Origin of the sequence: Nonomuraea cavernae (assembly GCF_014646355.1) — a bacterium.
GTDB classification, from domain to species: Bacteria; Actinomycetota; Actinomycetes; order Streptosporangiales; family Streptosporangiaceae; genus Nonomuraea; species Nonomuraea cavernae.
On the sequence record NZ_BMNH01000005.1, the window covers coordinates 54,991 to 168,355 of the forward strand.

Below are 113,365 nucleotides of genomic sequence, written 5' to 3' on the forward strand. Positions count from 1 at the left end.
CGATGCGCCGGTCGGCGGCGGAGGGGAAGTCCTGCGCCCAGTGCGCGAGCCGGCGGCCGCCGACGACCGCGGCGACGTCGCCGGGGGGCCACAGACGCAGCACGAGCCGCTCAGTGGTCACATCCACGCCGGTCGGTGAGAAGGAAGGGGACACGCGGCACTCCTGATCGTTCGTACGCCTCGGGGACGCGGCCCCCGGGCGAGGACGGACTCATCGAAGGAGCGATCGACGTGGATCCATCCCTATCGAACCACGATTCGGAGACCGTCGTCCTGTCGGTGCTTCAGGGATCGACGGCCGCCCGACGACCGGAGGGAGCGTCACGTCTCATCGCGGCTGGATCCGATCGAGCCGCCGCCACCGGTCGTCGCTCAGCCGCAGGTTCGCCGCGGCGACGTTCTCCTCCAGGTGACCGATCGCGCCGGTGCCGGGGATCGGCAGCACGACGGGCGAGCGGTGCAACAGCCAGGCGAGCGAGACCTGCGCCGCCGTGGCGCCGAGTTCGGCCGCCACGGCGGTGATCTCGGCGGTCGCCCTCGCCACCGCGGGGTGGACGGGGCGCCAGGGCAGGAAGGCGATCCCCGCCTCGGCGCAGGCGTCGAGCACGGCCTCGTGCTCGCGATCCAGCATGCTGTAGCGGTTCTGGACGCTCGCGACGTCGATGATCCGCAGCGCCTGCTGGAGCTGGCCGACGGTGACCTCGGACAGTCCGATGTGACCGATCTTGCCCTCGGCCTGGAGGTCGCGCAGCGCACCCAGCTGGTCGGCGAGCGGCACCTCCGGGTCGACGCGATGCAGTTGGAGCAGCTCGAGCCGGTCGACGCGTAGCCGGCGCAGGCCCTGCTCGACCTGGTCGCGCAGGAAGTCGGGCCGTCCGCAGATCGCGGCCTCGTGCGGGGGGCTCGGCGGCGCGACCCCGACCTTCGTCGCGATGAGCAGGTCGTCAGGATAGGGGTGCAGCGCCTCGGCGAGGAGTTCCTCGTTGGCGCCCCAGCCGTACAGGTGCGCGGTGTCGATCAGGGTGACGCCCAGCTCGACGGCGCGCCGGGCTACGGCGATGGCGGCCTCGCGAGCCGGTCGGGGTGCGGTCGGCAGGTGCATGGCCCCGAACCCGAGCCGTCGCACGCTCAGCTCACCCCCGATGCGGAACGTGCTCGACGGCAGGTGCCGGGGGAACGTGTCCAACTCGTTGTTACTCACCCCCGCAACCTAGCGGCGCCCGGCACGCTTATCGTCGCCCTGTCAGGGCCACTCTCCCTACGCGCGCCGGCCTCGATGGCCGGGAGGCTCTGCTCGCCATGATGGTGGTGGCGGGGACGAGCCAGACCAGGAAGAAGGGGTGGAGGACGAAGTTCAGCCGGCCGCCAGAGGCAACGACCGAGACCCACGATCAAGATCCGGAGTGTGGCGGCGGTGTGAAGGTATGGGGCAGGTAGCGTGCAACCCGTGGCGCCGACGGGGCAGCGCTCCTAGCGTCGCAAGGTATGCGGACAGTGGACGTCCTGGTGGTGGGTGCGGGCCTGGCCGGCCTGCGCACGGCACTCCTGCTCGCGCGGCGCGAGCTGAACGTGATGGTGGTCGACCGCCGCAGGTCGCTGTCGGCGGGCATCCGCACGACGGGGATCTTCGTACGCCGCACTCTCGATGACTTCGACCTGCCGGAGCACCTGCTCGGGCCGGGTATCCGGGACGTGCTGCTGTATCCGCCGTCGCGGCGGGCGCCGATCCGGCTCACCAGCGACCGGGACGAGTACCGGGTGGCCGACATGGCGGCCGTCTACGAGCACGCGCGTCACGAGGCGGAGTCGGCCGGGGCGCGGGTCCTCCTGGGCGTACGGTATGTCGGCGCGTCGAACGGTTTCGTACGGTTCGCGGGTGCGGAGCCGGTGACGGCCCGGTTCGTCATCGGCGCCGATGGCCCCCGCTCGCGGGTGGCCCGTGATCTCGGCCTCGACGTCAACCGGCGCTTCCTCGTCGGTGCCGAGATCGTTCACGCGATCGAGTCGGGCGCGAGCGTCCCGGCGTTCCACTGCGTGCTGGACCCGCGGGTCGCTCCCGGGTACCTGGGCTGGGTCATCGACGACGGCCGGCATGCGCATGTCGGCGTCGCGGGATATCCGAACGCGATGCGCACCGGCCTCCGCCACCTGCTGGACGCCTTCGCCGCGGACGCGCCCGGCCGGGTGACGCCGGCCGGCCCGGTCGAGCGTCGAGGTGGTCCGATCCCGGTCGGCGGGGTGCTGCGACGGTTGGCGAGCCCCGCCGGGCTGCTCGTCGGAGACGCGGCGGGCGCGGTGTCGCCGCTGACGGCCGGTGGGCTGGACCCCTGCCTGCGCATGTCCGAGCTGGCCGCGGCGGTCACCGCCGGCTACCTGCGTACCGGTGACCAACGCCTGCTCAGCCGGTACGACGGGAACACGTTGCGGGCCAAATTCCGAGGACGGCTCTGGCTGCGCCGCGTGTTCGCCGGCATCCGATCCCCCGCTGCGGCGGAGGCGGCGGTGACCGTGCTGCGGGGGCGTGCCGGTCGTGCGTTGGCGGCCCGCGTCCTGTTCGGCGACGGCTCGTTTCCCGAAGTCGACCCACGGCTCGCGGATCTGGCGACCGGCCACCGTCGCCGGTGACGCCGACCGGCTCGCGATCACGTCGTGCTGCTCGTCGTACCGGTCTGGCCGGGGTTCTCGGCGCGCAACCGGCAGGAGATGGCGACGAGCCAGCTGGAGATGATCACCGCGCCGGCGGCGAAGCGCAGGCTCGCGCTGTCCTCGCTCCACGGCGGGACCGTGAGAACGAAGGTGGTGATGCCGGCGGCGGCGCTGTACGCCGACCAGCCGCGCCGTCCTTGACCGGCGAACCGCCGGGCGAACACGAGACCGGCCGCGATCAGGGACAGGAAGGCCGCGGCGGCGAAGACCGTGTGCAGGGCGCTGTTCACGCTGAGGTGCTCGGGCACGCCCTCGGGGGCGCCGACCGGCCAGCCCAGGGCGGGGTCGGGGGCGAAGAGTCCGCCGCCGATCATTCCCACGCCGTAGACGCCGACCAGAGCCGGCCCGAACCTGCTCGCCCGTCCGGGACGCAGCGTTCGCCGGAGGCCGACCGCGAAGAGGATGGCCAGCAGGCCCGTGACCACGAAGTTCGCGACCTGGATCCAGCCGAGGTCGCCGAGGGTCAGCGAGCTCAGCGCGTGCCGGGGGAGGTCGAAGCCGTCGCGGGTGAAGGCCTGCGCGAACGAGGTGACGGGGAAGAGCACCCCGGCGACCGCGCCGCAGCTCAGTAGGAGCGCGGTTCGTCGGTGCTGGGTGGGCATGATGCCCGTGGCGGATGTCGCGGTCAAGTGCTCGGTCCTTTCACGACAGGGGCGTCCCGTGTGGCGGCGCCGTACGGCATGACTACGAACGGGAGGCGGCCGGATGGACACACGTCCGCGGATTCACTGAACGGGCGGCGGGATGGACACACGTCCGCGGATTCACTGAACGGGCGGCGGGATGGACACACGTCCGCGGATTCACTGAACGGGCGGCGGGATGGACACGCGTCCGCGGATTCACTGAACGGGCGGCGGGATGGACACGCGTTCGTGGATTCGAACGCGCTCGGTCGGGTCGTGGAGTCAGGCGCCGGGCTGCTCGACCGCGTGCAGCCTGCGGCGCAGGTGGGCGCGCTCGGGCTCGGCGCCGGCCAGGCCGAGCGCCTCCCGGTACGCCGCCGCGGCCTCGGTGAGCCGGCCGACCCGGTGCAGCAGATCGGCCCGCGCCGTCGGGTAGGGGGCGTAGCCGCGCAGCGCCGGCTCGTCGGCCAGTCCGTCCAGCAGCGCCAGCCCGGCCTCCGGTCCGTCGCGCATCGCCACCGCCGCGGCCCGGTTCAGCGCGACGACGGGAGACGGCGTCAGCGTGAGCAGCACGTCGTAGAGCGCGACGATCTGCGGCCAGTCGGTGGTGGCGAGGGTCGCGGCCTCGTTGTGCAGGGCGGCGATCGCGGCCTGTACGCCGTACGGACCCGGGAGGCCGCCGGTCAGGGCGGGCGGCACCAGGCCACGGCCCTCTTCGATCATCGTGCGGTCCCAGCGGCCGCGGTCCTGCTCGTCGAGCAGCACCAGCTCGCCGTCCGGGCCGGTCCGGGCGTCGCGCCGGGCGTGGATCAGCAGCATCAGCCCGAGCAGCCCGGCGACCTCCCGTTCGGCGGGCATCAGCCTGCGCAGGATCCGGCCCAGCCGGATGGCCTCCTCGGCGAGGTCCAGCCGCTGGAGGCGCGGGCCCGAACTGGCCGCGTACCCTTCGGTGAAGATCGAGTACACCACCTGGAGCACGCCCGGCAGCCGCTCCGGTAGCTCGTCCGCGCCGGGCACCCGGAACGGGATCCGGGCCTCGCGGATCTTCTTCTTCGCCCGGACGATCCGTTTGGCCATCGTCGCCTGCGGGACGAGATAGGCCCGCGCCACCTCGGGGGTGGTCAGCCCGGCCAGGCAGCGCAGCGTCAGCGCGCCGCGGTCCTCGGCGGGCAGAGCCGGATGAGCGCAGGTGAAGAACAACTGCAGTCGCTCGTCCGGCAGGTCACCCTGGGCCACGTCCACGGTCGGCGCCGCCCGTTCGGCCTCCACCTGGAGGATGGCCAGCCGGGCGGCGAACGCCTGGTCGCGGCGGAGCCGGTCGACCGCCTTGCGGCGCGCCGTGGTCATCAGCCAGCCCCCCGGCTTGGGCGGGACGCCGTCGACCGGCCAGCGGGTCAGCGCCGCCTCGATCGCGTCGGAGGTGACCTCCTCGGCCAGGTCGAGGTCGCCGAAGCGGCGGACCAGGGCGGCGAGCAGCCGGCCGTGTTCCTCACGGAACACCGCCTCGACGGACGCCACCGGCGCCCCGCCGCCGGCGGCCCGGTCGCCCATGGGCCTCAGCCGCCGAACTCGGCGACCGGCCGCACCACGACCGAACCGCCGCCGCGCGCGCCGGGGCAGCGGGCGGCCCAGTCCAGCGCGACGTCCAGGTCGGGCACGTCGATGACGTAGAAGCCGCCGAGGATCTCGCGGGTCTCGGCGAACGGGCCATCCGTCACCGTCCGCCCGCCGTCCCGGCCGACGCGCACCGCCGTGGCGGTGAGCAGGTCCGCCAGCGACTCTCCGGAGACCCAGATCCCCGCCTCCCGCATCTCCTTGTCGTAGGCGATCCAGTCCTCGACGGTGCACTCGTCGGCGGCGTCGGCCGTCTCGGCGGACGCACTCTGGATCAGCAACATGTACTTCACGATCGCACTCCTGTCCTGTTGTGGCGTGTGCGGCGGTCTCGCCGTACGACATCACCACGAATGGGACACGGCCAGATGGACACGTTCGCGAAGAATACTTCTACGACCTGACACCGGCACCTCCTGCTCGCCCGCCGAGACCTGCCCCGACCTGCCAAGACGGTCCGAGACGGTCTGAGACAGGCCGCGACGGACCGCGACGGGCCGAGACTCGCCGACGGACTGCCGCAGCGGTCCTGCATCCTCGACCTGGCGCTCATCGGCGCCGCGACCGCCGCTCCCGACGGCCTGGACGCGTTGACGATCATCAGCGAGCGGCTCGTCGCGGTGGTCCCGGCCACGCATCCCCTGGCGCGCGGGACCGGGTCACCCTGGCCGAGCTGGAGACCCATCCGATCGTGTGCATGTCACCGGGCACCGGCCTGCGCGCCGTGTTCGACCAGGCCTGCGCGGCGCGGAACCGGCACCCGGTGATCGCGCTGCAGGCCAGCGCGGGCGACGCCATCGCCGACCTCGCCGCCCGCGGGCTCGGCGTCGGCATCCTGAGCGAGTCGATGGCCGCCCGCTACCGAGACCGGCTCACCGCCCGCGCAATCCCGCCGTACGTGAGCTGCTCTCGTACGGCCGGCGCGCGTTCACGGAGCACTGATCAGTCTCGTACGACGCGCGGCCCGCGGCTTCTCGAAGTCGTCGAGGGTCGCCGGTCATCGGTTGCGAAGCTGGCTGAGCGTGTGGCCGGTGGCCTGCTTGAACAGGTATTCGGCCCGCTCGTACGAGAGCCTGCGACGGCCGGTCTCCGGGCACAGGTCGGCCGGAGCGGGCCGACGGCCGGGGCCGGGCCTCCGGTCCGACAGGAACAGGGGGCCACGGCGGCGGCCCGCGACGAGGCCGGGCAGGAGCTCGGCGGTGCCGGACCGCCAGCTGATCCAGCGGGACCCGGCGGCCGTCTTCCCGCGCCGACCGGCCAGGTCGAGGTCCTCGACGTTGAGGGCGAGCACCGAGCCGACCGGCGCCGCGCTCTCGTGCAGCATCAGCCAGAGCGCGCGTTCGCGCAGGCCGAGACCGGGGCGCTGCCACAGCGCGGCGAGGCGCGGCGGGTCGATGGGACGGGTGCGGCCACGGGGCTCGGAGCGGCGGATCAGCCCGGCCGCCAGATCGCCGGACAGCAGACCGTGCGCGCCGGCCCAGGCGGAGAAGGAGCGGATGGCTCCCCGGTGCCGGTTCCACGTGGCGGCGGCGGCGTCTCCCCACGCGGACGCGCAGATCTCGGTGACCCGCGCCGCGTGCACGCCGCGCAGCGGGAGGTCGTCGCCCAGCTCGCGGCGGAGCCGGCCCAGGGTCTGCCCGTAGGAGCGGACGGTCGCGGGGTCCAGCTCGGCCCGGCCCAGGAAGGCGGTCGCGGCCTCGGCCAGGGTGCCGCCCACCTCGGGGACGGCCGCGGCGGCGCAGGTCGCGGCGCGGTCGAGCAGGATCGTACGCTCGGGCAGGTTGAGGGTGAGAGCCGCGGCCCGCTCGAACTCCCGCCTGGCCTCCTCGTGCCGGCCGAGCCTGGCCAGCAGGTCGCCCCGCACGCTGGGCAGGCGGTGATAGCCCTTGAGCGCCGGCTCGGCGAGCAGGGTGTCGGCCAGTTCCAGGCCGGCCTCGGGGCCGTGGGCCATGGCCAGCGCGACCGCCCGGTTGAGCTGCACGACCGGCGTGGGCAGCACCTGGGCGAGCAGCGCGTAGAGGGCGGCGATCTGCTCCCAGTCGGTCTCCTCCGCGCTGCGGGCCCGCGCGTGGCAGGCGGCGATGGCGGCCTGCAGCACGTAGGGGCCGAGGGGGCCGCCGGCCTGCCTGGCGCGCAGCAGGGCGGTGAAGCCGCGGCGGACGAGCAGCAGGTCCCAGCGGCCGCGGTTCTGCTCGTGCAGCGCGATCGGCTGACCCTCCGGCCCGGTGCGGGCGGCTGACCGTGACGCCTGGAGCTCCATCAGGGCGACCAGGCCGTGCACCTCGGCCTCGTCAGGCGCGAGCCGGGCCAGCAGGCGCCCCAGGCGCAGCGCCTCGTGGCAGAGGTCGTGACGGATCCAGTCGTCGCCGGCGGTGGCCGTGTAGCCCTCGTTGAACACCAGATAGATGACCTCGAGCACCGACGACAGACGGACGGCCCGGTCCGGCCCCGCCGGGACCTCGAAGGGCACCTTGAGGTCGGCGAGCGTGCGCTTGGCCCGGACCACGCGCTGCGCGACGGTCGGCTCGGCGACCAGGAACGCCCGCGCGATCTCCTCGGTACGCAGGCCGCCGAGCAGCCGCAACGTCAGAGCCACCCGGGCGTCGTGGGACAGGGCCGGGTGGCAGGAGACGAACATCAGGCGCAGCACGTCGTCGCCCACGTCGTCGTCCAGCGCCGCGTCGAGGTCGGCCTCGGCGGTGTCCGGCCGGACGGCGAGCTCGTGCGCGAGCTGCTCGTGTCTGACATCGAGGCGCTGGTCGCGCCGCAGGTGGTCGATGGCGCGACGTTTGGCGACGGCCATGAGCCAGGCGCCCGGATTGCCGGGGGTGCCCGACGCGGGCCACTGTTCGAGGGCGGCGAGGAGCGCGTCCTGTGCGAGCTCCTCGGCCAACCCCACGTCGCCCACCATCCGGACGAGCCCGGCGATGATCCTCGCCGACTCCATCCTCCAGACCGCGTCGACCGCGCGGTGGGTGTCTCCGGACGTCACGTGCTCGATGAGAGCATCCGCCCGGTCGCGCACGCAACCCGCCGATCAGTCCTCCGGGCCGAAGACCTGCTGGATGTTGCCCTCGCCGGAGCCGACGACCTTCCAGAAGCGCCGGGAGAGCTCGATGGCCTCCTCCTGCGAGCGCGCCTCGATCAGCGCGAAGCTGACGATCGCCTCCTTCGCCTCGGCGAACGGCCCGTCGGTGACGGTCATCGTCCCGTCGGTGGCCGTGACGTGGACGCCCACCGGGTCCAGGCCGCCGGTCGCCAGCAGCACCCCGGCCTGGGTCATCTCCTCCACGAGCTTGGCCATCTCCGCGTAGACCGCCTCGTCCGGGGCCGCCGCGCCGTTGGCCTTGGTCGTCATCAGGAATCGCATCGTGGTGTCTCCTCGCGCTGGTCGGGGTGATCGGTCCGTGCCGATCTCTGGCTACGCATCGATCGGGCGCCGCGGAAATCGACACTAACCGTCCGACCAGGCGCTCCTCACCCGATGTGACAGGGAATGCAGTCTTCCGCGATGTGACAGGGAATGCAGGCCGAAGCGCGTTCGCCCAGGTCGGAGGCGTGGAGGCGGGAGGTGTCGAGTCCGGACCGGTCCGTTCGACGCGTCAGCGAGGCCGGATGAAACCGGCCTCGGAACACGGGCAGCCGGCGGATCTCCCGCCCCCCGCGAAAGGACACACACCATGACCACCGTCCAGCTCCACACCGCCACCCCGGCGACGCGCACCCTGCTCGCGGGCTCCGTCGTCGCCGCGCCGCTCTTCGCGGTCGTGTCGCTGACGCAGGCCTTCACCCGTGAGGGCTTCGACCTGCTGCGCCACCCCATCAGCATGCTGAGCACGGGCGACCTCGGCTGGCTCCAGATCGCCAACTTCCTGGTCAGCGGCGCCCTCACGGTCGCCGGGGCGATCGGGTTGCGCCGCGTTCTGCGCGGCACGCCCGGCGGGACGTGGGCGCCGAGGCTGGTCCTGGTCAACGGGGTGGCGATGGCCGCCGCCGGAGTCTTCGTCATGGACCCGGGCGACGGCTTCCCCGCCGGCACCCCGCTGGGCCAGACGGGCACGATGAGCTGGCTCGGCGTCATGCACATGGTCGCCGGCTCCATCGCGTTCACCGCGCTCATCGCCGCCTGCTTCGTCCTGGGCCGCCACTACTCCCGCGCCGGGCGTCCCGGGTTCGCCGCGGCCTCGCGGCTCGCCGGGCTGATCTTCGCCTTCGGTGACGGCTGGGCGATGGCGGGCGGGCGCGCCGGCTCCCTGACCCTGTGCGTCGGCGCGATCACCGCGATGGTGTGGATCGCCGTGGTCGCGGCGGACCAGCGGGCCAGGGCGTGAGACAGGGGGTTCGCCGTCGCGCTCTGGGTGACGGAAGCGAAAAGCGCATTCCGGCGCGAGAAAGTAGGACTTATGATGATCGCTCTGTGTCCGCCTGAAAACGGACGACCGACCGGCAAAAGGGGATCGCGTGAGCGACCAGGACCGTGTGCCCGCCGGGATCGACGCCCGCGTCCCGAGCGTCGCCCGCATGTACGACTACTACCTCGGCGGCAAGGACAACTTCGCGTCCGACCGGGAGGCGGCCGAGAAGGTCATCGAGATCGGCCGGCAGATGGGCAACGACGCGGGGGAGATCGCCCGGGCCAACCGCGCCTTCCTCGGCCGGGCCGTACGCCGGCTGGCCGAGGCGGGAGTGCGCCAGTTCGTCGACCTCGGCGCCGGGCTGCCCACCCAGGACAACGTGCACCAGGTGGCGCGGCGGCACGCGCCCGACGCGCGGGTGGTCTACGTGGACAACGACCCCATCGTGCTGATCCACGCGCGGGCGCTGCTCGCCCGTGACCCCGAGACCATCGCCCTGCCCGGCGACCTCAGAGACCCTGACGCGATCATGGACGATCCGCAGCTCCGCGCGCACATCGACGTCAAGCGTCCGTACGCCGTGCTGATGGCCGCGGTGCTGCACTTCATCCCCGACGACGCCGAGGCGGCTGGGATCGTCCGGCGGATCCGCGATCGGCTCACCCCCGGCAGCTACCTCGTGGTGTCGCACATCTTCCAGGGCAACGCCGCCGAGGACGTGGCCACGGCGGGCAAACAGGTCTACACGACCACGACCTCGGGCGGCATCACGGGCCGCGGGCCCGACCAGCTCTCCGGCTACTTCGACGGCCTCGACCTGCTTCCGCCCGGCGTGGTGCCGGTCGCCCACTGGGATCCGGAGAAGCCTCCGGCCTCGCCCGTCGACCTCAGCCGTCCGGGCATCCTGGCGGGCGTCGGCCGGGTCCCCGATGCCGGGTAGAGTTCCCTCCCGTACTTGGTGAGGGGATATGTGGTGTCGAAGATCTCGGTGATCGCGGCGGTGGCGGCCCTGGCCGCGCTGGTGCTCGCCTTCGTGGTCTCCGAGCCGCTGCTCGTCGCCGGGCTGTGCCTGTTCGCGCTGCTCTGCCTGGTCGGCTGGTACGTGCTGGAGCGCCGCGACCGATCCTGATCGGCGACCGGGGCCCCGGCCACCGCGTTCTGCGCGCCGCGATGGCCGGGTAGCGAGAGATACGCGGGCGGCGACCGCCCGGTTCAGTCGCGGGGCCCGGTCAGGTGGAGTTGACGTACTTGCGGGGCCGCAGGGCGTGCGCCCGGAGCGCCGCCAGCGAGGCCAGCTGCCCCACCCGGGTCATCCGGATCGCCAGCTCGTCGCCGAAGGCGAGTTCGAGCGCCGTGAGCTGCTCGACCAGCTCCGCGACCGGCTTGGTGACGTCGTCGAGCCCGGTCCGCGGGTGCCAGCCCTCGCCACCCACCACCTCGGCGACCCGCTCGCGCAACTGGGCGGGCGACATCAGCACACCGTCGGCGAGCAGCATGAGCGCCGCCTCGCGGGCCGACACCTCGAACTCGTGCTCGCCCCGCGCCAGCAGCAGCCTGGTGACCGCCTCCCACATGGCCTCAGGCGAGTCGAGCAGCCGCCTGCCCTCACGGGTGAGGGTCAGGGTGGCGCCGTCGCGGCTGAGCGCCCCCAGCTCGCGCTCGGCCAGCTCGCGCAGCCGCAGCGCAGGCGCGGAGGGGGCCAGCCGCATGGGGATGCTGGTCTCGGACGCGGCCAGCGCCAGCAGCCGGCGCAGGGCGGGGATCGGCTGGGCCTTCACCGGCGCGTGCAGCCGCACCTCGAACGGCTGGGCCAGCTCCCGCCTTGCGGGGCCGCGCCCCAGCACCCAGCGGTTGAGCCGCTCGCCGTGGACCCGGTGCAGCCAGTTGTCGCCGCCCAGGTCGGCCCGCGGCTGGGTGAGCCAGCGCCTGGTCAGCGCGACCCGGTCGACGTCGTCGCCCGAGATGATGGCCAGCTCCAGGGCGGCCGAGCAGGCGATGTGGGCGCCCAGCTCCTCGGGCCCCATGATCATGCTCCACTGCAGGTCGGGCACGTTGGGAGGGAGCACTCCCGTGGCCTCCAGCGCCTCCTGGTAGGCCGCGGTGCCCGCGTCCTCGCCGTCGCGGGCGTACGTGCGCAGAATCCGCGCGGTCGTCGGTGACTCGCACAGCGCGGCGTAGCGCTGCATGCCCCCGAGCTGGAGCAGGCGGCCGAGCGAGCGGGCGAGCCGCTCGTGGTCGCCGCCGACCTTGAGCGGCAGGGTGTACCAGAGGAACTCGCAGACGTCGAGTTGGGTGACCGTCTCCAGGGGCTCGCCGCCTGTCAACCACTCGACGGCGGTCCTGGCCTCGTCGGCCAGGTCTGGATCGGAGCGCTCCAACTCAGCTAGGAGAGCGGTGACGTCTGGTGCACTCATGCCTCGAAGTTTGCCGTATCGACCCCGGGGCTGACGATGACCGAAACCGGTGCGTATTGGGTCTTGCACAGCAACTACCCTACGGAATCACTATGAGCGGACTGTAATCGGGCTAGATCCACCGTTTGTCGAACAGCATCCTGGCCTTCCACTCGGTGTAGGGGATGAGCTCGGCGGTCAGGATCGGGTGGAGCCACCAGAAGTTGATCAACGCGAGGAGCGCGAACGCCCCGACGGCGGCGGCGCCCAGGGTGCGTCGCATGGGCAGGGGGCCGCCGAGGCTGTGCGTGGACGGTCCGATCAGCACCCCGGCGCAGAGTGTGATGGCCAGCACCATGAACGGCACCATCGGGATCGCGTAGAACAGGAACATCGTGCGGTTCTGGGCGATGGCGAAGTAGAACCAGGGCAGCCAGCCCATGGCGTAGGCCAGCAGGACGGCCCCGGCCCGCCAGTCGCGTGAGGCGACGTACCAGGCGATCAGCGCCACCAGCGCGGCGAGCGCGCCGAACCAGATCACCGGCGTGCCCACGCCCAGCACGGCCTCCGAGCAGTCCTTGGCCCCGCAGGTGTTGTCGCGGCCCTCGTAGTGGAAGGCCACGGGCCGCAGCAGCAGCGGCCACTGCCAGGGATCGGACATGTACGGATGGGAGGTCTCCAGCCCGTTGTGGAAGGAGAAGACCTGCCACTGGTACTGGATCCACGACCGCATCGAGTCGAAGAGGAAGAACCCCGGCCCGGACGAGGTGGCCTGCTCCCACTTACGGCCGTAACCCTCGGCGCTGACGAACCAGCCGATCCAGGTCGCCATGTACGTCATGAACGGCGCCATGACGAAGGCCGCCAGCCCGGTGGGCACGTCCTTGGAGAAGGCGCCCAGGTAGGGGTGACGCAGGCCGACGGCCCGGCGGGCGCCGAAGTCCCACAGCAGCGACATGATCGCGAACGCGACCGCGAAGAACAGCCCCGACCACTTGACGCCCATCGCCAGCCCGAGGCAGACGCCCGCGGCGATGCGCCACGGGCGCAGGCCCAGGTAGGGGCCCTGCGGGGTGAGCGGGGAGGTCTCGTACCAGTCGACCAGCCGCTCGCGCGCCCGGTCGCGGTCGACCACCAGGCAGGCGAACGCGGCCAGCACCCAGAACATCAGGAAGATGTCGAGCAGCGCGGTCCGGGAGAGCACGAAGTGCAGCCCGTCGAGCGCGAGCAGGAACCCGGCGAAGCAGCCGAGCAGGGTCGAGCGGGTCATCCGGCGGGCAACGCGGGCCAGCACGAGGATCGACAGCGTGCCGATGACCGCCGCGGCGAACCGCCAGCCGAACGGCGTCATGCCGAACAGCCACTCACCCGCGCCGATCATCCACTTGCCGACCGGCGGATGGACCACGTAGGAGGCGCACTTGTCGAGGGCGTCGGCGGCGCACTTCTGCCAGATGTCGGTGTCGCCGGCCAGGATCGCCTTGTCGGCGTCCTTGATCGTGACCCGCTCCACCAGCCACGTGATCAGGGAGTAGGCGTCCTTGGCGTAGTAGGTCTCGTCGAAGACGACGGCCTTCGGGTGGCCGAGGCCGGCGAAGCGCAGGACGCCGCCGAAGATCGTGACGATGATCGGCCCGAGCCAGCCCCACAACAGGCTGCCGCGCATGGGCGGGACCATCCGGTCGCGCACGGATCGCGCCCGGGAATCGTTCTCGTCGGCCTTCGGCTTGCCGAAGGCTTGGTACGGGAAGTCGGTCACCGCCATTCGGACATCGTACGGGCCTCAAGCCGGTGGTTACCCAAGAAACACGGCCCAATCGGGATGCCCTGCCACAATGGTCCGGTGACGGATGAGGGCAGGTTGGTGCTGGCAGGGGCCCCGATAGGCCAGGTGGGCGATGTTTCGCCGAGACTGCGGGAGGCGCTGGCGAGCGCCGACGTGGTGGCCGCCGAGGACACCAGACGGCTGCGCAGGCTGGCCACGGAGCTGGGCGTGGAGATCGGCGGCCGGATCGTCTCCTACTACGACGCCAACGAGGCCGGGCGGGCCAAGGAGCTGCTCGAAAGCCTCAGGGAGGGCCGCACGGTGGTGGTCATCACCGACGCCGGGATGCCGGGCGTGTCCGACCCCGGCTACCGCCTGACCCACCTCGCGGTCGAGGCCGGCATCACGGTGACCGCGCTGCCGGGGCCGAGCGCCGTCACCACCGCCCTCGCGGTGTCCGGCCTGCCCAGCGACCGCTTCTGCTTCGAGGGTTTCCCGCCCCGCAAGGCGGGTGAGCGGGCCCGCCGCCTGGCGGCGCTGGCCGCCGAGGAGCGCACGATGGTCTTCTTCGAGGCGCCGCACCGGCTGCGCGACTCGCTGGCGGCGATGGCCGAGGCCTTCGGCCCCGACCGTCCGGCCGCCGTCTGCCGCGAGCTGACCAAGACCTACGAGGAGGTACGCCGGGGCGGCCTGGCCGAGCTGGCCGAATGGGCCGCGGCGGGCGTCAAGGGCGAGATCACGGTCGTGGTCGCCGGGCACGTCGCGGGCGAGACCGAGCCGGACGTGGCCGCGCTGGTGGCCGAGGTCGAGCGCCGCGTCGCCGCGGGCGAGCAGCGCAAGGCGGCCGTCGCCGAGGTCGCCAAGGGCTCGGGCATGCCCAAACGGGAGCTCTACGACGCGGTTCACAGGAGATCCCCCACGCCCTAAGGTTTCCCATCGTGAGGAACTGGGGGGTTTCACCGCAAAGGCTTGTGCCGCCGATGCAGGGAAGCGCCCTGTGGGGCTGGATCGGCCCGCTCCTCGTCACGATCTTCGGCGGGGTCCTCCGCTTCGTCCGGCTGGACGAGCCCAGGGCGGTCGTCTTCGACGAGACCTTCTACATCAAGGACGCCTACTCCCTCATCACCTACGGGGTCGAGCGGGTCACCCTGGGCGACACCAAGAACCCCATCGCCGACCGGCGTCTCCTCGCGGGCGACACCGACATCTGGAAGCACTGTCCCGAGGCCGCCGACTGCGCCTCGTTCGTCAGCCACCCGCCGCTCGGCAAGTGGATGATCGGCGCGGGCGAGTGGCTGTTCGGCATGACGCCCTTCGGCTGGCGGTTCGCCGCGGCGGTCATCGGCACGCTGTCGATCCTGGTCCTGGCCCGCGTCGCCCGCCGGATGACCCGCTCGACCCTGCTCGGCTGCCTGGCCGGGTTCCTGCTCGCGCTCGACGGGCTGCACCTGGTCCTGTCCCGGACCGCGCTGCTCGACATCTTCCTGATGTTCTGGGTGCTGGCCGGGTTCGCCTGCCTGGTGGTCGACCGCGACCGGGCGCGCGAGCGGCTGGTCGACTGGTACGAGACCTCCCCGCTGTCCGCGTGCGGCCCCCGGCTCGGGCTCCGGCCCTGGCGGATCGCCGCCGGGGTGTGCCTGGGCGCCGCGTGCGCGGTGAAGTGGTCGGGAGTCTTCTTCCTGATCGCCTTCGCCGTGCTGAGCGTGGTGTGGGACCTGGGCGCCAGGCGGGCCGTCGGGCTCCGCCGGCCGTACCAGGGCGTTTTCTCGCTGGACGTGCCCGGCGCGGCCGCGGCCCTCGGCCTGGCCCCCGTGGTGACGTTCGTGGCGACGTGGACGGGATGGTTCGTCACCGCCGACGGCTACGGGCGCGGCTGGGAGCAGGCCACCTCGTCGGGGCCGGTGTTCTTCGTGCTCGACTCGGCGCGGTCGTGGCTGAAGTATCAGACCGAGGTGCTCGGCTACCACACCGGCCTGGACGACTACCACCCGTACATGTCGGACCCCTGGACCTGGCCGCTGCTGTTCAGGCCGGTCTCCTTCCACTATCCGCCCGCCCTGCCGTCCTCGGTGTGCGGGGCCGACAAGTGCTCGCAGGCCGTGCTCGGCGTCGGCACCCCGGCGCTCTGGTACGCCGCCGGGCTGGCCCTGCTCGGCCTCGTCGCGTGGTACGTGGCCACCAGGGACTGGCGGGCGGGCGCGGTGCTGCTCGTGGCGGCGGCGGGCTGGCTGCCGTGGTTCTACTACGCCGTCGCCGACCACCGCACGATGTACCTCTTCTACATGATCCCCGTGGTGCCGTTCATGGTGCTGGCGCTCGTGCTGGTCGCGGGGCTGGCCATCGGGCGGCGGGACGCCCCGCCGGGACGCCGGGCCCTCGGCGCGGCGACCGTGGGAGCGCTGGCGCTCATCGTGCTGATCAACTTCGGGTGGCTCTACCCCGTGCTCGTCGCCGAGACGCTCACCCAGGCGGAGTGGTGGGCGCGGATGCTGATGCGCTCATGGGTCGTCCCCGCCCCCAAGTGACGCCCCCAAGTGACAGGCCGGGTGTGCAGCGGGACACAGGTGAGGCCCAAGTGCGGCGGTCCAGGCTGGACGCATGGATCTGGCCGACGCCCTCAACCTGCTGAACGTGGACCTGAACACCGGCTCCGGCTCGGGAAAGCCCTCGCGAGGGGGCGGCGGCGGCCGACTGCCCGGACGGGTCGGCATGACCGTCCTCCTGCTGTGCTGGCTGCTGCTCGGTGTGGTGCCGTTCGCGGTCGCCGTGCCCGACTTCCGGCTCGCGACCGGCGAGATCGGCACACCGGGCACCCTCACCGTGGTCTCCTGCACGGCTCTCGGCAAGGGCCGTTACGACTGTCGGGGACGGTTCGTCCCCGACGACGGCGGCGCCGCGACCATGGTGGCCGCCTCACCGGACTCGGCGGCGGGTGACGTCGGCCGGGCCCAGCTCACCCCCGAGGGCGACCGCGCGCTGCCGTCGGGCACGAAGGGCGTGCTGAGCGCGATGGCCATGCCCGCCCTCGGTCTCTGCGTGCTGGCCTTCCTGCCCTACTCCGTCATGTACGCGCTGCGCGTGCGGCGGGGCAGGAAGGCCGCCGTGGTCGGCGGCGGCGTGGTGACCGCGGCGTCGCTCGTCCTGCTCGTCGTGGCCGTCGTCGCCGCCTCCTCGTGACCGAGGCCGTACGCCGCCGCGACGCTCAGGCGGGCACGGTGGTGGACTCGGACTCCGACGCGCCGGCGGGCCGTGCGCGGCGCCACGAGACGCGGCTCAGCGTGATGGCCGCCGCGACGCAGGCCAGCGGCACGGCCGGCAGCACGTAGCGGTAGTCGAACTCCGCCGTCGCCGCCGGCGCCAGCAGCAGCCCGAACGCGCCCAGCCATGGCAGCACCACCGGCCCGCCCAGCGTGCGCCAGCGGACCGCGATGCCGTACAGGCCGACCAGCATGATGCCGCCCAGCACGATGCCGCGCAGGTAGAAGACCTGCTGGTAGCCGCTCATGATGTCGGCCCACGGCGAGACGATGCGCGTCTCGGGCGGGCCCTGCTCGTAGGCGAAGGCGTCGGTGTCGGTGCGGCCCTGGAACGACGGCCACGTGGGCAGCCGCTTCGGCCGCCCGGCGGCGTCGAGATCGTAGTAGGGCCTGAACTCGTACATGTTGTAGGTCGCCTCGTCGGGGAAGCGCGGGCGGTCCCAGTGGAAGGCGCGGAAGAAGTCGCGCGCCACCACGCGCAGGTAGTCGCCGGGCTGCGACAGGATCGCGCGCGTCGCGAACGCGCTGGCCGCCTCGTTGGTGATCTCGGTGAACTTCTTGCCCGCGCCCCAGCGGTGCAGGACCTCACCGGTGCCGGCGCCGGCGCCGCCCTGGCCCCACAGATACCACTGCGCGTACTCCTTGCGCTGGTCGACCGGGTCGTTGATGCACAGCAGCAGGAGCTCGACCTCCTGGTACTTGTCGATGTTCATCCGGTCGCAGTCGGCGAAGATGGCCGTACGCATGTAAAGAATGAGCCCGTCGCTGTTGGTCATGGCGAATTTGCCCATGCTTGACGCGAACCAGCCCATGTACGTGAGGATCGGCAGCGAGCAGGTCACCACCACGGCCACGATCGGCTTCCAGCCGACCCGCTTGACCAGCAGGTAAACCACCACGAGCGCGAGAATCGGCGCGCCGATCGAGCGGGTCAGCCAGGTCAGTGCCAGCAGCAGGCCGACCACCACGCCGACCTTCCACGACATCCTCCGGTGCCACAGCACCAGCGTGATCGCCGCCACGACGAGCAGCGTGAACATCGAGTCGGACATCACCAGCTGCTCCAGCTGGATCTGGTAGGCGTCGAACAGCACCGGCGCCGCCGCCAGCGTGGCCCCCCACTTCGGCAGCCCGAACTTCCGGCGCAGCAGCGCGTAGATCAGCACGGCCGTGGCCAGGCCCATCAGGTGCTGGGTGAACACCACCAGCGTGAAGCTGTGGAACGGTTTGAGCGCCAGCAGCCAGAACCCGTAGCCGTCGGGCCTGATCGGGTGTGGCCTCGGGTGCAGCGCCACCGAGACGTACTCGTAGGAGTCGTTGAACCACATCGCGGGGCCGTAGCCGAGCATGGTGATCAGCCGCAGCACCGCGCCCAGCGCGAAAGCGGCGGCGAACAACCGGTGCCGACGTAGGAACAGCAGCACACGTGCCATCCGGCCAGGGGCGGAGTGGTCCACAGGGGCTATCTCCGCGGCGCTCACCATGCTGTAAAGAATGCCAGTCGTTTTTAGGACTTGACCCGGCACACTCCGGGCACAGGGCATGATGGTGTGCTCTGGGAGCAGTGACTGAAGGGTTGAGACGTGGAACTGACGGTGGTCATGCCCTGCCTCAACGAGGCGGAAACCGTGGAAGTCTGTGTGCGCAAGGCATTGGCGTGCATGGAGGAGCACGGCATCGAGGGCGAAGTCCTGATCGCCGACAACGGGAGCACGGACGGCTCGCAGCAGCTCGCCCGTGACGCCGGGGCCCGCGTGGTCCATGTCGACGAGAAGGGCTACGGCAACGCGCTCATGGGCGGCATCCGTGCCGCGCGTGGCAAGTACGTCATCATGGGCGACGCCGACGACTCCTACGATTTCACCTCGTTGCTGCCGTTCGTCGAGCAGTTGCGTGACGGTGCCGACCTGGTGATGGGCAACCGCTTCAAGGGCGGCATCTCACCCGGCGCGATGCCGCCGCTGCACCGCTACCTGGGCAACCCGGTGCTGTCGTTCATCGGCCGGCTGTTCTTCCCGTCGGCCATCGGCGACTTCCACTGCGGGCTGCGTGGCTTCCGGCGCGACTCGATCCTGCGGCTGCAGCTGCAGACGGGCGGCATGGAGTTCGCCTCCGAGATGGTGGTCCGCTCCACGCTGTCGGGGCTCGACGTGCGCGAGGTGCCCACCACGCTCTCGCCCGACGGCCGCAGCCGCCCGCCCCACCTGCGCTCCTGGCGCGACGGCTGGCGCCACCTGCGCTTCCTGCTCCTCTACAGCCCCAAGTGGCTGTTCTTCTATCCGGGCCTGGTGCTGATGCTCGTAGGGCTGGTCGCCGGCACCGCGCTGACCTTCGGCCCGGTGGAGATCGGCGAGCTGGCCTTCGACGTCGACACCCTGGTCGGGGCCTCGGCGGCGGTGGTGATCGGCTTCCAGGCGGCGCTGTTCGCGTTGTTCACCAAGGTCTACGCGGCCGAGGAGGGGTTCCTGCCGGAGTCCTCACGCGTCCGCAAGCTGATCGACATCGTGTCGCTGGAGAAGGGCCTGATCGCCGGCGGCCTGCTGGCGCTGGCCGGTCTCGTCGGCCTGGTGATGTCGCTGGCGCACTGGCAGGTGCGCAGCTTCGGCGCGCTCGATCCGCGCGAGTCGCTGCGGCTGGTCGTCCCCTCGGCCACGGCCCTCATCATGAGCTTCCAGACCATCTTCGCCGCCCTGTTCGTCAGCATCCTCGGCATCCGCCGGACCCGCGAGAGCTCCATCGACGTCGCGGCCAAGGCCGCCGAAGAGGCCGCCGAGGCCGTCTCCCGCGAAGACTCGCCCACCTACTGAGCTTTCTCGGTCGCCCTGCCCACCGGCGCCGAAGGTTGCCTAAATCCGTTCGAGGCGGCTATCCGTGCGCCTTAGGCTTGGAGCTATGTCCCAGCACATCTTGACCGCCGTCGCGTGGCCGTACGCCAACGGCCCCCGTCACATCGGGCACGTCTCAGGGTTCGGCGTGCCGTCCGACATCTTCAGCCGCTACCAGCGGATGGCGGGCAACAAGGTGCTGATGGTGTCCGGCACCGACGAGCACGGCACGCCCATCCAGGTCCAGGCCGACAAGGAGGGCGTGAGCGCCAGGGAGCTGGCCGACCGCTACAACCGGGTGATCGTCGAAGACCTGACCGGGCTGGGCCTGTCCTACGACCTCTTCACCCGTACGAGCACCGCCAACCACTACGCCGTCACCCAGGCCGTCTTCAAGGGGCTCTACGACAACGGCTATATCTTCCCCAAGACCACCATGGGCGCCATCTCGCCCTCGACCGGGCGCACCCTGCCCGACCGCTACATCGAGGGCACCTGCCCCATCTGCGGCTACGACGGCGCCCGCGGCGACCAGTGCGACAACTGCGGCAACCAGCTCGACCCGATCGAGCTGATCAACCCCAAGAGCCGCATCAACGGCGAGACCCCGGTCTTCGCCGAGACCGAGCACTTCATGCTCGACCTGCCGGCCTTCGCCGAGGTGCTCGGCTCCTACCTGCAGTCCAAGCAGGGCGAGTGGCGGCCCAACGTGCTCAAGTTCGCCCTCAACCTGCTGGGCGACCTGCAGCCGCGGGCGATCAGCCGCGACCTCGACTGGGGCGTGCCGATCCCGCTCGACGGCTGGCGCGACCAGCCCAACAAGCGGCTCTACGTCTGGTTCGACGCCGTCATCGGCTACCTTTCGGCCTCGATCGAGTGGGCCAGACGCTCCGGTGACCCCGACGCGTGGCGGCAGTGGTGGCAGAATCCCGACGCCCGGGGCTACTACTTCATGGGCAAGGACAACATCGTCTTCCACGCCGAGATCTGGCCGGCGATGCTGTTCGGCTACAACGGCCAGGGCGCGCGAGACGGGCGGCCCGGGGCGCTGGGCAAGCTCGACGTGCCGTCCGAGGTGGTCTCCAGCGAGTTCCTGACGATGGAGGGCCGCAAGTTCTCCTCCTCCCGTCAGGTCGTCATCTACGTCCGCGACTTCCTGGCGCGCTATGACGCCGACGCGCTGCGCTACTACATCGCCGTGGCGGGCCCCGAAAACCAGGACACCGACTTCACCTGGCAGGAGTTCGTCAACCGCAACAACGGCGAGCTGGTCGCGGCCTGGGGCAACCTGGTCAACCGGTCGATCTCGATGGCGGCCAAGAACTTCGGCCAGATCCCCGAGGCCGGCGCGCTGACCGACGCCGACCGGCGGCTGCTGGAGCGTTCGCGGGCGGCGTTCGGCCCGGTGGGCGCCGAGCTGGGCCGCTCGCGGTTCAAGAACGCCATCACCGAGGCCCTCGACGTGGTCCGCGACGCCAACCGCTACCTCGCCGAGCAGGAGCCGTGGAAGCTCAAGGACGACGCCGAGCGGCAGAAGTCCATCCTGCACGTCGCCCTCCAGGTGGTCGACGACGCCAAGACGCTGCTGACGCCGTTCCTGCCCAGCTCGTCCAACAAGGTCCACGCCATGCTGGGCGGCGAGGGCGTCTGGTCGGGCATGCCGGAGATCCACGAGGTCGACGAGGACGGCGGCGCCTCCTACCCGGTGATCACCGGCGACTACCACGGCGAGGCCCGCTGGGAGCACCGGCCGATCAAGCCGGGCACCCCGCTGGCGACGCCGGTGCCGCTGTTCAAGAAACTCGACCCCAAGGTCGTCGACGAGGAGCTGGCCCGCCTGGCCGACTGACACCGTGCGCGGCTCGGGCGACTGGACGGGCGGCTCAGGCGCGGGGACGGGGACGCTAGTTTAGGCTCCGTGAGCAAGATTCCCGCAGCTCCCGAGCCGCTTTCGGCTCCGGTCTTCGACAGCCACTGCCACCTCGACATCATGGTGGGCAACCGGCAGGCCTCCTCGGGCGATCCGGTCGCCCAGGCCGCGCAGGCGGCCTCGTCCACCGTGCGCGGCATCCTCGACGACGCCCGGGCCGTCGGGGTCACCCGGCTCGTCACCATCGGCTACGACCTGCCGTCCTCCCGGTGGGGCGCCGAGGCGGCGGCCGAGCACGACGACGTCTACGCCGGGGTGGCCGTGCACCCCAACGAGGCGCACGCCGCCACCCCGGAGACGCTGGCCGAGATCGAGGCGCTGGCCGGGCTGCCCGAGGTGCGGGCGGTGGGGGAGACCGGGCTCGACTACTACCGTGACTGGGCGAGCCGTGACGACCAGCACGCGAGCTTCCGGGGGCACATCGAGATCGCCAAGCGCACCGGCAAGGCGCTGGTGATCCACGACCGTGACGCGCACGACGACGTGCTGAAGGTGCTCGCGGCGCAGGGGGCGCCGCCGGTGGTGGTGTTCCACAGCTTCTCCGGCGACGCCGAGCTGGCCAAGAAATGCGCCGACGCCGGATATTTCATGTCATTTTCTGGGCCTGTCACGTACAAGAACGCCGGATACCTCCGCGAGGCCGCCCAGATCGCGCCGGTCGAGCTCATGCTGGTCGAGACCGACGCCCCCTACCTCCCGCCGGTGCCGCACCGGGGCAGGCCCAACGCCCCCTATCTCATCCCGCTCACCCTGCGCTGCCTGGCCGAGGTCAAGGGAATGCGGCCCGACGAGCTGTGCGAGGCCATCAGCGCCAACGGGGTCACGGTCTTCGGCCCCTGGTGACCGGCTCGCGGACCGTCAGCCGCCGAGCGACATCCCGAAGTCGGCGCCCTTCGCGGGCTGGAGCGGCCTCGGCTCCTCCGCGTTGCGCCCCGCCACCAGGACCCTCCCGTACGGCGCGGCGTCGGGCTGGCCGATGTAGATCTTGTTGCCGCTGAAGGCCAGCGAATAGCCGAAGAGCTCACCCATGGAGGCGATCCGCCTGTCCTCGCCGCCGTCCTTGAGCGAGATCACCCGCACCCCGCCACCGTACGGCGCGCCGATGGCCAGCCTGCCGTCGGGGGCCGCGGCCAGCGAGAAGCCGAACGCCTGCCTGCCGCCCTGCCGTACGGTCCTGGTCGGGGTGAGCTTGGTGTCGAGTAACTGCACGTAACCGGGGCCCGGCGCGCTCACCGCGAGCCCCGAGCCTTCCACGTAGGCCACCGCGTAGCCGTACCTGTCGTAGGAGGCCCCGGTCGGTGAGTCCAGCTTCGTGCTGACGAGCTCTCCCGCCAGCACGTCGTTGATCACGACGACCGAGCCCGAGTCGATCTTCCCGCTGCTGACCTGGCGCCCGGTGCCGTCGTCGTTCTCGTACGGCACGCCGACGATCAGGGAGTTGCCCGCGCCCATCGCCAGCGACCAGCCGAACTGGTCGCTCACTTCGCTGTTGCCCCGGACGGTCTCCGACTCCTGGCTGATCCGGCGCAGCCTTCCCTCGCCCTTGCGCACGTAGACGGCGCCCACGTCGGACAACCGCGCCTCGTCCTCGTAAGGGGCGCCGATCGCCACCAGGTCTCCCCTGGCGGCCACCGACCAGCCGAAGTGCGCGCCACGCTGGATCTCGGTGGAGACGAGCCGGACCGGAGGCGCGGCCGCGCCGCCGTAGACGAGGTAGGCCGCGCCCGAGTCCTCGGCGCCCTGCAGGTCGGTGAAAGGGGCGCCGACGATCAGGTCGGCGCAGGCATCGGCGTCGACCCTGGCCAGGGTCACCGACCAGCCGAAACCGTCGCCCGGGTTCAGGCCGGGCACCGAGACGGACACGACCTTCTCGCCGGAGATCACATGCACGGCGCCCTTGTCGCCGTCGCCGAACGGGTCGCCGACGACCACGTCCTCGACGCCGTCACCGTCGAAGTCGGCGGGACCCGAGCAGGCGACCGCCGACGCGGCGCCGCCGGGGACGAGCGCCGCCGCGGCCAGCAGCAGAGCCAGGAACGTCGATCGGATCATCACAGCTTGACCTCGACTTGCTTGCCGTCCTTGAGGAGGGTCGCGGTGAGCTCGACGGGCCTGCGGTAGAGAGGCATGTCGAAGACGAAGACGCGGTCGATGCGAGCTCCCGGCACGATCGCCTCCGGCAGCTGCACCGCGGGCGGCTCGTGGCGGGCGCCCTTGTCGTCCAGCAGGGTCACGACCGGGCTGCCGATCAGGTGCAGCGCGCCACCCGGGTTGATCATGGACCAGCGGACCACGCAGAGCTGGCCCTGGGTCTGCTGGACGTCCTGGTACTGCTTCAGGCCGCACTGCGGCGCCGTCGCGACGATCAGCTGGGGGTCGTCGAACGCGTTGCCGAGGGCGTACCTCCGGCCCACGTCGGTGGACGGCTGCCCGGTGGGGGCGGCGGCCAGCGACTGGGCCGGGCGTGGGGCGTTGCGGCTGGAGGTGACGATCAGCGTGCCCGCCGTGACGGCGATGGCCAGCACCGCCGCGGCCGCCGCGATCAGCCAGCGGGTGCCGCGCGGGCGCTGCTCCTGGGCCTCCCGGGCCTCTTGAGCCTCTTGGGCTTCTTGTGGCGGAATCGTGAGCAGCGAGTCGGGGGACTGTCCCGCGGGCGGCTGGTCCTGCCGTGGTCTTACCTCCCAGCGGGCCAGCTCCTCCCGGGCCGCCTGCTCCTCCCGCCGGGCGGCGTCCTCCAGGGGCGGCTGGGTCGGTGCCTGCCGCACAGGGGGGGTTTGCCGGCGCGCGGTGTCCTGGCGGGCGGGCGCATCCTGCTGGTGGGCCTGGGCCTGGGCCTGGGCCTGAGTTTGGGCCTGAGTTTGGGGCCGGCCCTGGGCCTGGCGGGGCTGGTCTTGCTGAGGTGTGCCCGGCTGGCTGCGCTGCTGGTCAGGCCGGGACCCGGCGTCGCCCTGGTCCTGGCGGGGCGGGGCGTCCTGCGGTAAGGACTGCGCGGATGGCGAGGACTGCGGGATCTGCTCCCGCAAGGTCGCACCCTTGCCGCCAGTGGGAGGCTTGGCCATGGTGTCGCTGGGCGGCGGGGTGGCGAACGTGGCTGTGATGTCGGGTTCGTCCACCACATTCTGCGGGGGTTCCCATTCGTTGAGCAGCTCTGTCGCCACCAGCGTGGGCGGGTCGGCAGCCGCGGGCGCCGGAACGCTGCCTCCGACCAGCGCGATCAGCAGATCCTGGGCCGAGGGCCGGGGACCTGGCTCCATCGACGTGGCGAGCCGTACGAGCTCGTTGAGAGGCGCGGGCAGCGCGCCCAGATCGGGCGGGGTGTGCAGCACCCGCGTGGCCATCGTGATGGGGTCGCCACGGCCGAAGGGGTGGCGGCCGTTGCCCGCGTAGGCGATCAGGCAGCCCCAGGCGAAGATGTCGGCCGCCGGGCTGACCGCCTGGCCGCGTACCTGCTCGGGAGCCCACCAGCCCGGGCTGCCGAGCAGCTCTCCGGACATCGTGAACCCGGTCTCCCGGTCGAGCGCCCTGGCGATGCCGAAGTCGATCACGCGCGGGCCGGAGAGGGAGAGGATGACGTTGGCCGGCTTAAGGTCGCGATGGACCAGCCCGGCCACGTGGATGGCGGCCAGCGCGGCCGCGACCCCCAAGGCGACGCCATGCAGCGGCCCCGGATCCAAGGCGCCATATTTCGAGATCTGGTCGGACAACGGGGTGCCCGCGATGTATTCGGTCACCATGTACGGTCGGCCGTCGCCGGTGTTGCCGTTGTCGAGCACCTGAGCGGTGCAGAATGACGCCACCCGGCGCGCGTTCTCCACCTCGGCGTGAAACCTGGCCGCGAACCCCTCCTGGTTCGCGAATTCGGCCTTCACCACTTTGACCGCGACGAACCGCCCCGTAGGCGCACGAGCCAGGAACACCGTGCCCATGCCACCCTCGCCCAGTCGCCCGAGCAACCGGTAGGGGCCGATTTCCCGCAGATCCGTCGGGCGAAGCGGCGCGGCGCCCGTTGGCTCCATGAGGGTCGTCCCTTCCTTTTCCAACGCCATCCTCCCCTGTGGTGCCCCCGTCCGCCATCGCAGGTTCTTCGATGCGGGAGACTGGTTGGATGATGAGGCTGTTGGGCCCTGCAGAAATACGTATTTTGGCGGACAAGCTGGATCTGCGTCCGACAAAAAAGCTGGGCCAGAACTTCGTGATCGACGGGGGAACCGTCCGGCGCATCGTAAGGGTTGCAGACCTCACGACGGAAGATGTGGTGATCGAAGTGGGGCCGGGCCTCGGCTCGCTCACTCTCGCGCTCCTGCCGTCGGCCCGCCACGTGGTGGCCGTCGAGATCGACCCCGTCCTGGCCGCCCAACTCCCCATCACGGTGGGCGAACGCGGTCTCGGAGACAGACTGACCGTCGTGGGCGCCGACGCGATGAAGATCGTGGCCGCCGACCTCGGCGACCTCCAGCCCACGGCTCTGGTCGCCAACCTGCCGTACAACGTGGCGGTCCCGGTGCTGCTGCACCTGCTGGAGGTGTTGCCCTCGCTGCGCAAGGGCCTGGTCATGGTGCAGACCGAGGTGGCCGACCGGCTCGCGGCCGGTCCCGGTTCCAAGGTGTACGGCGTGCCGTCGGTCAAGGCCGCCTGGTACGCCGACGTGCGCCGCGCGGGGCCCGTGGGGCGGACCGTGTTCTGGCCGGTGCCCAACGTGGACAGCGGCCTGGTCTCGCTGACACGCCGCGATCCGCCTGTCACCAGCGCGTCGAGGCAGGAGGTGTTCGCGGTCATCGACGCCGCGTTCGCCCAGCGCCGCAAGACCCTGCGGGCGGCGCTGGCCTCCTGGGCCGGCAGCCCGGCCCAGGCCGAGACGGCCCTGCGCGCGGCCGGGGTCGAACCCTCGGCTCGGGGTGAGCAACTGGACGTCGAGACATTCGCCCGCATCGCCGAACACAAGCCGTAGCGGGTAAGGCGCTGGCCAGGGCGCGAGAGCGCGCCGGGTGCGCGCCGGGTGCGCGCCGGGTGCGCGCCGGGTGCGCGCCGGTTATCCACAGCCGCGGCGCGAACGTGCGCCCACTGTCCACAGAACCACGTTCGGGTCCCCGGCCGGATGGGCCGGCGGATGATCCTGAGGCCTCCACTCCTCTTTCGGCACTGGAGGCCTTCCATGAACACTCGCTTCTTCGCGCGGAGTTGCTGCACGTGGCTCACGCTCGGCGGAGGGCTGTTGGCCGGGCTCGCCGCGCTTGCGGGCCCGGCGGCGGCCGCCACTTCGTATCCTCTCGGCCAGCGGGTGGCCACCGCCTGTCTAGGCGTGATCACCCTGCCGGGTGCGTATGCCCGGCTGCTCGACGGCTCTCGCATGCCGAGACCTGACCGGTCGGCCCGACGCCCCCGGTCTCACACCCTCGCTCCGCCCAGGGCCGACGCCATGCCGGTGTCCTTCGCCGTCCGCCTCGAAGGCGAAGCCTCGGCCGATCCGCCTCTCAAGGTTCTCCTGACCCTGCCCGCCGAAGCATGCGCTCGTCAGGGGCGAGTGGCCGAGGCGCTGGTCCGCGCGGGCATCTCCCCCATCGGTCCGGCCGCTCCACCGGCGGTGACTGGAGCAGGGCCCACGATCAGGCCCGTCGTTCGTCAAGACGCACCATCGACCCGTCCCTGGTTCGTCTCCAGGCCGCCTGCGGAGACCTCTCCAAGCGCGGCCACATCGGAGGTTGTCAGGCCTTGGCACATCGAGGCCGGGGACGTCAGGCCCTGGCACGCGGGGATCGACGAGTTCAAGCTTCGGGACGGTGACTTCGGCGGCGCCATGAAGCTCTGGGCCGAGAGGCTCGGCGGGCTCAAGCCCCGGGATGGGGAGCCTGGGGGGTGGGAGCCGCAGGTCGGGGAGCGTGGCGGCATCAGGGGCCGAGATGGAGGGCTCGCGGCGACCAAGGCTCGGGATGGCGAGCCGGCAGCCGGCGGCCCACGTGTCGGCGGGGAGCAAACCCCCAAGACTTCTACCGGCACGTCAGGGAGCCCCGAGGCCGGAAGGGGCGGCAAGGCCGGAGAGAGCGGCGATGCCACACAGGCAGGGAGAACCGGCAAGCGCGCGGGGACGACGGTGACCTTCAAGGGCGGTGTCGCGGCGGTCGCGGCCGTCGGCCAGGTGGGCACCCCTTTCTCCTGGGGCGGCGGCTCTTCCACGGGCCCCACCAAGGGCATAGGCAGAGGAGCGTCCACGACCGGCTTCGACTGCAGCGGCCTGACCCTCTACGCCTGGTCGAAGGCGGGTGTGCGGCTCGCCCACTACACAGGCTCCCAGTTCCGCCAGGGCCGCCGGATCGCCCTCGGCGACCTGCGCGAGGGAGACCTGGTCTTCTTCGGTGGCGGCGCCGGCGACCCGACGCACGTGGGCCTCTACCTGGGCGACGGCGTCATGGTCCACTCCCCGAAGACCGGTGACGTGGTCAGGAAGACCCGCTTCCTTGACTCGTCCTACTACCGCCCGATCTATCGCGGTGCCGTACGCCCAGGCTGAGACCATACCGGCAGCCGGTTCCGCCCCAGGCCGCTCACGGTCCGGCGAATCCTTGGCGTGATTCGGGTGCGTCGGCGAGCACGACGGCCAGCGCTGGGTCCCGTCGGCGGCCTGTCGTGCCCGTCGATCAGGCCGGGAGGGTGTCAACTCCTGGCGCAGACCTCTGCCAGCGCTTTGACCAGCGGGGCCAGGAGGTCCTGGTCCTCGGGGCGGCTCGGCTCGTACTCCGTGATGCCCAGTCCGGCGACCTCATACCGCTCCGCCACAGCCGTGACCATGGCCAGGAGTTCATCGGGGTGAAACCCGTCGGGCTCAGGGCAGCCGACGCTCGTGAAGATGCGAGGGTCGAGCACGTCCAGATCGATGTGGACGTACACGGCCTTGCGGCCCGAGTCGGCGTGATCTTGCCCCGGGCTCTGCCGACTCCCGAGGAGGGGGCCGGCGATCGCGGCGGTGAGCGCGGCGGGGTCGGCGGCACGGATGTGCCGGATGCCGCTGGCCTCGATGAAGGCGGCCTCGGCCGGATCAAGGGCGCGCACCCCGGCGAGCACGATCTGGTGAGGTCGCACGGGCTGATCCGGGACGAGACCCTCGGGTCCTTCGCCGGTGAGGGCGCGCAGCACCATGCCGTGGAAGGCCCCGGATGGCGAGCTCGAAGGAGTGTTGAGATCCCCGTGCGCGTCGAACCACACGACCATCAATCGGTCCCCGTGCCGTCGCATCGCCTCGGTGATCGGCTCCAGTTCGACCCCGCAGTCACCGCCGATGGTGACCACCAGTCCGTCGGCCTCGGACAGCGCCGAACGAACCTTGGAAGCGGTCGTGGGCAGAGAATCGTCCACGTCCACGCGGAGGCGGCGGGCGGCGGGCACCATTTCGGCCAGCAGTCTTGCCCCGTCGTGGAGCCGTTCGGCCGTAGGCGAACCAGATCCTCGCCACTGCGACACCTCGATAAGCGTCATATCGGGCATAGCGGTCATGCTAGTCATGGAATCTCGTGAAAGATCATGCTCGGCATGCCGCTGGTTTGCCGGTCCGGCCGTGACATCTCGTGTCGTGTCTGAGCGTGTGTCCAGGACCGTCGGGTCGGACGCGGCACGCGATGTGTTCCCGCGTGGCGGTCAGCCGAGCCAGCGGCCGTCGCGCATGAGGTCGCGTCCCCGCAGTTCGTTCGCCTCACGCCAGGCCTGGATGCGCCGCGGCCGGATCAGGAAATACTGGTAGGGCTCGTCGAGCTCGCGCGGGTCGAACCCTGTCCTCGCCGCGAACGCGTCGCCCGTCTCGGGGGCGAGGTCGGCGATGTCCACCGGCTCGGCGGTGCCTTCCACGACGACGACGTCGCGGGTCGGCCCAAGGCTGAGTCGCACCCGGCGGTCCGCCAGCAGGTTGTGGCTCGTGACCGAGGCGCGCGGCGTCGAGATGAGGAACACGGTCCCGTCCCAGAGATACGAGAGCGGGATCAGGTGGACGCCGCCAGGGGAGCCCGACGTCGCGACCCAGAGATCGACCTCGCTCTCCAGTTTCGCGCGGGTGTCCCGCAGCCTCTCGTCAAGTCCACGCGGCGGCGCGCCTGTCATCGGATTTCCTTTGCTGAAGACCCCGGGCTTCAGCCCTGGGAAGGCCAACCTGCCGCGGAGCGGCGCGAGGGTTGGCGATTGGCCGTCAAGGACAGGTAGCAGTGACACGTCAGGGCAGGGTCGCCGGCGATGCGGCCTCCCAGGCGAACCCGTCGGGGTCGGTGAACGGCCCGGCATCGCCACCGATCATGAGCCGGTGCGATCCGGTGCCGTCGGGAGAGACGCCGGCGTCCTTGGCAAGGGCACGGCGCCTGTAAAGCGCCAGCTTGACGGGGCTCGACTCGCTGGCGAACTCGACGTACACGCGGCCGAAGCTCTTGGCCACGGCAAGGCCTCGGTCGGTGTAGAACCGCTTGCTCGCGGTCACGTCCGCGACTCCGAGCAGGAGCACGAGCTGGTCGATCTGCCGGGTGGCCGGGCCGGTGTCCTTCTTCGCCGAGGTCGCGACCTTCCAGATCGTCCCGTCCGGGGCCTGTACGACGCCGCCGTAGCCCCAGAGCGACTTGGTGACCGGCTTCAGCGACGTGGCGCCGGCGTCGAGGGCGGCGTCGATGAGGCCGTTGACGGTGGACGGCTGGGAGACCGTGAGCGAGAGCGTGAACCCACGGAAGCCGGTGGTCGGTGCCTCCGAGGCCCGCAGGCGAATTTGCGTGTCCAGCCCGAAGGCCGTGGCGTAGAAGTGGCCGGCGGTCGTGGGGTCGGCCACGTCGAGGGTGACGGATGCGATGGATGCCATGGTCATCACGCTATTTGCGGCTCGGCGACCGGCGCTTCTTGATTCCTGATCGGTCTCGTCACCTGTTTGGCCACACACGGCGGCATCCCCGCCGCGGCGCTCATCGCGCGGCGCCGGTAGACGCTGGGCGGCATGCCGACCAGCTCGGTGAAGCGGGTGCTGAAGGTGCCCAGCGATGAGCAGCCGACCGCGAAGCAGACCTCGGTGACGTTGAGGTCGCCACGACGCAGCAGCGTCATCGCGCGCTCGATGCGCCGCGTCATCAGGTAGCTGTAGGGCGACTCGCCATAGGCCAGCCGGAACTCCCTGCTGAGGTGCCCGGCCGACATGTGAGCGCCGCGGGCGAGAGCCTCGACGTCCAGCGGCTGCGCGTAGTCCCGGTCGATCCGGTCGCGGACGCGGCGCAGCCGCGCGAGGTCACTCAGGTGCGCGGTGCGTGCGCGCCCCCATGCGGGGTGACACATGAGAACTCCTCTCGATGTCCGGAAGGCTCGGACGGCTCAGCGAAGCTCCTGGATGCGGACCAGGTTGCCCGCGGGATCGCGGAAGGCGCAGTCGCGGATGCCGTACGGCTGCTCGGTCGGCTCCTGGACGACCTCGGCGTCGCCGGCCTGGACCCTCTCGAAAGTGCCGTCGAGGTCCCGGGTGGCCAGCAGGATCCAGCCGTAGGTGCCCTTGGCCATCATCTCGACGATGGTGCGGCGCTCGTCCTCGGTGATCCCGGGGTCGGCGGCCGGCGGCGCCAGGAGGATGGACGTGTCGGGCTGGCCGGCGGGGCCGACCGTGATCCAGCGCATCTTGCCCTGGCCGACGTCGCTGCGGACCTCGAAGCCGAGGATGTCGCGGTAGAAGGCCAGGGACGCGTCCGGGTCGTCATGCGGCAGGAAGCTCGTGTGAATGGTGATGTCCATGACGATCAGGCTAGGTGCTGCTCCGTGACCTGCGCTTCTCGATTCCTGACCGATCCGGCCACCTGTTCGGCCATGCACGGGTCGCATCCCCGGCTGTCGCGCGTGCCGCACTGGGAAGCCCGCGTGGCGGGGAAGCGGGTCCGTATAACATCGGATGTCCTTGAGCCGGCGGCGATGGAATGGCAGAAGATTGATGAGTTCGGTGACCGTACGGGTGCCCGCGAAGGTCAACGTGCAGCTGTCCGTGGGGCCGCTGCGCGAGGACGGCTACCACGACCTGGTCAACGTGTTCCACGCCGTGTCCATCTTCGACGAGGTGGTGGCGAACGAGTCCGAGTCGATCACCGTGTCAGTCGTGGGCGAGTGGGCCGACCAGGTGCCGGTCGATGACGGCAACCTGGCTGTTCAGGCCGCTCGGGCTCTGGCCAAGCACGCCGGCCGCGCCTATGGGGCGGACCTGGTGATCCGCAAGGCGATCCCGGTGGCGGGCGGCATGGCCGGGGGCAGCGCCGACGCGGCGGGTGCGCTGGTGGCGTGCAACGAGCTGTGGGGTCTCGGCCTGCCGTTCGAGGATCTCCTGGAGATCGCCGGCGACCTGGGGAGCGACGTGCCGTTCGCGCTGCTGGGTGGCACGGCGGTGGGCACCGGCCGGGGTGAGCAGCTCAGCGAGCTGCCGACGGGTGGTGTCTTCCACTGGGCGTTCGCGGTGGCCGACGGCGGGCTGTCCACCCCTCGGGTCTACGCCGAGTGCGACGCCCTGCGCGCGGCGGCGGGGGCCGAGGCGCCGTGGCCGCAGGCGGACGAGGCACTGCTGGCGGCTCTCCGTACGGGTGACGCCCCCGCGCTGGGCGCCCGTCTCGCCAACGACCTGCAGCCGGCCGCCCTCGCCCTCCGCCCCGAACTGGCCGGCATCTTGGCGGCCGGTCGCGATGCGGGCGCGCTCGGCGGCCTCGTCTCCGGCTCCGGCCCGACCTGTGCCTTCCTCGCGGCCGACGAGGAGCACGCTCGGCGTCTCGCCGACGCGTTGTCCGAGTCGCCCTCCTGCCGCACCGCTCTGACCGCTCACGGCCCCGTCTCCGGCCCCCGCCCGGCCTAGCACCTTCCGTTCTGCCGGACCATGCCAGGCGCTGGTCGCGACGTGAGTGGCCTCGGCAGGCCGGGGCGACCTCAACCAGCGAGGTGAGTGGCCTCGGCAGGCCGGGTGCCTCGACCAGCGAGGTTCAGCTCAACCGGGCGTGCGCGTAGGCGAGCATGGCGTCGCGCATGTACCCGGACAGGCCCTCGGCGATCCGCTCATAGTTCGCACCGAACCGCTCGTCGTCGACCTGCATCCGAGCCAGGTGCGTGTACTCCGCCGCGGTCGGCGACCAGAACCGGGTCAGGTGCCGGTAGTGAGCGTCGAGTTCGGCGAGAACCGTGGGGTCGTCGGTGGGGGTGCCGGCGGTCATGAACTCGGCCATCCGCATCATTCCCGCCGTCGCCTCCTGGCCCAGGCGGTCGATCTCCTCGGGAGGCAGGGTGTCCAGGAGCTCCTGTTGCCCGGACCGCTCCCAGTGCTCCGGCCACCGCTCGCGGGCCTCCGCGCCGTAGCGCACCCCGTCGAACCCCTCGAACAGGTTCTCCGGCCTACTGATTCTGGACATGCCGCCCTTCCCTTCGCTCTCCTGGAGTTCGGTGATGGTGCGGGTCACCATGCGGGCCACGGCGTCCAGCCGGTCGCGCTCCCGCAGCAGCCGCCGGTGGTGCTCACGCAACGCCTCCACCGGGTCGGTGTGCCGATCGATGATCTCCTTGATCTCGGCGAGACCGAGGTCGAGCTCACGCAGCACGAGGATCTGCTGCAACCGCAGTAGCTGGTCCTCCTCGTAGTGGCGATAGCCGTTCCCGCCGACCCAGGCGGGTGTCAGCAGCCCGATCTCGTCATAGTGGCGCAGAGTCCTCGACGTCACTCCCGACATCCGCGCCACCTGTGCGATCGACCATGCCATGGCCCGCTCACCCGTTCCCTGCCCATCACCGAGCCGGTTCTTCCGGCTCGTTCACGACGCTAGATGTTGACGCGACGGCAAGGTCAAGCACCGCTGCTCGACAGCGAGCCGGGAGGGCGCAGGGAGCCGATACCCTGGAAGCGCGATGAATCTGGTCAATCTCGAGTCTGTCTCCCATGCCTACGGGCCCAAGCCGCTGCTCCACGACGTCTCCCTCGGCGTCGAGGCCGGAGAGCGGATCGGTGTCGTGGGCCGCAACGGCGGTGGCAAGACCACCCTGATGTCGCTGATCGCAGGGGATGCGAAGCCCGACAGCGGGCGGGTGACGCACACGCGGGGCCTGAGGGTGGGGTTCCTGTCGCAGCGCGACGACCTCGACCCCGACCGGACCGTCCGGGAGCTGGTGCTGGGCGGCAGGGCCGAGCACGAGTGGGCCGGCGACCAGGGCGTTCGCGAGCTTCTCGGCAGCCTGATCGGCGATCTCGACCTCGACGCGCGGGCGAGCGAGCTGTCGGGCGGGGAGCGCCGCCGTACGGCGCTGGCCCGGCTGCTGATCGACGAGCACGACCTGATCATGCTGGACGAGCCCACCAACCACCTCGACATCGAGGCCATCGCCTGGCTGGCGGCTCATCTGGCCGCCAGGAAGAGCGCGCTGGTGGTCGTGACGCACGACCGCTGGTTCCTCGACGCCGTGTCCACCCGCACCTGGGAGGTGGTCGACGGGCGGGTCGAGCGCTATGAGGGTGGATACGCGGCTTACGTGCTGGCGAAGGCGGAGCGGGCGCGCATCGCCCAGGCGTCCGAGGAGCGCCGCCAGAACCTCATGCGCAAGGAGATCGCCTGGCTGCGGCGCGGCCCGCCCGCGCGCACGTCCAAGCCGAAGTTCCGCATCGAGGCCGCTCAGGCGCTGATCGCCAACGAGCCGCCGCCCCGTGAGAGCGTCGAGCTGGTGAAGTTCGCCACGGCGCGGCTCGGCAGGACCGTCTACGACCTGGAGGACGTGACCCTCCACGCCGGTGGGCCCGGCAGCGGGCCTCTGGTGCTCGACCGGACCACCTGGCAGTTCGGGCCGGGCGACCGCATCGGGCTGATCGGCGTCAACGGCTCCGGCAAGTCGTCGGTGCTCCGGCTGCTCGCCGACACGGTCCAGCCCGACTCCGGGCGCGTGGTCAGGGGCAAGACCGTGCGGATGGCGCATCTGTCGCAGGAGCTGGCCGAGCTCGACCCCACCCGGCGGGTGCTGGAGACGATCGAGGACGTACGCAAGTACATCCAGGTCGGCAAGAAGGAGTGGACCGCCTCCCAACTGCTCGAACGCCTGGGCTTCAAGGGTGACGCGCAGTGGAAGGTGATCGGCGACCTGTCGGGCGGCGAGCGACGGCGGCTGCAACTGCTCCGGCTGCTCATGGACGACCCCAACGTGCTGCTGCTCGACGAGCCGACCAACGACCTCGACATCGAGACCCTCAACGAGCTCGAAGACCTGCTCGACGGCTGGCCGGGCACGCTGATCCTGGTCAGCCACGACCGCTACTTCCTGGAGCGGGTGACCGACCGCAGCGTCGCGCTCCTCGGCGACGGCAGGTTGTCGCTGCTGCCCGGCGGGGTCGACGAATACCTCCAGCGCCGGGCGGCGGGCGCCGCGCTCACGGCCCGGGTCGGTTCGGCCGTGCCCGCCGAGCGGGTGGCGGCCGAGGCGCCGGCCCAGCCCGCGGGGATGTCGGCCAAGGAGGAGCGGGAGCTGCGCAAGGAGCTCAACCGTCTCGAACGCCAGCTCGACCGGCTCAGTGACAAGGAGGCCAAGCTGCACGCCGCGATGGCCGAGGCGGCGAGCGACTACGCCCGGCTCGGTTCTCTGGACGCCGAGCTGCGCGACCTCCTCAGCCAGAAGGACAGCATCGAGGCCGAGTGGCTGGAGGTCGCCGACAGCCTCGGCGACTGACCGCGCACCTCTTCAGGAGTCGAACGGTGTGAGGAGCGTGCGGAGGAGTGCGGCGAGGGTGCGCCGGTCGTCGGCGCCCAGGCCGGAGAGCAGCTCCCGCTCCCGCCGCAGCAGGTCGGAGAAGGCGGCGTCGACGCGCGCCTGCCCCGCCTCCGTCAGGGTGACCAGGACGCCGCGCCGATCCTCCGGGTCGGGCCGGCGGACGACGAGACCGGCCTGAGCGAGCCGGTCGATGCGGTTGGTCATCGTGCCCGACGTCACCAGGGTGGCGCGGAGCAGGCTACCCGGGCTCAGTTCGTACGGCTTGCCGGCCCGGCGCAGCGCGGTGAGCACGTCGAACTCCCAGGGCTCCAGGTCATGCTCGGCGAACGCGGCCCTCCTGGCCCGGTCGAGGTGCCTGGCCAGACGCGACACGCGGGAGAGCACCTGGAGCGGCTCGACGTCGAGGTCGGGGCGCTCCTCCCGCCAGGCCCGGACGAGCCGGTCGACCTCGTCCTGCGGATCCTCGGTCATGACCCAAGTGTACTGTCTTGACATCGAGATAACTATCTCGCTATCAATTATCTCTATGTCGAGAGATATCTGGGATCCAGCGACGTATGCCAGATTCGCCGACGAGCGGTCGAGGCCGTTCCACGATCTGATCGCCAGAGTGGAAGCGGACCGTCCCGATTATGTCGTGGACGCCGGCTGCGGCACCGGCGAACTCACCGTGGAGTTGGCCCGGCGCTGGCCGGAGGCGACCGTGGAGGGCTTCGACGCCTCGCCGGCCATGATCCGGAAGGCGAGGGAGCCGGCGGCGAGGCCCAGGTTCGAGGTCGCGAACGTGACCACCTGGCATCCGGACCGGCCGGTGGACGTGATCGTCGCCAACGCCGTGCTCCAGTGGGTGCCCACGTACCGTGACGTGATCGAGCGCTGGGTGGAGGCGCTGAGCCCCGGGGGCTGGCTGGCCTTCCAGGTGCCCGGCAACTTCGACGCCCCCAGCCACCGCGTCATCCGCGAGCTGTGCGCCTCGCCCACCTGGTCCGACCGGCTCGGCGACCTCGACCGCGACAACCCCGTCGACGATCCGGTCGGCTACCTCGACCTCCTGTACGGTCTCGGCTGCCGGCCCGACGCCTGGGAGACGACCTACACGCACGTGCTGCGGGGGGAGAACGCGGTGCTCGACTGGGTCTCGGGCACCGCGCTGCGGCCCGTCTTCGATCGGCTGGACCCGGCCGAGCGGGACAGGTTCGCCGCCGAGCTGGCCGGGCCGCTGCGCGAGGCCTATCCGAGCCGGGAGTACGGCACGCCGTTCCCGTTCCGGCGGATCTTCGTGGTGGCGCGGAAGTGAGCATGGGGCCCGGTGCGTACGTCGCGGATCTCGTGGGCGATGGAATCGAGCTGCTGCGGCCGCGGTGATCATCCTGTTCCAGTGGCATGATTGTCCTCGAAACGGACCTTTTGCGAGGTGCTGTGGGCATCGAGATCGAGGACAAGTTCGACGTTCCGCCCGACTTCGAGATTCCGGATCTGAGCGGGCTGGCCGAGGTCGTCGGCCCGAAGAGCCACCGGCTGGTGGCGCTCTACTACGACACCCCGGATCTCCGCCTGGCGGCGCGAGGCGTCACGCTCAGGCGCAGGCGCGGCGGCGACGACGCCGGCTGGCACCTGAAGCTGCCCAAGGCCAGGGGAGTCCGCCAGGAGATCGCCCGGCCGCTGACCCCGAGCACGAAGGTGGTGCCGCCGGAGCTCGCCGAGCTGGTGCGCGCCTACACGCGCGGCGCGGAGCTGCGCGCGGTCGCCGAGCTCGACACCCGCAGGAGCGTCACCCTGCTGCGTGACGGCGACACCAGGTTGATCGAGGTCGCCGACGACCAGGTCAAGGGCACCGTGCTCGGCGAGGAGCGCAGGATCGCCCGATGGCGCGAGGTGGAGGCCGAGATCCTCGACGGCGACCGCGCCCTGCTGGCCAAGGTCGGCAAGCGCCTCAGGAAGGCGGGCGCCACCCCGTCCGACGCGGTCAGCAAGCTCGCCAGGCTCCTCGACCGGCCCCCTTCGCCCGTGGCGGACACCGAGCCGGGCAGCGCGGGCCGGGTCGTCGTCGACTACCTCGCGAGCCAGGTCGCCGCTCTCCTCTCCCAGGACCCCCGCGTACGGCGGGCCGAAGAGGACGCCGTGCACCAGATGCGCGTCGCCTCCCGCAGGCTGCGCAGCGCGCTGAAGGCGTTCAAGACGATCGTGACCGACACCCGCGAGGTCCAGGAGGAGCTCAGGTGGCTGGGCACGGTGCTCGGCGAGGCCCGGGACCTGGAGGTGATCAGGGCCAGGTTCGACGGGCTGCTGGACCGGTTGCCGCCCGAGCTGGTCGCCGGCCCGGTCCGGGGCAGGCTCGCCGACGACCTGCTCACCCGTGAGCGGGAGGCGTACGCGCGGATCAGGGACACCCTGAGCGGCCGGCGCTACTACGCCCTGCTGGACCGGCTCGACACGCTGGTGACCGAGCCGCGGCTGGCCAAGGCGGCGGCGAAGCCGGCCCGCAAGACGCTCACGAAGGTGGCGACCGCCGGCTGGGACCGGGTGACCAAGGCGTACGACATCGCCCAGGAGACCGAGGATCCGGCGCAGCGGGTGATCGCCCTGCACGACGTGCGCAAGGCGGCCAAACGGGCCCGTTACACGGCGGAGGCGCTCGAACCCACCCTCGGCGACCAGTTGGGTGAGCTGGCCGAGCTGGCCGAGGGCGTACAGGAGGTGCTGGGCGCGCAGCGGGACGGCCTGGTCGCGCAGCAGACGCTCGCCGAGGAGGCGGAACGCGCCCGGCGGGCGGGGGAGGACACCTTCACCTACGGGCTGCTGATCGGCCTCGAACGCGCCGCCGCCGAGCGGGCTGACACGCGGTTCCCCAAAGTGTGGGCGCGGACCGTCAAAGCTGTTAGGAAGGTGATATGAATGACATTCCCATCGTGCCCTTCGCACGCAGCGACCCGCTGAGCGTCCCCGCGGCCTACCGCGAGCTGCGGGAGCGGGAGGGCATCGCCAAGGTCCGCACCCCGATGGGCGACGAGGTCTGGCTGGTCAGCGGCTACGAGGACACGCGCGCCCTGTTCGCCGACGGCCGGCTGAACCGCTCCCACCCCGAGCCCGGGAGCGCGGCCCGCGTCTCCGCCTCCGCCCTGATCGGCGGCCCGCAGGGCGACGCCGCGACCGAGAAGCCCGAGCACGACCGGATGCGCAGGTTGTTCGTGCCGTCGTTCTCGGCCCGCCGCATGAAGGCCCTCAGAGAGCACGTCGGCACCCTGGTCGACGAGCGGCTGGCCCATCTGGCGAAGCTGACACCGCCCGCCGACCTGCACGCCGAGCTCTCCTTCCCGCTTCCCGTGCTGGTCATCTGCGAGCTGCTCGGCGTGCCCTTCGAGGACCGCGACTACTTCAGCGGCGTCTCGGCCCGGATGGGCGACGCGACGGACGAGGCCCTCGGCCTGGCCGCCCGCGAGGAGATGGGCGCCTACATGGCCGATCTCATCGAACGCAAGCGGCACACCCCGGGAGAGGACGTCCTGTCCGACCTGGCCGGTGAGCTGGACGACGACGGGAAGATCGCGCAGCTGGCCGGCGGGCTGCTGTTCGCCGGGCACGAGACGACGGTCAACCGCATCGACTACGGCGTGCTGCTCCTGGAGATGAACCCCGGCCAGCGCGCGCTGCTCAGCGCCGACCCGGGGCTGGCCGCCGCCGCCGTGGAGGAGATCCTCCGGCTGGCCGCGCCGAGCCTGCACGGCCTGCCGAGGTACGCGCACGACGACATCGAGCTGAGCGGGGTCACGATCCGCAAGGGCGAGGCGGTGCTGCTCATGACCGGCGCGGCGAACAGGGACGAGCGCGTCTTCGCCGAGCCCGACGCCTTCGACCTGCGCCGGCCGTTGAGCGATCCGCATCTCAGCTTCGGCTGGGGACCCCGGTTCTGCATCGGGGCGAGCCTGGCCCGGGTCGAGCTGGAGGCCGTGTTCGGCAGGCTCTACCAGCGCTTCCCCGACCTGCGCGTGGCCGTGCCGGTGTCGGAGCTGCGGCGGTCGGAGGGGCGCATCACGGAGGGGTTCGCGGAGCTGCCCGTCACGTGGAGTGCCGCTCCACGCTGATCACCCGCTCGCCGATCCGGTGCACCACGGCGAACGCGCCCTTGCGTAGCCGCGTCTCCTCGCCGGTCAGCGCGCGGATCAGGCCGGGCAGCACCTTGCGGTGGCTGCACACGGCCGCCGGCCGGCGCAGCGACCGCACCAGCGCGGGCGTCTTGCCCGGGTCCTGGCTCTCCTCGCCGAGCAGCGGCTCCAGACCGATCTCCATGCCGTACGGCTCCAGCGTCTGGACGCAACGCAGGCTCGGCGAGCTGAGCAGCGTCTCGGGCCGGTAGGCCGGCAGCACGTTGGCCAGGGTCGCCGCCTGAGCTCGGCCGTCGGGGTCGAGCGGCCGGAGCGCGTCGTCGCCGCCCCACTCCTGCCGGGCGCCCGCGCTCGCGTGCCGTACGAGGACGAGGGGGACGGTGTCGAGCGGCGCGGCAGAAACGGCGCGCAGCAGGCCCGCGTCCCACTCGTAGCTGAGCAGCGCGGCGGCCTCGTCGGCCGGCAGCCAGCGCAGCTCGTCCACCTCGTCGCCCGGGACGAAGTCGTCCCGCGCCAGCACGCGGCCCACCCAGTAGTCGACCCGTTTCGTCCGGCCCTGGCGCAGGTAGTGGGCAGGCGGCAAGGGGCGGCCGAGCGACACGCTCAGGCCCGTCTCCTCGCGCACCTCGCGCAGCGCGGCGGCGATCACGTGCTCGCCGGGCAGCAGCTTGCCCTTGGGGAAGGTCCAGTCGTCGTAGCGCGGCCGGTGGATGACGGCCACCTCCGGACGGCTCTCGTCGCCCCGCCACACCACGGCTCCCGCGGCCCGCAGCGGATCAGTCGTCAACGGTCCTCCAGCGGTGGGTGCCGATGAGGTGACTCTGCAGGTCCTCGCCGGGGTGGCGGGCCCACGTGCCGTCGGCGTTCAGCCACCACGTGTTCGTGGTGTCGGCCATGGCCAGGTCCATCAGCCCGATCAGGTACGCCTTGTGCTGCTGGGCGGTCACCTTGACCAGGGCCTCCACGCGGCGGTCGAGGTTGCGGCGCATGAGGTCGGCACTGCCGATCCACACCTCCGGCCGCCTGCCCAGGCCGAACTCGTAGACGCGGGAGTGCTCCAGGAACCGCCCCAGGACCGACCTGACCCGGATGTTCTCCGACAGGCCGGGCACTCCGGGGCGCAGGATGCAGACGCCGCGTACCCACAGGTCCACCGGCACGCCGGCGCGGGAGGCGCGGTAGAGCGCGTCGATGACCGGCTCGTCCACCAGCGAGTTGGTCTTGATCCTGATCCGGGCGGGGCGACCGGCCCGCTGGTGCGCGATCTCCCGCTCGATCCGGGCCAGCAGCCCGGCGCGCAGCGAGTGCGGCGCGACCAGCAGCCGGCGGTAGGCCGAGTGGTGGGAGTAGCCGGTCAGGTGGATGAACAGGTCGGTGACGTCCTCGCCGACCAGCGGATCGGCGGTGAGCAGGCCGAAGTCCTCGTACTGCCGGGCGGTCTTGGGGTTGTAGTTGCCGGTGCCGATGTGGCAGTAGCGGCGCAGCTCTCCGGAGGGCTCCTGGCGGACCACCAGGGCCAGCTTGCAGTGCGTCTTCAGGCCGACCACGCCGTAGACCACGTGGCACCCGGCGCGCTCCAGCTTGCGGGCCCAGCTGATGTTCGCGTGCTCGTCGAAGCGGGCCTTGATCTCGACGACGACCACCACCTGCTTGCCCGCCTCGGCCGCGTCGATCAGGGCGTCGACGATCGGCGACTCGCCGCTGGTCCGGTAGAGGGTCTGCTTGATCGCCAGCACTCTGGGGTCGGCGGCGGCCGTCTCGATGAACTTCTGCACGCTGGTCGAGAACGAGTCGTACGGGTGGTGGACGAGCACGTCGCGCTCGCGCAGCAGGCCGAACAGGTCCTCGTCGGCGCCCACCGCCTCGGCGGGCACGAAGGGCCGGTAGCCGAGCTCGCCGCGTTCGAGGTCGGCGATGGCGTGCAGGCCGGTCAGGTCGAGCGGGCCGGCGATGCGGTAGATCTCGTACGGCGCGACGCCCAGCTCCTCCACCAGGAGGTCCAGCACCTCGGGGGAGATCGTGTCCTCGACCTCCAGCCGGACCGGCGAGCCGAAGCGCCGCCTGAGCAGCTCCTTCTCCAGGGCCTGCATGAGGTTCTCGGTGACGTCCTCGTCGACGTCGAGGTCCTCGTTCCTGGTCACGCGGAAGACGTGATGCTGGACGATCTCCATGCCCTTGAAGAGCTGCCCGAGATGCGCCGCGATGACGTCCTCCAGCGGGACGAACCGGTCCTTCGACACGGGGACGAACCGGGGCAGCTGCGAGGGCACCTTCACCCGCGCGAACACCGTCTGGTCGTCGGCCGGATTCCGCACGACGACCGCCAGATTGAGGCTGAGCCCGGAAATATACGGAAACGGGTGGGCAGGGTCGACGGCGAGCGGCGTCAGGACCGGCCGGACCCGCTCCCTGAACAGCTTGCGCAGCTCCGTGCGCTCCTCGCGGCCCAGGTCGTCCCATCTGACGATCGCGATGCCCTCGGCGGCGAGCTGGGGGGAGATCTGCTCGTGGAAGGCGGCCGCGTGCCGCCTGGCCAGCCCGTCGGCGATCGTCGCGATCCGCGTCAGCTCCTCGCGCGGTTTGAGCCCGCTCTTGGTCCGCAGCAGCAGACCGGTCGCCATGCGACGTTTCAGCCCCGCGACGCGGACCCGGAAGAACTCGTCCAGGTTGCTCGCGAAGATGGCCAGGAACCGTACCCGTTCGAGAAGTGGTACGGAGGGGTCCTCGGCCAGTTCGAGCACGCGCTCGTTGAACTGCAGCCAGCTCTCCTCGCGGTTGAGGAACCTCTCCTGAGGCAGGGCCGGCTCGCCGTTCCGATCGAGCATTTCGACGGACATATCCGGAATATGCCCCGTCAGATTGAACGGAACGTTAACTGCGCCGCAACGGCTACTCCTGCTGGTCAGGCTGGCCGGGCCGGGCGGCGAGCCGAGCCTCCCGCTGACGCAGCTTGTCCTCGCGCTCGCGGGCCTTCTCGGTCTCCTTCCGGAGGCGTTCGCGCTCCTTCTCCGCCTCCTTCTGCAGGCGTTCGCGCTCTTTCTCCGCCTCCTTCTGCAGGCGTTCGCGCTCCTTCTCGGCTTCCTTCAACAGGCGTTCGCGCTCCTTCAGCTCACGAGCGCGGAGCTTCTCGGCCTCGCGGAGGTCGCGCTGGCGAACCTTCTCCGCCTTCTCCAGCTCCCGCTCCCTGGCCTTCTCCAGCTCGCGTAGCTCCTTGTCGCTGGAACGGGGCTTGGCGGCGGCCGAGTGCGTCCGGGTGGTGACGGTGATGGCCGGCTGCGGATTGAGGTTGGTCAGGCCGTTCCACGCCAGGTTCACCAGGTGCGCGGCCACCTCCTCGCGCCCCGGCTTGCGCACGTCGAGCCACCACTGCCCGGTCAGCGCCACCATGCCGACCAGCATCTGGGCGTACATGGGCGCCAGCTTGGGGTCGTAGCCGCGGCCGGCGAACTCGTCGGCGAGCACGTCCTCGACCTGACTGGCGATCTCGCTGATCAGGCTGGCGAACGTGCCCGTGCCCGACGCGGCGTGCGAGTCGCGCACCAGGATGCGGAAACCCTCGCTGCTCTCCTCGATGTAGCGCAGCAGCGCGAGCGCCGCCCGCTCCAGCTTGATCAGCGAGTGGCTGGCGGACAGCGCCTCGGTGATCATGCCGAGCAGCTTCTGCATCTCGCGGTCGACGACCACCGCGTAGACGCCCTCCTTGCCGCCGAAATGCTCGTACACCACCGGTTTCGACACCTGGGCGGTCGCCGCTATCTCCTCGATCGAGGTCCCGTCGAACCCCTTTTCAGCGAACAGCGTGCGGCTGATGTGGATCAGCTGCTCTCTTCGCTCTCTTCCGGACATGCGCCTACGAGATCGGGATTCGGTCACGGTTTCCATAATGGCGCTGCCGGGCGCGGGACCGGTCACCAAGGTGCCGGGGTCAGGCAACCCGCTTCGCCGCCAGCCGCTCCGGCGTGGGCCAGCGCACGTCGTGGGCCCAGCCGAGCTTCTCGAACATCCTGATGACGCCCGCGCTCAGGTCGATCTGCCCCTTCAGCACGCCGTGCCTGGCGCAGGTGGGGTCGGAGTGGTGCAGGTTGTGCCACGACTCGCCGAACGACGGGATGGCCAGCCACCACACGTTCCGCGACTTGTCGCGGACCTGGAACTCCTCCTCGCCGAACACGTGGCAGATCGAGTTGATCGACCACGTCACGTGGTGCAGCAGGCCGATGCGGACGAGGGTGCCCCAGAAGAACGCGGTCAGCGCGCCCTGCCACGACCAGGTGAGCAGCCCGCCGAGGATGCCGGGCAGCACGAGCGAGGTGACGGCCAGCGCCGGGAACGCCTTGTGCAGCCTGACGACGTCCGGGTCCTTGCACAGGTCGGGCGCGTACTTGTCGCGGTTGGTGCGCTCGGCGTCGAACATCCAGCCCATGTGCGCGTAGAGCAGGCCCTTGGACATCGACTTGAAGCCGGGGCCGAAGCGCCACGGGGAGTGCGGGTCGCCCTCCTTGTCGGAGAACTTGTGGTGCTTGCGGTGGGTGGCCACCCAGTCGAGCACGGACATCTCCAGTGAGAGGCTGCCCGCGATGCCCAGCGCGATCTTCAGCGGGCGCTTGGCCTTGAACGATCCGTGGGTGAAGTAGCGGTGCAGCCCGACGGTCACGCCGAGTCCGGTGACGACGTAGAAGACGAACGCGATCGCGATGTCCGTCCAGCCGAGCCCCCATCCCCAGGCGACCGGCACGGCTGCCGCGATGGCGATCAGGGGCAGTCCGACCACCAGTGCGAAGGTGACGAGCTCGGTCTTGGTGCGGACTTCTGGGTCGGCATCGGGTTTGGGCGTCGGCGTCGGACGCTCGGAGAGAACGGTCATGGGCTACCTCTCACGGCATGTATGGGGATGATTGTCCGGCTACGCAACCGTAACCTACGCCATCGTAAGTTAGGAAGACCTAAGCCACGAATATGAGATAGGTGACGCTCCGCCTTGCGATGAGAGTCGGATTCGTGGCTTGCCGGTGGTCCGGTTTTCTGCTAGCCGACTGCCCTACCCATCGAGGGCGGGGCCAATCGGAGGAGCCGATCGGCCGTGACATGACGGTGATCCGATGCGACGCGAATCCCGGCGCGCGCCGACGCGCGGGATCGGTATCGTAGATGTGTCGGACGCGGCCAGTGTCCGATTGATCCCGGATCGTCTAATCGGCAGGACAAGTGGTTTTGGTCCACTTTGTAGGGGTTCGAGTCCTCTTCCGGGAGCTCTGAGATTCTCCCCCGGCGCGAATGAGCCGGGCCCAGGCAGGTATCCTCACGGTGTCGGGAGGGTTGCCGTGCGGTGGTCGTACGAATGCCCTGATCTGTCCAGCCACAGGGAGCCTCAGTCCGTGAGTGTGCCGCGCCCGGCAGCCGTCATCGTCCTCGCCGCGGGCGAGGGCACCCGGATGAAGAGTCAGACCCCCAAGGTCCTGCACGAGGTGTGCGGCCTCGCGCTGGTCGACCACATGCTCGCCGCGGCCCGCGACCTCGGGCCCGAACGGCTCATCGTGGTCATCGGCCACGCCCGCGAACGCGTCGGCGCCCACCTGGCCGAGTCCAGCCCCGACGCGCGCGCCGTCGTCCAGGCCGAGCAGCGCGGCACCGGCCACGCCGTGCGCACCGTGCTGGAGGAGGTCGGCGAGATCGACGGCACGGTCCTCGTCACCTACGGCGACGTGCCGCTGCTGCGCACCGAGACCCTCGCCGAGCTGCTCCAGCGGCACGAGGGTGACGGCAACGCGGTCACCGTGCTCACCGCCGAGGTGCCCGATCCGACTGGCTACGGGCGGATCATCCGTGACTCCGCGGGCGCCGTGCTGGAGATCGTCGAAGAGAAGGACGCCAGCGCCGAGCAGCGGGCCGTCAAGGAGATGAACTCCGGCATCTACGCCTTCGACGGGCGACTGCTGGCCGACGCCGTCAAGCGGGTGTCGACCGACAACGCCCAGGGTGAGGAGTATCTCACCGACGTGCTGTCCATCCTGCGCGAGGACGGCCACCGGGTGGGCGCGCACGTCGCGGGCGACTACGCCGAGGTCGAGGGCGTCAACGACCGGGTCCAGCTGGCCTTCGTCCGTCAGGTGCTCAACCGGCGGCTGCTGGAGCGGCACATGCGCGCCGGGGTCACGGTCGTCGACCCGTCCAGCACCTGGATCGACGTCGGCGTACGCATCGAGCCCGACGCGGTCGTCCACCCCGGCACCCAACTGCACGGTCACACGGTCATCGAGGCCGGCGCCGAGGTCGGGCCGGGCACCACGCTGACCGACACCCGGGTCGGCCCCGGCGCGGTCGTGCGCAACGCGGTCTGCGACGACGCCGTCATCGGACCACGGGCCAGCGTCGGCCCCTACGCCTACCTGCGGCCCGGCACCGTGCTCGGTCAGGCGGCCAAGGCCGGTACGTTCGTCGAGATGAAGAACACCCAGGTCGGCGACCGTTCCAAGGTGCCGCACCTGTCCTACGCGGGCGACGCCACCATCGGCGACGACGCCAACATCGGCGCCGCCGTGATCTTCGTCAACTACGACGGGGTCGCCAAGCATCGCAGCATCGTGGGCGACGGCGCCTTCGTCGGCTGCGACACCATGCTCGTCGGCCCGGTGACGGTCGGCGACGGCGCCTACACGGCGGCGGGCTCGATCATCGACGGCGACGTGCCCCCCGGCGCGATCGGCGTGGCGCGCGCCCGGCAACGCAACATCGAGAAATGGGTCTTGCGCAGGCGCGCGGGCACGAAGTCGGCGGCGGCCGCCGAGCGGGCGCTGGCCGAGCAAGAACAGCAGGAGAGTGGCAAATGACCGGGCATGTTGAGGTCATCAACAGGCACCGCACCGAGGTCATGAGACCGACGAAGGAGAACTCATGACCAGCATCAAGCAGCCGGGCGAGAAGAACCTCATGCTCTTCTCCGGCCGCGCCCACCCCGAGCTGGCCGAGGAGGTCGCCGAGCACATCGGCGTCTCGCTCACCCCCACCAAGCTGATCGACTTCGCCAACGGCGAGATCTACGCCCGCTACCTCGAGTCGGTCCGCGGCTGCGACGCCTTCGTGATCCAGAGCCACACCGTCCCCATCAACAAGTGGATCATGGAACAGCTCATCATGGTCGACGCGCTCAAGCGGGCCTCCGCCAAGCGCATCACCGTGGTCATGCCGTTCTTCGGCTACGCCAGGCAGGACAAGAAGAGCCGCGGTCGCGAGCCCATCACGGCCAGGCTGATGGCCGACCTGTTCAAGACCGCCGGCGCCGACCGGCTGATGTCCATCGACCTGCACACCTCGCAGATCCAGGGCTTCTTCGACGGCCCCGTCGACCACCTGTTCGCGATGCCGGTGCTCGAGAGCTACCTCAAGAACCGGCTCGACCTGGCCAACACCACCGTCGTGTCGCCCGACACCGGGCGCGTGCGGCTGTCGGAGCGCTGGGCCGACACGCTCGGCACCCCGCTCGCCTTCATCCACAAGCGGCGCGACCTCGACGTCGCCAACTCGGTGAAGGTCAGCGAAGTGGTCGGCAAGGTACGCGGACGCACCTGCGTGCTGATCGACGACATGATCGACACCGCGGGCACGATCTGCAAGGCGGCCGACGCCCTCTACGAGCAGGGCGCCACCAACGTCATCACCGCGGCTACCCACGCGATCTTCTCCGACCCGGCGGTCGACCGGCTGAAGAACTCCCGCATCAGCGAGGTCGTGGTGACCAACACGCTGCCGCTGACGCAGGCCGCCCGGTTCGACAAGCTGACCGTCCTCTCCATCGCCCCGTTGATCGCCCGGGCCATCACCGAGGTCTTCACCGACGGCTCGGTCACCAGCCTGTTCGAGGGCGACACGTGACCGGCGGAGGCCGCCGCCCGAGCCGGTAGACTGGCCAGGTTGCGCTCGTAACGCCTTCCGCTAGGGCGGGTGAGGGGGAGCGCCCAACATCCGATCTCGCATCCCTAGGAGATGTCGTGTCCGAAGTACGTATCGCCGCCGAGCCCCGCACGGAGTTCGGCAAGGGCGCCGCTCGCAAGATCCGCCGCGCCGACAAGGTGCCCGCCGTTCTCTACGGGCACGGCATCGAGCCCAAGCACCTGACCCTGCCCGGTCACGAGGTGCTCCTCGCGCTCCGCACGGCCAACGTGCTGATCCGCCTCCACGGTGACGGCGTCGACGAGCTCGCGCTGCCCAAGGGCGTCCAGCGCGACCCGATCAAGGGCTTCGTCGAGCACGTCGACCTGCTCCTGGTCAAGCGCGGCGAGAAGGTCACCGTCGAGATCCCGGTCACCACGGTCGGCGACGTCAACTCCGAGGGCCTGCTCGACCAGCAGCTCGTCTCGATCGCCGTCGAGGCCGAGGCCACCCACATCCCGACCGGTGTCGAGGTCGACGTCGAGGGCCTGGTGATCGGCACCGTCGTCACCGCCGGCGACCTCAAGCTGCCCAAGGGCACCACGCTGATCGCCGACTCCGAGGCCGTGGTCCTCCACGTCATCGCCAAGCCGGTCGAGGCGCCGGCCGAGGAGGAGGGTGTCGAGGGCGAGGCCGCCGAGGCCGCCGAGGTCGCGGGCGCCGAAGAGGCCGCCTCCGCCGAATAGCCATCGGGCGACGGGGCAGCCGATCCGATCGGCTGCCCCGTTTCTCTTAAAGGTCGCTCGAAGGTCGCTGAGGTCGCTTGAGGTCGCTGAGAGGAAACATGGACCGCTGGTTGATCGTCGGACTGGGCAACCCGGGTGCCGAATACGCGGGCAACCGGCACAACGCCGGCTTCATGACTCTCGACGAGCTGGCCGCCAGGGCCGGTGGGCGGTTCAAGGTCCACAAGAGCCGGGCCGAGGTGCTGGAGACCCGCGCCGCGGTGCTGGCCAAGCCGCTGACCTACATGAACCTGTCCGGCGGCCCCGTCAAGGCGCTGTCCGACTTCTACAAGCTCGCCCCCGACCGGCTGATCGTGGTGCACGACGAGCTCGACGTCCCCTACGGCGCGCTGCGGGCCAAGCTCGGCGGCGGCGACAACGGCCACAACGGCCTCAAGTCGATCACCAAGTCCCTCGGCACCCGCGACTACCTGCGCGTCCGCTTCGGCATCGGCCGTCCGCCCGGCCGCATGGACCCCGCCGCCTACGTGCTGAAGGACTTCGGCACCGCCGAGCGCAAGGATCTGCCGTTCCTGGTCGACCGCGCGGCCGACGTGGTGGAGTCGCTGATGGAACGCGGGCTCGAAGTCACCCAGAACGAGTTTCATCGGGCCGATCTCAAGATTTCCGGCCCTCCTCGCTGATCACCGCATACAGCCGTTCGGCTGCCTCGGCGGTCGCATACCGCTACCATCTGGTGACTGTCTGCTATCCGATGGTCACGTGGAGGCGCGTTGAGCGACGGCGAAGGGCTGATGACCGTCGTCAGTTTCGATCCTGACGCGTCCTGGCGGGTCAGCCCGCGCCTGCCCGGCTGGGTGCGCGCCTACCGTGCGCGGGCCGTGGTGATCGACTTCCTCGGCGGCGCCGCCGGGGCCAGCGCCGCCTTCTTCGGGCGGTTCGGTGAGATCACCCCCTACGTCACGCCGTACATCCTGGTGAGCGCGGCGATGCCGCTGGTGTGGGTGTGCGCGGTCGCGCTCAACCGGGCGTACGAGCCCCGCATGATCGGCATCGGCTCGGAGGAGTTCCGCCGCGTCCTGCAGTGCGGCGTCGCGCTGACCGCCGCGATGGCCATCGGCTCCTACCTGACCAAGACCGACATCGCCCGCGGCTACGTCGTGCTGGCCCTGCCGCTGGTGACACTCCTCACCCTGGTCTTCCGCTACGCGCTGCGCCGCTCGCTGCACCGGCGCAGGGCGCGCGGGGCCTGCATGCGCAAGGTGGTGGCGGTGGGCCACGCCGCCTCGATCGGCGAGCTCGTGGAGCTCTTCCGCAAGGAGCGTCACCACGGCATGGAGATCGTCGCGGCCTGCCTGCCGCGCGACGTGCCTGGCGACCTGGTCGCCGGCGTGCCGGTCGCCGGTGACTTCAGCGACGTGCCGATCGTCGTCGACCAGCTCGACGCCGACACCGTGGCCGTGCTCGCCTGCCCCGAGATGGACGGCGTGGCGCTGCGCCGGCTCGCGTGGCGGCTTGAGCGCACGCACACCGAGCTGGTCGTGGCCCCGGCCCTGATGGAGGTGGCGGGGCCGCGCACCACGATCAGGCCCGCCGCCGGGCTGCCCCTCCTGCATGTCGAGCACCCCGAGCTGGCCGGCGCCCGGCAACTGGTCAAGAACGTCTTCGACCGGCTGGTCGCCGCCGTGCTGCTGGTCGCGCTGGCCCCGCTGCTCCTCGTGATCGTCGCCGCGGTGCGCGCCACCAGCCCGGGGCCCGCGCTGTTCCGGCAGACCAGGGTGGGCAAGGACGGCCGGCCGTTCACGATCGTGAAGTTCCGCACCATGCGACTCGGCGCCGAGCACCAGAAGTTCGCCCTGGTCAACGAAGGTGACGGCGTGCTGTTCAAGATCCGGGACGATCCGCGGGTGACGGCCTTCGGCGCGCTGCTGCGGCGCCACTCGCTCGACGAGCTGCCGCAGCTGATCAACGTGGTCTGCGGGCACATGTCCCTGGTCGGGCCGCGCCCGCCGCTGCCCGAGGAGGTCGCCCGCTACGGCGACGACGTGCGCCGGCGACTTCTGGTGCGGCCGGGGCTCACCGGGCTCTGGCAGGTCAGCGGCAGATCCGACCTGTCCTGGGAGGAATCCGTACGTCTCGACCTGCGTTACGTTGAAAACTGGTCCCTCACGCTCGACCTCCAGATCCTGTGGAAGACTTGGTCGGCTGTCGCCCGCGGGCAAGGAGCATATTGATGATGATTCGCGACGATCACGCTCTCGCCGCCGACCTGGCGACAGAAGCGGGCGAGCTGTTGCTGGGCATCCGTGAGCGTGACGGCTTCGGCGACCCCTCCGCGCTGCGAGCCGAGGGCGACCGCGCCTCCCACGTCCTGCTGATGGAGTCACTCGCACGGCTGCGGCCGAGCGACAGTGTCCTGTCCGAGGAGGCCACCCGCGAGGAGCGGCTGGACCCGCGCAGGCTCGCCGCCTCCCGCGTGTGGATCGTCGACCCGCTCGACGGCACCCGCGAGTTCGCCGAGGAGGGCAGGGCCGACTGGGCCGTCCACGTGGCGCTCTGGGAGCAGGGCGGGCTGGCCGCCGGAGCGGTGGCGCTGCCCGCTCAGGGACGCGTCCTCACCACGGCCGAGCCGCCCAAGTCGCCCACGTTCGAGGGCGGCCGGTTCCGCATCGCGGTGAGCCGTACCCGGCCGCCCGAGTTCGTGCAACGGCTCGCCGCTCTCGTGGGCGCCGACCTGGTGCCGATCGGGTCGGCGGGCGCCAAGATCTCGGCCGTGCTGACCGGCGAGGTCGAGGCGTACGTGCACGCCGGAGGCCAGTACGAGTGGGATTCGGCCGCGCCCGTGGCCGTCGCGCAGGCGGCCGGGGCCCACGCCAGCCGGATCGACGGCTCGCCGCTGACCTACAACCAAGCAGACCCGTCCCTACCCGATATCCTGGTTTCCCTACCTGACTTGGCGTCAACCCTGCTCGCCGGGATTCGGGACCTGCACCGCTAGAACGCCGGAGGAAGCTCTCATGCTCCAGCGCGACTACACGACGTCGCAGCTCGACGTGCTCGAAGCCGAAGCCATTCACATCATGCGCGAAGTGGCCGCGGAGTTCGAGCGTCCGTGTCTGCTCTTCTCCGGCGGCAAGGACTCCATCGTCATGCTGCGCATCGCGGAGAAGGCCTTCTGGCCGGCGCCCATCCCCTTCCCGCTGATGCACGTCGACACCGGGCACAACTTCGACGAGGTCATCGAGTTTCGCGACCGGCGCGTCCAGGAGCTGGGCGCGCGGCTGATCGTGGCGAGCGTGCAGGCCTCGATCGACGCCGGGCGGGTGGTCGAGGACACCGGACGACGCGCCTCGCGCAACCGGCTGCAGACCACCACGCTGCTCGACGCGATCGAGGACCACGAGTTCGACGCCGTCTTCGGCGGCGCCCGGCGCGACGAGGAGAAGGCCCGGGCCAAGGAGCGGGTGTTCTCCTTCCGTGACGACTTCGGCCAGTGGGACCCCAAGAACCAGCGCCCCGAGCTGTGGAACCTCTACAACGCCCGGATCCGCAAGGGCGAGCACATCCGGGTGTTCCCGCTGTCCAACTGGACCGAGCTCGACGTGTGGGACTACATCCGGCGCGAGGGCATCGAGATCCCGTCGATCTACTTCGCCCACACCCGCAAGGTCTTCGAGCGCGACGGCATGCTGCTGCCCGACGCCGACGTCGTCCACCGCGGCGACGACGAGCCGCTCATCGAGGCGGTGGTGCGCTATCGCACAGTGGGCGACATGACCTGCACCGGCGCCGTGCAGTCCACGGCCGCCACGGTGGAGGAGATCATCGAGGAGATCGCGGCCACCCGGATCACCGAGCGCGGGGCCACCAGGGCCGACGACCGCGCGTCGGAGGCCGCCATGGAGGATCGCAAGCGGGAAGGTTACTTCTAAACCGATGGACATTCTGCGTTTCGCCACGGCGGGAAGTGTCGACGACGGCAAGTCCACGCTGATCGGGCGCCTGCTCTTCGACTCCAAGGCGATCTTCGAGGACCAGTTGGAGGCGGTCGAGCGCACCTCGCGCGACCGCGGCACCGAATACACCGACCTGTCGCTGCTCACCGACGGCCTGCGGGCCGAGCGTGAGCAGGGCATCACCATCGACGTGGCCTACCGCTACTTCGCCACCCCGCGCCGCAAGTTCATCATCGCCGACACGCCGGGGCACATCCAGTACACCCGCAACATGGTCACCGGCGCCTCCACGGCCGACCTGGCGATCATCCTCATCGACGCGCGCAAGGGCGTTCTGGAGCAGTCGCGCCGCCACGCGTTCCTGACCTCGCTGCTCCGGGTCCCGCACCTGGTGCTCGCGGTCAACAAGATGGACCTGGTCGACTACTCCCAGGAGCGCTTCGAGGAGATCCGCGAGGAGTTCACCGCCTTCGCCTCCAAGCTCAACATCGGCGACCTGACGTTCATCCCGATCTCCGCGCTCAACGGCGACAACGTGGTGTCCCGCTCCGAGAGCATGCCGTGGTACAACGGCTCCTCGCTGCTCCACCACCTGGAGAACGTCCACATCGCCTCCGACCGCAACCTGGTCGACGTCCGCTTCCCGGTCCAGTACGTGATCCGCCCGCAGAAGGCGACCGATCACGCCTTCCACGACTACCGCGGCTACGCCGGCCAGGTCGCCGGCGGGGTGCTGAAGCCCGGCGACGAGGTCGTCCACCTCCCCTCGGGCCTGGCCACCAGGATCGCCTCGATCGACACCTTCGACGGGCCGGTGGAGGAGGCGTTCCCCCCGATGTCGGTCACCCTGCGCTTCGAGGACGACATCGACATCTCCCGGGGCGACATGATCGCCCGCCCCAACAACCAGCCGCAGGTGGCCCAGGAGCTGGAGGCGATGGTCTGCTGGATGGGCGACAGCGTCAAACTGGCCCCGCGTTCCAAGCTCACCATCAAGCACACCACCCGTACGGCCCGCGCCCTGGTGCGTGACCTCCACTACCGCCTCGACGTCAACACGCTCCACCGCGACGAGGAGGCCACCTCGCTGGGCCTCAACGAGATCGGCAGGGTGTCGCTCCGGGTCACCCAGCCGTTGTTCGTGGACGACTACGCGCGCAACCGGCTCACCGGCGGCTTCATCCTCGTCGACGAGGCCACGAACGGCACGGTCGGCGCCGGCATGATCACCGACGTCCGCTGACCCGATCACCCTGACGGCCCCCGCCTCGCCGGGGGCCGTCAGCGTTTCCCCACGTCGGCAGGTAGATCCTTAAACCGTTCACGAATCACGCAATTACTCTGCGCGCTAGAGTCTGTACGTTCCGTGTTCATCTTCCTGAGGCGTCATCTGTGATCGACCCTTCGACCGCCACCCGGGTGGTCTTCCTGGGCGGCCTCGGCCGCAGTGGCAGCACCTTGCTCGAACGGCTGCTCGGTGAGCTGCCCGGAGTTGCTCCCCTCGGCGAGGTGGTCCATCTGTGGGCCCGTGGTGTGCTGGCCGGCGAGCCGTGCGGCTGCGGCGAGCCGTTGCCCGACTGCCCGTTCTGGCGAAAGGTCGGCGAGCGGGCCTTCGGAGGATGGACCGGCTCGCTGGCCGAGCGAATGCTGACCCTGCGGCAGCGGGTCGATCGCACCCATAGGGTGCTCCGCATCGGCCACCCCGACCTGGCCGAATACGTCCAGGCCTATCACCGCGTCTACGACGCCGCGGCCGAGGTGGCCGACGCCCGCCTGGTGATCGACTCCAGCAAGCACGCCTCCCTGGCCCACTGCCTGGCGGCGGACGGCTCCGACCCGCACGTGATCCAGGTGGTGCGCGACCCGCGGGCCGTGGCCCACTCGTGGCGCAGGACCGTGGCGCGGCCCGAGGACGGCCGCCCGATGGCCCGCTGGGGCCCCGGCCGCACCGCGCTCCACTGGACGGCCCAGAACCTCGCCCTCGACCTGCTCGCCCGCCGCGGCGTCCAGGTGACCCGGGTTCGCTACGAGGACCTGCTCGCCGCCCCGCGCGCCACGCTGGCGTCCCTGGCGGAGCGCCTGGGCCTGCGGACCGAGCTGCCGTTCATCACCGACACGACCGCCCACCGCACCACGGCCCACCTCACCACCGCCCACACCGCCTCCGGCAACCCGATGCGCTTCACGGTGGGCCGGGTCGAGCTGGCCCTGGACGACACCTGGCGCTCCGCGCCCCGTCAGGGCCTGGTCACCGCGCTCACCTGGCCGCTCAGAGCCCGCTACGGCTATCGCGGGATCGCGGTGTGACTCCTCGATCAGGAAGAAAGACGATGCGACCATCTGTCGGCGTGGTGATCCCCACCCGGGGAGACCGGCCCCAGCAGCTCCGCGCCGCCGTCCTGGCGGCGGCGAGCCAGGACCACCCCGGCGAGACCTCCGTCGTCGTCGTGGCCGACGGCGTCGCTCCCGAGGCGGTCGCTGCCCAGCTGGCGGGTCTGGAAGCCGGGGCGTTCGCCGAGCGTGTGACGGGCTTGGAGGCTGGGGCGTTCGCCGAGCGTGTGACGGGGTTGGAGATCGGGGCGCTCGCGGGGCGTGGGTCGGGGTTGGAGGTCGGGGCGGTCGCCGGGCAGGAGTCCGGCCGGATCCGCGTCCTGGCCAACACCCTCACCCCTGGCCTGCCGGGCGCCCGCAACACCGGCATCGCAGCGTGCGACACCGAGCTGGTCGCGTTCTGCGACGACGACGACCTGTGGCTGCCGGGCAAGCTCGCCGCCCAGGTCGCCGCGCTGGAGAGCGGCGACGCCGAGTTCGCCAGCTGTGGCATCGAGGTCGAGTACGGCCGCCGCCGGGTGCCGCGACTGGCCGGGACGAGCACGGTCACCCGCGACGACCTGGTCCGCTCCCGCATGGTCATGGTGCACGCGTCCACGTTCCTGTTCCGGCGCGGTGCCCTCTGGGCGGACGAGAGCGCCCCCGGAGGCCAGAACGAAGACTGGGACCTCGCCCTGCGCGCCGCCAAACGGCGGCCAGTCGTCAACGTCGACCGGCCGCTCGTCCGGGTCCGCTGGGGATCGTCCCACTACGTCACTCGCTGGGCTGACCGCATCGCCGGGCTGGAGTGGATGCTCGCCCGGCACCCCGAGCTGGCCGCCGACCGGCGTGGCGCGGCCCGGGTCTACGGCCAGCTCGCCTTCCACCACGCCGCGCTCGGTCACCGGAGGCAGGCTGGGCGGTGGGCGGTGCGCGCCTTCACCGCCCGCGCCGGGGAGCCGCGCGTGCCGCTGGCGCTCGCCGTGGCGACCGGGCTCGTTTCCGCGCCCGCAGTGCTCGCCCTGCTGCACGACCGGGGGCACGGCATTTGACCAGCTCGCCACAGATCGCGCCGACGTCCGACGAGCCGCCGCCCGTGTCCGCCCAGTCGCCACTCGCCGCCGAAACGCCGTCGGCTCCGCCGGCCGCCTCGCCTGGTTCGTCAGCAGCTCTGCCGGCAATGTCGCCAGCAGTGCCACCAGTAGGGCCAGCGGCAGTGCCGTCGGCAGGGTCACCAACAGTGCCGTCGGTAGGGTCACCAGCAGTGTCGGCAGCAGGACCGTCAGCAGTGTCGGCAGTAGGGCCACCAGCAGTGCCGTCGGCAGTGTCGGCAGTGGGGTCGGCGGGCCGGGCGGTGGGACGGGTGGCCGTCGCCGGCGTCATGGTCGATCCGCTGACCGAGTCGCAGGTGGTCGAGCGGGTCGCCGCCGCGCTGGAGGCCGGGCGCGGCGGCCGGATCGTCACACCGAACGTGGACATCTGCCGGTCGGCCGCCCGCGACCCCGCCCTCAGAGAGCTGGTCAATACCGCCGACCTGGTCGTGGCCGACGGCATGCCGCTCGTGTGGGCCGCACGGCTGCTGGGCACCCCGCTGCCCGAGCGCGTCACCGGGGCCGATCTGATCTGGTCGCTCAGCAAGCTGGCCGCCCGCCGGGGCTGGCCGATCTACCTGCTGGGCGGGCCGCCCGGCGTCGCCGTCGCCGCGGCTCGGGAGCTCACCGGCTGCTACCCGCGGCTGCAGGTCTGCGGGGTCGAGTCGCCGCCCTACTCCTTCGACCAGACCGGCCCTGGCCGGGAGCGCGTGCTGCGCAGGGTCGTGGCGGCCAGGCCCGGACTGGTGTTCGTCGGACTCGGCTTCCCCCGGCAGGATCTCCTGGTCGCGCGGTTGCGTGAGCGGCTGCCCGGGGCGTGGTTCGTGGGCTGCGGGTCGGCCATCGCGTTCGCCTCCGGAGCGGTGCCCAGAGCGCCCGGCTGGATGCGGCGTTCAGGGCTGGAGTGGTCGTTCCGGCTGTTGAGTGAGCCGGGGCGGCTGGCCCGCCGCTATCTGGTGGACGACCTGCCGTTCGCGCTGCGACTGCTCGGCGGCTGCCTGGTCGAGTGGCTTCGCGGGGCCCGGCGGCGTCGGCTGTAGACCGCAAGTCACCGTAGGTCACCGCAAGTCACCGTAGGTCACCGCAAGTCGCCGTGAGTCACCGCGTTCATCGCGTGATGGCGGCCAGCATGAGACGCCGTGCGCGCGCCGGCGCGGTGGCGTCGCCGAGTAGCTGAATCTCCTGGTTGGCCGCCATCGCGATCCCTGTCAGGGCCGTCACGAGATCGTCCGCGTCCAGCGTCGTGGTGATGTCGCCCGCTTCCTGCGCGATCACGATCTGCTCGCGCAGGAAGGCCCGCCATCGGGTCACCGTGGCGAGGAGGAAGCTCCGCAACTCGCCTGGCCGGCCGTCCAGCTCACAGGACGCGGCGGTAATGAAGCAACCGTTGGGAAATGGGCTGCTATCCAGGTAGCCGCACCACAGATCGATCATCACGCGCAGGCGCGGCAGGCCCGACTCCACCTCCATGCTCGGCGCAACGACGGCGGCGATGAACATGTCGGCTGCCTTGGTCAGAACGGCGAACTGCAGTCCGGCGCGGGAGCCGAAGGGGCCGACGATGCCCGCCTTGCTCATGCCGAGAGCTTCGGCCAGGGTGCCGATGGTCAGCGCGGAGAGGCCGTCGGTGGAGGCCTTCGTCACGCCGGTGGCCACGATGCGTTCGCGGGTCAGCTGAGCCGCCTCGGCAGATCTCCTCATGGTTGACGAGCTTAGCAAACGATCGTACGCTAACCAGCCAACGAACGATCGTACGCTAAAGGAGTCCGGAAGATGCGTGTTCGGTGGCTGGGCTGGGCCGGGGTGGAACTGGAGGCGCAGGGTCACAGCGTGGTGATCGACCTGCTCGGCCGCCCGGAGGGAGTGTTGGAGGGCACCCCGTTGTCGGCGCCTATGCCGACGGTCGTCCGGCCGCGTACCGAGGGGGACGTGATCGCCGGGCTGTGCACGCACCTGCATCGAGACCACACCGATGCCGCGGCACTGGCCGAAGCGCTCCGCCCTGATGGCCAGGTGTTGCATCCCGCGTCCTTCGGTGGCGACGACCACGAGAACCTGTGGACGCTCAAGGCCGACCGCGAGCTCGACGAATGGAACCTGTCCCGGCGCCCGATGGGGCTGTGGGAGACCGTCACGATCGGCCCCTTCACGATCGCGGCCGTTCCAGCCGTCGACACTCTGGGTGATCCGCAGGTGTCCTGGGCCGTCGAAGCCGGCGGAAAGCGCGTGCTACACCTGGGCGACAGCATGTTCCATGGCTACTGGTGGCGCGCCGCCCACCGGTTCGGGCCGTTCGACGCGGTGCTCACCCCCATCAACGGCCCGATCGTGTGCTTCCCGCACTGTCAGCCCCCGAGCCCCTATCCGGCCTCGCTCGACGCCGGCCAGGCGGCCGTGGCGGCGCGCCTGCTGGGAGCGAAAATCGCGGTGCCGATCCACTACGACGGATTCCAGATCGACGGCTTCTATGACACGCGGCCCGATGAGCTTTCCCGTTTTCTGGACGCGGCCTCGGCCGAGACCTATGAGGTCGCCGCCCTCAAGCAGGGCGAGGACATCACCGTCTAGACCTATGGCCCGCAGCATCGGCGGCGATCAGGTGGTGAGCTCGCGTACCCGCGACACCTGGGCGGGGGTGAGGCCGCGGGCGGCTGTTTCCAGGGCGCGGCGCGAGTCCATCGGGCGAAAGGCGGTGCGTGACAGACCCGACCAGGCGAACCCTCGCTCGGCCGTCGCGGCGCCGGTGCACGCCAGGCCCACCCGGCGCTCGACGGCGGCCGACCAGGTCAGGCCCGCGTAGTCGTACAGGCGCCGGAAACCGGGCACCGGGTCACGCGCCAGGTCCTCGTAGGCGGTGACCAGGACGGCCGGGGTGCGGGCCAGGATCCGGTGGGTCACCCGCCACAGCGCGGCGGCCTTGGCGACGCGGTCCTGGGAGCCGACGAGGGCGCGGAGCTCCAGCAGCTCGGGATGGTCGCGGACGAGCAGGGGTTGTTCGAGCAGCTCGTGGAAGTAGACGGTCCAGCCCAGCCGCTGCCAGCTGGCCACGAACGACACCGGATCACGTTCCAGGGCGATCACCCGGCAGCCGAGCCGCGAGGCGAACCAGCCGGCCGACAGCACCGCGAACGGGTCGTCGAGCAGAGCCCGCCGCCCGGCCACTCGGCCCCAGGTGAAGGCGGTGCCGTACCTCAGCAGGCGGGCGAGATCGTACGGCGAGCGGTTGGCGCGGAGCTCGGACAGGAAGCGGTAGCGCAGCGCGGTCGTGTCGCGGAAGGCGGGCAGCCAGCCGGCCGAGTTGTCGTCGCAGATGTACTGGAACCGGTGCGTGACCTCGGCCCGCAGCACGCCGGGGCAGCGGCCGGGCGGGTGCTGGGGGTTGAGCGGCTCGTTGACGTAGACGAGCTCGCCGCCGGCCGCCAGCATCTTGCCCGTCCAGCTCGTGCCGCTCCGGGGCAGGCCCGTCACCAGGATCGGCGGTCGTCCGGTCATGCCGCCGACCACGAGCGGATCCGCAGGGCGGCAAGGCTGTGGCGACCGAAGGGCCGCAGGCCGTAGCGGTGGTGGAGCTGCCAGAGCGGCAGCAGGTTCTTCGCCAGCATGCCGCCCGACCAGCCCAGCGCCGCGCCGAGCGCGCCGTGCGCGGGGATGAGCGCGATGTCGAGCGCGATCGTGATGGCGGTCGCCGCGACGAGGTTGAGCAGGCTGGCCGTGGTGTGCCCGGCGGCCGTGAGCACCACGTCGACCGTCCCGCAGGCCGTCGCGACCATCATCGTGGTGGCCAGCACCAGGGCCACGGGGGCGGCGGAGCCGTACTCTGAGCCGAGCAGGCGCAGCAGCCACGGCGCCAGGGCGGCGTATCCGAGCCAGACCGGCCAGGTGAGCAGCACCAGCCAGACGGTCGTGGCCTGGTAGAGCTCGCGGGCGCGCGCCAGCTCGCCGTCGGCCAGCGCGCGCACCAGGCGTGGTTGCACGGCCTGCGCCAGGCCCTGGTTGGCGAGCTGGCCGACCACCTTGAAGCGGGTGGCCGCGGTGTAGACGGCGGCCTGCGCCGGGCCGCCGAGCAGGGCGACGATCACGATGTCCAGCCGCTGGAACACCGCCTGGATCGCGCCCGCCACCGACCGGGGAGCCGTGTAGCGCCACAGCTCGCGGCCGGTGCCCGCCAGCTGGCGGGTGCGCGGCACCCGGCCGCGCAGGCAGCCCGCGGCCAGCAGCAGCACGGGAAGGTACGGCAGCGCCCAGGCGACGGGCAGCCAGCCGGGGGCCGCGACGACGGCCGCGACGGACACGAGCAGGAGCTGGCCGGCGGGCAGCAGCATGCCGTCGAGCAGCACGGTGGGGCGCATGGCGCCGAACCCCCGGGTGGCGGCCAGCAGGATGTCGGCGGCGACCATCGCGGGCAGCGCCAGGGCGAGGAGGCCGAGGTGGGGGAGGAGGGCGACGGTCGCGACCATGGCCACGGCCACACTCGGGACCAGGGCCGCCCGGATATATCCGGAAATGCCCTGATAATCGGACGACCTGGCTCGGGCGATGAAGTACACCAGACCGTTGCCCGCGTCGAGCTTGGCCACCCCGGCCGCCATCAGCGCCAGCGCCGTGGCGGTGAAGAAGGCACCGGCCTGCTCGGCGCTGAACGCCCGGGTGACCACCACGACCAGCAGGAACTGGGCCAGCGCGCTGGTGGTGGCCCCGGTCACCCCGGCGGCGCCGCCCCTCGCCAGCCCCGTCAGCGCCGCCACGACGGGTCACCGCCCAGCCAGCGGACCAGGTGCGTGTCGTACACCTCGAAATGGTCGCTCAGCGCCTGACGCACCGAGTCGGGCAGCGGCTTGGGCCGCGACCGCCCGTTGTGCCGCTCGAACTCCGGATAGCCCAGCCGCGGCATCCCCAGGAAGTCGAGCACCTCGTCGTAGACGTGCTCGGGCTCGGCGAAGAACCGGTGGCTGTCGAGGACCAGGATCCGCTCGCGGCCGAACAGCGGCTCCAGCCGGTCGAGCTGCTCGGCGTAGCGGCCGCGCGCCAGGTAGGCGTGGTGGCGGTGGGAGTGGTGGACGGAGTGGGGATGTGCCCGCAGGCTCTCCTCGGCCCCGGTCAGCCGCTGGGCCTCCAGCTCGACCGCGTACTCGAAGTGCGACTCGGTCTCGAACCCCCTGGCCAGCTCGTGGGCGTGGGCCGAGCAGGCCCGCTCGACCGGGTCGCGCACCAGCACGATCAGCTTCGCCCCGGGCAGGTCGGCGGCGATGCGCTCACCGGCCAGCGGATGGAACAGGTAGTAGGGCGACGACTCGAAGGCCAGCGGCCGGACACCGTACCGGCTGGTCAGCAGCTCGGCGCTCATCCGCAGCTGGAAGTGCGCCTGGTACCAGGACAGCGGACGGGAGTAGCCGACGTCGAAGTAGTGGACGCCCTTGTGCAGCACCGGCTTGAGCAGCAGCGGATGCTGCGCGAGCGCCCGGTAGAGCGAGGTGGTGCCGCACCGCTGCGCCCCTGCGATCAGGAACGACGGCAGGAGCCGCGAGGCCGACGTGATCCGTCCCGCCGCCCGGGAGATGGACAGCACCGACTGCTTCAGGGCCTTCACGTGAGCAACTCCTGGTGGTCGAGGAGCGGGTTGAGCCAGACGTCGGGGGAGCCGAGCGGGGAGTGGCCGTCGGCGGCGTGCCGGTCGGCCAGCGCGATGAGGTAGTGCAGCGCGGTCAGCCGGGCCTGCGCGGCCGACAGCCCGAACGGCGCGAGCACGCCGACGGACTGCGCGAGGCAGGCGCGCGCGGCCGTCGCCGGGCTCATCCGGCGCAGCGCGCGCTGGAAGAGGTGGTGCAGGGCGTCGAACCCGCAGGGCACGCCGACCGCGTAGCGCTCCCAGTCCCAGACGAGCAACCGGCCGTCGGCGGAGGGGGAGATGTTCCACGGAGACAGGTCGCCGTGCCAGGCCGCGCCCGCCGGGCCGCCGGTCGCGGCGATCTCCCTGATCGCGTCGGTGAGCAACGCCGCGGGGACCCGGCCCCGTCTGACCGGCAGTGGAGACAGCGCCAGCACCTCCAGGTCGCGCCAGCGGCCGTGGTGCAGCACCGTCGGCACGACGACGGTCTTGAACGCCTGGTCGGCCATCCTCCGCAATGCGGCGGCCTCGTGTGCGACCAGCTCGCGGGCCCGCGCGGTGTCGCCGATCTTCACGTACGCCAGGCGCTCGCCGCCCGACCAGGCCTCCAGGATCGGTTTGCGGTTGGCCCGCCGGGCGGGGCGTACGTGGAGCACGGTCTCGATCGGGGCGCCCAGGACGTCGCTCAGGTGGGCGGCGATCGACCCGTCGGCGGCAAGTACGAGCTTGCGGCCGGGATGCCACCACCGGCGGGGCGCCAGGCGGCGCGGCAGCAGCCGGTGCGGCAGCACGCTGTAGGCCCGGGGCGAGCCGGAGCCGGGATGGAGCAGCCGCACGGTCTCGTCGAGATAGCGCAGCCGGATCTTCGCGTCGTTCACGGACGGTTCCTCCACAGAAGGGCGAAGGAGATGAGGTAGAGGATGAGTGGCGTGACGAGCCCGTCGTAGATGAACATGTAGAGCAGCACGAGGGCCATCACCAGCACTCCCGCGAGCCCGACCGGGCTGCGGTCGCTCCAGTGACGGCGGATCGCGCCGACGAAGAACGCCACGTACAGGGCCGCTCCCGCGAAGCCCTGGGTGATCATCAGCAGCCAGAGCTGCCCGTCGCTGCCCAGCGGCGGGTGGCCGCAGCCGCCGCACCACGCCGTCTTGCCCGTGGTGATCGTGCGGTGGTTGCCCATCGCGTTGCGGGTGTTGCCGTAGCCGATCAGGGGGGAGTGGCCGGCGGCGCTGATCGTCGCCGACACGGTGAAGGCCCTGATGTCATTGGAGTGGGGGTTGTCCAGCCGCTGGGCGACCAGCGCGGCGAGCGGGCTGAACGCGAACACCAGCGCTCCCGTCACGGCCGCCGCGCACACCGCGAGCCTCGTCCGGCCGCCGACCCGGACGACCAGGTAGAGGGCGCCCAGCCCGAGCCCGATCCACAGCCCCCGGTTGAGGGAGTAGACGATCGGGATGGCGGCCAGGCCCATGAGCACGACCGCCACGGCCCTGCGCTGCCGCCCCCCGTGGACCCACCAGCCGACCACGAACCAGATCAGCAGCACCGACACGTTGCTGCCCCAGGCGTTGGCCCATTCGAACGGCGCCTCCGGGCGGGGGGAGGCGTAGCCGAGCACCTTCTGCGTCTGCGCGGCGGTGGGGTGGATCAGGTTCTGGACGAACGAGTTGCCGCCGATCCAGTCGGGCAGCGCCAGCTCCAGCGGCGAGGTGAACGAGAAGCTCGGGAAGAACACCCCGAGCAGCCCGCCCGCCACCGTCGTCACGAACAGCACTCCGAGCATCCGCACCAGCCGCAGCTGGGGCAGCTCCCGCTCGCTCAGGTTGCCCAGGTAGAGGACCATGACCAGCATCGACACGTAGAGCGCGAGTCGCATCAGGTAGCCGATGACGCGGCCCGCCCCGAACTCGCCGTAGGTGTCGGGCGGCATCTCCGACAGCATCAGCGCGCTCAGCCCGTAGCCGGCCAGCAGCAGCAGCCAGAGCCCGAACCCACGCGGCACCCTGATCGGTCTGCGCCGCCAGAGGATGACCGCCATCGGCACCGCCAGCACGATCACCGCGAGCCCGCCGAACCCCAGGCCCCACCACACGGGATAGCCCACGAGCAGCGCGGCGATGGGCCAGGCGGGCCCTTTCACGTCAGCGTGCCCGGCGGACGCGGCATCGCCTGCATGGGGGAGGTCTCGGGGTTGAGGCCGGGATCGAGCTCGGCGCCGGCCACGAGCTTGCCGAGGGAGGAGTGGGAGCGCGTGGTCACGGTCGGGGGGAACACCGGCTCGCGGTCGGCGGTGAGGACGCCGATGATCGGCACGTGCTGCCTGGCCAGCGGGCGGACCGCCGCCCTGACGTCCGCCGAGGTGGCGCGGCCGAGCCCGACGACCAGCACCGCGGCGTCGGCCCTGGCCAGGTCGCCCACGTCGGAGCCGTCGAGCACGGTCAGCAGCGTGGCGTCGGCGAGCGGCGCGGCCACGGCCGCGGCCGCGAATCCGATGGGCACCGCCCTGACCAGGAGCCGTTTGCCCTGGCAGCCGGCGATCACGGTGGAGGCCAGGTCGTGCAGCGCGCCGTGGTCGGGGCGGTGCGGCAGGTCGGCGATGACCGGCAGCCCGGTCAGCCGCTCGACGTCGGCGGCGGTGCGCAGCAGGGTGTCGAACCGGTCGCGCAGGGCGGCCCCCGCGGCGCCGAGAAGGAGCCCCAGCATCAGCCCGGTGCCGAGGTAGAGCGGCAGGCTGGGGGAGCTGGGGCGCTCGGGCGGGACGGCCTGGCTGAGGATCGAGCCCGGGGACACGGTGAGCGTCTTGAGGGCGTCGTACTTGGTGGTCAGGTTGTAGGCCTGCCGGTTGAGCACGCTCTGCCGGTGCTGGGCGAGGGTGTGCTCGGCGGTGCCGGCGGGCAGCGTGGGGAGCTCTCGGACCACGGTGTCGAGGTCGGTGTTGACCTGCTTGAGCTTGGCCAGCATGGCCTTCTGCTGGAGCGTGATGGCCGCCTGTGCGCTCTCGGCGCGAACCGCCAGGTAGGCGTCGGCATAGGCCTGCGACTGGGCCGCCGCGGTGGCCGGGTCGGAGGCCGTCACGGAGATCGACAGCACCGCCGAGTTGGGCGGCACGGTCACCTCGACCGGCTCGGGCTCGGTGGTGCGCAGCAGCTCGGCCGCCTTGGCGGTCACCACGGCCGACTGCGCGACCTGTGCCTCGGTGTCGAGGTTGAGCGGCTCACGCTGCCGGGCGGTCACCTGGTTGCTCTGCTCCTGCGCGCCGACCGCCGTGACCAGGACCTGCGTGGTCGCGGTGTAGGCGGACGGCACGACGCACAGCAGGACCAGGCCCGCCAGGCCGCCGGCCAGGACGAAGCCCAGGAAGTGCTGCCAGCGCCTGCGCAGCAGGGCGAAGTGCTCGCCGAGACCGGTGCCGGAGCGGTGGGCCGGGAAGTCCGGCGACAGGCTCATGAGGCTCCCAGGGGTGTGCGCGATGTCATCGTGTGGCGACTCAGCGTCACATGTCGAGGCGCCCGCCCACTATAGGCCGGGCAGATATGGCCCAAGCTTATTACGGAAGATTTTCTCCGCTCTCGTCTGCGATTCGCCCTTCGAAAATACGAAATCGGAGGGAATTTCTGGTCGGATTGCAGCCGGCCTCATCAGCCAGAACACCCACACCGGCTGACGTCAAGGGAACGGCGTGGCATGGTTCAGCATTGACAGGGCGGGGGTCCTGGGAAAAGGGGGCGGAGGGTGCTGATGCTAAAAGACATTTCGTTTATGTCCAACAAAAAGGGCATGATTCTGCTGGTCGGGTCGGTAGGGCTGGTCGTGAGCCTCGTCATGGGGCTGACCGGGTGTTCGGGCCCGGCGGACACCCGTGAGGGGACGGCGTCCCCGGTCGACCCCAAGCCCAGGAAGGGCAAGGCCGCCTGTACGGTCACCGACAAGCTCATCCCGTCCTGCGGCGCCTGGTGGGGCATGGCGCCCGAGATCTTCACCGGCGTGCCCGTGGACCAGGCCATCCGCAGCGCCGAGCAGCGCATGGGCACCCACGCCGACGTGGTGCACGTCTATCACCGCACCAGCGAGCTGTTCCCCACCGACCGGGAGATCCGGCTGGCCCGCGACCCCGCCCGCCCGAGGCTGCTGCTGGTCAACTGGAAGCCGTCGTTCGACCACACCTGGGCGGAGATCGCCGGGGGAGCTCTCGACCACCGGATCGACCGGCTGGCCGCCTACATCCGGCGTACGTTCCCCGAGCGGTTCTTCCTCACCATCCACCACGAGCCCGAGAACGACGTCCGCGCCGGTCAGGGCTCGGGCATGCAGGCGGCCGACTACGCGGCCATGTACCGCCACGTCGTGCTCCGGCTGCGCGAGAAGGGCGTGAAGAACGCGGTCACGGTCATGACCTACATGGGCGCCCCCAACTGGGCGGCCAAGGCCTGGTTCGAGGAGCTCTACCCGGGCGACGACGTGGTCGACTGGGTGGCGATGGACCCCTACGCCGACAGTGACGTGCGCGACTTCGCCGGCCTGGTCAACAAGACCCGGCCCGACTTCCCGCGCTGGCCCGGCTTCTACCGGTGGATGCAGCTGCGCTTCCCCGGCAAGCCGGTCATGGTGGCCGAGTGGGGCGTGTTCGAGGACGCCGGCTCGCCCAAGGGCGCCTTCTACCACTCCGTACGCGCCCAGATCCGCAACTATCCGCAGATCAAGGCCCTGATCTACTTCGACTCACCCCAGGCGCCGCGCGGCAACACCAGCTTCGACACCGAGCCGATGACCGGCAGGGCGTTCACCACGCTGGCGCGCGACCCGCACTTCCGCTCGACCCGGGTGCCGCTGCCCTGACCCCCGCCGGTCAGCGCACCCAGCCGCCGGACCGCAGCGCGCCCAGCACCTGGGAGACCGCCGCCTCGATCGACAGGTGGGTGGTGTCGATGACCAGGTCGGCGTCGTCCGGCTCCTCGTAGGGGTCGGAGACGCCGGTGAACTCAGGGATGAGCCCGGCCCGGGCCTTGGCGTACAGGCCCTTGCGGTCGCGGCGCTCACACTCCTCCAGCGGGGTGGAGACGTGCACGAGCAGGAAGTCGGCGCCGACCGACTCGACCATCTCGCGCACCTCCGCGCGGGTGGCCTCGTAGGGGGCGATGGGCGCGCAGATGGCCAGGCCGCCGTGACGGGCAGCCTCGGCGGCCACGAAGCCGATGCGCCGGATGTTGAGGTCGCGGTCGGCCTTGGAGAACGTCAGGCCCTTGGACAGCAGGGCGCGCACCACGTCGCCGTCGAGGTAGGTGACCGTGCGGGTGCCGAGCTCCAGCAGCGCGTCACGCAGGCCGCGGGCGACCGTCGACTTGCCCGAGCCGGACAGCCCGGTGAAGAACACCACGAGACCGCGCCGGTGCGGGGGGCCGGGTATGCGCACCGGCTCGGGCCCGGCCAGGTGCTCGGTCGCGCCGTAGGCGGTGGCGACGTGCTCGCGCAGCTCCAGGTCGATCTCGGGCTCCTCGCGCGGCGCGAGCGGCACCGGGACGACGAGGGTGCCCTCGGGCAGGTGGTCCCTGGCCCGCAGCGCCGCTCTGACCACCGACGGGCCCTGCTCGCCGTACGAGAGGGGGAGCAGCACGATCGCCGCGTCGAGCTCCTTGGCGGTGGCGATGATCTCGGTGAGGTCGTCGAGCGGCCCGCGCATCGTGACGACCAGCGCCGGGCGCCCGCCGAGGGCCTCGCGCACCTGGGACGGGGTGCGGTGCAGCCGGGCGAACGGGCCGTGCTCCGGCGCGCCGAGGCCGCGGACCGGACCGGCGGTCAGGCCGTCGGGCTCGTGCTCGGTCACGGTGAGAACGGCGAGCGGCACGCCCTCGGGGTCGAGCAGCGTGACCTCGTCGCCGGGGGAGACGTCGGCGGGCAGACGCAGCGTGACCGGCGCCGGCCAGGGCGTGCCGTCGGCGAGGATGCCGCGCTCGGCGACCGTGTGCAGGTCGTCGTGGCCCAGGAACCCGGTCAGGGGCTGGAACGCTCCGGACAGCAGCAGCTCGAGATCGGCCAGTTCGTGCGCGTCGGGGGTGTGCTCCACGTTCGAATCCCAAGTGCTCCGGTTAGATGACCGTCATAGTGTGTCACTAGATGAGACGTGCGAAGTGGTTCTGCGGCTTCCTGATGACCATGGTGATCTCGTCGTGTGACGAGGGATAACGGCCGCGGCTCAGCCTGTCGGCCAGCGTGACGGCCGTGCGGCCGAGCCGGCCCAGGGCGGGGCCGCTGGTCCTGGTCTCGTCGTCGGTGATCAGCAGGCCGCGGCTGAGGCAGAAGGCGTGGATGCCGTCGTACGAGGTCAGTGGCTCGTAGACGGCGGGCAGCGGGCCGGGTGTGCCGTCCGCCACCAGGTGGCGCCAGAGCGCGCGCCGCAGCCACCCCGGCGTGAGGCGGTCGCACAGGCCGTAGGCCGACCTGCGGTCGCGCATCCGCAGCAGCACCAGGCCGCCGGGCCGCAACGCCTGGAGCAGCCGGTCGAAGACCAGCTCCGCGTGGTGGATGCGTTCGAGCAGGAACGACAGCTGGATCACGTCCACCGACCGGGGCGGCACCGGCGCGGACCGCAGGTCGCCCAGCGACCAGGTGGCCAGGTCGGCCCGCTCCTCGACGACGCTCCTGATCACCGGCAGGTCCTCGTCGACCCCGGTGAGCCGGGTCTCGATCCGGTCGAGGGCCAGCGGCTCGTCGTGGGCGCATCCGGCGATCAGCAGGTCGAGCCGCCTGCCCAGCTGACCGGCCCACTGCTCGCGGATCCGCTGATCGAAGAGGCCGCCTTCCGGCGCGACCGACCGCACTTCAGACATGTCACTTAGAGTAGTCGGATCATCGCGAGTGGTGAGGGATTTCCCCTGCCGGCGTTCGTCGGCCTTCTGTGGCGGGGTATGCGGTCGCGCGGGGCGAGGTGGACAGTACCCTGGAGAACTGACACCCCCGCGACCTTCCCGGCCGGGGGTAATCGTGTTGCCGTCGTGGGGCTGTGGGCGTATCTGATGAGTCTTTCCGGGCTACTTGACCTTGTTGCCGCCGACCCGAAGCTGACCGCCGCGCTCGAAGAGGGCGGCGACGTCTCGCTGGTGGCGCCCTCGGCGTTGCGCCCGTTCGGCGTGGCCGCGCTGACCGGGCACGACCAGCGCACCGTGCTCGCGGTGACCGCGACCGGCCGTGAGGCCGAAGACCTGGCGTCCGCGCTGACCAGCCTCATCGAGCCGAGTTCCGTGGCGGTCTTCCCGGCCTGGGAGACGCTGCCGCACGAGCGGCTCTCGCCGCGCAGCGACACGGTCGGCCAGCGGCTGGCCGTGCTGCGCCGGCTCGCCCATCCGGTCAAGGGCGACTCGGCCGCCGGGCCGCTCAGCGTGGTCGTCGCTCCGGTGCGCGCGCTGCTGCAGCCGATCGTGAAGGGCCTCGGCGACCTGGAGCCGATCCGGCTGAGGGCGGGCGACGACGCCGACCTCGAGACCGTCGTGGACGACCTGGTGGGCAACGGCTACCACCGGGTGGACATGGTGGAGAAGCGGGGCGAGGTCGCGGTGCGCGGCGGGCTGCTCGACGTCTTCCCGCCCACCGAGGAGCACCCGCTCCGGCTGGAGTTCTGGGGCGACACCGTCGAGGAGATCCGCTGGTTCAAGGTGGCCGACCAGCGTTCGCTGGAGGCGGCCGAGGACGGGCTGTTCGCGCCGCCCTGCCGCGAGCTGCTGCTGACGCCCGAGGTGCGGGCGGCGGCGAGCGAGCTGGCCGGGCGTTACCCGGCGCTGGCCGAGGTGCTCGACCAGCTGGCCGAGGGCTCGCCGGTCGAGGGCATGGAGGCGTTCGCGCCCGTGCTGGCGGGCGAGATGGACCTGCTCGTCGACCACCTGCCCGCCAGGGCCGCGGTGTTCGTCTGCGATCCCGAGCGGATCAGGGGCCGGGCCGAGGAACTGGTGCGTACGTCCCAGGAGTTCCTGGAGGCGTCGTGGATCAACGCGGCGGCGGGCGGCGAGGCGCCGATCGACCTCGGCGCGGCGGCCTTCCGCGGCCTCGACGAGATCCGCGACCACGCCGGCGCGCTGGGGCAGCCGTGGTGGACGATGGCGCCGTTCGGCACGGGGGTCGAGCTCGACGCCCATGACTCCGAGGCGTACCGGGGAGACACCAGGAGGGCGCTCGACGACGTCAAGGGCTGGCTCGCCGACGGCAAGGCCGTCGTGCTGCTGAGTGAGGGGCACGGCCCGGCCGAGCGCATGGTCGAGGTCCTCAAGAGCGTGGACGTTCCCGCCCGTCTTGTGAAATATCTGGACAAGGCACCTGAGGCGCAGGTCGTCCACGTCACGACCGGTCTGATCGAGCACGGCTTCGTCACCCCCGACCTCGCCGTGCTCACCCATCTCGACCTCGTGGGCCAGAAGGCGTCCACCAAGGACATGCGCCGCCTGCCCTCCCGCCGCCGCAACATGGTCGACCCGCTGCAGCTCAAGGTCGGCGACCACGTGGTGCACGAGCAGCACGGCGTCGGCCGCTACGTCGAGATGGTCCAGCGCACCGTCCAGGGCGCCACGCGCGAGTACCTGGTCATCGAGTACGCCAAGGGCGACCGCCTCTACGTGCCCACCGACCAGCTCGACGAGGTCACCCGCTACGTGGGCGGCGAGGCCCCCACGCTCAACCGGATGGGCGGCGCCGACTGGGCCAAGGCCAAGTCCCGGGCCAAGAAGGCGGTCAAGGAGATCGCCGGCGAGCTGATCCGGCTCTACTCGGCCCGCATGGCCTCGCCCGGCCACGCCTTCGGCGCCGACTCGCCGTGGCAGCGCGAGATGGAGGACGCCTTCCCCTACGCCGAGACCGGCGACCAGCTGGAGGCCATCGACGAGGTCAAGCGCGACATGGAGCGCGGCGTCCCGATGGACCGGCTGATCTGCGGCGACGTCGGCTACGGCAAGACCGAGATCGCGGTGCGGGCCGCGTTCAAGGCCGTGCAGGACGGCAAGCAGGTGGCCGTGCTGGTGCCGACCACGCTGCTGGTGCAGCAGCACATGTCGACGTTCACCGAGCGCTTCTCCAGCTTCCCCGTGACGCTCAAGCCGGTCTCGCGCTTCCAGACCGACGCCGAGGTCAAGGGCACGCTCGAAGGGCTGCGCGCCGGCGCCGTGGACGTGGTCATCGGCACCCACCGGCTGCTCAGCCCCGAGGTGCGGTTCAAGGACCTGGGCCTGATCGTGATCGACGAGGAGCAGCGCTTCGGCGTCGAGCACAAGGAGGCCATGAAGCACCTGCGCACCCAGGTCGACGTGCTGGCCATGTCGGCCACGCCGATCCCGCGCACCCTGGAGATGGGCCTCACCGGCATCCGGGAGATGTCGACCATCCTCACGCCGCCGGAGGAGCGCCATCCGATCCTCACGTTCGTCGGGCCGTACGACGAGAAGCAGATCGGGGCCGCGATCCGGCGTGAGCTGATGCGCGACGGCCAGATCTTCTTCGTGCACAACCGGGTCGCCTCGATCAACCGGGTGGCCGCGCGGCTGCGGGAGCTGGTGCCGGAGGCGCGCATCGCGGTGGCCCACGGGCAGATGAACGAGCAGCAGCTCGAAAAGATCATGGTCGGGTTCTGGGAGCGGGAGTACGATCTGCTGGTCTGCACCACGATCGTGGAGTCGGGGCTCGACGTGCCCAACGCCAACACGTTGATCGTCGACCGGGCCGACAACTACGGACTGTCCCAGCTCCACCAGCTCAGGGGCCGGGTCGGGCGAGGCAGGGAGCGGGGCTACGCCTACTTCCTCTATCCGCCGGAGAAGCCCCTCACCGAGACCGCGCACGAGCGGCTGGCGACGATCGCGCAGCACACGGAGATGGGCGCCGGCATGTACGTCGCGATGAAGGACCTGGAGATCCGCGGCGCCGGCAACGTGCTGGGCGCCGAGCAGTCGGGCTTCATCGCGGGCGTCGGCTTCGACCTCTACGTCCGGCTCATGGCCGAGGCCGTACAGGAGCAGAAGGCCAAGCTGTCCGGCGAGGAGGCGCCCGCGGAGCAGCTCGACGTCAAGGTCGAGCTGCCGATCAACGCGCACATCCCGCACGACTACGTCACCTCCGAGCGGCTGCGGCTGGAGGCGTACAAGCGGATCGCCGCCATCTCTGCCCCCGTGCACATCGACGAGGTGCGCGACGAGCTCACCGACCGCTACGGCAAGCCGCCGGTCGAGGTGGACAACCTCCTGGAGGTGGCGAGGTTCCGCATCGAGGCCCGCCGGGCCGGGCTCACCGACGTCACCCTGCAGGGCCCGAACATCAAGTTCGGCCCGGTCAGGCTCAAGGAGTCGCAGCAGGTACGCCTCGACCGGCTCTACAAGAAGGCCATCTACAAGCAGGCCGCCGAGACGCTGCTCGTGCCGGTGCCCAAGACCAAGCCGCTGGGCGGGCAGCCGCTGCGCGACCTCGAGTTGCTCACATGGTGCGGCGACCTGGTCGAGGCGATGTTCCTGGAACCAGCACGGGTAAGCTAGCGGCGGTTTTTGTCGGAAAGGGATGCATGTGAAGTCGATTCGAGTGGCTGTGGCCGCTGCCGCGCTGGCTGTCGTGATGACCGCCTGCTCCTCTCCCATGGAGGCCGGCTCCGCGGCCGTCGTCGGGAACGAGCGCATCTCGGCGAGCGACCTGACCAGAAACGTCCAGGAGTACGAAGCCGCGCTGCGCAAGGCCGGTGTCCAGCCCGACCAGATGGGGCTGCCGGGCAGCGTGCCCGAGGTCGTGCTCTACCAGCTGGCCAACGTCAAGCAGGCCGAGCAGCTCGTGCGCAAGGCCGGGGTGCGGGTCAGCGAGGGCGAGGTCGACCAGGCCATCGACGCCGCCCAGCAGCAGGGCGCCACCCTCGACCAGAACATGCTCTCCCGCGGCATGGCGCCGAGCCTGGGCCGCGACTACATGCGCATCTCGGTCGGCATCCAGAAGCTGCTCCAGCAGTACGGCGGCGGCACCGACGAGGCGGCCCAGCAGCGCGGCAACGAACGGCTGCAGAAGGAGGCCGCGACCATCTCGATCTCCTTCAACCCGCGCTACGGGAAGATCAACCAGCAGCGCACGGAGGAGAACCAGGCCCTGTTCGTCGACGCGGGCCGCTTCGGCAAGGCCGCCGAGCCCGCCCAGCCGCAGCAGCAGCCGCAGGGCTAGCCGTGCCGCTGATCGTCGTCACCACCTCGCCGCGGATCGCGCCGGGCCTGCTGAGTCACCAGGCCTGGCAGGCGCTGCGCTCCGGCCGGGTGCTGACCGGCTCGGAGGACCATCCGCAGCTGCCCTACCTGGCCGAGGCGGGTGTCGAGGTGACGGTCGTCACGCCCGACCCTCCGCGGCTGGCGGCGGAGGCGGTCACCGAGACCGTCGTGTGGCTGGCCGACGACGACGAGCGGTTCATGCGCGATCTCGGGCACGCGGCGATCGCGCTGGACGAGCCGCCGGTGATCGAGGTGGTGCCGGGCTCCTACGACCTGCCGGGCGCCCGGGTGCTCGACCTGGTCGCGGTGATGGACCGGCTGCGCGCGGAGTGCCCGTGGGATCGCAAGCAGACCCACGAGTCGCTGGTCCCGTACCTGCTCGAAGAGGCGTACGAGGTGCTGGAGACGATCGAGCAGGGCGACTATCCGGCGCTCCGCGAGGAGCTGGGCGATCTGCTGCTGCAGGTGGTGTTCCACGCGCGGGTGGCGGCCGGCTTCGACATGGACGACGTGGCCGCCGGGATCGTCGAGAAGCTGGTGCGGCGCCATCCCCACGTGTTCGGCTCGGTGCGGGCCGACAGCGCCGACGAGGTCAACGACAACTGGGAGGCCATCAAGGCCGCCGAGCGGGCCGCGAAGGGCGAGGAGACCTCGCTGCTGGACGGCGTGCCGCTCGGCCAGCCCGCCCTGTCGCTGGCGGCCCAGCTCGTCCGCCGCGCCGAGCGCGCGGGCGCGCCCGAGAGCCTGGCCGCCGCGGTCGGCCAGGGGGTGGGCCGCGAGCTGTTCGACCTCGTCCGCCGTGCCCAGGAGGCCGGTGTCGACGCCGAGGCGGCGCTGCGGGCCGCCGCCCGCTCCTACCGCGACCGGGTCCGCGCCTGGGAGTCCCGCGAGTCCTGACCGGGGAGCGCCTCCTCGGGGAGACCGCGCGTCCTGAGGGCGGGCGCGCCGACGAGGTGAGGCCGTACCGATAGGCTCTGAACGCATATTGCCTTTCGATTTAGGAGCGCATCCCGTGGCTACCATCGAGGTCGTTTACGCACGCGAGATCCTCGACTCCCGGGGCAACCCCACGGTCGAGGTCGAGGTGGTGCTCGACGACGGCAGCAGCGGCCGCGCGGCGGTGCCCAGTGGCGCGTCGACCGGTCAGTTCGAGGCGGTCGAGCTGCGCGACGGCGGCGAGCGCTATGCCGGCAAGGGTGTCGAGAAGGCCGTGCTGGCCGTCACCGACGAGATCTTCGACGAGGTCAACGGCGTCGAGGCCGAGGACCAGCGGATCATCGACCAGATCATGATCGACCTGGACGGGACCCCCAACAAGTCGAAGCTGGGCGCCAACGCCATCCTGGGCGTCTCGCTGGCCGTCGCCAAGGCCGCCGCCGACAGCGCCGACCTGCCGTTGTTCCGCTACCTCGGCGGGCCCAACGCCCACCTGCTGCCCGTGCCGATGATGAACATCCTCAACGGCGGCGCCCACGCCGACACCAACGTGGACATCCAGGAGTTCATGATCGCGCCGATCGGGGCCGAGACGTTCCGTGAGGCCGTGCGCATGGGCACCGAGGTCTACCACGCGCTCAAGGGCGTGCTGAAGGAGAAGGGCTACGCGACCGGGCTGGGCGACGAGGGCGGGTTCGCGCCCAACCTGCCGTCCAACCGCGACGCGCTCGACCTGATCCTGGTCGCGATCGAGCGGGCCGGCTACACGCCGGGCGAGGACGTCGCGCTGGCGCTCGACGTGGCCGCCTCCGAGTTCCACAAGGACGGCGTCTACACGATCGACGGCAAGGGTCTGTCGGCCCAGGAGCTCATCGCCTTCTACGCCGACCTGGTCGACAACTACCCGCTCGTCTCCATCGAGGACCCGCTCGACGAGGAGGACTGGGCCGGCTGGAAGGCCATCACCGAGGCGCTCGGCGACCGGGTCCAGCTCGTCGGCGACGACCTGTTCGTGACCAACCCCGAGCGGCTGGCCCGCGGCATCGAGCACGACACGGCCAACGCGCTGCTGGTCAAGGTCAACCAGATCGGCACCCTGACCGAGACGCTCGACGCGGTCGACCTGGCCCACCGCAGCGGCTACCGCTGCATGATGAGCCACCGCTCGGGCGAGACCGAGGACACGACGATCGCCGACCTGGCCGTGGCCGTCAACTGCGGCCAGATCAAGACCGGCGCGCCCGCCCGCTCCGACCGGGTGGCCAAGTACAACCAGTTGCTGCGCATCGAGGAGACCCTCGACGAGGCCGCACGCTACGCGGGTCGCGCGGCCTTCCCGCGGTTCCGGCGCTAGTTTCGGGTACGGCTCGCGGTGGCGGTCCGCCGCGGGCCGCTACCAAGGGGGGTGCGGCATTGGCGAAGAGACCACAGTTGACCGGACGGGCCGCGATCCTCGCGGTCGTGGTGTGCGCGATCGCGATGAGCCTGGCCTACCCTGTGCGCGAGTACATCGCCCAGCGGCGTGGCATCGCGGAGCTGAGGGCGGAGAAGGAACGGGTCGAGGCCGAGCGGCGGACACTGGACGCCCAGGCACGTCAGATCCAGGATCCCAACTGGATCAAGCGCACCGCCAAGGAGCGGCTCCACTACTGCGGCTCCGGCGAGAAGTGCTTCGTGGTGACGGACCCCGGGCTGGGTAAGGGGCAGGCCGTGGCGAAGCAGCCGGCCCCGGTGCCGCCGTGGTACCAAACGCTGTGGACGTCCGTCAAAGCCGCCGATTCGGGCACCGGCCTGCGGGCGGGCGCAGGAGAGAAGGAGAGTGTTGAACAGTAGCGAGGCCCCGGCCGAGAGCGACGTCGAGGTGGTGCGCCGGCAGCTCGGGCGTCCGCCCCGAGGGATGCGCGGGGTCGCTCACAGATGCCCGTGCGGCAATCCCGACGTGGTCGAGACCGCGCCGCGGCTGCCCGACGGGTCGCCGTTTCCCACCCTCTACTACCTGACCTGCCCCCGGGCGGCCTCGGCGATCGGCACGCTGGAGGGCTCCGGCCTGATGCGCGAGATGCAGGCCAGACTGGCCACCGACCCCGAGCTGGCGGCCGCCTACCAGGCGGCCCACGACGGCTACGTCGCCAGGCGCGACCAGGTGGCCGAGGAGGAGGGCGTGGAGCCGTTGCCGCGCGGCATGCAGAGCACCGGGGGGATGCCGCTGCGGGTCAAGTGCCTGCACGCGCTCGTCGCGCACGAGCTGGCCGTGCCCGGCGCCAACCCGTTCGGCCGGGAGGCGCTCGACGCCCTCCCTGACTGGTGGAGTGACGGACCATGCGTGTAGCCGCTGTCGACTGTGGCACCAACTCGGTGCGCCTGCTGATCGCCGATGTCTCCGATGACACGCTCGTCGAGGTCGAGCGGCTGATGGAGATCGTCCGGCTGGGTCAGGGGGTCGACGAGACGGGCCGGTTGGCGCCCGAGGCGCTGGAGCGGACGTTCGGCGCGATGCGCGGCTACCGCAAGCTCATCGACCAGCACGGCGTGCGGCACACCAGGGTCGTGGCCACCAGCGCGACCCGCGACGCGGCCAACCGGCAGGAGTTCGTCGACGGTGTGCGTGAGATCTTCGGGGTCGAGCCCGAGGTGGTCACCGGCGGTGAGGAGGCCGAGCTCTCGTTCACGGGCGCGACCAGGGGGCTGCTCAGCCTGTCGCCCGAGACCGGGCTGCCGGAGGGCCCGCTGCCGCCCTACCTGGTGGTCGACGTCGGTGGCGGCTCGACCGAGTTCGTGGTCGGTTCGCGACACGTCGACGGCGCGGTCTCGGTCGACATCGGGTGCGTGCGACTGACCGAGCGGCACCTGCGCGAGGCGGGCGACCCGCCGTCGGCGACCGCGCTTGAGGCGGTGGTGGCCGACATCGAGGCGGCGCTCGACCGCGTGGCGGAGGCGGTGCCGGTCCAGGAGGCCCACACGCTGGTGGGGCTGGCCGGCTCGGTGACGACGGTCGCGGGCATCGCGCTCGACCTGCCCGCCTACGACCCGGAGCGGATCCACCACTCGCGCATCGCCGCGGGTCAGGTGCACGACGTCACCCGCCGGCTGCTGGCGATGACCCATGACGAGCGGGCCCGCATACCCGTGATGCATCCGGGACGGGTGGACGTCATCGGGACGGGTGCACTGATTCTTGATCAGATTGTGAGACGATTCGGGTTTACGCAGGTTGTCGTGAGTGAGCACGACATTCTTGATGGAATCGCCTGGTCAATCACTTAAAATCCGGTCAAATTGGGGCATTTCGGGATTCATGCCGTAGTTGAGCACGCGATCACTTTTGTGCTTAGGTAAAGGAGCATTACGGGGGCTTTGCCATATTGCCGGACACGGATGATGTCGGCGTGGCGACCGTTCCCGAGCGCATCTTTTCCCTCACGGAATGGAGCACTCTCCCATGATGTCCTCTCCCTTAGCACGGAAAGCGGTGGCGTTCGGCGCCTCCACTGTCGTGCTGGCCGGCATGGTGGCGGCACTGGCCGCCGGTCCCGCCCAGGCCGGCCCGAAGGTGGGCCAGGTCGGCCCGGCCGCCGCCCAGGCCGGCCCGAAGAAGCCGCAGCCGAAGGTCTCGGTCTCCACCCCCAAGGCCACGCAGCGCGACTACGCGGGGGCCTGTCCCATCAAGGTCAACGTCTCCGCCAAGATCAGCGTCAAGGCGACCGGCAAGACCACGCTGGCCTACCGCTGGCTGCACGGTGACGGGTCCAAGAGCAAGGTCAAGACCGTCCGGATCAAGGGTCACGGCACCAAGACCGTCACGGTCAAGCAGTCGGCCACGTTCAAGGACGACGTCAAGAAGGGCTGGGAGGCCGTACAGGTTCTCAGCCCCCGCAAGGTGACCTCCAAGAAGGGCTACTTCTCGGTCACCTGCGCCAAGGTCGTCGAGCTGAAGGAGGTCACCAAGGTCTCCGTGCGCGCGTGGGCGAGCCCGAGCTCCTACGTCGGCTCCTGCACGCCGGGCACCAAGATCGACTTCACCGGCCTGATCAGGGTCAGCGACCCGTCCTGGGTCCGCTACCGCTGGATCCTCAACGGCAAGGTCGTCGACTACGGCAAGACCAAGGTGTGGCGCTCCAAGAAGGTCGGCTTCGGCATCTCCCCGCGCAGCAGCGAGCACGGCTACGCGGTGCTCCAGGTGCTCGGCCCTGACCGCGCCTACTCCAACAAGGCCCACTACAAGGTCCTGTGCAAGTCCGAGGCTCCGGCCACCCGCGTCGCCGTCACCGACCTGGTCACCGCGACCAACCACGACGGCTGCAAGGTCGGCGCGCACGCCGTCGTCCGGTCGACCGGCCCCGGCCGCGTCGAGTACGTGTGGTCGCTGAACGGCCAGCGCGTCCTCAGGGGCGACACCGTGTTCAACCACGGTGGCAAGCGCACCGTCACGCTGCCGGAGAAGGTCCTGACCGGCGCCGCGACCAAGGGCGGCAAGATCACGCTGACGGTCTTCGGGCCGCGCAACAGCGACTCGATCACGCAGTCCTACGCCGCCTGCGAGGCCCCGAAGCCGACCGTGTCGGTCTCGGCGGTCACGGTGGCGGGTCAGCGCAACGAGATGTGCGCTGACAAGCGGGGTCCCGGCGTCGACTTCAAGGCGACCCTCACCAGCACCGGCCCGACCACCGTCAAGTACTACTGGGTGGTCAACGGCAAGCGCGACCACAACACGCTCGAGCGCCAGGTCAACGGCAGCCTCGACGTGCAGTGGGGCGTGGGCGGCACCCATGGTGCCTCGGTGACCTCGGGCTCGATCGAGCTCGTCGTCATCAGCCCCAACGCGACCTCGTCGGGCGCTGCGCAGTTCACGGCGACGTGCCCGGCGCCGTCCACCCCGGCGCCGGCGGCCACGCCGTCCGCCTGATCGGTCTCTCCGACCGGTTGACCTGACCGGGCGGCGCCCCTGTGGCGCCGCCCGGTTTTTCATGTGCCCCGACCGCTCCGCCCTGGTCCGAGGAAGTCCGGCCGATCGGGCACCATCGATGTCATGAGCTTCGTACCTCCCGGCACCGGCTGGCCGGACGATCCGGCGACCGCCGACACCCCGGTCGCCCATGACCCCGCCGACGTCCGCCGCCTCGCCGCCACCAGCCCCACCCTCGCGGAGCTCACCGCCCGGATGTCCGTCTGCCGCGCCTGCGCCCGCCTGGTGGAGTGGCGCGAGGAGACCGCCCGGGTGAAGCGGCGGGCGTTCGCGGACGAGACCTACTGGGGCCGGCCGATCGCGGGCTGGGGCGACGACCATCCGCGCATCCTGATCGTCGGGCTCGCGCCGGCCGCGCACGGGGGCAACCGGACCGGGCGGATCTTCACCGGTGACCGCAGTGGCGACTGGCTGTTCGCCTCACTGCACCGCTGCGGCCTGGCCGTACAGGAGACCAGTGAGCACGCGGGCGACGGTCAGAAGCTCATCGGCGCGCGGATGCTGGCGTCCGTGCGGTGCGCGCCGCCCGCCAACAAGCCCACGCCGGACGAGCGCGACACCTGCCGGCCGTGGATGGCGCGCGAGTTGGCCATGGTGGCGTCGAGCGTGCGGGTCGTCGTCGCGCTCGGCGGGTTCGCCTGGCAGGCCATGTGGCCGGCGCTGAAGGAGGCGGGCTACGGCCTGCCGCGCAGCAGGCCGCCGTTCGGGCACGGGGTGGAGGTCCCGGCGACGTACGGCGAGGCGCCCGTGACCCTGATGGGCTGCTATCACCCCAGTCAGCAGAACACGTTCACCGGCCGGGTGACGGCGCCGATGCTCGACGACATCTTCACCAGGGCCGCCACTCTGGCGTTGTGACGCGCATGACAGGTCACGGATTGGTAATTGGACGGTCTCATGACGTAGGCTATTTGTGAAAGCTTTCACAAGCGTTCCCGTGAGGGTGGGCCCGAAGGATGACCAAGCACATTCTGATCGTCGGCGGCGGCTACGTCGGCCTGTACACCGCGCTGAGACTGCAGCGCAGACTCCACCGTGAGCTGCGCGACGGACAGGTGCGCATCACCATCATCGACCCCCAGTCCTACATGACCTACCAACCGTTCCTGCCGGAGGCGGCGGCCGGCAACCTCTCGCCCCGGCACGTGGTCGCGCCGCTGCGGCGGGTGCTGCCCAAGGTCCGGATCCTCAACGGCGCCGTCACCCGGGTCGACCACGCCGAGCGCACCGTCACCTTCCAGCCCGCCGAGGGCGAGGCGCGGCGGATCGGCTACGACCTCATCGTGATGGCGGCCGGCTCGATCTCGCGCACTCTGCCGATCCCCGGTCTCACCGACATCGGCATCGGGCTCAAGACCGTGGGCGAGGCCATCGCGCTGCGCAACCGGGTGCTGCACCTGCTCGACGTGGCCGAGTCCACCGACGATCCCGAGGTGCGGCGCCGCGCGCTCACGTTCGTCGTGGTCGGCGCGGGCTTCGCGGGCGTCGAGGTGCTGGCCGAGCTGGAGGACATGGCCCGCGACTCGACGCGCTACTACCGCAACATCAAGCCGTCCGACATCCGCTGGGTGCTCGTCGAGGCCACCAGGCGGGTGCTGCCCGAGGTCGGCCCCGAGATGGGCAAGTGGACGCTGGAGCAGCTGCGCGAGCGGGGGATCGAGGTCAAGCTCGACACCCGCCTGGAGTCGTGCGTCGGCGGCCACGTGGTGCTCTCCGACGGCTCGGCGTTCGACGCCGAGACCCTCGTGTGGACCGCCGGGGTCAAGCCGAGCACGGTCGTGAACGCCAGCGACCTGCCGCTCGACGAGCGCGGCCGGATCAAGACGACCACCATGCTGACCGTCGCGGGCACCCCTGACGCCTTCGCCGCCGGCGACGCGGCGGGCGTGCCCGACGTCACCAATCCGGGTCAGTACTGCGCGCCGAACGCCCAGCACGCGGTGCGCCAGGCCAAGGTGCTCGCCGACAACATCGTCCGCCGGCTACGCGGCGAGCAACTGGTCGAATACCGCCACAAGTATGTCGGATCGGTCGCCGGTCTCGGCCTGCACCAGGGGGTCGCGAACGTCTACGGGGTCAAGCTTCGCGGATTCCCTGCGTGGTTCATGCACCGGACCTACCATCTGTCGCGGGTGCCGACGCTGAACCGCAAGGTCCGTGTCGTCGTCGACTGGACCCTCGCACTCTTCTTCAAGCGGGAGACCATCTCGCTGGGTGAGATGGAACACCCGCGCGACGGGTTCAGGGCAGCCGTGGCGACGACCCATCGCTAGTCCTGCAACGGCAGCGCCCCGGCGTCCTCGCGCCGGGGCGTTCTCGGCGCCCGCGAGATCTCGGACGAGAGGGGATCCTCGGGTGGGGCTCTCTGCGGTGACCGTGCTCGGCGTCGACCGGCCCGGCGTCATCGCCGCGGTCACCGGCTCGCTCGCCGACTGCGGAGCGAACATTCAGGACTCGACGATGACCCTGCTCGGCGGCCACGTGGCGATGATGCTGCTGGTCTCGGGCGACCTCAGCTCGGAGCAACTCGTCAAGCAACTGGACACCCTCGACCTGGTGGTGACCGCCTCGGCCGTCGACGCTCGCCGCCACTTCGGCTGCAAGGCCGGAGGGCTCGGCTACGTGCTGACCCTCCACGGCCCCGACCGGCCGGGCATCATCTCCGCCGTCAGCGGCGTGCTCGCCTCGGTCGGCGGCAACATCACCGGCATGAGCACCCGGCTCACCGGACGCCTCTACGTGCTCATCGCCGACGTCGACATCCCCGAGCCGGTCGACGTGGCCGCGCTCATGTGCGACCTGGCCACCGTGGGCTCGGGTCTCGACCTCGAGATCACCTTCCGCCCCGTCGAACCGGACCTGCTGTGAAGAGGGCCGCCGGCCGGGCGCGCCACGTGCTCGACGCCCCGCACCCGATCCTGTCCACGGCCGCCGAGCAGGTCGACCCCGCCGACCCGAACGTCGTCGCCGCCGCGGCCGACCTGCTCGCCACCCTGCGCGTCGAGCCGAGCCTGACCGGCCTGGCCGCGCCCCAGATCGGGCTGAGCTGGCGGCTGATCGCCTTCGACGCGCGCCGCCACCCCCGCAGCCGGTCGGGGGCGGGCGAGCTCGTCGTGGTCAACCCGCTGCTCGCCCAGGCCGCCGGTTGGCGCGGCGGGCGCGAGGGCTGCGCCTCCATCACCGGTCTCACCGCGGAGGTACGCCGCGCGACCCGCATCACCGTGCACGGACGGCTACCGGGCACGGGCGATCCGGTCACCATCGATGCCGATTCTTTCGAAGCTCGGTGTATTCAGCACCAACTGGACCATCTAGACGGTTTACTCTTCCTTGACAGAGTCCCCAGGGCTCTGGCACTTCACCGCAAACTTCACAGTTGTGACAGCTGATGCGAAGTTGTGCTCCTCGGGAGCATGGTCCCTTTCGTATGATTGCGGCGCCCCCGTAGCCCAATGGCAGAGGCAAACCCCTTAAAAGGGTTGACGTGCGGGTTCGAATCCCGCCGGGGGCACCGGCCTCTACCCCTGGCGAACCGATCTTTCACCCGTCACCCTCGACCTGGGAACTTCACCGGCGAGACGTTCGTTCTCTCGCTGCTGAAGTCTCGAAACCACATAGATCTGAGCGCGAGTCGACCTTGGCGACGCCGGGTCTCGTAGGCTCGGCGCAGGAGGCATCGATGGAGAGTAGAAACCCCGTTTTCAACAGGTCCCGGCAGCAGCCCGGGGCGTGGGCGCCCCCCGCCCCGACCCCCGACCAGTTGCAGCACATGTACGACTCCCCGTCGTACGCACCACCGGCGGGGCCCGCCTATCGCACGATGACGATCGACGACGTCGTGGTCCGCGGGTTCATGACCCTGGGCACGCTCGTCGCTACCGCCGCCGTGGCGTGGTACTTCCAGGTCCCGATGGCCGTGGCCGTCGGCGCGGCGATCGTCGCCCTGGTGCTGGGGCTGATCGCCTCGTTCAAGCAGAGCACCAGCCCGGCCCTCATCCTGGCCTACGCCGCGTTCGAGGGCGTCTTCCTGGGCGCGCTCAGCAGCCTCTTCGAGTCGTTCTTCAACGGCATCGTGCTGCAGGCGATCCTCGGCACCGCGTTCGCCTTCGGCGGCGTGCTGACCGTCTACGCGCTGCGCATCGTGCGCGTCACACCCAAGCTCACCAAGTTCGTCATCGCGGCGGCCATCGCGGCGATCGGCCTGATGGTGGTCAACCTGCTCGTCGGCTTCTTCGTCGACGGCGGCATCGGCATCCGCACCGACTCACCGCTCGGCTGGATCTTCAGCATCGCGATGATCCTGCTCGGCTGCTTCTTCCTGCTGCTCGACTTCGACGCCGTCGAGCAGGGCGTCAAGCAGGGCGCTCCTGAGAAGTTCGCCTGGCAGTGCGCGTTCGGCCTGACGCTGAGCCTGGTCTGGATCTACCTCGAGGTGCTGCGCTTCATCAGCTACTTCAGCGGCAACGACTGAGACTCGACGGTGCAGAGGGGCCTCGCCGATCCGGCGGGGCCCCTCTGCTGTCTCAAGCATGAACTTCATGTAACGAATTGGTGCCGACTTGGGGGTTGCCTTTCCGGTGGCGGTGTTGCAGTGTCGAGCAAAGGACCTTAATCCGTGGAGGTGCCCATGTCCTTGAACCACTCACCGGAGACGCAGATCAAGCTCATCGCAAGGGTCCCGACGATAACGGGACGCCAGCTCCCCGAGTGGTTCCAAGCCATCGACAACGGTCCGTCGTTCCTCAGATGTGATGAGCGGGCCAACTGGCTCGCCGACGAGCACGGGCTGACCCACGGCTACGCCGCCGCGATCGTCCACGAACACGAGCGGCACCGCCGCAATCGCATGGGCTTCATCTAGAGGCTCCCACATGCGCGCCCGCGCCTGAGGCGCGGGCGCGTCATCATGGGGGGATGGATCTAGACAAGGCACGAGAGTTCCTCCGGCACAACCACCGCGCAGTGCTGCAGACCAGACGTGGCGACGGCGGCGCGCAGTTGTCGCCGGTGACGGTCGGCGTCGACGCCGACGGCCACGTGGTCATCAGCACCCGGGAGACGGCGGTCAAGACACGGAATGTCCGCCGTGATCCCCACGTGTCGATCTGCGCCTTCACCGACGCGTTCTTCGGTGAGTGGGTCCAGGTCGACGGCCAGGCCGAGGTCATCTCGCTGCCGGAGGCCATGGACCATCTGGTCACCTACTATCGCGACATCGCGGGCGAGCACCCCGACTGGGACGACTACCGGGCCGCGATGATCCGCGAACGCCGCGTCATCCTCCGGGTCACGCTCACCCGCGCCGGCCCCGACGTCCAGGGCTAGGCCGTCCAGGGTGGGCGGCAGGTCGCCCCGGCCGTCCGAAGGCCGGGGCGAGACCGGCCGCTAGCCCAGCCGCTCCAGGATCATGGCCATGCCCTGGCCGCCGCCGACGCACATGGTCTCGAGCCCGATGGACTTGTCGTGGTGCTGGAGGCTGTTGATCAGCGTGGAGGTGATGCGGGCCCCGGTCATGCCGAACGGGTGCCCCACCGCGATCGCGCCGCCGTTGACGTTGACGCGGTCGAGGTCGATGCCCAGCTCCCGGTAGGAGGGGATGACCTGGGCCGCGAACGCCTCGTTGATCTCGACCAGGTCGATGTCCTCGATCGACATCCCGGCGCGGGCGAGCGCCTGCTTCGACGCCTCGACCGGGCCCAGGCCCATGATCTCCGGCGACAGGCCGGTGACCCCGGTGGACACGATCCGGGCCAGCGGCGTGATGCCGAGCTCGGCCGCCTTCACGTCGCTCATCACGATGACCGCCGCCGCGCCGTCGTTGAGCGGGCAGCAGTTGCCGGCCGTGACCGTGCCGTCGGGCCGGAAGACCGGCTTGAGCGTCGACACGGCCTCGTAGGTGGTGCCGGCGCGCGGCCCGTCGTCCTTGCTGACCACGGTGCCGTCGGGCAGCGTGGCCGGGGTGATGTCCTTCTGCCAGAAGCCGTCGGCCAGGGCCTTCTCGGCGAGGTTCTGGGAGCGTACGCCGAACTCGTCCTGCTCCTGGCGGGTGATGCCCTTGAGCTGGGCGAGGTTCTCGGCGGTCTGGCCCATGGCGATGTAGATGTCGGGCAGCGCGCCGTCGTCGCGCGGGTCGTGCCAGGTGTGCCCGCCCTCGGCGAAGGACTTGCTCCTGGCCACGGCGTCCTCGAAGAGAGGATTCTGCGTGTCGGGCAGCGAGTCGGAGTTGCCCTTGACGAAGCGCGAGACGGTCTCGACCCCGGCCGAGACGAAGACGTCACCCTCGCCCGCCTTGATCGCGTGGAAGGCCATCCTCGTGGTCTGCAGCGACGAGGAACAGTAGCGGGTGACCGTGGTGCCGGGCACGTTGTCCAGGCCCAGCATCACCGACACCACCCGGCCCATGTTGTAGCCCTGCTCACCGCCGGGCAGACCGCATCCCAGCATGATGTCGTCGATCGTGGTCGGGTCGAGCTGGGGCACCTTGTCCAGCGCGGCCCTGATCATCTGCAGGGTCAGGTTGTCGGGACGGATGTCCTTCAACGAACCCTTGAACGCACGGCCTATGGGAGAGCGTGCGGTCGCGACGATGACTGCCTCGGGCATGTGGCCCCTCCTTTGTCAGCACTCTTCTAGAACTATATTTCAGTATTGCCGACATGCCCGCCGCCCCCCTCCCGGTAATTTCCGGCCGATTTGCACGAACCTGTGAGATCGGAGCTTCTAGCCGTACATGCCCGGCGCCGTGACGGTGCTGTCGTTGAGGGCGTGCATCGCGCCCTTCTCGTCGCGCCACAGCCGCCAGCCGTCCTGGCTGCCTGTGTACCAGGCGGGCGGCGCCGACGAGCTCGGGACACGCTTGCCCGTCGCGAGGTCGTAGTCGCAGACGGCCGCGACCGAGTAGAAGCCGGGAGCCTGGCCGCGCAGCGGGAGGGGCTTGGGGTCGGTGACGCAGAACGACCAGCCGCGCTCCTCCTCGACCGGCACCTGGCGGCCCGTGGCCAGGTCGAAGGCCGTGCCCTTGGTGTCGTGCTGCAGGAAGCCCAGCTTCTGCATGCGGTCGGGGAAGGCCAGCCACCAGCCGGAGCCCGGCACCTCCGAGGCGGTGATCTGGCCGACCACGCGCCCGGTGGCGGAGTCGAGCCGGGCGAACCCGCCGTAGGCGCCGTGCTGGTCGACCGGCCGGACCACCGGCGCCAGCCCCGGGCTGCCGCTCGGGTAGACGCGCACCACCGACGGGCGCATCCAGTTGACGGTGCCGTCGGCGATCTTGATGGAGAAGAGCCCGAACGCGGACGCCTTCTTGGTGCGCGGGTTGGTGTAGGGGGCGACGTAGCCGACCAGGTCGTCGCCGGTCGAGCCGAAGGCCCAGCCGCCGGACAGGTCGATGCCGGGCCCGAGCGCCTGCTCGATCGGCTGCTGCCACTGCAGCTTGCCGGTCTTGAGCTCGTACGACTCGATCATGGGGCTGGACGAGAGCCGGAGCAGCAGCACGCGCTCGGCGTCGGACCACTCGACCTCGGCGATGCCGGGCAGTTTCCACATCAGCTTGCCGGTGGCCGGGTCGAGCACGACCACCCGCGCGGACGACAGCGCGGTCTGCTCCGGCAGGCAGACGTAGGGGCCGCAGCGCTGGGGGCCGAAGGTGGAGTGGACGGGCCTGGTCCACTTCTGCCTGCCGGTGCGGGCGTCGCGGGCGATGAGCGTGGCGTTCCACTGGCTCGTCCTGGCCGGGTCGAGTGCCACGACGACGGCCTGGTCCTTGCCGGTCGGCACGATGGCCGGCGCCGAGACGCCCATGCCCGGCAGCCGGCCCGCCATCGTGGCGGGATGGGCCCACAGCTTCTTGCCGTTGGCGAGGTCGAGCGCGGCGGTCTCCAGGGTGCCGTCGGGCTTCATGGACGTGGCCGTGACGACCCCGCCCGCGCTGGTCATCCGGCTGACGGCGTTGACCTCGGTGTTGTGCCAGGTGGGGAAGGCGGCCGTGGCGGCGTCGCTGTCGGAACAGCCGGCCAGAGCCAGGATCCCGGCGAGGGCCACGGCGGGTTTCGCGAGGGGCCGGAGCACGATCAATCCACTCCAAAGGGGACGGGGAGTGACGGCTCTGACGCGAAAGGTGACCGGGATCAGGTGTCGTTGAGCATCTCGCCGTCTCGCCTGCGGAACAACGTCGCCCATCTGCCGTGGGGACCCGTCGCCCGCCCTGCGACCCGGGTCGGGGACACCTCGGTGCCGGACTCCTCCGCGGCAGTGGCCGCCGCTAGGTAAATCGGTTGCAGTCCTTCGCCCAGCGCGGGTCGCGGCTCAGGCCACAATCCCAACGCAGCGCATACAGAAGGTAGCACCGCGTAAGCGGCCTGTGCGTAACCTCGGTCAGATGGATGGAAACGATCCGGTCCGAACATCTCGCCCGGATTTGTTGCGAATTCGGGGCCCAGGAGGTCGGCGAACGCCACCGTACGCCCGCCCGCGTCGACCACCGCGACCGTCTGCGCGGCCGCCAGCTGGCGGCTCCAGCGCCTGGTCACCCAGCGCAGCGGCTGGGCGATGGGGCGCACCGTGCCGAGGTCGGGGCAGGTGCCCACCACCACCTCCGCGCCGGCCTCGCGCAGCCGCCGCACCGTCTTGGTGAGGTGGCGTACGGCCGTCGCCGGCGGTGTCTTCGTGACCACGTCGTTGGCGCCGACGAAGACGACGGCCACGTCGGGCCTGAGCCGCACCGCCTTGTCCACCTGCTCGGCCAGCTCCGCCGACGAGGCGCCCGACTTGCCGAACACGCCGAGCCGCACCGGTCGTTCGGCGATGGCGGCCAGGCCGTTGGCGATCAGCACGGCCGGGGTCTTGCCCGGCTCGCTCACGCCCAGGCCGATCGACGTCGAATCGCCCAGCATGACCAGGGTGAGCGGGACGCCGGGGAACTCACCGTAGAGGCCGTCGGAGGCCGGGCCCTCCAGCCCGTGCGGGCGGCCGATCACCTTGCGGGCCAGCATGCTCTCGGCGATCAGCAGGCCGTAGGCCGTGGCTCCGAGCGCGGTCAGGCCGCCGCCGCCGAGCGCGGCCGCTGTCGCGATCCTGCGTGCGGCTCGCGCCACACCCGCCGACCAGACCACGTGCCCCCCTCATCGGAACTCGACGGTAGCGTTTGCTTGAAACTAGCCGAGTGCCCGCCACCCATACGCGACCTCGGCATCCGGCAAGCTGATCAAGCTTCGGCAAAGAAGGTGAACACCTCGGTGCGCGTTTATGATTCCCTGGTCGAACTGATGGGCAACACACCCCTCGTCCGGCTGCACAAGGTCACTTCCGGCCTGCCCGCCCAGGTGCTCGCCAAGGTCGAGTACTTCAACCCCGGCGGCTCGGTGAAGGACCGCATCGCCGTACGCATGATCGAGGCGGCGGAGGCGTCCGGAGAGCTGCGCCCGGGCGGCGTGATCGTCGAGCCGACGTCCGGCAACACCGGCGTGGGCCTGGCCATCGTGGCCCAGCAGAAGGGCTACCGGTGCCTGTTCGTGGTGCCGGACAAGGTGGCCCAGGACAAGATCGCCGTGCTGCGGGCCTACGGGGCCGAGGTCGTGGTCTGCCCGACCGCGGTCGCTCCCGACCATCCCGAGTCCTACTACTCGGTCTCCGACCGGCTGGCCCGGGAGATTCCCAACGCCTGGAAGCCCGACCAGTACTCCAACGTCAACAACCCCGACTCCCACTACCACTCGACCGGCCCCGAGCTGTGGGAGCAGACCGAGGGCCGCATCACCCACTTCGTCACGGGCATCGGCACCGGGGGCACGATCAGCGGCACCGGCCGCTACCTCAAGGAGGTCTCCGGCGGCCGGGTGAAGGTCATCGGCGCCGACCCCGAGGGCTCCGTCTACTCCGGCGGCTCCGGCCGGCCCTACCTGGTCGAGGGGGTCGGCGAGGACATCTGGCCCGCCACCTACGACACCGGGATCTGCGACCGGATCATCGCCGTCTCCGACAAGGACTCCTTCAACATGACCCGCCGGCTGGCCCGCGAGGAGGGCCTGCTGGTCGGCGGCTCGTGCGGGATGGCCGTGGTCGCCGCGCTCCAGGTGGCCGCCGAGGCCGGGCCCGACGACGTGGTGGTCGTGCTGCTGCCCGACGGCGGCCGGGGCTACCTGTCGAAGATCTTCAACGACGACTGGATGGCCGACTACGGCTTCCTGACCACCTCGTCCGACGAGGGCCAGGTGGCCGACGTGCTGGCTCGCAAGGGGCCCGGGCTGCCGGAGTTCGTGCACGCGCACCCGCACGAGACGGTCGGCACGGCCATCTCGATCATGCGCGAATACTCGGTCTCGCAGCTGCCCGTGATGAAGGAGGAGCCGCCGGTCATGGCCGCCGAGGTGGTCGGCTCGATCGTCGAGCGCGACCTGCTGGAGGCGCTCTACCGCGGCAAGCTGTCGTCCGACGACCCGATCGGCGAGCACATGTCCTCACCGCTGCCCACGATCGGCGGGGGCGAGCCGGTGGCCCGCGCGGTCGAGGCGCTGGAGAAGGCGGACGCCGCGGTGGTGCTGGAAGAGGGCAAGCCCGTCGGGCTCATCACCCGGCAGGACCTGCTCGCCTTCCTGGCCAACCACTAGGAGCTCCGGACCGCGGCGCCGCGCTGAGCCCGGCGCCGCGGTCACGGCAGCGGAAACTCCGCGACGACCTCCCAGCCGCCCTCGGGCACCGGTCCCGCGTGCAGCCTGCCGCCCAGCGCCTCGACCCGCTCGGCCATCCCGACCAGCCCGAAGCCGCCGCCGAGGCTCGCCGTCCTGGCATCGGACGCCGAGCCGAAGTCACGCACCCGCAGCCCCGCCACCTGGTCGGACAGATGCAGACGGGCCTCGATCCAGGCCGCTCCCGACGCGTGCCTGCGCACGTTGGTGAGCGCCTCACGCAGCACCCGGTGGAGCGTCGTCATCACCTCGGGCGGCAGGGTGGCGTCGTCGATGCCCGGCCCGATCTCGAACGCGACGCGGGGACCGTTCGCCGAGAACCGCTCGGTCAGCAGGCGCAGGTCGGCCAGCGAGGTGCCCGGCGTGCGGGCCGCCTCGTCGTCGTCTCGCAGCACGGTGACCAGGCGCCGCATCGAGGTGAGCGCCTCGCCGCCGGCGCCGGCGATCGCGTCCAGGGCGGGCAGCACGGCCTCGGGTCTCAGCTCGGCGACCGTACGGGCGGCCTGCGCCTGGACCACGATGCCGGTGATGTGGTGGGCCACCAGGTCGTGGAGCTCCCTGGCCAGCTCCAGACGCTCGCTGCGTCGTACGGACTGGATGGCCTCGGTACGGCGCTCCTGCTGGAAGCGGAGGTAGCCGCCGACGCCGGCGGTCAGCGACCAGCCCGCGAACAGCAGGAACGAGAAGGCCAGCCCGTTGTGCTGGAGATCGCGCCCCGAGCCCTCCGCCAGGAGCACCACGAGCACGCCCACGGACAGCGCCGCGGCCCGCCAGACCGGCTCGACGTGGCGCAGCACGCCGAGGGTGAGCACGAGCAGCGCGCCGCTCTCCGCGCAGCCGGGCGCGCCGCCGAAGCCGGTGACGCCCATGGTCAGGGAGACGCAGGCGGACAGGGCCAGCAGGACGGCGAGACTCGCCAGGCGATGGCGTCGCCGCAGCATCACGGCCACGACGCCGGCCGCTCCGGTGGCCGGGGCGAGCCACTGGAGCCCGCCGAGGCCGGTCGCCATGGCCAGGTCGATCAGCAGCATCAGGCCCAGCCAGCCGAGCATGGCGAGCTCGCTCAACCGGCGGATCCAGTAGACGATGCGTTTGGAGTCCCCCACCTCACGCAGCCTAGACCGGAGGTCGTAGCGGCCGTATCGGCCGTTCGGCCGACCGGGCGCACGAGGACCGGCCCTTCAGCGGAGGCGCGGCCGGGCGGTCGGCGGCGATGCTGGATTCCGGAGAAGGGGGACGGAGACATGATGGTCGTCGGGTTCGCGTTGCTGGGTGTCGGGCTGGTCATCGGAGTGTTGCTCGCTCTGGCCGATCCGGTGCTGCTCTCGCGCGTCAACGGGGAGTACGCGGAGGGCGGCAGCGGTCGCCACCTCGATCGGTCCGCGGTGGTGCGGCTGGCCGAGCGCGGCGGGCCCGGCAGGGACGAGCGGGCCGCCGCCTGAGGCCGCTCGCGCGGGCCGCTTCCGTTACGGTGGCCGTATGACCAACGGTTTCGAAACTCTGGCGATCCACGCAGGTCAGGAGCCCGACCCGCTGACCGGCGCGGTCGTGCCACCGATCTATGCGACGTCCACCTACAAGCAGGATGGCGTGGGCGGCCTGCGTTCCGGATACGAATACAGCCGCTCGGCCAACCCCACCAGGACCGCGCTCGAAGAGGCGCTGGCCGCGGTGGAGGGCGGAGCGCGCGGGCTGGCGTTCGCGTCCGGCCTGGCGGCCGAGGACACCTTGCTGCGCGCCCTGTGCAAGCCGCAGGACCACGTGATCATTCCGAACGACGCCTACGGCGGCACCTACCGCCTGTTCGCCAAGGTGCACGCGCGCTGGGACCTGCACTTCGACCCGGTGCCGCTCGGCGACCTCGACGCCGTGGCCGCCGCGATGACGCAGAAGACCAAGATCGTGTGGGTGGAGACGCCCACCAATCCGCTGCTCGGCATCGCCGACCTCACCGCCCTGGCCCGGCTGGCGCACGAGAACGGCGCCCTGCTGGTCGTGGACAACACGTTCGCCTCGCCGTACCTTCAGCAGCCGCTGGCGCTGGGCGCAGACATCGTCGTGCACTCCACGACCAAGTACATCGGCGGCCACTCCGATGTGGTCGGCGGTGCGCTGGTGGCGGCGGACCAGGCGCTCGGAGACGAGCTGGCCTACCACCAGAACGCGATGGGCGCCGTGGCCGGGCCGTTCGACGCGTGGCTCACGCTGCGCGGGCTCAAGACGCTCGGCGTGCGGATGGACCGCCACTGCGACAACGCCGAGCGGGTCGTCGACCTGCTGCTCGCCCACCCGCGCGTGACGCAGGTGCTCTACCCGGGGCTCGGCGAGCACCCCGGGCACGAGGTGGCCGCCAAGCAGATGAAGAGGTTCGGCGGCATGGTGTCGTTCCGCGTGGCGGGCGGCGAGGCCGAGGCGGTCGAGGTGTGCGACCGGGCCAAGCTCTTCACGCTCGGCGAGTCGCTCGGCGGTGTCGAGTCGCTCATCGAGCATCCGGGCAGGATGACGCACGCCTCCGCGGCCGGGTCACCGCTCGAGGTGCCCGCGGACCTCGTGCGGCTGTCGGTCGGCATCGAGACGGTCGGCGACCTGCTCGCCGACCTCTCGCAGGCGCTGGGTTAGGTCGGCACCACCATCAGGAACAGGATGACCAGCCAGATCACCGCCAGCAGCCCGCTGATGGCGGCGATCCGGCCGTTCTGCACCTGAGCGTCGTCGGCCGGGGTCTCGCTCGCGAGGGCCCGGACGGCGGTGCGCAGGTCGCGGTCGATGATCACGACCAGCACGATGGCCACGATGAACAGTGTCATCGACGCCGTCATGTACCACTTGCCGAGCACGCCGCCGCCCATGACCACGCCGAGCGCGATGCCGAAGATCAGCACGCCGAGCGAGCCGATGGCGTAGACCCGCGTGGTGCGCTGGATGTTTCGCAGGACGGGCACGTTCTTGGTGCGGATGGCTCGCGGTGCGGCCATCGTCACCGCGGTGAGCGGGCCGATGGCGAAGATGGCGAAACCGATGTGCAGCCACAGAAGCAGGGACATGCGGGAGAGACTAGTCCCCGACGATCTCGGCCGGGGACTCGACACACTCCTTCTGCTCCGAGGTGCAGCGCATGACGAGCTCCATGGCGGCGATGGCAATGATCATCAACGCGATCAAAAGAATCATGGCAATCATGAGGCACCCCTCCTTCCCCGTGTCAGACGGAAATATCGTCCGTTATGACTAGAGGCTGCGGCAACGGAATAAGTTCAGCGCGGGTAGGGTTGGAAATCGCTGTTTTTCTCTTACCCTCCGGTTACAAAGGAGTTCCTTCCGTGGCCATCAGGCATGTCGAGCCCTACACCGACGAGTGGCTGCAGCAGCCCGCCTGCTACGTGCGCCGCGTCGTCGGCCGGCTCGGAGCCGAGGTGACCGACTGGTGGGAGGGGCCCTGCGATCCGCGTGACGCCACCATCCGGTTGGCCGACGGCAGCGCGCTGGTGTGGGACGAGGAGAGCGGCTGGCGCCTCGGCCGCTTCGTCTCCGGCGGGCGCGACCGGCACACCGAGCTGTCCGGGGTCCGCTATCTGGGCGGCGGCCTGCTGCCCCGGCCGGAGCGGGTGCCCGCGGCCCTGGCCGACGCCCGCGCGGGCGTCGGCGCGAGCAGCGCCTGGCGTCCCTGCTACCGCTCGCACCGCAACTGCCGCGACGGGTTCGACGTCGCCCTCGACTTCTACGCCGGGCTCATCGACGCCTGACCCTCGAACGCCTGGGCCTCAGCCGCCTGGGCCCGGACGCCGGAGCCTCTAGCGGGCGCGGCGCAGCCGCAGGAAGTCGCTGACCACGTATTCGCCCAGCCGGTCGGCGCTGGGCGAGAAGACCCGGCCGCCGTTGCGGCGCGCGAGCTCGTCCACGAACTCCTGCAGCCGCTCGTCGGCCGCCAGCATGAAGACGTTGATCGTCGCCCGCCGCCGCGTCATCTTGTCGACCTCCGCCAGCGTGAGCTCCAGCGTCTCGCTCGACGGGGGCCACTCGAACGCCGAACGGCCGTTGCGCATCAGATGGGCCGTGGGCTCGCCGTCGGTCACCACCAGCACCACGGGCTCGAAGTCGGGATGACGGTCGAGGTGACGCCCGGCGATCAGCAGGGCGTGGTGCAGGTTGGTGCCCTGGACCATGTCCCAGTCGAGCCCGGCCAGCTCGTCGGGCTGCAGCACCCGCGCGTAGTTGGAGAAGCCGATGATCTGTACGGCGTCCTGCGGGAACTTGGCGGCCACCAGCGCCTGCAGGGCCAGCGCCGTCTGCTTGGCGGCGGCCCAGGTGCCGCGCAGGGCCATCGAGTAGGACAGGTCGACCAGCAGGCAGACGGCGGCCGCGCTGCGCCGCTCGGTCTCGGCCACCTCGAAGTCGTCCACCGACAGCCGCACCCCACCGGCCGTGCCACCGGGCCGGTGGCGGAGGCCGCCGTTGCGGACCCCGTTGACCAGCGTGCGCACCACGTCGATGGGCTGCTCGTCGCCGAACCGCCACGGCCGTGACGACCCGGTCAGCTCGCCGGCCGAGCCCGCGTCGCGCTGGTCGTGATCGCCTCGGCGGCCGGCGTCGAGCGAGGAGAACACCCGGCGCAGCGCCGTCTCACCGAGCCGCCGCACGGCCTTGGGGGTGAGCTCCAGCTTGCCGCGGCGGCGCAGGAGGTAGCCCTGCTCCTCCAGCTCCCGCTCGATCCGCCGCAGTGCCTCCAGATCGTCGACGGCCGAGCGGCCGAGGGCGCGGCGGACCGCGGCCTCGTCGATGTCGTCGAGCCGGGCGCCCGGGTAGTCCTGGCGCAGCGCCGCCTCCAGCTGGGTGAGGTCGGCCAGCTCCTCCAGCGCGGTGACGGAGTCGCCCATGCCCAGCGGCTCCTCGCCGGTCAGCCGCTCGGGGGAGTTCCAGGCCAGGTCGGGGCGGCGGGCCTGGAGGGCGTCGCCGAGCCTGCGCATCTGCTCGGCCAGCCCCTCCTGGTCGAGGGCCTGGTTGATCAGGTTGGCGAGCTCCTCGCGCTGGCGTGGCGTCAGCGAGGCGAGCATCCGCTGGGTGGCCGCGGCTCGCCGGGCCAGCAGGTCGACGAGCTCGTCGAGGGTACGCGGCCGCTCGGGGAACAGGTCACCATATTTCGCCATAAAGGCGTCGAATTCGGCCTGGGTGTGCTCGCCTCGGGCGTCCCTGTCCAGCATGTCGTTCAGATCCGACATCATGTGCCGGATCCGTTCCATCGCGGCCGGATCCGGATGGGCCAGCGCGTCGCGCAGCCCCTTGAACTGACTGTCGAGCACCTCGCGCCGCAGCAGGTCGCGCAGCTCCTCGAAGGTCTGCCGGGCGGCGGCCGAACGCCACTCGTAGGAGCTCAGCTGCTGGATCGCGCTCGCGGTGTCGTCGGGCAGCCCGTCGAGCTCCGACTCGCGCAGCCGGGCGTCGTCGGAGGGGTCGGGGAAGAGCTCGGCGCGCTCCTGGCCGATGGCCTTGTCGAGCAGCGCCCGCGCCTTCTCCAGGGTGCCGTCGAGCCGGCCGCGCTCGCGCAGCTCGCGGCGGCGGCGGCGTACCTCTCTGAGCATGTCGTCGAGGCCCTTGCGGTCCTGCGTGCCCGGCAGCCCGCGCTTGAGCAGGTCGCGCAGCGCGTGCACGGGCGTCGAGCCGGACAGGATGGCGTCGCCCATCTCGTCGAGCGCCGCACGCACGTCGTACGGCGCGGCAAGGGGGTCAGGGCCGTCGAAATACTCGCCATAGCGGTAGGCCATCACGAATCCACGCTAACCCGGGAATCCCGGCCACGCGCCCCCCAGGCGGCGCTCACGTGCGGTAGACGGTGACGCCGTCGAGGTCGTCCTTGGACAGGCGGCGCATGAGGTAGAGGCCCTCCAGCGCGAACTCCAGGGCGGCCGCGGCGTGACCGGGTGACTCCTCGCCCGCGCCCATGCCCAGCTTGGACATGATCTTGGAAAGGCCGTCCACCGGACCGATGCGGTGCAGCAGCTCGCCGGCCGCGACCAGCTCGCCCGACTCCACCTGGTTGCCCTCGGAGAACTTGTCGGTCAGCGGCGACAGCTCCACCCCGCCCAGCCGGCTCCGGAACGTCTCGGCCGTGGCCCGGCGGAGCAGGTGGGCCAGGATCTCGGTCTCCCTGCCCTCCTCGCTGACCTCGAACTCCACTTTGCCGCGCAGGCTGTGGACGACGTTGGCCAGGTCGCACACCCGCGTGACGGCCCGCTCCTCGCCGGTGATCGCCGCCCTGCGCACGGCCGAGGCCGAGGCGGTCTCGGCCGCCGCGATCGAGAACCGCGCCGAGACGCCCGACCGCGCGTCGACGGAGGTGGACTCGCGGACCAGCCGGGTGAACCGGGCGATCACCTCGACCAGATGCTCGGGGACGTCGGCCCCGATGTCCGGCACCGACTCCTGGCGGATCAGCTTGAGCTCGTCGTCGACGGTCAGCGGGTAGTGGGTGCGGACCTCCGCGCCGAAGCGGTCCTTCAGCGGCGTGATGATGCGGCCGCGGTTGGTGTAGTCCTCGGGGTTGGCGCTGGCGATGAGCAGCAGGTCGAGCGGCAGCCGCAGGTTGTAGCCGCGCACCTGGAGGTCGCGCTCCTCCAGCACGTTGAGCAGCGACACCTGGATGCGCTCGGCCAGGTCGGGCAGCTCGTTGACGGAGAACACGCCGCGGTTGGTGCGCGGCACCAGCCCGTAGTGGACCGTCTCCGGGTCGCCGAGCCGGCGGCCTTCGGCGATCTTGATCGGGTCGACGTCGCCGATCAGGTCGCCGACGGAGGTGTCGGGCGTGGCGAGCTTCTCGCCGTAGCGCTCGTCGCGGTGCTTCCACGCCACGGGCAGCTCGTCGCCCAGCTCCCGTGCCAGCGTGACACAGCGCGTGCAGACGGGCGCGTAGGGGTGGTCGTTGATCTCACACCCCTCGACCACCGGGGTCCACTCGTCGAGCAGACCGGTGACCGTACGGATGAGCCGGGTCTTGCCCTGACCACGCTCACCGAGCAGGACCAGGTCGTGCCCGGCCAGAAGGGCCCGCTCCAGATGGGGCAGGACGGTGTCGTCGAAGCCCACGATGCCGGGAAAACGGGGCTCACCCGCTCGCAACTTGGCCAGCAGGTTTTCGCGGACCTCTGCTTTCACGGTGCGATGAACGTGACCGCTCTCTCGCAACTCGCGGAGGTTTAGAGGCTGATGCACGGGATCGAGACTACGTCCCCCAGAACGAAAGCGGCAGGGACTTTCGCATCTGGCGGAGATCTCGGACCTTGACAATTGAGTCACGGCACATGTGCGTGCTTGTTCCTTTAGTGGGGAGAATCGGGCCGAGGGAACTAAGACGTGTCGAGGGAGGCGGGAAGCGTGGCCCTGATGACGAGCCGCTTCGCAGACGGCCTCGCCGTGGGCGCCGACCTGGCCGAGGTGGCCGAACGGGCTGTCGGCCAGGCCCTGTCGAGGCTCGGTGACCAGGCGGACCTGGTCTGTTTCTTCATCTGCGGCGACGACCCCGACGACGTGGCCAGGGCGGGTGAGCGGGCGATGAGGCTCGCGCCCGACGCGCACGTGATCGGCTGCAGCGCCACGGGAGTGATCGGCGACGGGCAGGGGGTCGAGCTGGCGCCCTCGGTGAGCGCGTGGGCGGCCACCCTCGGAGAGGCCCGGCTGACCACGTTCGCCCTGGAGACGCTGACGACCGAGGACAAGTTCGTCGTGGTGGGCCTGCCGGAGCGCAGCCCCGACGACCATGTGGCGATCCTGCTGACCGACCCCTACTCGTTTCCGACCGACGCGTTCGTCGAGCGCTCGGTCGACGTGCTGGGCGACCTGCCGTTGATCGGCGGCATGGCCAACGGCCTGCAGGGCCGGGGCTCGGTCCGCCTCTTCGCCGACGGCGAGGTCTACACCGAGGGCGCCATCGGCGTGCTGCTGAGCGGCGACATCCGGGTCAGCACGGTGGTCAGCCAGGGATGCCGGCCCATCGGGCCCACCATGGTCGTCACCGGCGCCGAGGAGAACCTCCTGCTGGAGCTGGCCGGGCAGCCCGCCCTGGCCCGGCTGGAGGACATCGTCAGCGACCTCGACGAGGACGACCGCGAGCTGGTCGCCTCCGGGCTGCAGATCGGCCTGGCGATGGACGAGTACGCCGATCGCCACGAACGCGGCGACTTCCTGATCAGAGGGGTCATCGGCATCGACCCCGAGCGGGAGGCGGTGGCCATCGGCGACGTCGTCGAGGTCGGCAGGACCGTCCGCTTCCAGGTGCGCGACGCGGCCACCGCCGACGAGGACCTCTACGACATGCTCGACGCCCACCGCGAGGAGCTGGGCCGGGTCGACGGTGCGCTGCTGTTCTCGTGCAACGGCCGGGGCTCGGCGATGTTCGGCACCGCCGACCATGATCCGGTGGCGCTGCGCGACACGCTCGGCCCGGTCGGCATGGCCGGCTTCTTCGCCGCCGGCGAGGTGGGCCCGGTCTCCGGCCACAACCACGTCCACGGGTTCACCGCGTCGGTGCTGGTCTTCTCCTCGGGCGCGGCGGGCGGCGAGTGATCCTCGCGATCGACGTCGGCGGCACCAAGCTGGCCGCCGGCCTGGTGGGGCCCGACGGGGCGGTGGCCGCCTCGGCACGCGTGGCGACCCCGCAGGACACCGACGCCGAGACGCTGTGGGAGACGCTGGCCGCTCTCGTCGAGCCCTTTTCCGGGGCGGTCGACGGGGTGGGGGTGGGCTGCGGCGGGCCGATGGTCTGGCCGCGCGGCGAGGTCTCCCCGCTCAACATCCCGGCCTGGCGGGCCTTCCCGTTGCGGGCCCGGCTGGCCGGACGGTTCCCCGGCCTGCCCGTACGCGTCCACAACGACGCCGTCTGCCTGGCCGTGGCCGAGCACTGGCGGGGCGCCGGCCGGGGCAGCCGCGACATGCTGGGCATGGTCGTGTCCACCGGGGTGGGCGGCGGGCTGATCCTGGGCGGCCGGTTGATCGACGGCGGCACGGGCAACGCCGGGCACATCGGTCACGTGGTGGTCGAGCCGGACGGCGGGCCGCCCTGTGGCTGCGGCGGCCGGGGCTGCCTGGAGGCGGTCGCCCGGGGGCCCGGGCTGACCGCGTGGGCGGTGGCGCAGGGCTGGCGTCCCGGCCGGGGTGTGCCGGAGGGCGACGACGAGGCGTACCGAGAGGATCGGGTGGTGACCGGGCGGGCGCTGGCGGCCGACGCGCTGGCCGGCGACGAGGTGGCCCTGGCGGCGATGCGCCGGGCCGGACGCGCGCTGGGCGTCGCGATCGCGTCGGCCACCCACCTGTGCGACCTTGAGCTGGTCACCGTCGGCGGTGGGCTGTCCCAGGCGGGGAAGCCGTTGTTCGGGCCGCTGGAGGAGGCGCTGCGCGAGCACGCCCCGATGGACTTCGCCCGGCGGGTCCGGGTCGTGCCCGCGGCGCTCGGCCAGGAGGCCGGGCTGGTGGGGGCGGCGGCGCTGATCCTGGCGGGGGAGACCTACTGGGCCACCCCCCATTCGGCGGCGACCCGCTCCGACAACGCCGCGTGCCGTGGGTTGTAGACACGGAAGAACTCTCTGCCGCACTCGAGATCGTCGAGGGCCGAGGCGATCTCCTCGTGCAGGAAGGGCTCCGCCTGCTCCGGGGTGAGGCCCGCGTTGTCGCGCAGCATCGTGGAGAAACGGTCGCGTTCGAGCGTCGCGATCGTGCTGGGCACCGCCGAGCCGACCGGGTAGCCCCGGCCGGCCAGGCAGGCGCCGTAGCCGCGGGCCAGCTCGACCAGGCGCGGATCGGTGTCGAGCTCGCGTTGCCGGGCGCGTTGGACCGCCCTCGTGTACTGCCGCCGGAAGTGCGGGACGTCGGTGACCTCGCGGCCCAGGACCTGCTTGACGGCCTCGACGTAGCAGGCGGAATGCGGCTCGGACAGCGTCGAGACGAAGCCGTCGTCGAGCCAGGTGTCGGAGCCGTCGGCGCTCGGCACCTCCGGGTAGAGCACCGTGGCGAAGACGCCGTGGCCGTAGCGGTCGCGGTAGGCGCGCAGCGCGGTGTAGTCGCCCTGGCGGCGCCTGAGCTGCTCGGCCGTCGGCGTGGGCATGTCGGGCGCCCACGGGATCTGCTGGATGCCCCGGGCCTTCAGGCAGGCGGCCGCCACGTGCTCCTGCTGCCACCGCTTGCTCGTGCCGCTGGGCAGCGCCTCGGAGGTGGCGCAGCCCGTCAGGAGGATGGCGACCGCCAGCACCACGAGGATCTTGGGCATGGGGGTCACATTAGAGGGTCAGGTGGGCCAGGCGGGCTTGTGGGGCTGGAAGAGCCAGACGTCGAACAGCGACCGCAGATCCTTGCCGGACAGCTGCTGGGCCAGCGCGATGAACTCCGGGGTGGTGGCGTTGCCGTACTTGTGCTGCTCGGTCCAGGTCTTCAGCAGTTCGAAGAACGTCCGGTCGCCGATCTCCTTGCGCAGGGCGTGCAGCGTCATGCCGCCCCTGGTGTAGACCGACTCGTTGAACAGGTTGCGGGGCCGGGCCTCGCCGGGAGGGTAGCTCCAGATCCGGTCGCCGGCCGGCCGGGCGAGGTTGCGCCGGAAGGTGGCCTCGGTGGTGCTCTTGCCCGTGTGGTCCCACCAGAGCCACTCGGCGTAGGTGGCGAAGCCCTCGTTGAGCCACAGGTCCTTCCAGCGCTTGATGCTGACGCTGTTGCCGAACCACTGGTGGGCCAGCTCGTGGGCGATGATGCCGTCGTCGGGGTGGAACCCGCCGTAGAGCGGCTTGGTCTGGTTCTCGAGCGCGTAGCCGGCCGCGAAGTTGTCGATCACGCCGCCGGTCGAGGAGAACGGATAGGGACCGAAGATCTTGGCCCAGTGGTCGGTGATCCGGCTGGAGTTGGTGTAGAGGCTGTCGAGCGAGCCGCGGTAGGCCGGGTCGACGGCGGTCACGTTGGGGATGCCGCCGGGAGTCCTGCCCTGGCGCAGCTCGAAGTCGCCGAGCGTCGCGGTGGCGAGGTAGGTCGTCATGGGGTGGCCCTCGCGCCACCGGAACGTGGTGCGGCCCGCGGAGGTCGTCGGCTTGCCGGCCAGCTCGCCGTTGGCCAGCGCGGTCAGCCCCTTGGGCACCGTGATCTGGAAGTCGAAGGTGGCCTTGTCGGCCGGGTGGTCGTTGGCCGGGAACCAGGTCTTGGCGCCATTGGGCTCACAGGCCACGAACGCGCCGTCGGACGTCGGGATGAAGCCGAACGTGCCCAGGTTGGCCGCGTCCTTGAGCGGCTGCGGCCGCCCGGCGTAGGAGACCTGGACCTTGAACGCCGCGCCCGGGGCCAGCGGCTTGGCGGGCGCCACGGTGAGCTCGTCGCCCTGGCGCGTGAACGTCGCCGCGGCCCCGTCGACCGAGACCTTGCGCACCTTCAGCCCGGAAAGGTCGAGATTGAACCGCGACAGCCACTGGGCCGCCCTGGCGTCGATCGTCGCCACCCCGTCGAGGAGCCTGGTGGCGGGTGTGTAGCCGATCGCCAGGTTGTAGTGGGCCACGTCGTAGCCGCCGTTGCCGTCCAGCGGGAAGGCGGCGTCGCCGATGCCCGCCGCCCCCGCCCCCGGAGGTGGGGACGGGGTGGGATGCGCGGCGGCCCCGTTGCCGGGCGAGCAGGCCAGCACGCTCAGCAACGCGATCACCGGCATGCCCGCATAGCGGTTGAACCCCATGGCCCCGACTCCCCTCCGTAGCGTGGTCGGCAGTTTACGCTGCGTAGGGGAGGGGTGAGGGTCGTCCGGCGATCAGAGATTGCCTCTGCGCTCCTGCTCGCGCTCGATGGCCTCGAACAACGCCTTGAAGTTGCCCTTGCCGAACCCGAGTGAGCCGTGCCGCTCGATGAGCTCGAAGAACACGGTCGGCCTGTCCTGCACCGGCTTGGTGAAGATCTGCAGCAGGTAGCCGTCCTCGTCCCGGTCGACCAGGATGCCGCGCTTCTTCAGCTCCTCGATCGGCGCGCGTACCTCGCCGATGCGGGCCCGTAGCTCGGGATCGTCGTAGTACGAGTCGGGCGTGTCCAGGAACCGCACCCCCGCCTCGCGCATGAGGTCGACCGTGGTCAGGATGTCGTTGGTGGCCAGCGCGATGTGCTGCACGCCGGGTCCGCCGTAGAACTCGAGATACTCGTCGATCTGCGACTTCTTGCGGCTGACGGCCGGCTCGTTGAGCGGGAACTTGACCTTGCGGGTGCCGTCGGCCACGACCTTGGACATCAGCGCCGAGTATTCGGTGGCGATGTCGTCGCCGACGAACTCGGCCATGTTCGTGAAGCCCATGACCTTCTGGTAGAACTCCACCCACTCGTCCATCTTGCCCAGCTCGACGTTGCCCACGCAGTGGTCGACGGCCTGGAACAGCCGGCCGTTCCTGGTGGCCGGCGGGGCGACGAGCGGCTCGGCCGGCTGGTAGCCGGGCAGGTAGGCGCCGCTGTAGTTGGACCTGTCGACGAGCGTGTGCCGCGTCTCGCCGTAGGTGGCGATCGCCGCCAGCACCACCTTGCCGTGCTCGTCCTCCAGCGTGTACGGCTCCGCGAGCCCGCGAGCCCCCTGCGCCACGGCGTGCCGGTAGGCGCCCTCCACGTCGGGCACCTCGATGGCCAGGTCGATCACGCCGTCGCCGTGCTCGGCCACGTGCCGGGCCAGTTCGGTGCCGGGCCGGACCGAGGCCCTGAACTCGAACCTGGCGCGGCCCGAGGTGAGCACGTAGCCGACCTCGTCGCGGCTGCCGGTCTCCGGGCCGCGGTAGGCCACCAGCCGCATGCCGAACGCGGTGGAGTAGTAGTGGGCCGTCTGCTTGGCGTTGCCCACGGCGAAGACGACGGCGTCCATGCCGTTGACCGGAAAGACATCACTCATACCGCTCACTCTCGTAATACCTGGACGAGTTGTGCAAGAGTTACTTCAAATGGTGCACAATTTGTCCAGTATCAGCCCGTCGAACCCGGAGAATCTGTACACCATGACGATTGACGACCTGGACGCCCGCCTGATCGCGCTGCTGGCCGCCGAGCCCCGGCTGGGCGTGCTCGAGTGCTCGCGCCGGCTCGGCGTGGCCCGCGGCACCGTCCAGGCCAGGCTCGACCGGCTGGTCGCCAGGGAGGTGATCACCGGGTTCGGCCCCGACGTCTCGCCGGTGGCGCTCGGCTACGACGTGACGGCGTTCATCACGCTGGAGATCAGGCAGGTGGCCGGGCACGAGCCGGTGTCCGACGGGCTGGCGCGCATCCCCGAGGTGCTGGAGGCCCACACGATCACGGGAGGGGGCGATCTGCTCTGCCGGGTGGTCGCGCGGACCAACGCCGACCTGCAACGGGTCATCGACCGGATCGTGGACGTCAAGGGCGTGCTCAGGACGTCGTCGGTCATCGCGCTCGACACGCCGGTTCCATACCGAGTGCTGCCGTTGGTCGCCGATGTCCCCCGGCACGGCTCTCGTTCGACGTAGCATCGTCGGAAAGGCCGAGGCACCGATATCAGTCGTTTACCCTTGACATTCGCCCAGCTGACGGGGGTTTGGCGCGGTGCGGAGTGGTGGTGGAGAAGGCATGCGGAAGCGGCGCGTCCTCCGGCGGCTGCTGATTGCTTGTGGGCTGGCGATCGTGGGGGCACTCGCCCTGTTCGGCATCGCGTGGGCGATGACCCCGATCCCCGACAGCACTCAGGAGCAGGCCACGGCCCAGGGGTCGATCATCTACTACCGCGACGGCAAGACGGTGCTCGCCAGGCAGGGCGTCGACCGCCGCAACGTCGAGCTGGCCAAGGTGCCCGAGCACGTGCGCGACGCGGTGATCGCCGCCGAGAACCGCTCCTTCTACCAGGACAGCGGCGTCTCGGTGAAGGGCACCAGCCGGGCCCTGTGGTCCACGCTCACCGGGCAGCAGCTCCAGGGCGGCTCGACGATCACCCAGCAGCTGGTCCGCAACTACTACAGCGGGCTCAGCCAGGAGCGGTCCGTCACCCGCAAGTTCAAAGAGATCATGATCTCGATCAAGGTCGACCAGTCCAAGCCCAAGGACTGGGTGCTGGAGCAGTACCTCAACACCATCTACTTCGGTCGTGGCGCCAACGGCATCCAGGCAGCCGCCCAGGCCTACTTCGGCAAGGACGTCGGCAAGCTGACCGTGGCCGAGGGCGCCTATCTGGCCACGGTCATCCAGCAGCCGAGCCGCTTCGCCGACCCCGAGGGCGACGACCTGGCCGCCGCGCAGGGCCGCTGGCGGGCGGTGGTCGCGGCCATGGGCGAGACCGGCGCGCTCGACGCCGAACAGGTCGCGGCGCAGCGGTTCCCCGACCTGAAGGCGCCGAAGAAGCCGTTCGTGCTCAAGGGCCAGGCCCAGTACATGCTCGACCAGGTGACCGCCGAGCTCAACCGGCGCGGCTACTCCGACGAGGACATCAACGGCGGTGGCCTCCGGGTCGTCACCACCTTCGACCGGAAGCTGATGGACGCGGCCGAACGCGCGGTCAGGGAGGCGGTGCCCGAGTCCACGCCCAAGAAGGTGCGCACCGGGCTCGCCGCCGTCGATCCGGCCACCGGCGAGGTCGTCGCCTTCTACGGCGGCGACCCCCGGCGCTCCGACTACGACAACGCCTTCTCCGCCAAGGTGCCGGCCGGGTCCACGTTCAAGCCCTACACGCTGGCCACGGCGCTCGACAACGGGTTCGGCCTGTCCACGCGGGTCAACGGCAACTCCCCGATGCGCGTCGCCTCCGATCCCGACCACCCGATCCCCAACGACAGCGGGCGCTCCTACGGCCAGATCAACCTGGTCACCGCCACGCAGAACTCCGTCAACACCGCGTTCGTCGACCTCGGCCAGAAGGTCGGCCTGGACAAGGTGGCCGCCACCGTCAAGTCGGCGGGCATCCCGGCGGACCAGCTCCGGCAGCATCAGGCGGCCGCCGCGTTCCCGCTCGGCGTGGCCTCGGTGAGCGCGGTGCAGAACGCCTCCGGCTTCTCCGCCTTCGCCAACGGCGGCATCCACATGGAGGCGCACGTCGTCAAGTCGGTGAAGGACGCCGACGGTGTCAAGAACGTGATCAAGCCGGTCGCCACCAAGGTGGTCGGCGAGCAGGCCGCGGCCGACACCACGTACGCGATGCAGCAGGTGGTGAAGTACGGCACCGGCACCGCGGCCAGGCTCTACGACCGGCCGGTGGCCGGCAAGACGGGCACCACGGACGATTCCGTGTCGGTCTGGTTCAACGGCTTCACCCCGCAGCTGGCCGTCGCGGTCGACATGTTCCGCGACGACAACAAGACCGTCACGATCCCCGGCTACGGCGTGCAGTTCGGCGGCCAGCTACCGGCCCAGATCTGGCGGGCGTTCATGACCGAGGCGATGGCCGGCAAGCCGGTCGTGGACTTCCCCGAACCCTCCGAACTGGGCTACGGCTACTCCACGCCCGACTGGGAGCGGAGCGTCCCCGACGAGCGGGAGACCCGCGAGCCGGACGACTGGGGCAGCCCCGAACCCGAGTTCACCGAGCCGCCCGCCAACGACCCGACCGTCACGCAGGAGCCCGAGGACAACGGCGTGCCGGACGAGTCCGGGCCGCCCACGGAGCAGCCTGAGGGCCCGCCCACGTTCGGCCCCGACCAGGGGCTCGGCAGATCCCCGGACGAATGAGCCCGTTTTCCCGCACGTCACCAGGTCAGGGGCCGCGTCGACCACGGCCGATGCCGGATCGGCTGGGGATGACCACGTCAGCGCTCGGCGAGCTGCGCGCGTAGCGCCTCGGGGCTGGTCACGGGCAGCCGGCAGGTGAAACCCCTGCACATGTAGGCCGCCGGAGCGCCGTCGATCGGCCCGCGCCCGTCCAGCAGGGCCGGACGCGACTCGTCGTCGGTGCCCGGACCGGGCGCCACGACCAGCCCGGGGACGTCGGCCAGCAGCGCCTCGCGGTGCAGGGCGCGGGTGCGCGGGTCGCCGGGCGGGCCCACCACCGCCACCTCGACCGGCCCGTCGAGCGCCGCCCGCGCCACGGCCAGCCCCCAACCGGCGAACCGCGCGTGCTTCCCGGCCAGCACCGACACCGTGCCCAGCGCCGCATGGGCCGCGTCACGATGCCGCGTGGAGCCGCTCAGCGCCGCATAGGACAGCAGCGCCCCGGCGGCGGCGTACTGGCCCGAGGGCGTGGCGTTGTCGGTGGGGTCCTGCGGCCGCTGGAACAGCCGCTCGGCGTCGTCCGCCGTGTCGTAGAACCCGCCCGCGGCGTCGGCGAACCGGTCGAGCACGACGTCGAGCAGCGCGCCGGCCAGCCGGAACCAGCGCGTGTCGCCGGTCACGCCGTAGAGCGCGACCAGCCCCTCGGCCACGTTGGCGTAGTCGTCGAGCACTCCGGCGTTGGCGCCCGCGCGGCCGTCGCGCGAGGTGCGCAGCAGCCGGCCGTCCGCCAGGTGCACGTCCTCGATCAGCGCGGCGGCCGACGAGGCCGCCTCGACCAGGTCGGGCCGGTCGAACACCATGCCGGTCTCGGCCAGGGCGGCGATGGCCAGGCCGTTCCAGGAGGCCACCACCTTGTCGTCGCGCGCCGGGCGGACGCGCCGGGCCCTGGCGGCGAGCAACCGGGCGCGGACGGAGCCGCACCGGCCGACATCGTCCGGGTCACGAGGCAGCTGCAGCACCGACGTGCCGTGCTCGAACGTGCCGGTGACCTCGAACACCTGCTCCGCCCAGGCCGCGTCGGCGGGCCCCAGCACCTCGCGGAGATCCTCGGGGCTCCAGACGTAGAACCTGCCCTCCTCGCCCTCGCTGTCGGCGTCGAGCGCCGACGCGAAGCCGCCCTCGGCGGTGCCCAGCTCGCGCAGCATCCACTCGGCGGTCTCCAGCGCGACCCTGCGGGCCAGCGGGTCGCCGGTCGCCTTCCACCAGTGCGTGTAGACGCGCAGCAGCAGGGCGTTGTCGTAGAGCATCTTCTCGAAGTGCGGCACCACCCACGCGGCGTCGACGCTGTAGCGCGCGAAGCCGCCGCCGAGCTGGTCGTACAGCCCGCCGCGGGCCATCGCCTCCAGGGTCGCGCCGCTCATCTCCCGCTCGCCGGACCGCAACAGGAACTCCAGCGCCATCGACGGCGGGAACTTGGGCGCGCCGCCGAACCCGCCGCGCTCCGGATCGAACGACTCACGCAGATTTCGTACGGCCCGCTCCAGCGTCTCCGCGGTGGGCAGCGGCCCCGTCGGCAGCGCGGTGGACCTGTTGAGCGCCTCGACGATCTTCGAGCCCTGCGCCAGCACGGCCTCCCGGTCGTGGCTCCACGCGTCGTGCACCCCGGCGAGCAGCCGCTGGAACTGTGGACGCGGGAAGTAGGTGCCGCAGTAGAACGGGTGCCCCTCGGGCGTGGCGAACACCGTCATCGGCCACCCGCCCTGCTGGGTCATGGCCTGGGTGGCGTTCATGTAGACGGCGTCGACGTCGGGCCGCTCCTCACGGTCGACCTTCACGTTGACGAAGTGCTCGTTCATCAGCCGCGCGGTCTCGGTGTCCTCGAAGCTCTCGTGTGCCATCACGTGACACCAGTGGCACGCCGAGTAGCCAACGCTGATCAGCAACGGCACGTCCCGCGACCGTGCCTCGGCGAACGCCTCCCCGCCCCATGGGTGCCAGTCGACAGGGTTGTCCGCGTGCTGCTGCAGGTAGGGGCTCGTCGCGTCCTTCAACCGGTTCATCAGGACCTCCTGTCTTCACCCTAGACCGCCCGGCCGGTGTCCTCCGGAGCGGACGATGGCCGCGTCGCGGGCCTGGCAGGTGTGGGGACGGGCGCGGAGGCGTAGGTTACGGAGAGTGGACCTGGATTTCGTCTGCACGCACGCGGGCCGGCGCGCCTCCGCCCTCACCAGGAGAGACGTGGCGCGGGCCCTGCTCGACGTGCCGTCCGGGATGGCGCTGGTGGGGCTGCCCGAGCTGCGGCGCGCGATGATGGCGGCGGGCAATCCGCTGTCCGTGGTGTTCTGGGAGTCGGCCAGGACGATCCTCAACTCGATCGAGTCGGGCGTCGCCACGGTCGGCGACGTGCAGCGCTGGATCGAGTCGACCGGCAGCGAGCCGATCCTCATGACGCCCGGCTACTTCATCTGGCCCGAGGAGGACGAGCGCGGGCCGGTGTCGACCGAGATGTTCGCCAAGCTGGTCCACTACCTGGAGGCTCGCGTCCAGGCCGGCGAGGTCGACCCTGACGCGCTGGTCCGCGGTGACCAGGCGGCCCGGCGGGCGTACGAGGAGATGCAGGAGGAGTGGCTGAGCAGGCCGCTGCCCGACGGCCGGGTGCCCGGGTTCGCGGTCAACGACGAGCAGGACGAGGAGCTGTTCGCCGCCTGGGGCGAGGAGGAGGCGCTGGCCCTGGAGGAGCTGCGGCGGATCATGGGCGAGCTGCCCGAGCCGCCCGAGCCGCCCGCCGCGGAGCTGGACCGGGCCGGCGCGCGCCTGCGGGCGCTGCTGAGCCTGCCCGGCTATCCGGCCAACGTGCTGCGGGCCTGCGCGGGGTTCGAGGAGAGCCCGATGCCCGACGACGACCGCGCGCTCTGGCTCGCCGTGGTCGCCGGCATCGCCGCGCCGATCTCCGATCTGTCGGAGGAGGACGACACGCTGGAGGAGTGGACCGACCTCGAAGGCGAGCCGCGGCACGAGGACACCGTGCTGGCCCACATCTGCGCCATCCAGCACGCCGACTGGCTGGCCGCGGTGGCGGCGCTGGCCAGGCTCGGGCCGGGAGTGCTCGCCTCGCCCGAGCGGATCGCCCGGCTCATCGCCGAGTCGGAGGACATCGACGTCGACGAGCAGGACGTCGCGCTGGACATCGACGACGTGGCCGCGACCGAGAGCCTGTTCGCGCCGGTGGTGACGCTCTGGGGCTATCTCGGCGTCGTCGACCCGGACGACGTGCTGACCCCGCTCGGCTGGTGGGGGCTGCCGAAGGCGCTGGAGCGCGCCTGGTCACCCCGTGACTGAGGCGTCGAGCAGGTCTTTGTACTCGGGGTTGCGCTCGATGAGCCGCGTGACGTAGGGGCACTGCGGCACGACGGTGAGGCCGGTGTCGCGGCTCACGTCGAGCGCGTGCTTGATCAGCCTGCTCGCCAGGCCCTGTCCTTCGTACTCGGACCGCACCTCGGTGTGGGTGAAAACGATCTTGGTGGGCAGGAGGAGATAATCGGCGAACCCGGCGACCTTGCCGTCCACGAGAATCTCGAAGCGGCTTTCGGCTGCGTTGTCGACTACTTCGATCGGCATCTATTCGGCTTTCGTGTCGTCCTTGTCGGCCCCGCGGGGAACCTTGATCTTCGACATCTGCTTGTTCATCGACTTGATCAGGAAGTACAGGGCCACCCCGATGAGGGCGACGACGGTGAAGCCGAGCAGGCCCGGACTGACATCACCAGCTGCTAGAACTGTCACCCCTTCAGTCTGCCACCAAGGGGTCGTGGTCGGGTCAGTGGCAGGCGGCCGAGACCTCCTCGGCGTGGATGCCGGCGAACAGGTCGTCCTCGGGCAGCCCGGTGTCGACCAGCGAGCGCGCCAGATGGTAGTCCTCGGTCGGCCAGATCTCCTGCTGCAGCTCGCGCGGGCAGACGAACCAGAAGCCGTCGGGGTCGACCTGGGTGGCGTGGGCCAGCAGCGCCTGGTCGCGGATCTCGAAGTAGTCGCCGCACGGCACCCGGGTGGTCACCGGCCACTTGGCCGGGCGGTCCTCCCAGCGGGAGATCCAGTCGGAGTAGGGGGAGCCCATGCCGCGCGTGGTCATCGCCTCGTGCAGCGCCTCGAACCGCTCCTTGGTGAAGCCCATCTGGTAGTAGAGCTTCAGCGGCTGCCACGGGTCGCCGGCGCCCGGGTAGCGGTCGGGGTCGCCGGCGGCCTCGAACGCCTCCACCGACACCCTGTTGGTCATGATGTGGTCGGGATGGGGGTAGCCGCCGTCGTCGTCGTACGTCATGACGACGTGCGGCCTGAACTCACGCACCGCGGCCACGAGCGGCGCCGAGGCGACCTCCAGCGGCTGCACCGCGAAGCAGCCCTCGGGCAGCTCCTCGTCGTCGTTCTCCGGGAGCCCGGAGTCCATGAAGCCCATGAACCTCTGCCGGACGCCCAGGATCTCGCGCGCGCGGTCCATCTCGGCCCGGCGAACCTCGCCGATGTTCGCCACGATCTCGGGGCGGTCCATCTTGGGGTTGAGCACGGACCCGCGCTCTCCGCCCGTCAGTGTGCAGACCAGCACCTCCACGCCCTCGCGGACGTAGCGCGCCATCGTCGCGGCGCCCTTGCTCGACTCGTCGTCGGGGTGCGCGTGGACGGCCATCAGCCTCAGCGGTGCGCTCACGGGCTCGATGTCTCCTCTGTCAGGACCTATCACTAGCCCGGACAGGCTAGTTTCTGCTGGGCGGTCGCGAGGGCGTGACCCCCGCGGGCGACAATTGTCTCGGATAACGCTGAGGGAGTGCAGGGAGATTCCGCCATGGTCACCAGAGATGTCGAGAACGGGCCCGTTCTCGGCACACCCGACGACTTCCCGGACCGTCCCAGGCGAGGTGGTCGTCTCGTCGTGCACGTCGTGATCGGCGTGCTGGTGGCCATCATCGCAGGTGGATGGGGCTACGTGATGTGGTCGATGACCGGCAGCAGCACCGGTGCGGGCTCGCAGGTCGTGACGTTCACCGTGGAAGGCCCCACTCAGGCCGAGATCACCTTCGACGTCAGCAAGCCGACCGAGCGTGCCGCGGTCTGCCGGATCAGGGCGCTGGACGTCAACCACGCCGAAGTGGGCAGCAAGGAAGTAAAAATTCCGGCTGGTGAGGGTATCAAACGTCTCACGGAGCGGGTCAGCACCAGCGTGCAGGCGACTTCCGTCCACATCCAGTACTGCAATCTCGTATGATGAGACGTTTGGGGAAGCGTTCGCGCGGCTGACTTGTTAGCCTTTCGCAATTAAACCGCACGCTACCTCAAGTGATCCAGGGCCCCCTAGGCAGCAAGGAGAACCCGTGGCCGACTCTCGCGATGAGAACGTCACATGGCTGACGCAAGAGGCGTACGACCGCCTGAAGGCGGAGTACGAGTATCTTTCGGGCCCCGGGCGCGTCGACATCGCCAAGAAGATCGAGGCCGCCCGCGAGGAAGGTGACCTGAAGGAGAACGGCGGCTATCACGCGGCCAAGGACGAGCAGGGCAAGATGGAGGCCCGCATCTTCCATCTCCGGCAGATCATCGACAACGCCCAGGTGGGAGAGGCGCCCAAGGCCGAAGGCGTCGTCGGGCCCGGCATGACCGTGACGATCCGGTTCGTCGGTGACGACGACGAGGTGACCTTCCTGCTCGCCTCCCGCGAGGAGAGCGGAGCACCGATCGACGTATACTCGCCCAAGTCTCCCCTCGGGGCGGCGATCAACGGCAAGAAGATCGGTGAGAAGGCGACCTACAGCATGCCCAACGGCCGTCAGAACACAGTCGAGATCCTCGAGGCTGTGCCGTACATCGGCAACTGACACCCGATGACACCAACCGCCGGGTCCACGCTGGCCCGGCGGATTTTTCGCATGGTTCCGGCATCCGCGGCGACCTGAGCTTTCTGGTCCGCTCCCGCAAACGGCGTGACCACCGGCGGCTGGTTCCGTTCATCGTGGTCACGCTGGTCGCGGTGCTGACCGCCGACCTGCTGTTACTCGTGCAGCCCGGCCGGCCGGTGGCGACCGAGGCCGTGCGCGCCCGGCCGGACTCCCGGCAGACGCCGGTCGCCGAGGTCAAGACCAGGCAGCCGGTCAAGCCGCTGGGCACGCTGCGCAAGCCCCACCTGTTCGTGGTGACCCGCAAACCGTTCACCACGCGGATGCTGAAGCGGGTGGCGCGGCTGCGCGGTGTGCGGGCTCTGGAGCTGGCCGACGCCGCCTCGATCATGCTCGACGGCAAGCGCGTCCAGACGCTCGCGGTCGACCCCTCGACCTTCCGGGCCTACACCCCCAAGGTGACGGCCTCCTCCGACCCCCTGTGGAACAACGTGGCCGCGGGCGACGTCGCGGTCTCGTTCGTGCTCGGCAGCGACGGAGGTCTCGCGCTGCACAGCCGGGTGTCCGGCCCCGCCGGGCCGCTGCGCATCGGCGCCTACGCCACGACCGGCTTCGGCGCGGTCGACGCGGTGGTCTCCCGTGACACGGGCCGCTCACTCGGCCTGCCGAAGGACAACGCGCTGATCGTCAGCGCCCCCAGGACCGACTCGGCCAAGCTGCGCAGGAGCCTGCTGAAGCTGCTGCCCAAGGGCTCTCAGGTGGCCATGGTCAACCCGGTGCTGCCCCCGGCCCAGACCCAGCCGCGCGCCTGGGCCGCGGGTTCGTTCATGTCGGGCGAGCAACTGACGGTGGCGCTGCGGGCGGCGGTCTCCAAACTCGGCCGGCCCTACGTGTGGGGCGCCGAGGGGCCCGACACGTTCGACTGCTCGGGGCTGGTGCAGTGGGCCTACAAGCAGGCCGGCGTGCGGATGCCCCGGGTGACGCACCAGCAGTGGGTGACGGGGCCGCAGGTGCCGCTCTCGCAGGCGCAGCCGGGCGACCTGCTCTTCTGGCGCAACGACCCGACCAACCCCGCGTACATCTCGCACGTGGCGATCTTCTGGGGCGGCGGCAAGATGCTGCACGCGCCGCGCACCGGTGACGTGGTCAAGCTGGTGCCGGTCAACACCCGCAACCTGGCCGGCGTGGTGCGGGTGAGCCCTGCCGTGGCGTCCGGGGTCAGGTAACCGTAAGAGTTCCGTACCTGTGCGGGTGCCGTACGTGCTTTTCCGGCGCAACTGTGTAATTCTGATTACATGGAGAGCGACGAGATCACCGCGCAGATCCGAGGCTGGTTCACCGGGCGCCTGCCCGAGGGCTGGTTCACCGGGCCGCCGGAGATCGTCAGGGACCGCGAGGAGATCGCGGTGTTCGGCACGCTGCCCGAGCCGCCCGGCGACCTGCCCGAGGCCGAGCGGGCCGCTCTCGTCGACGGGCTGATCCGGAGGTTCCGGGAGGAGACCCGCGAGCGGCGGATCGAGATCGCCAAGGAGGCCGAGCGCGCATTCCGGCAGAAGGTGTCGTGGGGCGTCGTCTGCGGCGACCAGACCGTGACGTTCACCACACTGTCGGTGCCGGTGATGACCCGGCTGCGCCAGACCGAACGGCAGGTCCTCGACACGCTCGTGGCCGCCGGGGTGGCCCGCAGCCGCAGTGACGCGCTCGCCTGGTGCGTGCGGCTGGTCGGCAAGAACACCGACACCTGGCTGGCCGAATTGCGCGACGCGCTGCAGCACGTCGACCGAGTTCGCTCCGCCGGGCCGGACGTCCGATCCTGAGGGCACGCAGCGCGAATCGTCCGGGCACTGGTTTATACCTCTCAGCGAATTGGTTTAGACCAAATAGATTGGCCTAAACCACTGCTCTGACGAATTCTTTTAAAACGCTTCCGCCTGGGTAGGCTCCCCCAATCGTCAAGGCCGCTGCCTGCGACGGAGCTCGCGCGAACAGGTCTATGCCAATTGGCTTTCGCGCGGTCTCGTCGTTAATGATGGCGGGGCCCTGAGAAGTGTGGAGGAGCCGGAGTCGTGTCCCTTTCCGTGGAAGTACCAGCCCCGACCAGCAATGGCGAATTGGTCGCGTGGGTGAGCGAGATAGCCGCCCTGACCCAACCCGACCGGATCGAATGGTGCGACGGCTCGGAGGAGGAGTGGACGCGTCTGACCAACCTGCTCGTCGAGCAGGGCACCATGACGCGTCTGGCGAAGCGGCCCAACAGCTTCTACGCCAAGTCCGACCCGAGCGACGTGGCCCGGGTCGAGGACCGTACCTTCATCTGCTCCGAGCGCGAGCAGGACGCGGGCCCGACCAACAACTGGATCCCGCCCGCGGAGATGCGCGACACGTTCGGCAAGCTCTTCAAGGGCTGCATGCGCGGTCGCACGATGTACGTCGTGCCGTTCTCCATGGGCCCGCTGGGCGGTGAGATCTCGCAGCTCGGTGTGGAGATCACCGACTCCGCCTACGTCGCGGTGTCCATGCGGATCATGACCCGCATGGGGGAGCGGGCGCTGCGTCTGATCGAGGAGCGCGGCGACTTCGTGCGCTGTGTGCACAGCGTCGGCGCGCCGCTCGAGGACGGGCAGGACGACGTCCCGTGGCCGTGCAGCTCCACCAAGTACATCAGCCACTTCCCGGAGACCCGCGAGATCTGGTCCTACGGGTCCGGCTACGGCGGCAACGCGCTGCTGGGCAAGAAGTGCTACGCGCTGCGCATCGCCAGCACCATGGCCCGTGACGAGGGCTGGCTGGCCGAGCACATGCTCATCCTCAAGCTCACGCCGCCGTCGGGGGAGACGCGCTACATCGCCGCCGCCTTCCCCAGCGCGTGCGGCAAGACCAACCTCGCCATGCTCCAGCCGACCATCCCCGGCTGGAAGGTCGAGACCGTGGGCGACGACATCGCCTGGATGAGGTTCGGCGACGACGGCCGGCTCTACGCCATCAACCCGGAGGCCGGCTTCTTCGGCGTCGCGCCGGGCACCGGCCAGACCACCAACGCCAACGCGGTCCAGACGCTCTGGGGCAACAGCATCTTCACCAACGTCGCGCTCACCGACGACGGCGACGTGTGGTGGGAGGGCCTCACCGACGAGGTTCCCGCGCACCTCACCGGCTGGAAGGGGCGTTCCTGGACGCCTGACAGCGATGAGCCCGCGGCCCACCCGAACGCCCGGTTCACCACGCCGG

Annotated in this window: 105 protein-coding genes, 2 tRNA genes and 2 pseudogenes (2 of these 109 running past the window's edge); 62 read left to right on the forward strand and 47 right to left on the reverse strand. The window is 70.9% G+C overall.

From position 1 onward, the window contains the following. Together IEY82_RS11480 and IEY82_RS11485 are read right to left on the reverse strand one after the other, a co-directional pair. Positions 1-154, reverse strand: partial view of a GNAT family N-acetyltransferase gene (locus tag IEY82_RS11480; RefSeq protein WP_189124050.1) — the 5' portion only. Its footprint begins 347 nt before the window's first position; only the first 154 of its 501 coding nucleotides appear in the window; its start codon is at positions 152-154; the stop codon falls past the left edge of the window. A gap of 174 nt (positions 155-328) precedes the next feature. Then, complete coding sequence (locus IEY82_RS11485; protein ID WP_225263070.1) at positions 329-1,201, reverse strand: aldo/keto reductase; 873 nt, start codon at positions 1,199-1,201, stop codon at positions 329-331. Between the two features lie 284 nt (positions 1,202-1,485). Here IEY82_RS11485 and IEY82_RS11490 point away from each other — a divergent pair, with 284 nt between their 5' ends. Continuing rightward, a complete protein-coding gene (locus IEY82_RS11490) occupies positions 1,486-2,625 on the forward strand; it encodes an NAD(P)/FAD-dependent oxidoreductase (RefSeq protein WP_189124051.1) in 1,140 nt (379 codons plus the stop codon). A gap of 17 nt (positions 2,626-2,642) precedes the next feature. Here the strand turns inward: IEY82_RS11490 and IEY82_RS11495 are convergent, their stop codons facing one another. The 3 genes from IEY82_RS11495 to IEY82_RS11505 form a co-directional block, all read right to left on the reverse strand. Next, on the reverse strand, positions 2,643-3,335 hold the full coding sequence (locus IEY82_RS11495) for a DUF998 domain-containing protein (protein WP_225263069.1): 693 nt from the start codon (positions 3,333-3,335) through the stop codon (positions 2,643-2,645). A 279-nt stretch (positions 3,336-3,614) separates the two neighbouring features. After that, entirely contained in the window at positions 3,615-4,883 is a 1,269-nt protein-coding gene (locus tag IEY82_RS11500; protein ID WP_189124052.1) for an RNA polymerase sigma factor, read from the reverse strand. A gap of 5 nt (positions 4,884-4,888) precedes the next feature. Further along, the gene (locus IEY82_RS11505; protein WP_225263101.1) at positions 4,889-5,230 is read right to left on the reverse strand and encodes a YciI family protein; all 342 of its coding nucleotides are present in this window, start codon (positions 5,228-5,230) and stop codon (positions 4,889-4,891) included. Positions 5,231-5,259: 29 nt separating this feature from the next. Here IEY82_RS11505 and IEY82_RS40300 point away from each other — a divergent pair. Continuing rightward, a pseudogene (locus IEY82_RS40300) lies at positions 5,260-5,844 on the forward strand (LysR substrate-binding domain-containing protein); the annotation flags it as partial. Positions 5,845-6,684: 840 nt separating this feature from the next. Here IEY82_RS40300 and IEY82_RS40305 read toward each other — a convergent pair. Beyond that, positions 6,685-7,893: pseudogene (locus tag IEY82_RS40305) on the reverse strand (RNA polymerase sigma factor); the annotation flags it as partial. Between the two features lie 90 nt (positions 7,894-7,983). Next, entirely contained in the window at positions 7,984-8,316 is a 333-nt protein-coding gene (locus tag IEY82_RS11520) for a YciI family protein (protein ID WP_189124054.1), read from the reverse strand. A 310-nt stretch (positions 8,317-8,626) separates the two neighbouring features. Between IEY82_RS11520 and IEY82_RS11525 the strand changes: the two genes are divergently transcribed. From IEY82_RS11525 to IEY82_RS11535, 3 genes are all read left to right on the forward strand, one after another. After that, positions 8,627-9,277 (forward strand): DUF998 domain-containing protein, encoded by a 651-nt coding sequence (locus IEY82_RS11525; RefSeq protein WP_189124055.1) that lies wholly within the window; start codon positions 8,627-8,629, stop codon positions 9,275-9,277. A 130-nt stretch (positions 9,278-9,407) separates the two neighbouring features. Then, entirely contained in the window at positions 9,408-10,241 is an 834-nt protein-coding gene (locus IEY82_RS11530; protein WP_189124056.1) for an SAM-dependent methyltransferase, read from the forward strand. Positions 10,242-10,274: 33 nt separating this feature from the next. After that, entirely contained in the window at positions 10,275-10,430 is a 156-nt protein-coding gene (locus IEY82_RS11535; RefSeq protein ID WP_189124057.1) for a hypothetical protein, read from the forward strand. Between the two features lie 100 nt (positions 10,431-10,530). Here IEY82_RS11535 and IEY82_RS11540 read toward each other — a convergent pair whose 3' ends face one another. Both IEY82_RS11540 and IEY82_RS11545 read right to left on the reverse strand, forming a co-directional pair. After that, on the reverse strand, positions 10,531-11,715 hold the full coding sequence (locus IEY82_RS11540) for a hypothetical protein (RefSeq protein ID WP_189124058.1): 1,185 nt from the start codon (positions 11,713-11,715) through the stop codon (positions 10,531-10,533). Positions 11,716-11,827: 112 nt separating this feature from the next. Continuing rightward, a complete protein-coding gene (locus IEY82_RS11545) occupies positions 11,828-13,459 on the reverse strand; it encodes a dolichyl-phosphate-mannose--protein mannosyltransferase (RefSeq protein ID WP_189124059.1) in 1,632 nt (543 codons plus the stop codon). 57 nt (positions 13,460-13,516) lie between these two features. Here IEY82_RS11545 and rsmI point away from each other — a divergent pair, with 57 nt between their 5' ends. The 3 genes from rsmI to IEY82_RS11560 all read left to right on the forward strand — a co-directional run bounded on the left by rsmI (position 13,517) and on the right by IEY82_RS11560 (position 16,636). Continuing rightward, the gene (rsmI, locus tag IEY82_RS11550) at positions 13,517-14,386 is read left to right on the forward strand and encodes a 16S rRNA (cytidine(1402)-2'-O)-methyltransferase (RefSeq protein ID WP_189124060.1); all 870 of its coding nucleotides are present in this window, start codon (positions 13,517-13,519) and stop codon (positions 14,384-14,386) included. Between the two features lie 53 nt (positions 14,387-14,439). Continuing rightward, positions 14,440-15,984 carry a dolichyl-phosphate-mannose--protein mannosyltransferase gene (locus IEY82_RS11555; RefSeq protein WP_189124061.1) on the forward strand — a complete coding sequence of 515 codons (1,545 nt, stop codon included), beginning with the start codon at positions 14,440-14,442 and terminating at the stop codon, positions 15,982-15,984. Between the two features lie 73 nt (positions 15,985-16,057). Continuing rightward, on the forward strand, positions 16,058-16,636 hold the full coding sequence (locus tag IEY82_RS11560; protein ID WP_189124062.1) for a hypothetical protein: 579 nt from the start codon (positions 16,058-16,060) through the stop codon (positions 16,634-16,636). A 25-nt stretch (positions 16,637-16,661) separates the two neighbouring features. On the opposite strand, the gene IEY82_RS11565 is transcribed toward IEY82_RS11560, so the two are convergent. After that, positions 16,662-18,149, reverse strand: a complete 1,488-nt coding sequence (locus IEY82_RS11565) for a phospholipid carrier-dependent glycosyltransferase (RefSeq protein WP_225263062.1) — start codon at positions 18,147-18,149, stop codon at positions 16,662-16,664. 150 nt (positions 18,150-18,299) lie between these two features. On the opposite strand from IEY82_RS11565, the gene IEY82_RS11570 reads away from it, so the two are divergent. The 3 genes from IEY82_RS11570 to IEY82_RS11580 all read left to right on the forward strand — a co-directional run bounded on the left by IEY82_RS11570 (position 18,300) and on the right by IEY82_RS11580 (position 22,314). Continuing rightward, complete coding sequence (locus IEY82_RS11570) at positions 18,300-19,523, forward strand: glycosyltransferase family 2 protein (protein ID WP_189124064.1); 1,224 nt, start codon at positions 18,300-18,302, stop codon at positions 19,521-19,523. 85 nt (positions 19,524-19,608) lie between these two features. Next, on the forward strand, positions 19,609-21,390 hold the full coding sequence (metG, locus tag IEY82_RS11575; protein ID WP_189124065.1) for a methionine--tRNA ligase: 1,782 nt from the start codon (positions 19,609-19,611) through the stop codon (positions 21,388-21,390). Between the two features lie 69 nt (positions 21,391-21,459). Continuing rightward, positions 21,460-22,314, forward strand: a complete 855-nt coding sequence (locus IEY82_RS11580) for a TatD family hydrolase (protein ID WP_189124066.1) — start codon at positions 21,460-21,462, stop codon at positions 22,312-22,314. Between the two features lie 15 nt (positions 22,315-22,329). On the opposite strand, the gene IEY82_RS11585 is transcribed toward IEY82_RS11580, so the two are convergent. After that, positions 22,330-23,523, reverse strand: a complete 1,194-nt coding sequence (locus tag IEY82_RS11585) for a hypothetical protein (RefSeq protein WP_189124067.1) — start codon at positions 23,521-23,523, stop codon at positions 22,330-22,332. Further along, positions 23,523-25,487 carry a serine/threonine protein kinase gene (locus IEY82_RS39055; protein WP_225263060.1) on the reverse strand — a complete coding sequence of 655 codons (1,965 nt, stop codon included), beginning with the start codon at positions 25,485-25,487 and terminating at the stop codon, positions 23,523-23,525. Before IEY82_RS39055 ends, IEY82_RS11585 begins: the two co-directional genes overlap by 1 nt. Before the next feature lie 71 nt (positions 25,488-25,558). On the opposite strand from IEY82_RS39055, the gene rsmA reads away from it, so the two are divergent. After that, positions 25,559-26,419, forward strand: a complete 861-nt coding sequence (gene rsmA / locus IEY82_RS11595; RefSeq protein ID WP_189124068.1) for a 16S rRNA (adenine(1518)-N(6)/adenine(1519)-N(6))-dimethyltransferase RsmA — start codon at positions 25,559-25,561, stop codon at positions 26,417-26,419. Positions 26,420-27,559: 1,140 nt separating this feature from the next. Further along, on the forward strand, positions 27,560-27,976 hold the full coding sequence (locus IEY82_RS11600) for an NlpC/P60 family protein (protein WP_189124069.1): 417 nt from the start codon (positions 27,560-27,562) through the stop codon (positions 27,974-27,976). A 143-nt stretch (positions 27,977-28,119) separates the two neighbouring features. On the opposite strand, the gene IEY82_RS11605 is transcribed toward IEY82_RS11600, so the two are convergent. The 5 genes from IEY82_RS11605 to IEY82_RS11625 all read right to left on the reverse strand — a co-directional run bounded on the left by IEY82_RS11605 (position 28,120) and on the right by IEY82_RS11625 (position 31,200). Continuing rightward, positions 28,120-29,052: an arginase family protein gene (locus IEY82_RS11605; RefSeq protein WP_189124254.1), complete on the reverse strand. Its 933-nt coding sequence runs from the start codon at positions 29,050-29,052 to the stop codon at positions 28,120-28,122. Positions 29,053-29,097: 45 nt separating this feature from the next. After that, positions 29,098-29,553: a pyridoxamine 5'-phosphate oxidase family protein gene (locus tag IEY82_RS11610; protein WP_189124070.1), complete on the reverse strand. Its 456-nt coding sequence runs from the start codon at positions 29,551-29,553 to the stop codon at positions 29,098-29,100. A gap of 109 nt (positions 29,554-29,662) precedes the next feature. After that, a complete protein-coding gene (locus IEY82_RS11615) occupies positions 29,663-30,289 on the reverse strand; it encodes a VOC family protein (protein WP_189124071.1) in 627 nt (208 codons plus the stop codon). A 5-nt stretch (positions 30,290-30,294) separates the two neighbouring features. Continuing rightward, on the reverse strand, positions 30,295-30,753 hold the full coding sequence (locus IEY82_RS11620; RefSeq protein ID WP_189124072.1) for a helix-turn-helix transcriptional regulator: 459 nt from the start codon (positions 30,751-30,753) through the stop codon (positions 30,295-30,297). A 36-nt stretch (positions 30,754-30,789) separates the two neighbouring features. After that, on the reverse strand, positions 30,790-31,200 hold the full coding sequence (locus tag IEY82_RS11625; RefSeq protein WP_189124073.1) for a VOC family protein: 411 nt from the start codon (positions 31,198-31,200) through the stop codon (positions 30,790-30,792). Positions 31,201-31,393: 193 nt separating this feature from the next. Between IEY82_RS11625 and IEY82_RS11630 the strand changes: the two genes are divergently transcribed. Then, positions 31,394-32,296: a 4-(cytidine 5'-diphospho)-2-C-methyl-D-erythritol kinase gene (locus IEY82_RS11630; RefSeq protein WP_189124074.1), complete on the forward strand. Its 903-nt coding sequence runs from the start codon at positions 31,394-31,396 to the stop codon at positions 32,294-32,296. Positions 32,297-32,420: 124 nt separating this feature from the next. On the opposite strand, the gene IEY82_RS11635 is transcribed toward IEY82_RS11630, so the two are convergent. Beyond that, positions 32,421-33,188: a MerR family transcriptional regulator gene (locus tag IEY82_RS11635; protein ID WP_189124075.1), complete on the reverse strand. Its 768-nt coding sequence runs from the start codon at positions 33,186-33,188 to the stop codon at positions 32,421-32,423. A gap of 145 nt (positions 33,189-33,333) precedes the next feature. Here IEY82_RS11635 and IEY82_RS11640 point away from each other — a divergent pair, with 145 nt between their 5' ends. Next, a complete protein-coding gene (locus tag IEY82_RS11640) occupies positions 33,334-35,133 on the forward strand; it encodes an ABC-F family ATP-binding cassette domain-containing protein (protein WP_189124076.1) in 1,800 nt (599 codons plus the stop codon). Between the two features lie 12 nt (positions 35,134-35,145). Here IEY82_RS11640 and IEY82_RS11645 read toward each other — a convergent pair whose 3' ends face one another. Beyond that, positions 35,146-35,646: a MarR family winged helix-turn-helix transcriptional regulator gene (locus tag IEY82_RS11645; RefSeq protein WP_189124077.1), complete on the reverse strand. Its 501-nt coding sequence runs from the start codon at positions 35,644-35,646 to the stop codon at positions 35,146-35,148. A 55-nt stretch (positions 35,647-35,701) separates the two neighbouring features. On the opposite strand from IEY82_RS11645, the gene IEY82_RS11650 reads away from it, so the two are divergent. From IEY82_RS11650 to IEY82_RS11660, 3 genes are all read left to right on the forward strand, one after another. Then, on the forward strand, positions 35,702-36,472 hold the full coding sequence (locus tag IEY82_RS11650; protein ID WP_263648050.1) for a trans-aconitate 2-methyltransferase: 771 nt from the start codon (positions 35,702-35,704) through the stop codon (positions 36,470-36,472). A gap of 122 nt (positions 36,473-36,594) precedes the next feature. Beyond that, positions 36,595-38,070: a CYTH and CHAD domain-containing protein gene (locus tag IEY82_RS11655; RefSeq protein ID WP_189124078.1), complete on the forward strand. Its 1,476-nt coding sequence runs from the start codon at positions 36,595-36,597 to the stop codon at positions 38,068-38,070. Next, the gene (locus IEY82_RS11660; RefSeq protein ID WP_189124079.1) at positions 38,067-39,257 is read left to right on the forward strand and encodes a cytochrome P450; all 1,191 of its coding nucleotides are present in this window, start codon (positions 38,067-38,069) and stop codon (positions 39,255-39,257) included. Before IEY82_RS11655 ends, IEY82_RS11660 begins: the two co-directional genes overlap by 4 nt. On the opposite strand, the gene IEY82_RS11665 is transcribed toward IEY82_RS11660, so the two are convergent. From IEY82_RS11665 to IEY82_RS11680, 4 genes are all read right to left on the reverse strand, one after another. Further along, entirely contained in the window at positions 39,232-40,065 is an 834-nt protein-coding gene (locus tag IEY82_RS11665) for an NUDIX hydrolase (RefSeq protein WP_189124080.1), read from the reverse strand. The genes IEY82_RS11660 and IEY82_RS11665 overlap by 26 nt on opposite strands. After that, the gene (locus tag IEY82_RS11670; protein WP_189124081.1) at positions 40,055-42,115 is read right to left on the reverse strand and encodes an RNA degradosome polyphosphate kinase; all 2,061 of its coding nucleotides are present in this window, start codon (positions 42,113-42,115) and stop codon (positions 40,055-40,057) included. The genes IEY82_RS11665 and IEY82_RS11670 overlap by 11 nt, the downstream gene beginning before the upstream one ends. A gap of 52 nt (positions 42,116-42,167) precedes the next feature. Then, positions 42,168-43,124 carry a TetR/AcrR family transcriptional regulator gene (locus IEY82_RS11675; protein ID WP_189124082.1) on the reverse strand — a complete coding sequence of 319 codons (957 nt, stop codon included), beginning with the start codon at positions 43,122-43,124 and terminating at the stop codon, positions 42,168-42,170. 79 nt (positions 43,125-43,203) lie between these two features. Further along, positions 43,204-44,142, reverse strand: a complete 939-nt coding sequence (locus tag IEY82_RS11680; RefSeq protein ID WP_189124083.1) for an acyl-CoA desaturase — start codon at positions 44,140-44,142, stop codon at positions 43,204-43,206. 314 nt (positions 44,143-44,456) lie between these two features. Here IEY82_RS11680 and IEY82_RS11685 point away from each other — a divergent pair. From IEY82_RS11685 to IEY82_RS11740, 12 genes are all read left to right on the forward strand, one after another. Continuing rightward, positions 44,457-44,528: transfer RNA gene (locus tag IEY82_RS11685), tRNA-Gln, on the forward strand. Between the two features lie 125 nt (positions 44,529-44,653). Then, on the forward strand, positions 44,654-46,105 hold the full coding sequence (glmU, locus tag IEY82_RS11690) for a bifunctional UDP-N-acetylglucosamine diphosphorylase/glucosamine-1-phosphate N-acetyltransferase GlmU (protein WP_189124084.1): 1,452 nt from the start codon (positions 44,654-44,656) through the stop codon (positions 46,103-46,105). A gap of 64 nt (positions 46,106-46,169) precedes the next feature. Continuing rightward, positions 46,170-47,147 carry a ribose-phosphate diphosphokinase gene (locus IEY82_RS11695; RefSeq protein WP_189124085.1) on the forward strand — a complete coding sequence of 326 codons (978 nt, stop codon included), beginning with the start codon at positions 46,170-46,172 and terminating at the stop codon, positions 47,145-47,147. Between the two features lie 116 nt (positions 47,148-47,263). Beyond that, complete coding sequence (locus IEY82_RS11700) at positions 47,264-47,890, forward strand: 50S ribosomal protein L25/general stress protein Ctc (RefSeq protein WP_189124086.1); 627 nt, start codon at positions 47,264-47,266, stop codon at positions 47,888-47,890. Positions 47,891-47,988: 98 nt separating this feature from the next. Then, positions 47,989-48,573 carry an aminoacyl-tRNA hydrolase gene (pth, locus tag IEY82_RS11705; protein WP_189124087.1) on the forward strand — a complete coding sequence of 195 codons (585 nt, stop codon included), beginning with the start codon at positions 47,989-47,991 and terminating at the stop codon, positions 48,571-48,573. A gap of 111 nt (positions 48,574-48,684) precedes the next feature. Next, positions 48,685-50,124: a sugar transferase gene (locus tag IEY82_RS11710; RefSeq protein ID WP_189124256.1), complete on the forward strand. Its 1,440-nt coding sequence runs from the start codon at positions 48,685-48,687 to the stop codon at positions 50,122-50,124. After that, positions 50,124-50,888, forward strand: a complete 765-nt coding sequence (locus IEY82_RS11715; RefSeq protein ID WP_189124088.1) for a 3'(2'),5'-bisphosphate nucleotidase CysQ — start codon at positions 50,124-50,126, stop codon at positions 50,886-50,888. The genes IEY82_RS11710 and IEY82_RS11715 overlap by 1 nt, the downstream gene beginning before the upstream one ends. Positions 50,889-50,907: 19 nt before the next feature. Beyond that, a complete protein-coding gene (cysD, locus tag IEY82_RS11720) occupies positions 50,908-51,822 on the forward strand; it encodes a sulfate adenylyltransferase subunit CysD (protein ID WP_189124089.1) in 915 nt (304 codons plus the stop codon). Positions 51,823-51,826: 4 nt separating this feature from the next. Then, on the forward strand, positions 51,827-53,089 hold the full coding sequence (cysN, locus tag IEY82_RS11725) for a sulfate adenylyltransferase subunit CysN (protein WP_189124090.1): 1,263 nt from the start codon (positions 51,827-51,829) through the stop codon (positions 53,087-53,089). Between the two features lie 149 nt (positions 53,090-53,238). Then, on the forward strand, positions 53,239-54,153 hold the full coding sequence (locus IEY82_RS11730; RefSeq protein WP_225263058.1) for a sulfotransferase family protein: 915 nt from the start codon (positions 53,239-53,241) through the stop codon (positions 54,151-54,153). Positions 54,154-54,176: 23 nt separating this feature from the next. Beyond that, positions 54,177-55,208: a glycosyltransferase family 2 protein gene (locus tag IEY82_RS11735; protein WP_189124091.1), complete on the forward strand. Its 1,032-nt coding sequence runs from the start codon at positions 54,177-54,179 to the stop codon at positions 55,206-55,208. Positions 55,209-55,480: 272 nt separating this feature from the next. Beyond that, entirely contained in the window at positions 55,481-56,287 is an 807-nt protein-coding gene (locus IEY82_RS11740; RefSeq protein WP_225263056.1) for a WecB/TagA/CpsF family glycosyltransferase, read from the forward strand. Positions 56,288-56,354: 67 nt separating this feature from the next. Here the strand turns inward: IEY82_RS11740 and IEY82_RS11745 are convergent, their stop codons facing one another. Beyond that, positions 56,355-56,948: a TetR/AcrR family transcriptional regulator gene (locus IEY82_RS11745; RefSeq protein WP_189124092.1), complete on the reverse strand. Its 594-nt coding sequence runs from the start codon at positions 56,946-56,948 to the stop codon at positions 56,355-56,357. Between the two features lie 72 nt (positions 56,949-57,020). On the opposite strand from IEY82_RS11745, the gene IEY82_RS11750 reads away from it, so the two are divergent. Then, the gene (locus IEY82_RS11750) at positions 57,021-57,815 is read left to right on the forward strand and encodes an MBL fold metallo-hydrolase (RefSeq protein WP_189124093.1); all 795 of its coding nucleotides are present in this window, start codon (positions 57,021-57,023) and stop codon (positions 57,813-57,815) included. Between the two features lie 27 nt (positions 57,816-57,842). Here IEY82_RS11750 and IEY82_RS11755 read toward each other — a convergent pair whose 3' ends face one another. From IEY82_RS11755 to IEY82_RS11780, 6 genes are read right to left on the reverse strand one after another with little or no spacing between them, the layout of a single operon-like run. Continuing rightward, positions 57,843-58,739 (reverse strand): sulfotransferase, encoded by an 897-nt coding sequence (locus tag IEY82_RS11755; RefSeq protein ID WP_189124094.1) that lies wholly within the window; start codon positions 58,737-58,739, stop codon positions 57,843-57,845. Then, positions 58,736-59,992: a lipopolysaccharide biosynthesis protein gene (locus IEY82_RS11760; protein ID WP_189124095.1), complete on the reverse strand. Its 1,257-nt coding sequence runs from the start codon at positions 59,990-59,992 to the stop codon at positions 58,736-58,738. The genes IEY82_RS11755 and IEY82_RS11760 overlap by 4 nt, the downstream gene beginning before the upstream one ends. Further along, positions 59,980-60,834, reverse strand: a complete 855-nt coding sequence (locus IEY82_RS11765) for a sulfotransferase (protein ID WP_189124096.1) — start codon at positions 60,832-60,834, stop codon at positions 59,980-59,982. Before IEY82_RS11765 ends, IEY82_RS11760 begins: the two co-directional genes overlap by 13 nt. Beyond that, positions 60,831-61,730, reverse strand: a complete 900-nt coding sequence (locus tag IEY82_RS11770; protein ID WP_189124097.1) for a hypothetical protein — start codon at positions 61,728-61,730, stop codon at positions 60,831-60,833. The genes IEY82_RS11765 and IEY82_RS11770 overlap by 4 nt, the downstream gene beginning before the upstream one ends. Continuing rightward, entirely contained in the window at positions 61,727-62,995 is a 1,269-nt protein-coding gene (locus tag IEY82_RS11775) for an O-antigen ligase family protein (RefSeq protein ID WP_189124098.1), read from the reverse strand. Before IEY82_RS11775 ends, IEY82_RS11770 begins: the two co-directional genes overlap by 4 nt. Next, positions 62,992-64,302: a Wzz/FepE/Etk N-terminal domain-containing protein gene (locus IEY82_RS11780; RefSeq protein ID WP_189124099.1), complete on the reverse strand. Its 1,311-nt coding sequence runs from the start codon at positions 64,300-64,302 to the stop codon at positions 62,992-62,994. Before IEY82_RS11780 ends, IEY82_RS11775 begins: the two co-directional genes overlap by 4 nt. A 312-nt stretch (positions 64,303-64,614) precedes the next feature. Between IEY82_RS11780 and IEY82_RS11785 the strand changes: the two genes are divergently transcribed. Further along, complete coding sequence (locus IEY82_RS11785; RefSeq protein WP_225263054.1) at positions 64,615-65,691, forward strand: glycoside hydrolase family 26 protein; 1,077 nt, start codon at positions 64,615-64,617, stop codon at positions 65,689-65,691. 10 nt (positions 65,692-65,701) lie between these two features. Here IEY82_RS11785 and cysC read toward each other — a convergent pair whose 3' ends face one another. Both cysC and IEY82_RS11795 read right to left on the reverse strand, forming a co-directional pair. Continuing rightward, a complete protein-coding gene (gene cysC, locus IEY82_RS11790) occupies positions 65,702-66,916 on the reverse strand; it encodes an adenylyl-sulfate kinase (RefSeq protein WP_189124100.1) in 1,215 nt (404 codons plus the stop codon). Positions 66,917-66,962: 46 nt separating this feature from the next. Next, entirely contained in the window at positions 66,963-67,679 is a 717-nt protein-coding gene (locus IEY82_RS11795) for a class I SAM-dependent methyltransferase (protein WP_189124101.1), read from the reverse strand. A 186-nt stretch (positions 67,680-67,865) separates the two neighbouring features. Here IEY82_RS11795 and mfd point away from each other — a divergent pair, with 186 nt between their 5' ends. The 16 genes from mfd (at position 67,866) to IEY82_RS11875 (ending at position 83,283) form a co-directional block, all read left to right on the forward strand. Next, on the forward strand, positions 67,866-71,354 hold the full coding sequence (mfd, locus tag IEY82_RS11800) for a transcription-repair coupling factor (RefSeq protein WP_189124102.1): 3,489 nt from the start codon (positions 67,866-67,868) through the stop codon (positions 71,352-71,354). Positions 71,355-71,382: 28 nt separating this feature from the next. Next, complete coding sequence (locus IEY82_RS11805) at positions 71,383-72,018, forward strand: SurA N-terminal domain-containing protein (protein WP_189124103.1); 636 nt, start codon at positions 71,383-71,385, stop codon at positions 72,016-72,018. Positions 72,019-72,020: 2 nt separating this feature from the next. Next, positions 72,021-72,956, forward strand: coding sequence for a nucleoside triphosphate pyrophosphohydrolase (locus IEY82_RS11810; RefSeq protein ID WP_189124104.1), 936 nt, complete (start codon positions 72,021-72,023; stop codon positions 72,954-72,956). A gap of 115 nt (positions 72,957-73,071) precedes the next feature. Then, on the forward strand, positions 73,072-74,349 hold the full coding sequence (eno, locus tag IEY82_RS11815) for a phosphopyruvate hydratase (protein WP_189124105.1): 1,278 nt from the start codon (positions 73,072-73,074) through the stop codon (positions 74,347-74,349). 59 nt (positions 74,350-74,408) lie between these two features. Further along, positions 74,409-74,828 carry an FtsB family cell division protein gene (locus IEY82_RS11820; protein WP_189124106.1) on the forward strand — a complete coding sequence of 140 codons (420 nt, stop codon included), beginning with the start codon at positions 74,409-74,411 and terminating at the stop codon, positions 74,826-74,828. Positions 74,829-74,892: 64 nt separating this feature from the next. Continuing rightward, the gene (locus IEY82_RS11825) at positions 74,893-75,324 is read left to right on the forward strand and encodes a DUF501 domain-containing protein (RefSeq protein ID WP_225263099.1); all 432 of its coding nucleotides are present in this window, start codon (positions 74,893-74,895) and stop codon (positions 75,322-75,324) included. Next, positions 75,315-76,259, forward strand: coding sequence for a Ppx/GppA phosphatase family protein (locus IEY82_RS11830; RefSeq protein ID WP_189124108.1), 945 nt, complete (start codon positions 75,315-75,317; stop codon positions 76,257-76,259). Before IEY82_RS11825 ends, IEY82_RS11830 begins: the two co-directional genes overlap by 10 nt. A gap of 175 nt (positions 76,260-76,434) precedes the next feature. Next, positions 76,435-77,898 carry a hypothetical protein gene (locus tag IEY82_RS11835; RefSeq protein WP_189124109.1) on the forward strand — a complete coding sequence of 488 codons (1,464 nt, stop codon included), beginning with the start codon at positions 76,435-76,437 and terminating at the stop codon, positions 77,896-77,898. Positions 77,899-78,021: 123 nt separating this feature from the next. After that, positions 78,022-78,816 (forward strand): uracil-DNA glycosylase, encoded by a 795-nt coding sequence (locus IEY82_RS11840; protein WP_189124110.1) that lies wholly within the window; start codon positions 78,022-78,024, stop codon positions 78,814-78,816. 98 nt (positions 78,817-78,914) lie between these two features. Continuing rightward, complete coding sequence (locus IEY82_RS11845; RefSeq protein ID WP_189124111.1) at positions 78,915-80,231, forward strand: NAD(P)/FAD-dependent oxidoreductase; 1,317 nt, start codon at positions 78,915-78,917, stop codon at positions 80,229-80,231. An 82-nt stretch (positions 80,232-80,313) separates the two neighbouring features. Next, a complete protein-coding gene (locus IEY82_RS11850; RefSeq protein WP_189124112.1) occupies positions 80,314-80,826 on the forward strand; it encodes a glycine cleavage system transcriptional repressor in 513 nt (170 codons plus the stop codon). Continuing rightward, positions 80,823-81,347: a peptide deformylase gene (locus tag IEY82_RS11855; RefSeq protein ID WP_189124113.1), complete on the forward strand. Its 525-nt coding sequence runs from the start codon at positions 80,823-80,825 to the stop codon at positions 81,345-81,347. The genes IEY82_RS11850 and IEY82_RS11855 overlap by 4 nt, the downstream gene beginning before the upstream one ends. Positions 81,348-81,396: 49 nt before the next feature. Beyond that, positions 81,397-81,469: transfer RNA gene (locus IEY82_RS11860), tRNA-Leu, on the forward strand. Positions 81,470-81,637: 168 nt separating this feature from the next. Continuing rightward, positions 81,638-82,429 carry a Bax inhibitor-1/YccA family protein gene (locus tag IEY82_RS11865; protein WP_189124114.1) on the forward strand — a complete coding sequence of 264 codons (792 nt, stop codon included), beginning with the start codon at positions 81,638-81,640 and terminating at the stop codon, positions 82,427-82,429. 156 nt (positions 82,430-82,585) lie between these two features. Beyond that, positions 82,586-82,819, forward strand: coding sequence for a DUF4287 domain-containing protein (locus IEY82_RS11870; RefSeq protein ID WP_189124115.1), 234 nt, complete (start codon positions 82,586-82,588; stop codon positions 82,817-82,819). Positions 82,820-82,872: 53 nt separating this feature from the next. Beyond that, entirely contained in the window at positions 82,873-83,283 is a 411-nt protein-coding gene (locus IEY82_RS11875; RefSeq protein WP_189124116.1) for a PPOX class F420-dependent oxidoreductase, read from the forward strand. 60 nt (positions 83,284-83,343) lie between these two features. On the opposite strand, the gene IEY82_RS11880 is transcribed toward IEY82_RS11875, so the two are convergent. The 3 genes from IEY82_RS11880 to IEY82_RS11890 all read right to left on the reverse strand — a co-directional run bounded on the left by IEY82_RS11880 (position 83,344) and on the right by IEY82_RS11890 (position 87,065). After that, positions 83,344-84,561, reverse strand: a complete 1,218-nt coding sequence (locus tag IEY82_RS11880; protein ID WP_189124117.1) for an acetyl-CoA C-acetyltransferase — start codon at positions 84,559-84,561, stop codon at positions 83,344-83,346. Positions 84,562-84,678: 117 nt separating this feature from the next. Then, positions 84,679-86,022 (reverse strand): outer membrane protein assembly factor BamB family protein, encoded by a 1,344-nt coding sequence (locus tag IEY82_RS11885; protein ID WP_225263051.1) that lies wholly within the window; start codon positions 86,020-86,022, stop codon positions 84,679-84,681. Positions 86,023-86,081: 59 nt separating this feature from the next. Continuing rightward, on the reverse strand, positions 86,082-87,065 hold the full coding sequence (locus tag IEY82_RS11890; RefSeq protein WP_225263050.1) for an SGNH/GDSL hydrolase family protein: 984 nt from the start codon (positions 87,063-87,065) through the stop codon (positions 86,082-86,084). Positions 87,066-87,188: 123 nt separating this feature from the next. On the opposite strand from IEY82_RS11890, the gene IEY82_RS11895 reads away from it, so the two are divergent. Then, a complete protein-coding gene (locus IEY82_RS11895) occupies positions 87,189-88,559 on the forward strand; it encodes a cystathionine beta-synthase (protein WP_189124119.1) in 1,371 nt (456 codons plus the stop codon). Between the two features lie 41 nt (positions 88,560-88,600). On the opposite strand, the gene IEY82_RS11900 is transcribed toward IEY82_RS11895, so the two are convergent. Continuing rightward, positions 88,601-89,743: a sensor histidine kinase gene (locus tag IEY82_RS11900; protein WP_189124120.1), complete on the reverse strand. Its 1,143-nt coding sequence runs from the start codon at positions 89,741-89,743 to the stop codon at positions 88,601-88,603. A gap of 138 nt (positions 89,744-89,881) precedes the next feature. Here IEY82_RS11900 and IEY82_RS11905 point away from each other — a divergent pair, with 138 nt between their 5' ends. After that, positions 89,882-90,079, forward strand: a complete 198-nt coding sequence (locus tag IEY82_RS11905; RefSeq protein WP_189124121.1) for a hypothetical protein — start codon at positions 89,882-89,884, stop codon at positions 90,077-90,079. A gap of 37 nt (positions 90,080-90,116) precedes the next feature. Further along, positions 90,117-91,256 carry a cystathionine gamma-synthase gene (locus IEY82_RS11910; protein ID WP_189124122.1) on the forward strand — a complete coding sequence of 380 codons (1,140 nt, stop codon included), beginning with the start codon at positions 90,117-90,119 and terminating at the stop codon, positions 91,254-91,256. On the opposite strand, the gene IEY82_RS11915 is transcribed toward IEY82_RS11910, so the two are convergent. Together IEY82_RS11915 and IEY82_RS39855 are read right to left on the reverse strand one after the other, a co-directional pair. Next, the gene (locus IEY82_RS11915) at positions 91,253-91,681 is read right to left on the reverse strand and encodes a DUF2269 family protein (RefSeq protein WP_189124123.1); all 429 of its coding nucleotides are present in this window, start codon (positions 91,679-91,681) and stop codon (positions 91,253-91,255) included. The genes IEY82_RS11910 and IEY82_RS11915 overlap by 4 nt on opposite strands. 10 nt (positions 91,682-91,691) lie before the next feature. Beyond that, complete coding sequence (locus IEY82_RS39855; RefSeq protein WP_263648045.1) at positions 91,692-91,817, reverse strand: hypothetical protein; 126 nt, start codon at positions 91,815-91,817, stop codon at positions 91,692-91,694. Positions 91,818-91,957: 140 nt separating this feature from the next. Between IEY82_RS39855 and IEY82_RS11920 the strand changes: the two genes are divergently transcribed. After that, positions 91,958-92,380: a DUF6292 family protein gene (locus IEY82_RS11920; RefSeq protein ID WP_189124124.1), complete on the forward strand. Its 423-nt coding sequence runs from the start codon at positions 91,958-91,960 to the stop codon at positions 92,378-92,380. A gap of 48 nt (positions 92,381-92,428) precedes the next feature. Here IEY82_RS11920 and IEY82_RS11925 read toward each other — a convergent pair whose 3' ends face one another. Further along, on the reverse strand, positions 92,429-94,396 hold the full coding sequence (locus IEY82_RS11925) for a vWA domain-containing protein (protein WP_189124125.1): 1,968 nt from the start codon (positions 94,394-94,396) through the stop codon (positions 92,429-92,431). Between the two features lie 52 nt (positions 94,397-94,448). Continuing rightward, positions 94,449-95,840 carry a sigma 54-interacting transcriptional regulator gene (locus IEY82_RS11930; protein WP_189124126.1) on the reverse strand — a complete coding sequence of 464 codons (1,392 nt, stop codon included), beginning with the start codon at positions 95,838-95,840 and terminating at the stop codon, positions 94,449-94,451. A 171-nt stretch (positions 95,841-96,011) separates the two neighbouring features. On the opposite strand from IEY82_RS11930, the gene IEY82_RS11935 reads away from it, so the two are divergent. Both IEY82_RS11935 and IEY82_RS11940 read left to right on the forward strand, forming a co-directional pair. Continuing rightward, positions 96,012-97,190, forward strand: a complete 1,179-nt coding sequence (locus IEY82_RS11935; RefSeq protein WP_189124127.1) for an FIST signal transduction protein — start codon at positions 96,012-96,014, stop codon at positions 97,188-97,190. After that, positions 97,187-98,191: an ROK family protein gene (locus tag IEY82_RS11940; protein WP_189124128.1), complete on the forward strand. Its 1,005-nt coding sequence runs from the start codon at positions 97,187-97,189 to the stop codon at positions 98,189-98,191. Before IEY82_RS11935 ends, IEY82_RS11940 begins: the two co-directional genes overlap by 4 nt. On the opposite strand, the gene IEY82_RS11945 is transcribed toward IEY82_RS11940, so the two are convergent. From IEY82_RS11945 to hppD, 3 genes are all read right to left on the reverse strand, one after another. After that, positions 98,128-98,886, reverse strand: a complete 759-nt coding sequence (locus IEY82_RS11945) for a hypothetical protein (protein ID WP_189124129.1) — start codon at positions 98,884-98,886, stop codon at positions 98,128-98,130. The genes IEY82_RS11940 and IEY82_RS11945 overlap by 64 nt on opposite strands. A gap of 18 nt (positions 98,887-98,904) precedes the next feature. Further along, a complete protein-coding gene (locus tag IEY82_RS11950) occupies positions 98,905-100,320 on the reverse strand; it encodes a M1 family metallopeptidase (protein WP_225263048.1) in 1,416 nt (471 codons plus the stop codon). Positions 100,321-100,392: 72 nt separating this feature from the next. Beyond that, positions 100,393-101,502, reverse strand: a complete 1,110-nt coding sequence (gene hppD, locus IEY82_RS11955; protein ID WP_189124130.1) for a 4-hydroxyphenylpyruvate dioxygenase — start codon at positions 101,500-101,502, stop codon at positions 100,393-100,395. A gap of 103 nt (positions 101,503-101,605) precedes the next feature. Here hppD and IEY82_RS11960 point away from each other — a divergent pair, with 103 nt between their 5' ends. Together IEY82_RS11960 and IEY82_RS11965 are read left to right on the forward strand one after the other, a co-directional pair. Next, entirely contained in the window at positions 101,606-102,091 is a 486-nt protein-coding gene (locus IEY82_RS11960) for an Lrp/AsnC family transcriptional regulator (RefSeq protein WP_189124131.1), read from the forward strand. 100 nt (positions 102,092-102,191) lie between these two features. Beyond that, positions 102,192-104,276, forward strand: a complete 2,085-nt coding sequence (locus IEY82_RS11965; RefSeq protein ID WP_189124132.1) for a transglycosylase domain-containing protein — start codon at positions 102,192-102,194, stop codon at positions 104,274-104,276. A 77-nt stretch (positions 104,277-104,353) separates the two neighbouring features. On the opposite strand, the gene IEY82_RS11970 is transcribed toward IEY82_RS11965, so the two are convergent. After that, entirely contained in the window at positions 104,354-106,315 is a 1,962-nt protein-coding gene (locus IEY82_RS11970; protein ID WP_189124133.1) for a thioredoxin domain-containing protein, read from the reverse strand. Positions 106,316-106,430: 115 nt separating this feature from the next. Here IEY82_RS11970 and IEY82_RS11975 point away from each other — a divergent pair, with 115 nt between their 5' ends. Further along, complete coding sequence (locus IEY82_RS11975) at positions 106,431-107,594, forward strand: hypothetical protein (protein WP_189124134.1); 1,164 nt, start codon at positions 106,431-106,433, stop codon at positions 107,592-107,594. Here the strand turns inward: IEY82_RS11975 and IEY82_RS11980 are convergent. Genes IEY82_RS11980 through mca form a run of 3 tightly spaced genes read right to left on the reverse strand, consistent with a single transcriptional unit; the run spans position 107,580 to position 108,957 of the window. Beyond that, positions 107,580-107,873: a GNAT family N-acetyltransferase gene (locus tag IEY82_RS11980; RefSeq protein WP_189124135.1), complete on the reverse strand. Its 294-nt coding sequence runs from the start codon at positions 107,871-107,873 to the stop codon at positions 107,580-107,582. The two genes, IEY82_RS11975 and IEY82_RS11980, sit on opposite strands and share 15 nt — an antisense overlap. Beyond that, positions 107,874-108,038 (reverse strand): hypothetical protein, encoded by a 165-nt coding sequence (locus IEY82_RS11985; protein ID WP_189124136.1) that lies wholly within the window; start codon positions 108,036-108,038, stop codon positions 107,874-107,876. A gap of 34 nt (positions 108,039-108,072) precedes the next feature. Beyond that, entirely contained in the window at positions 108,073-108,957 is an 885-nt protein-coding gene (gene mca / locus IEY82_RS11990) for a mycothiol conjugate amidase Mca (RefSeq protein WP_189124137.1), read from the reverse strand. Between the two features lie 222 nt (positions 108,958-109,179). On the opposite strand from mca, the gene IEY82_RS11995 reads away from it, so the two are divergent. The 5 genes from IEY82_RS11995 to IEY82_RS12015 form a co-directional block, all read left to right on the forward strand. Beyond that, the gene (locus IEY82_RS11995; RefSeq protein ID WP_225263046.1) at positions 109,180-109,512 is read left to right on the forward strand and encodes a DUF4307 domain-containing protein; all 333 of its coding nucleotides are present in this window, start codon (positions 109,180-109,182) and stop codon (positions 109,510-109,512) included. A gap of 106 nt (positions 109,513-109,618) precedes the next feature. Then, positions 109,619-110,119, forward strand: coding sequence for a transcription elongation factor GreA (gene greA / locus IEY82_RS12000; RefSeq protein WP_189124139.1), 501 nt, complete (start codon positions 109,619-109,621; stop codon positions 110,117-110,119). Between the two features lie 134 nt (positions 110,120-110,253). Further along, on the forward strand, positions 110,254-111,363 hold the full coding sequence (locus IEY82_RS12005; RefSeq protein WP_225263044.1) for a C40 family peptidase: 1,110 nt from the start codon (positions 110,254-110,256) through the stop codon (positions 111,361-111,363). 69 nt (positions 111,364-111,432) lie between these two features. Next, positions 111,433-111,954, forward strand: a complete 522-nt coding sequence (gene abmR, locus IEY82_RS12010) for an ATP-binding transcription factor AbmR (RefSeq protein ID WP_189124140.1) — start codon at positions 111,433-111,435, stop codon at positions 111,952-111,954. Positions 111,955-112,203: 249 nt separating this feature from the next. After that, positions 112,204-113,365, forward strand: partial view of a phosphoenolpyruvate carboxykinase (GTP) gene (locus tag IEY82_RS12015; protein WP_189124141.1) — the 5' portion only. The gene runs 632 nt beyond the window's last position; the window shows 1,162 of its 1,794 coding nt (coding positions 1-1,162); the start codon lies at positions 112,204-112,206; its stop codon lies beyond the right edge, outside the window.

Excerpts from the sequence above, each read along its gene's own strand:
- IEY82_RS11490 (WP_189124051.1), top strand. The coding sequence starts at position 1,486 with ATGCGGACAGTGGACGTCCTGGTGGTGGGTGCGGGCCTGGCCGGCCTG.
- IEY82_RS11500 (WP_189124052.1), bottom strand. The coding sequence starts at position 4,883 with ATGGGCGACCGGGCCGCCGGCGGCGGGGCGCCGGTGGCGTCCGTCGAG.
- IEY82_RS11505 (WP_225263101.1), bottom strand. The coding sequence starts at position 5,230 with ATGTTGCTGATCCAGAGTGCGTCCGCCGAGACGGCCGACGCCGCCGAC.
- IEY82_RS11520 (WP_189124054.1), bottom strand. The coding sequence starts at position 8,316 with ATGCGATTCCTGATGACGACCAAGGCCAACGGCGCGGCGGCCCCGGAC.
- IEY82_RS11525 (WP_189124055.1), top strand. The coding sequence starts at position 8,627 with ATGACCACCGTCCAGCTCCACACCGCCACCCCGGCGACGCGCACCCTG.
- IEY82_RS11540 (WP_189124058.1), bottom strand. The coding sequence starts at position 11,715 with ATGAGTGCACCAGACGTCACCGCTCTCCTAGCTGAGTTGGAGCGCTCC.
- IEY82_RS11545 (WP_189124059.1), bottom strand. The coding sequence starts at position 13,459 with ATGGCGGTGACCGACTTCCCGTACCAAGCCTTCGGCAAGCCGAAGGCC.
- rsmI (WP_189124060.1), top strand. The coding sequence starts at position 13,517 with ATGCCCTGCCACAATGGTCCGGTGACGGATGAGGGCAGGTTGGTGCTG.
- IEY82_RS11555 (WP_189124061.1), top strand. The coding sequence starts at position 14,440 with ATGCAGGGAAGCGCCCTGTGGGGCTGGATCGGCCCGCTCCTCGTCACG.
- IEY82_RS11560 (WP_189124062.1), top strand. The coding sequence starts at position 16,058 with ATGGATCTGGCCGACGCCCTCAACCTGCTGAACGTGGACCTGAACACC.
- IEY82_RS11565 (WP_225263062.1), bottom strand. The coding sequence starts at position 18,149 with ATGGCACGTGTGCTGCTGTTCCTACGTCGGCACCGGTTGTTCGCCGCC.
- metG (WP_189124065.1), top strand. The coding sequence starts at position 19,609 with ATGTCCCAGCACATCTTGACCGCCGTCGCGTGGCCGTACGCCAACGGC.
- IEY82_RS11585 (WP_189124067.1), bottom strand. The coding sequence starts at position 23,523 with ATGATCCGATCGACGTTCCTGGCTCTGCTGCTGGCCGCGGCGGCGCTC.
- IEY82_RS39055 (WP_225263060.1), bottom strand. The coding sequence starts at position 25,487 with ATGGAGCCAACGGGCGCCGCGCCGCTTCGCCCGACGGATCTGCGGGAA.
- rsmA (WP_189124068.1), top strand. The coding sequence starts at position 25,559 with ATGCGGGAGACTGGTTGGATGATGAGGCTGTTGGGCCCTGCAGAAATA.
- IEY82_RS11610 (WP_189124070.1), bottom strand. The coding sequence starts at position 29,553 with ATGACAGGCGCGCCGCCGCGTGGACTTGACGAGAGGCTGCGGGACACC.
- IEY82_RS11615 (WP_189124071.1), bottom strand. The coding sequence starts at position 30,289 with ATGGCATCCATCGCATCCGTCACCCTCGACGTGGCCGACCCCACGACC.
- IEY82_RS11620 (WP_189124072.1), bottom strand. The coding sequence starts at position 30,753 with ATGTGTCACCCCGCATGGGGGCGCGCACGCACCGCGCACCTGAGTGAC.
- IEY82_RS11625 (WP_189124073.1), bottom strand. The coding sequence starts at position 31,200 with ATGGACATCACCATTCACACGAGCTTCCTGCCGCATGACGACCCGGAC.
- IEY82_RS11630 (WP_189124074.1), top strand. The coding sequence starts at position 31,394 with ATGAGTTCGGTGACCGTACGGGTGCCCGCGAAGGTCAACGTGCAGCTG.
- IEY82_RS11635 (WP_189124075.1), bottom strand. The coding sequence starts at position 33,188 with ATGGCATGGTCGATCGCACAGGTGGCGCGGATGTCGGGAGTGACGTCG.
- IEY82_RS11640 (WP_189124076.1), top strand. The coding sequence starts at position 33,334 with ATGAATCTGGTCAATCTCGAGTCTGTCTCCCATGCCTACGGGCCCAAG.
- IEY82_RS11645 (WP_189124077.1), bottom strand. The coding sequence starts at position 35,646 with ATGACCGAGGATCCGCAGGACGAGGTCGACCGGCTCGTCCGGGCCTGG.
- IEY82_RS11650 (WP_263648050.1), top strand. The coding sequence starts at position 35,702 with ATGTCGAGAGATATCTGGGATCCAGCGACGTATGCCAGATTCGCCGAC.
- IEY82_RS11660 (WP_189124079.1), top strand. The coding sequence starts at position 38,067 with ATGAATGACATTCCCATCGTGCCCTTCGCACGCAGCGACCCGCTGAGC.
- IEY82_RS11670 (WP_189124081.1), bottom strand. The coding sequence starts at position 42,115 with ATGTCCGTCGAAATGCTCGATCGGAACGGCGAGCCGGCCCTGCCTCAG.
- IEY82_RS11675 (WP_189124082.1), bottom strand. The coding sequence starts at position 43,124 with ATGTCCGGAAGAGAGCGAAGAGAGCAGCTGATCCACATCAGCCGCACG.
- IEY82_RS11680 (WP_189124083.1), bottom strand. The coding sequence starts at position 44,142 with ATGACCGTTCTCTCCGAGCGTCCGACGCCGACGCCCAAACCCGATGCC.
- IEY82_RS11695 (WP_189124085.1), top strand. The coding sequence starts at position 46,170 with ATGACCAGCATCAAGCAGCCGGGCGAGAAGAACCTCATGCTCTTCTCC.
- pth (WP_189124087.1), top strand. The coding sequence starts at position 47,989 with ATGGACCGCTGGTTGATCGTCGGACTGGGCAACCCGGGTGCCGAATAC.
- IEY82_RS11710 (WP_189124256.1), top strand. The coding sequence starts at position 48,685 with ATGACCGTCGTCAGTTTCGATCCTGACGCGTCCTGGCGGGTCAGCCCG.
- IEY82_RS11715 (WP_189124088.1), top strand. The coding sequence starts at position 50,124 with ATGATGATTCGCGACGATCACGCTCTCGCCGCCGACCTGGCGACAGAA.
- cysD (WP_189124089.1), top strand. The coding sequence starts at position 50,908 with ATGCTCCAGCGCGACTACACGACGTCGCAGCTCGACGTGCTCGAAGCC.
- cysN (WP_189124090.1), top strand. The coding sequence starts at position 51,827 with ATGGACATTCTGCGTTTCGCCACGGCGGGAAGTGTCGACGACGGCAAG.
- IEY82_RS11735 (WP_189124091.1), top strand. The coding sequence starts at position 54,177 with ATGCGACCATCTGTCGGCGTGGTGATCCCCACCCGGGGAGACCGGCCC.
- IEY82_RS11745 (WP_189124092.1), bottom strand. The coding sequence starts at position 56,948 with ATGAGGAGATCTGCCGAGGCGGCTCAGCTGACCCGCGAACGCATCGTG.
- IEY82_RS11750 (WP_189124093.1), top strand. The coding sequence starts at position 57,021 with ATGCGTGTTCGGTGGCTGGGCTGGGCCGGGGTGGAACTGGAGGCGCAG.
- IEY82_RS11755 (WP_189124094.1), bottom strand. The coding sequence starts at position 58,739 with ATGACCGGACGACCGCCGATCCTGGTGACGGGCCTGCCCCGGAGCGGC.
- IEY82_RS11780 (WP_189124099.1), bottom strand. The coding sequence starts at position 64,302 with ATGAGCCTGTCGCCGGACTTCCCGGCCCACCGCTCCGGCACCGGTCTC.
- IEY82_RS11785 (WP_225263054.1), top strand. The coding sequence starts at position 64,615 with ATGTCCAACAAAAAGGGCATGATTCTGCTGGTCGGGTCGGTAGGGCTG.
- IEY82_RS11795 (WP_189124101.1), bottom strand. The coding sequence starts at position 67,679 with ATGTCTGAAGTGCGGTCGGTCGCGCCGGAAGGCGGCCTCTTCGATCAG.
- mfd (WP_189124102.1), top strand. The coding sequence starts at position 67,866 with ATGAGTCTTTCCGGGCTACTTGACCTTGTTGCCGCCGACCCGAAGCTG.
- IEY82_RS11825 (WP_225263099.1), top strand. The coding sequence starts at position 74,893 with ATGCGCGGGGTCGCTCACAGATGCCCGTGCGGCAATCCCGACGTGGTC.
- IEY82_RS11830 (WP_189124108.1), top strand. The coding sequence starts at position 75,315 with ATGCGTGTAGCCGCTGTCGACTGTGGCACCAACTCGGTGCGCCTGCTG.
- IEY82_RS11835 (WP_189124109.1), top strand. The coding sequence starts at position 76,435 with ATGATGTCCTCTCCCTTAGCACGGAAAGCGGTGGCGTTCGGCGCCTCC.
- IEY82_RS11840 (WP_189124110.1), top strand. The coding sequence starts at position 78,022 with ATGAGCTTCGTACCTCCCGGCACCGGCTGGCCGGACGATCCGGCGACC.
- IEY82_RS11845 (WP_189124111.1), top strand. The coding sequence starts at position 78,915 with ATGACCAAGCACATTCTGATCGTCGGCGGCGGCTACGTCGGCCTGTAC.
- IEY82_RS11865 (WP_189124114.1), top strand. The coding sequence starts at position 81,638 with ATGGAGAGTAGAAACCCCGTTTTCAACAGGTCCCGGCAGCAGCCCGGG.
- IEY82_RS11870 (WP_189124115.1), top strand. The coding sequence starts at position 82,586 with ATGTCCTTGAACCACTCACCGGAGACGCAGATCAAGCTCATCGCAAGG.
- IEY82_RS11875 (WP_189124116.1), top strand. The coding sequence starts at position 82,873 with ATGGATCTAGACAAGGCACGAGAGTTCCTCCGGCACAACCACCGCGCA.
- IEY82_RS11880 (WP_189124117.1), bottom strand. The coding sequence starts at position 84,561 with ATGCCCGAGGCAGTCATCGTCGCGACCGCACGCTCTCCCATAGGCCGT.
- IEY82_RS11905 (WP_189124121.1), top strand. The coding sequence starts at position 89,882 with ATGATGGTCGTCGGGTTCGCGTTGCTGGGTGTCGGGCTGGTCATCGGA.
- IEY82_RS11910 (WP_189124122.1), top strand. The coding sequence starts at position 90,117 with ATGACCAACGGTTTCGAAACTCTGGCGATCCACGCAGGTCAGGAGCCC.
- IEY82_RS11915 (WP_189124123.1), bottom strand. The coding sequence starts at position 91,681 with ATGTCCCTGCTTCTGTGGCTGCACATCGGTTTCGCCATCTTCGCCATC.
- IEY82_RS39855 (WP_263648045.1), bottom strand. The coding sequence starts at position 91,817 with ATGATTGCCATGATTCTTTTGATCGCGTTGATGATCATTGCCATCGCC.
- IEY82_RS11925 (WP_189124125.1), bottom strand. The coding sequence starts at position 94,396 with ATGGCCTACCGCTATGGCGAGTATTTCGACGGCCCTGACCCCCTTGCC.
- IEY82_RS11935 (WP_189124127.1), top strand. The coding sequence starts at position 96,012 with ATGACGAGCCGCTTCGCAGACGGCCTCGCCGTGGGCGCCGACCTGGCC.
- IEY82_RS11945 (WP_189124129.1), bottom strand. The coding sequence starts at position 98,886 with ATGCCCAAGATCCTCGTGGTGCTGGCGGTCGCCATCCTCCTGACGGGC.
- IEY82_RS11950 (WP_225263048.1), bottom strand. The coding sequence starts at position 100,320 with ATGGGGTTCAACCGCTATGCGGGCATGCCGGTGATCGCGTTGCTGAGC.
- hppD (WP_189124130.1), bottom strand. The coding sequence starts at position 101,502 with ATGAGTGATGTCTTTCCGGTCAACGGCATGGACGCCGTCGTCTTCGCC.
- IEY82_RS11960 (WP_189124131.1), top strand. The coding sequence starts at position 101,606 with ATGACGATTGACGACCTGGACGCCCGCCTGATCGCGCTGCTGGCCGCC.
- IEY82_RS11965 (WP_189124132.1), top strand. The coding sequence starts at position 102,192 with ATGCGGAAGCGGCGCGTCCTCCGGCGGCTGCTGATTGCTTGTGGGCTG.
- IEY82_RS11970 (WP_189124133.1), bottom strand. The coding sequence starts at position 106,315 with ATGAACCGGTTGAAGGACGCGACGAGCCCCTACCTGCAGCAGCACGCG.
- IEY82_RS11980 (WP_189124135.1), bottom strand. The coding sequence starts at position 107,873 with ATGCCGATCGAAGTAGTCGACAACGCAGCCGAAAGCCGCTTCGAGATT.
- abmR (WP_189124140.1), top strand. The coding sequence starts at position 111,433 with ATGGAGAGCGACGAGATCACCGCGCAGATCCGAGGCTGGTTCACCGGG.